At 74.5% G+C, this 92,526-nt stretch carries 81 protein-coding genes, 2 tRNA genes, 2 pseudogenes and 2 riboswitches; of the genes and pseudogenes, 31 read left to right on the top strand and 54 right to left on the bottom strand.

Annotation, left to right across the window (positions count from 1 at the left end; translation table 11 throughout):
- Positions 1–373: 373 nt before the first annotated feature.
- Entirely contained in the window at positions 374–1,384 is a 1,011-nt protein-coding gene (locus D7294_RS28245; RefSeq protein WP_120684639.1) for a stage II sporulation protein M, read from the bottom strand.
- Between the two features lie 83 nt (positions 1,385–1,467).
- On the opposite strand from D7294_RS28245, the gene D7294_RS28240 reads away from it, so the two are divergent.
- Complete coding sequence (locus tag D7294_RS28240) at positions 1,468–2,454, top strand: RDD family protein (RefSeq protein ID WP_120684638.1); 987 nt, start codon at positions 1,468–1,470, stop codon at positions 2,452–2,454.
- Here D7294_RS28240 and D7294_RS28235 read toward each other — a convergent pair.
- The 7 genes from D7294_RS28235 to D7294_RS33510 form a co-directional block, all read right to left on the bottom strand.
- Positions 2,438–3,046, bottom strand: coding sequence for a hypothetical protein (locus D7294_RS28235; RefSeq protein WP_120684637.1), 609 nt, complete (start codon positions 3,044–3,046; stop codon positions 2,438–2,440). The two genes, D7294_RS28240 and D7294_RS28235, sit on opposite strands and share 17 nt — an antisense overlap.
- A 130-nt stretch (positions 3,047–3,176) precedes the next feature.
- Entirely contained in the window at positions 3,177–4,670 is a 1,494-nt protein-coding gene (gene ahcY / locus D7294_RS28230) for an adenosylhomocysteinase (protein WP_120684636.1), read from the bottom strand.
- A 285-nt stretch (positions 4,671–4,955) separates the two neighbouring features.
- Positions 4,956–6,278 carry a mannose-6-phosphate isomerase, class I gene (manA, locus tag D7294_RS28225; RefSeq protein ID WP_120684635.1) on the bottom strand — a complete coding sequence of 441 codons (1,323 nt, stop codon included), beginning with the start codon at positions 6,276–6,278 and terminating at the stop codon, positions 4,956–4,958.
- Positions 6,279–6,517: 239 nt separating this feature from the next.
- The gene (locus tag D7294_RS28220; protein ID WP_120684634.1) at positions 6,518–7,666 is read right to left on the bottom strand and encodes an SIS domain-containing protein; all 1,149 of its coding nucleotides are present in this window, start codon (positions 7,664–7,666) and stop codon (positions 6,518–6,520) included.
- Between the two features lie 117 nt (positions 7,667–7,783).
- Positions 7,784–7,954, bottom strand: coding sequence for a Trm112 family protein (locus tag D7294_RS28215; RefSeq protein ID WP_120684633.1), 171 nt, complete (start codon positions 7,952–7,954; stop codon positions 7,784–7,786).
- A gap of 231 nt (positions 7,955–8,185) precedes the next feature.
- Positions 8,186–9,550, bottom strand: a complete 1,365-nt coding sequence (locus D7294_RS28210; protein WP_120684632.1) for a phosphomannomutase/phosphoglucomutase — start codon at positions 9,548–9,550, stop codon at positions 8,186–8,188.
- A gap of 86 nt (positions 9,551–9,636) precedes the next feature.
- Positions 9,637–10,032 (bottom strand): DUF3499 domain-containing protein, encoded by a 396-nt coding sequence (locus D7294_RS33510; protein WP_241562682.1) that lies wholly within the window; start codon positions 10,030–10,032, stop codon positions 9,637–9,639.
- Positions 10,033–10,270: 238 nt separating this feature from the next.
- Between D7294_RS33510 and D7294_RS28200 the strand changes: the two genes are divergently transcribed.
- Positions 10,271–10,741 carry a metallopeptidase family protein gene (locus D7294_RS28200; RefSeq protein ID WP_120684630.1) on the top strand — a complete coding sequence of 157 codons (471 nt, stop codon included), beginning with the start codon at positions 10,271–10,273 and terminating at the stop codon, positions 10,739–10,741.
- 79 nt (positions 10,742–10,820) lie between these two features.
- On the opposite strand, the gene D7294_RS28195 is transcribed toward D7294_RS28200, so the two are convergent.
- The 3 genes from D7294_RS28195 to D7294_RS28185 form a co-directional block, all read right to left on the bottom strand.
- Positions 10,821–12,467, bottom strand: coding sequence for a DUF5719 family protein (locus D7294_RS28195; RefSeq protein ID WP_120684629.1), 1,647 nt, complete (start codon positions 12,465–12,467; stop codon positions 10,821–10,823).
- A complete protein-coding gene (locus D7294_RS28190) occupies positions 12,464–16,327 on the bottom strand; it encodes a glycosyltransferase family 2 protein (protein WP_120684628.1) in 3,864 nt (1,287 codons plus the stop codon). The genes D7294_RS28195 and D7294_RS28190 overlap by 4 nt, the downstream gene beginning before the upstream one ends.
- Positions 16,328–16,409: 82 nt before the next feature.
- Positions 16,410–16,673 carry a WhiB family transcriptional regulator gene (locus D7294_RS28185; protein WP_120684627.1) on the bottom strand — a complete coding sequence of 88 codons (264 nt, stop codon included), beginning with the start codon at positions 16,671–16,673 and terminating at the stop codon, positions 16,410–16,412.
- A gap of 556 nt (positions 16,674–17,229) precedes the next feature.
- On the opposite strand from D7294_RS28185, the gene D7294_RS28175 reads away from it, so the two are divergent.
- Genes D7294_RS28175 through D7294_RS28165 form a run of 3 tightly spaced genes read left to right on the top strand, consistent with a single transcriptional unit; the run spans position 17,230 to position 20,091 of the window.
- Entirely contained in the window at positions 17,230–17,778 is a 549-nt protein-coding gene (locus D7294_RS28175; protein WP_120684625.1) for a cysteine dioxygenase, read from the top strand.
- 13 nt (positions 17,779–17,791) lie between these two features.
- Entirely contained in the window at positions 17,792–18,757 is a 966-nt protein-coding gene (cofD, locus tag D7294_RS28170) for a 2-phospho-L-lactate transferase (protein WP_120684624.1), read from the top strand.
- Positions 18,754–20,091, top strand: a complete 1,338-nt coding sequence (locus D7294_RS28165; RefSeq protein WP_120684623.1) for a coenzyme F420-0:L-glutamate ligase — start codon at positions 18,754–18,756, stop codon at positions 20,089–20,091. The genes cofD and D7294_RS28165 overlap by 4 nt, the downstream gene beginning before the upstream one ends.
- Positions 20,092–20,100: 9 nt before the next feature.
- Here the strand turns inward: D7294_RS28165 and D7294_RS28160 are convergent, their stop codons facing one another.
- The gene (locus D7294_RS28160) at positions 20,101–21,177 is read right to left on the bottom strand and encodes an LCP family protein (RefSeq protein ID WP_120684622.1); all 1,077 of its coding nucleotides are present in this window, start codon (positions 21,175–21,177) and stop codon (positions 20,101–20,103) included.
- 92 nt (positions 21,178–21,269) lie between these two features.
- Here D7294_RS28160 and D7294_RS28155 point away from each other — a divergent pair, with 92 nt between their 5' ends.
- Positions 21,270–22,301 carry a glycosyltransferase family 2 protein gene (locus D7294_RS28155; RefSeq protein WP_277751125.1) on the top strand — a complete coding sequence of 344 codons (1,032 nt, stop codon included), beginning with the start codon at positions 21,270–21,272 and terminating at the stop codon, positions 22,299–22,301.
- Between the two features lie 122 nt (positions 22,302–22,423).
- Here the strand turns inward: D7294_RS28155 and D7294_RS28150 are convergent, their stop codons facing one another.
- From D7294_RS28150 to D7294_RS28130, 4 genes are all read right to left on the bottom strand, one after another.
- Complete coding sequence (locus D7294_RS28150; RefSeq protein WP_241562681.1) at positions 22,424–24,115, bottom strand: LCP family protein; 1,692 nt, start codon at positions 24,113–24,115, stop codon at positions 22,424–22,426.
- 158 nt (positions 24,116–24,273) lie between these two features.
- Positions 24,274–26,223 (bottom strand): LCP family protein, encoded by a 1,950-nt coding sequence (locus D7294_RS28140; protein WP_422070751.1) that lies wholly within the window; start codon positions 26,221–26,223, stop codon positions 24,274–24,276.
- A gap of 177 nt (positions 26,224–26,400) precedes the next feature.
- Entirely contained in the window at positions 26,401–27,627 is a 1,227-nt protein-coding gene (locus D7294_RS28135; protein WP_147450925.1) for an LCP family protein, read from the bottom strand.
- Between the two features lie 39 nt (positions 27,628–27,666).
- Positions 27,667–28,419, bottom strand: a complete 753-nt coding sequence (locus D7294_RS28130; RefSeq protein ID WP_120684619.1) for a TIGR03089 family protein — start codon at positions 28,417–28,419, stop codon at positions 27,667–27,669.
- Positions 28,420–28,547: 128 nt separating this feature from the next.
- On the opposite strand from D7294_RS28130, the gene D7294_RS28125 reads away from it, so the two are divergent.
- Both D7294_RS28125 and D7294_RS28120 read left to right on the top strand, forming a co-directional pair.
- A complete protein-coding gene (locus D7294_RS28125; protein ID WP_120684618.1) occupies positions 28,548–29,984 on the top strand; it encodes a peptidoglycan recognition protein family protein in 1,437 nt (478 codons plus the stop codon).
- Positions 29,985–30,107: 123 nt separating this feature from the next.
- Positions 30,108–31,022, top strand: coding sequence for a DNA-3-methyladenine glycosylase family protein (locus D7294_RS28120; RefSeq protein WP_120684617.1), 915 nt, complete (start codon positions 30,108–30,110; stop codon positions 31,020–31,022).
- A gap of 49 nt (positions 31,023–31,071) precedes the next feature.
- Here D7294_RS28120 and D7294_RS28115 read toward each other — a convergent pair whose 3' ends face one another.
- Positions 31,072–31,581, bottom strand: a complete 510-nt coding sequence (locus D7294_RS28115) for an acyl-CoA thioesterase (protein ID WP_120684616.1) — start codon at positions 31,579–31,581, stop codon at positions 31,072–31,074.
- Positions 31,582–31,686: 105 nt separating this feature from the next.
- Here D7294_RS28115 and D7294_RS28110 point away from each other — a divergent pair, with 105 nt between their 5' ends.
- On the top strand, positions 31,687–32,991 hold the full coding sequence (locus tag D7294_RS28110) for an LCP family protein (protein ID WP_120684615.1): 1,305 nt from the start codon (positions 31,687–31,689) through the stop codon (positions 32,989–32,991).
- A gap of 12 nt (positions 32,992–33,003) precedes the next feature.
- Here D7294_RS28110 and D7294_RS28105 read toward each other — a convergent pair whose 3' ends face one another.
- Positions 33,004–33,381 carry a VOC family protein gene (locus tag D7294_RS28105; RefSeq protein WP_120684614.1) on the bottom strand — a complete coding sequence of 126 codons (378 nt, stop codon included), beginning with the start codon at positions 33,379–33,381 and terminating at the stop codon, positions 33,004–33,006.
- A gap of 312 nt (positions 33,382–33,693) precedes the next feature.
- On the opposite strand from D7294_RS28105, the gene D7294_RS28100 reads away from it, so the two are divergent.
- Complete coding sequence (locus D7294_RS28100) at positions 33,694–34,632, top strand: SDR family NAD(P)-dependent oxidoreductase (RefSeq protein WP_120684613.1); 939 nt, start codon at positions 33,694–33,696, stop codon at positions 34,630–34,632.
- 46 nt (positions 34,633–34,678) lie between these two features.
- Here D7294_RS28100 and def read toward each other — a convergent pair whose 3' ends face one another.
- A complete protein-coding gene (gene def / locus D7294_RS28095) occupies positions 34,679–35,299 on the bottom strand; it encodes a peptide deformylase (RefSeq protein WP_120684612.1) in 621 nt (206 codons plus the stop codon).
- 129 nt (positions 35,300–35,428) lie between these two features.
- On the opposite strand from def, the gene D7294_RS28090 reads away from it, so the two are divergent.
- Positions 35,429–36,022 (top strand): helix-turn-helix domain-containing protein, encoded by a 594-nt coding sequence (locus D7294_RS28090; RefSeq protein ID WP_120684611.1) that lies wholly within the window; start codon positions 35,429–35,431, stop codon positions 36,020–36,022.
- Positions 36,023–36,067: 45 nt separating this feature from the next.
- On the opposite strand, the gene D7294_RS28085 is transcribed toward D7294_RS28090, so the two are convergent.
- Positions 36,068–36,811 (bottom strand): Clp protease N-terminal domain-containing protein, encoded by a 744-nt coding sequence (locus tag D7294_RS28085; protein ID WP_120684610.1) that lies wholly within the window; start codon positions 36,809–36,811, stop codon positions 36,068–36,070.
- Between the two features lie 261 nt (positions 36,812–37,072).
- On the opposite strand from D7294_RS28085, the gene D7294_RS33805 reads away from it, so the two are divergent.
- From D7294_RS33805 to D7294_RS28075, 3 genes are all read left to right on the top strand, one after another.
- Complete coding sequence (locus D7294_RS33805; protein WP_277751124.1) at positions 37,073–37,207, top strand: hypothetical protein; 135 nt, start codon at positions 37,073–37,075, stop codon at positions 37,205–37,207.
- A 187-nt stretch (positions 37,208–37,394) separates the two neighbouring features.
- Entirely contained in the window at positions 37,395–37,721 is a 327-nt protein-coding gene (locus D7294_RS28080; RefSeq protein ID WP_120684609.1) for a hypothetical protein, read from the top strand.
- Positions 37,718–38,137 (top strand): hypothetical protein, encoded by a 420-nt coding sequence (locus D7294_RS28075; protein WP_120684608.1) that lies wholly within the window; start codon positions 37,718–37,720, stop codon positions 38,135–38,137. The genes D7294_RS28080 and D7294_RS28075 overlap by 4 nt, the downstream gene beginning before the upstream one ends.
- A 72-nt stretch (positions 38,138–38,209) precedes the next feature.
- On the opposite strand, the gene D7294_RS28070 is transcribed toward D7294_RS28075, so the two are convergent.
- The 3 genes from D7294_RS28070 to D7294_RS28060 all read right to left on the bottom strand — a co-directional run bounded on the left by D7294_RS28070 (position 38,210) and on the right by D7294_RS28060 (position 40,402).
- The gene (locus D7294_RS28070) at positions 38,210–38,890 is read right to left on the bottom strand and encodes a GNAT family N-acetyltransferase (protein WP_120684607.1); all 681 of its coding nucleotides are present in this window, start codon (positions 38,888–38,890) and stop codon (positions 38,210–38,212) included.
- A gap of 99 nt (positions 38,891–38,989) precedes the next feature.
- Entirely contained in the window at positions 38,990–39,862 is an 873-nt protein-coding gene (locus D7294_RS28065; RefSeq protein ID WP_206619578.1) for a cupin domain-containing protein, read from the bottom strand.
- 240 nt (positions 39,863–40,102) lie between these two features.
- Positions 40,103–40,402: a hypothetical protein gene (locus tag D7294_RS28060; protein ID WP_120684606.1), complete on the bottom strand. Its 300-nt coding sequence runs from the start codon at positions 40,400–40,402 to the stop codon at positions 40,103–40,105.
- Here D7294_RS28060 and D7294_RS28055 point away from each other — a divergent pair.
- Complete coding sequence (locus D7294_RS28055) at positions 40,377–40,565, top strand: hypothetical protein (RefSeq protein ID WP_120684605.1); 189 nt, start codon at positions 40,377–40,379, stop codon at positions 40,563–40,565. The genes D7294_RS28060 and D7294_RS28055 overlap by 26 nt on opposite strands.
- Positions 40,566–40,784: 219 nt before the next feature.
- Here D7294_RS28055 and D7294_RS28050 read toward each other — a convergent pair.
- Together D7294_RS28050 and D7294_RS28045 are read right to left on the bottom strand one after the other, a co-directional pair.
- Positions 40,785–41,531 (bottom strand): annotated as a pseudogene (locus D7294_RS28050) (GH12 family glycosyl hydrolase domain-containing protein); the annotation flags it as partial.
- A 254-nt stretch (positions 41,532–41,785) separates the two neighbouring features.
- Positions 41,786–43,144: a UDP-glucose dehydrogenase family protein gene (locus tag D7294_RS28045; protein ID WP_277751123.1), complete on the bottom strand. Its 1,359-nt coding sequence runs from the start codon at positions 43,142–43,144 to the stop codon at positions 41,786–41,788.
- Positions 43,145–43,270: 126 nt separating this feature from the next.
- Between D7294_RS28045 and D7294_RS28040 the strand changes: the two genes are divergently transcribed.
- On the top strand, positions 43,271–44,431 hold the full coding sequence (locus D7294_RS28040; protein ID WP_120684603.1) for an acyl-CoA dehydrogenase family protein: 1,161 nt from the start codon (positions 43,271–43,273) through the stop codon (positions 44,429–44,431).
- A gap of 434 nt (positions 44,432–44,865) precedes the next feature.
- On the opposite strand, the gene D7294_RS28035 is transcribed toward D7294_RS28040, so the two are convergent.
- A complete protein-coding gene (locus D7294_RS28035) occupies positions 44,866–45,633 on the bottom strand; it encodes a TetR/AcrR family transcriptional regulator (RefSeq protein WP_120684602.1) in 768 nt (255 codons plus the stop codon).
- Between the two features lie 91 nt (positions 45,634–45,724).
- Here D7294_RS28035 and D7294_RS28030 point away from each other — a divergent pair, with 91 nt between their 5' ends.
- Both D7294_RS28030 and D7294_RS28025 read left to right on the top strand, forming a co-directional pair.
- Positions 45,725–46,696, top strand: a complete 972-nt coding sequence (locus tag D7294_RS28030; RefSeq protein WP_120684601.1) for an ATP-binding cassette domain-containing protein — start codon at positions 45,725–45,727, stop codon at positions 46,694–46,696.
- Between the two features lie 242 nt (positions 46,697–46,938).
- Positions 46,939–47,769, top strand: coding sequence for an ABC transporter permease (locus D7294_RS28025; RefSeq protein ID WP_120684600.1), 831 nt, complete (start codon positions 46,939–46,941; stop codon positions 47,767–47,769).
- A gap of 89 nt (positions 47,770–47,858) precedes the next feature.
- Here the strand turns inward: D7294_RS28025 and D7294_RS28020 are convergent, their stop codons facing one another.
- The 4 genes from D7294_RS28020 to D7294_RS28005 all read right to left on the bottom strand — a co-directional run bounded on the left by D7294_RS28020 (position 47,859) and on the right by D7294_RS28005 (position 52,296).
- A complete protein-coding gene (locus D7294_RS28020) occupies positions 47,859–48,620 on the bottom strand; it encodes a M23 family metallopeptidase (protein WP_120684599.1) in 762 nt (253 codons plus the stop codon).
- A gap of 17 nt (positions 48,621–48,637) precedes the next feature.
- A riboswitch (cyclic di-AMP (ydaO/yuaA leader) is annotated at positions 48,638–48,822 on the bottom strand.
- A gap of 485 nt (positions 48,823–49,307) precedes the next feature.
- On the bottom strand, positions 49,308–50,534 hold the full coding sequence (locus D7294_RS28015; RefSeq protein ID WP_120684598.1) for a dipeptidase: 1,227 nt from the start codon (positions 50,532–50,534) through the stop codon (positions 49,308–49,310).
- Positions 50,531–51,091, bottom strand: a complete 561-nt coding sequence (gene purE / locus D7294_RS28010) for a 5-(carboxyamino)imidazole ribonucleotide mutase (RefSeq protein ID WP_120684597.1) — start codon at positions 51,089–51,091, stop codon at positions 50,531–50,533. The genes D7294_RS28015 and purE overlap by 4 nt, the downstream gene beginning before the upstream one ends.
- Positions 51,092–51,153: 62 nt before the next feature.
- The gene (locus D7294_RS28005; RefSeq protein WP_241562678.1) at positions 51,154–52,296 is read right to left on the bottom strand and encodes a 5-(carboxyamino)imidazole ribonucleotide synthase; all 1,143 of its coding nucleotides are present in this window, start codon (positions 52,294–52,296) and stop codon (positions 51,154–51,156) included.
- Positions 52,297–52,358: 62 nt separating this feature from the next.
- Between D7294_RS28005 and D7294_RS28000 the strand changes: the two genes are divergently transcribed.
- On the top strand, positions 52,359–52,847 hold the full coding sequence (locus tag D7294_RS28000) for a GtrA family protein (RefSeq protein WP_120684596.1): 489 nt from the start codon (positions 52,359–52,361) through the stop codon (positions 52,845–52,847).
- Positions 52,848–53,136: 289 nt separating this feature from the next.
- Here D7294_RS28000 and D7294_RS27995 read toward each other — a convergent pair.
- The 4 genes and pseudogenes from D7294_RS27995 to D7294_RS27980 all read right to left on the bottom strand — a co-directional run.
- A pseudogene (locus D7294_RS27995) lies at positions 53,137–54,375 on the bottom strand (ATP-binding protein); the annotation flags it as partial.
- A gap of 12 nt (positions 54,376–54,387) precedes the next feature.
- Entirely contained in the window at positions 54,388–55,065 is a 678-nt protein-coding gene (locus D7294_RS27990; protein ID WP_120684594.1) for a response regulator transcription factor, read from the bottom strand.
- A 67-nt stretch (positions 55,066–55,132) separates the two neighbouring features.
- Positions 55,133–55,651: an ATP-binding protein gene (locus D7294_RS27985; RefSeq protein WP_120684593.1), complete on the bottom strand. Its 519-nt coding sequence runs from the start codon at positions 55,649–55,651 to the stop codon at positions 55,133–55,135.
- Positions 55,652–55,894: 243 nt separating this feature from the next.
- Positions 55,895–56,275 (bottom strand): STAS domain-containing protein, encoded by a 381-nt coding sequence (locus D7294_RS27980; protein ID WP_120684592.1) that lies wholly within the window; start codon positions 56,273–56,275, stop codon positions 55,895–55,897.
- 520 nt (positions 56,276–56,795) lie between these two features.
- Here D7294_RS27980 and D7294_RS27975 point away from each other — a divergent pair.
- Positions 56,796–57,599, top strand: coding sequence for an RNA polymerase sigma factor SigF (locus D7294_RS27975; RefSeq protein WP_120684642.1), 804 nt, complete (start codon positions 56,796–56,798; stop codon positions 57,597–57,599).
- 147 nt (positions 57,600–57,746) lie between these two features.
- Here the strand turns inward: D7294_RS27975 and D7294_RS27970 are convergent, their stop codons facing one another.
- From D7294_RS27970 to hutU, 5 genes are all read right to left on the bottom strand, one after another.
- Positions 57,747–59,351 carry an MFS transporter gene (locus D7294_RS27970; protein ID WP_120684591.1) on the bottom strand — a complete coding sequence of 535 codons (1,605 nt, stop codon included), beginning with the start codon at positions 59,349–59,351 and terminating at the stop codon, positions 57,747–57,749.
- Between the two features lie 76 nt (positions 59,352–59,427).
- Entirely contained in the window at positions 59,428–60,603 is a 1,176-nt protein-coding gene (gene hutI, locus D7294_RS27965; protein ID WP_120684590.1) for an imidazolonepropionase, read from the bottom strand.
- Positions 60,604–60,766: 163 nt separating this feature from the next.
- Positions 60,767–62,146, bottom strand: a complete 1,380-nt coding sequence (locus D7294_RS27960) for a formimidoylglutamate deiminase (RefSeq protein ID WP_422070753.1) — start codon at positions 62,144–62,146, stop codon at positions 60,767–60,769.
- Positions 62,143–63,327, bottom strand: coding sequence for an allantoate amidohydrolase (locus D7294_RS27955; RefSeq protein ID WP_120684588.1), 1,185 nt, complete (start codon positions 63,325–63,327; stop codon positions 62,143–62,145). Before D7294_RS27955 ends, D7294_RS27960 begins: the two co-directional genes overlap by 4 nt.
- 161 nt (positions 63,328–63,488) lie before the next feature.
- Complete coding sequence (hutU, locus tag D7294_RS27950; RefSeq protein ID WP_120684587.1) at positions 63,489–65,162, bottom strand: urocanate hydratase; 1,674 nt, start codon at positions 65,160–65,162, stop codon at positions 63,489–63,491.
- Positions 65,163–65,299: 137 nt separating this feature from the next.
- Between hutU and D7294_RS27945 the strand changes: the two genes are divergently transcribed.
- On the top strand, positions 65,300–66,613 hold the full coding sequence (locus D7294_RS27945) for a type III PLP-dependent enzyme domain-containing protein (protein ID WP_120684586.1): 1,314 nt from the start codon (positions 65,300–65,302) through the stop codon (positions 66,611–66,613).
- A 126-nt stretch (positions 66,614–66,739) separates the two neighbouring features.
- Here D7294_RS27945 and D7294_RS27940 read toward each other — a convergent pair whose 3' ends face one another.
- Positions 66,740–67,600, bottom strand: a complete 861-nt coding sequence (locus tag D7294_RS27940) for a MurR/RpiR family transcriptional regulator (RefSeq protein WP_120684585.1) — start codon at positions 67,598–67,600, stop codon at positions 66,740–66,742.
- A 173-nt stretch (positions 67,601–67,773) separates the two neighbouring features.
- On the opposite strand from D7294_RS27940, the gene D7294_RS27935 reads away from it, so the two are divergent.
- A complete protein-coding gene (locus D7294_RS27935; protein WP_120684584.1) occupies positions 67,774–68,184 on the top strand; it encodes a hypothetical protein in 411 nt (136 codons plus the stop codon).
- Between the two features lie 413 nt (positions 68,185–68,597).
- Here D7294_RS27935 and D7294_RS27930 read toward each other — a convergent pair whose 3' ends face one another.
- Complete coding sequence (locus D7294_RS27930; protein WP_120684583.1) at positions 68,598–69,980, bottom strand: cystathionine beta-synthase; 1,383 nt, start codon at positions 69,978–69,980, stop codon at positions 68,598–68,600.
- Between the two features lie 156 nt (positions 69,981–70,136).
- Here D7294_RS27930 and D7294_RS27925 point away from each other — a divergent pair, with 156 nt between their 5' ends.
- The 4 genes from D7294_RS27925 (at position 70,137) to D7294_RS27910 (ending at position 74,005) form a co-directional block, all read left to right on the top strand.
- Positions 70,137–71,132 (top strand): SGNH/GDSL hydrolase family protein, encoded by a 996-nt coding sequence (locus D7294_RS27925; RefSeq protein ID WP_120684582.1) that lies wholly within the window; start codon positions 70,137–70,139, stop codon positions 71,130–71,132.
- A gap of 135 nt (positions 71,133–71,267) precedes the next feature.
- Complete coding sequence (locus tag D7294_RS27920; protein WP_120684581.1) at positions 71,268–72,488, top strand: acetyl-CoA C-acetyltransferase; 1,221 nt, start codon at positions 71,268–71,270, stop codon at positions 72,486–72,488.
- Positions 72,489–72,737: 249 nt separating this feature from the next.
- Positions 72,738–73,622: a hypothetical protein gene (locus D7294_RS27915; RefSeq protein WP_120684580.1), complete on the top strand. Its 885-nt coding sequence runs from the start codon at positions 72,738–72,740 to the stop codon at positions 73,620–73,622.
- Positions 73,623–73,651: 29 nt separating this feature from the next.
- Positions 73,652–74,005 (top strand): hypothetical protein, encoded by a 354-nt coding sequence (locus D7294_RS27910; RefSeq protein WP_120684579.1) that lies wholly within the window; start codon positions 73,652–73,654, stop codon positions 74,003–74,005.
- A 168-nt stretch (positions 74,006–74,173) separates the two neighbouring features.
- Here the strand turns inward: D7294_RS27910 and D7294_RS27905 are convergent, their stop codons facing one another.
- A complete protein-coding gene (locus tag D7294_RS27905) occupies positions 74,174–75,034 on the bottom strand; it encodes a Bax inhibitor-1/YccA family protein (RefSeq protein WP_120684578.1) in 861 nt (286 codons plus the stop codon).
- Between the two features lie 557 nt (positions 75,035–75,591).
- Positions 75,592–75,673: transfer RNA gene (locus D7294_RS27900), tRNA-Leu, on the bottom strand.
- A gap of 439 nt (positions 75,674–76,112) precedes the next feature.
- Here D7294_RS27900 and D7294_RS27895 point away from each other — a divergent pair.
- Entirely contained in the window at positions 76,113–76,892 is a 780-nt protein-coding gene (locus D7294_RS27895) for an ABC transporter ATP-binding protein (protein WP_120684577.1), read from the top strand.
- A gap of 105 nt (positions 76,893–76,997) precedes the next feature.
- Here the strand turns inward: D7294_RS27895 and D7294_RS27890 are convergent, their stop codons facing one another.
- Complete coding sequence (locus D7294_RS27890; protein ID WP_120684576.1) at positions 76,998–78,278, bottom strand: SAM-dependent methyltransferase; 1,281 nt, start codon at positions 78,276–78,278, stop codon at positions 76,998–77,000.
- Positions 78,279–78,449: 171 nt separating this feature from the next.
- Complete coding sequence (locus D7294_RS27885; RefSeq protein ID WP_120684575.1) at positions 78,450–79,877, bottom strand: NAD(P)/FAD-dependent oxidoreductase; 1,428 nt, start codon at positions 79,875–79,877, stop codon at positions 78,450–78,452.
- 486 nt (positions 79,878–80,363) lie between these two features.
- Between D7294_RS27885 and D7294_RS27880 the strand changes: the two genes are divergently transcribed.
- A complete protein-coding gene (locus D7294_RS27880; RefSeq protein WP_120684574.1) occupies positions 80,364–80,636 on the top strand; it encodes a type II toxin-antitoxin system Phd/YefM family antitoxin in 273 nt (90 codons plus the stop codon).
- Positions 80,633–80,902: a type II toxin-antitoxin system RelE family toxin gene (locus tag D7294_RS27875; RefSeq protein ID WP_120684573.1), complete on the top strand. Its 270-nt coding sequence runs from the start codon at positions 80,633–80,635 to the stop codon at positions 80,900–80,902. The genes D7294_RS27880 and D7294_RS27875 overlap by 4 nt, the downstream gene beginning before the upstream one ends.
- Before the next feature lie 11 nt (positions 80,903–80,913).
- Here the strand turns inward: D7294_RS27875 and D7294_RS27870 are convergent, their stop codons facing one another.
- From D7294_RS27870 to D7294_RS27835, 8 genes are all read right to left on the bottom strand, one after another.
- The gene (locus tag D7294_RS27870) at positions 80,914–81,873 is read right to left on the bottom strand and encodes a Ppx/GppA phosphatase family protein (protein ID WP_120684572.1); all 960 of its coding nucleotides are present in this window, start codon (positions 81,871–81,873) and stop codon (positions 80,914–80,916) included.
- Positions 81,874–82,059: 186 nt separating this feature from the next.
- A complete protein-coding gene (locus tag D7294_RS27865; RefSeq protein ID WP_422070752.1) occupies positions 82,060–82,626 on the bottom strand; it encodes a DUF501 domain-containing protein in 567 nt (188 codons plus the stop codon).
- Positions 82,627–82,717: 91 nt separating this feature from the next.
- Entirely contained in the window at positions 82,718–83,278 is a 561-nt protein-coding gene (locus D7294_RS27860) for an FtsB family cell division protein (protein ID WP_120684571.1), read from the bottom strand.
- A 124-nt stretch (positions 83,279–83,402) separates the two neighbouring features.
- Positions 83,403–84,683, bottom strand: a complete 1,281-nt coding sequence (eno, locus tag D7294_RS27855) for a phosphopyruvate hydratase (protein WP_120684570.1) — start codon at positions 84,681–84,683, stop codon at positions 83,403–83,405.
- A 293-nt stretch (positions 84,684–84,976) separates the two neighbouring features.
- The gene (locus D7294_RS27850) at positions 84,977–85,654 is read right to left on the bottom strand and encodes a LysM peptidoglycan-binding domain-containing protein (protein WP_120684569.1); all 678 of its coding nucleotides are present in this window, start codon (positions 85,652–85,654) and stop codon (positions 84,977–84,979) included.
- Positions 85,655–85,657: 3 nt separating this feature from the next.
- Positions 85,658–85,817: riboswitch (cyclic di-AMP (ydaO/yuaA leader) on the bottom strand.
- Between the two features lie 299 nt (positions 85,818–86,116).
- Complete coding sequence (locus D7294_RS27845) at positions 86,117–87,103, bottom strand: LysM peptidoglycan-binding domain-containing protein (protein WP_120684568.1); 987 nt, start codon at positions 87,101–87,103, stop codon at positions 86,117–86,119.
- Positions 87,104–87,207: 104 nt separating this feature from the next.
- The gene (locus tag D7294_RS27840) at positions 87,208–88,470 is read right to left on the bottom strand and encodes a cytochrome P450 family protein (RefSeq protein WP_120684640.1); all 1,263 of its coding nucleotides are present in this window, start codon (positions 88,468–88,470) and stop codon (positions 87,208–87,210) included.
- Positions 88,463–89,908: a sensor histidine kinase gene (locus tag D7294_RS27835; RefSeq protein WP_120684567.1), complete on the bottom strand. Its 1,446-nt coding sequence runs from the start codon at positions 89,906–89,908 to the stop codon at positions 88,463–88,465. Before D7294_RS27835 ends, D7294_RS27840 begins: the two co-directional genes overlap by 8 nt.
- 223 nt (positions 89,909–90,131) lie before the next feature.
- On the opposite strand from D7294_RS27835, the gene D7294_RS27830 reads away from it, so the two are divergent.
- Together D7294_RS27830 and D7294_RS27825 are read left to right on the top strand one after the other, a co-directional pair.
- Positions 90,132–90,986, top strand: a complete 855-nt coding sequence (locus D7294_RS27830) for a hypothetical protein (RefSeq protein ID WP_120684566.1) — start codon at positions 90,132–90,134, stop codon at positions 90,984–90,986.
- A gap of 16 nt (positions 90,987–91,002) precedes the next feature.
- A tRNA-Gln gene (locus D7294_RS27825) sits at positions 91,003–91,075 on the top strand.
- Between the two features lie 61 nt (positions 91,076–91,136).
- Here D7294_RS27825 and D7294_RS27820 read toward each other — a convergent pair.
- The gene (locus D7294_RS27820) at positions 91,137–92,402 is read right to left on the bottom strand and encodes a serine/threonine-protein kinase (protein ID WP_120684565.1); all 1,266 of its coding nucleotides are present in this window, start codon (positions 92,400–92,402) and stop codon (positions 91,137–91,139) included.
- Positions 92,403–92,526 lie beyond the last annotated feature (124 nt).

Below are 92,526 nucleotides of genomic sequence, written 5' to 3'. Positions count from 1 at the left end.
TGAGCCAGGATCAAACTCTCCGTGAATGCTTCACGCGAGAATCCTCGCTAAAAATGAACTACTCAATCAATAAACTGGCATTGACGAGAATAGACACGCTGTTGAGTTCTCAAGGAACGGACCCTCATCGGGCTTCGTTCGGTATGCCCACTACTTTAGAACCAATCCCCGCCGGAAACCAAATCCAGCTCCCGCAGCACCTGTTCCGGACACACCAAAACAGACCCTCACGGGCCGATCAGCCTTGCGTAGTGGATGCCACTCGATGGTGGCCGGGATGCTTCCACTTGTTCACCGGAATCCCCGGCCGCTCAGTGGCAGCTCGGAGAACATTACGCCCCGCCCGTACCTCCGTCAAGCGAGGCCCCTGGGATCAGGCCGCCACCGGCGCCTGGTCCGCCTGGTCCGCGCGCGCCAGGTCCCCGTTCTCGCCGGCCGCCACGGCCCGTCGGCCGAGTACGAAGACGTACGTCAGGAAGGCGAGCTCCGCGGCGACACCGCACGCGATCCGCGCCCAGGTCGGCAGTCCCGAGGGCGTGACGAAGCCCTCGATGGCGCCGGAGACCAGCAGCACCCCGGCCAGGCCGATGGCCATGCCGATGGCCACCCTGCCCTCCCTGGCCAGGGCCGCGGCGCGGGTGGTCGGCCCCGGATCGATCACCGTCCAGCCCAGCCGCATCCCCACCCCGGCCGCGACGAAGACCGCCGTCAGCTCCAGCAGGCCGTGCGGCAGGATCAGGCCGAGGAACACGTCGAGCCGGCCGGCGGAGGACATCAGGCCCAGGCCGACGGCCACGTTCACGGCGTTCTGGAACAGCAGGAGGAGCACGGGCACGCCCAGGAAGGCCCCGAAGGCCAGGGACATGCCGGCGACCTGGGCGTTGTTCGTCCAGACCTGCGCGGAGAAGGCGGCGGCGTGGCTGCTGGAGTAGTAGCTCTCGTACGCGCCGCCCGGCCTGGTCATCTCGCGCAGGTCGGCGGGGGCGCCGATGGCGGACCGCACCTCGGCGTCGTGCGCGATCCACCAGCCGAGGCCCGCCACGACGAGGGTGAAGACGAGCGCCGTGGGCACCCACCAGTGACGCGTGCGATAGCAGGCGGCGGGGAACCCGGCGGTGACGAACCGGGCCGCGTCCCGCCAGGTGGCCCTGCGGCTGCCGACCACCGCGCTGCGGGCCCTGGCGACCAGGGTCGTCAGCCTGGCGACGAGGGCCGGGTCGGGCGCCGTGGACTGGAGGAGCGAGAGATGGGTGGCCGTGCGCTGGTAGAGCGAGACGAGTTCGTCGGCCTCCGCGCCCGCGAGGCTGCGCCGCCGGCGGCGCAGCAGGGCCTCGAGCCGGTCCCATTCGGCGCGGTGGGCGGCGACGAACACATCCACGTCCATGGGAGGAGCTTGTCAGACCCGGGTGCCAGACTGTCCAGGGAAGGCGGGACAGGGCGGCGCGGGGCCGGGGAAGGGGGGTCGGGATGAGCAGGGTCGTGACGGGGGACGCGGTGGTGCTCGGGCTGCAGCCGGCGCGGCTGCCGAGCCGGGCCATGGCGGTCGTCTTCGATCTGGTGGTGCTGCTCGCGGGCTATCTGGCGCTCTCGGTGGTGCTGCAGAGCACGGTGCTTCCACTGGGCAGCGCGGCGGCGCTCGCGGTGCAGGCGGCGCTGCTGATGCTGGTCCTGGTCGGGGTGCCCGTGGCGGTGGAGACGCTGAGCCGGGGCCGTTCGCTGGGGAAGCTGGCGTTCGGGCTGCGGGTGGTTCGGGAGGACGGCGGGCCGATCAGGTTCCGGCACGCGCTGGTGCGGGGGGCGGTGGGCTTCCTGGAGATCCTGGCGACGCTTGGCTCGGTGGCCTGTCTGGCCTCCCTGGTCTCGGCGCAGGGCAGGCGGCTCGGCGACGTCTTCGCGGGGGCGCTGGTGGTGCGCGAGCGGCTGCCGGGCGCGGGGCGCGCGCTCGCGCCTTCGCCCGGGGTCGCGGCGGGCGTGGCGGCCGGTGGGCTCGCCGATCTGGACCTGTCGCAGGTGCCCGAGCCGCTGTGGCTCGCGGTGCGCCAGTACCTCGCGCGGGCCTGGCAGCTGGATCGGCGGGTGTCCTGGTCGATGGCGGTGACCCTGGCGAACGACGTGGCGGCCAGGATCGGGGCCCCGCCGCCCGGCGGGCTGCACCCGGCGGAGTACCTGGCGGCCGTGGCCGCGGAGCGGCAGCGGCGCGAGGCGGGGCGGTCGGCGGCCTTCGGCGGTGCGCCCGCGGCGCCGGCGCCCTGGGCGCCCGCGGCGGGGCACGGGCCGGCGGCCGTCCCCGCGGAGCCGGTGGCCTCCGGCGGTTTCGCCGCCCCCGGCGGTCCGCCGCCCGGTGGCTCGATATCCGCGGCGGGGCCCGCGCCGGGCGGGCGGCCGCCGTCCGTGGGGCCCGCGCTGCCTGAGGGCCCGCCCGTGCGGCGGACCGGCTTCATTCCTCCGGCCTGAGGCGGGAGGGCGGGGAGTCGAGTTCCTCGAGCTCCACGCCGGGCGCGGCCAGCAGCACGTCGCCCGCCAGGTGCACGGTGTGGCGCTCGCCGGTCTCCAGGTCGTCCACCCGGTAGTGCTCGACGGTCAGTTGCCCCGCGTCGGTGTCGTGGCGCTCGCTGCCGAGCAGGGTCCAGGTCTCGTCGCGGGTCCTGGGCGCGAGCACGGGCGGGGCGAGGTCGAGGAGGCGGACGCGTGCCGTGGGGGTGGCGGGCGTGAGGCGGAGCAGGTGGGCGGTGGCCACCCGGAAGGCGGGGGAAACGCCGGTGAAGGCGCGGGCGTCCGCGTTGCCCTCCTCGGCCTCGGTGCCGTCCACGGACTGCCTGACCCAGGTGACCCCGTCGAGGGCGGCGCCGCGGACCTGCCAGTCGGCGGTGCGCAGTTCGAGGCGGAGGGGGCGGCCGAGGGCGTCCAGGGTGAGGTCCACGGCGTGGGCCGGTCCGGTTCTGGAGACGTAGCGCCAGCCGGTGGGCCCGGGGGCGCACTGGAAGAGTTCCTCGCCCAGGGGCGTGCCGTCGTGCGGGTCGTGGAGGCTGTATCGGCCGCGGGGCATGGGGCCTTCGGGGGTCGCGGGGCGTCGCGGGGGGCTGCGCGCGGAGAGAAGCAGGGCGGAGAGAAGCAGGAGGGGCAGGAGAGGGGCGGGCGTCCGGCCGCGGCCGGGGCGGCGGCCGGACGCCGGGCGGTCAGTAGCGGTAGTGGTCCGGCTTGTAGGGGCCCTCGACCTCGACCCCGATGTACGCCGCCTGCTCGGGCCGCAGCTCGGTCAGGCGCGCGCCGAGGGCGTCGAGGTGGAGCCTGGCGACCTTCTCGTCGAGGTGCTTGGCGATGGTGTAGACGCCGGTCGGGTACTCGCTCTGCTTGGTGAACAGCTCGATCTGGGCGATCGTCTGGTTCGCGAAGCTGTTGGACATGACGAACGAGGGGTGGCCCGTGGCGTTGCCCAGGTTCAGCAGGCGTCCCTCGGAGAGGACGAGGATGCTGTGGCCGTCGGGGAAGGTCCAGCTGTGGACCTGCGGCTTGATCTCGTCCTTGACGACGCCCGGGATCTTGGCCAGGCCGGCCATGTCGATCTCGTTGTCGAAGTGACCGATGTTGCCGACGATCGCCTGGTGCTTCATCCGGGCCATGTCGGTGGCCATGATGATGTCGCGGTTGCCGGTGGCGGTGATGAAGATGTCGGCGGTCTCCACCACGTCCTCCAGGCGGACGACCTGGTAGCCGTCCATGGCGGCCTGGAGGGCGCAGATGGGGTCGATCTCGGTGACGAGCACCCGGGCGCCCTGGCCGCGCAGCGATTCGGCGCAGCCCTTGCCGACGTCGCCGTAGCCGCAGACGACGGCGGTCTTGCCGCCGATGAGGACGTCGGTGCCGCGGTTGATGCCGTCGATCAGCGAGTGCCTGACGCCGTACTTGTTGTCGAACTTGGACTTGGTGACCGAGTCGTTGACGTTGATCGCGGGGAACAGCAGGGTGCCCTCGCGGAACATCTCGTACAGGCGGTGGACGCCGGTGGTGGTCTCCTCGGTGACGCCGCGGATCTCGGCGGCGGCCTGGGTCCACTTGCGGGGGCTCTCGGCCAGGGTGCGGGTGAGGAGTTCCAGGATGACCCGGTGCTCCTCGTTCTCGGCGGTGGCCGGGTCGGGGACGGCGCCGTCCTTCTCGTACTCGACGCCCTTGTGGACGAGGAGGGTGGCGTCCCCGCCGTCGTCCAGGATCATGTTGGGCCCGCCGCTGGGCGCGTCCGGCCAGGTCAGGGCCTGCTCGGTGCACCACCAGTACTCTTCGAGCGTCTCGCCCTTCCAGGCGAAGACGGGGATGCCGGCGGCGGCGATCGCGGCGGCGGCGTGGTCCTGGGTGGAGAAGATGTTGCAGGAGGCCCAGCGGACGCGGGCGCCGAGTGCGACCAGGGTCTCGATGAGCACGGCCGTCTGCACGGTCATGTGCAGGGAGCCGGTGATCCTCGCCCCGGCGAGCGGCTGGGCCTCGGCGTACTCGGCCCGCAGCGCCATCAGCCCGGGCATCTCGTGCTCGGCGAGGGTGATCTCCTTGCGGCCGAACTCGGCGAGGGAGAGGTCGGCGACCCGGTACGCGGGGGGCTGGGCCTGCTCGGTGCCCTCCGGGGCGCCGGCGGCGTGCGCGGCCTCGGCGGTGCGCTGCGCGTCTGGAGTGGTTGTCATGACGGCTTGGCTCCTCACGGGGATGAGCGTGGGCGGACAGGGTGCGGCTGCGGACGCGTCCGCGGCAGGGCGGCGCGGCCGAGCTTCACAGTCCGTCGGAGGGCCTTCTTACCCCTCGGCCGGGCCCGGCCCGCGGGCCTCCCGACTGCCATCAGCAACGACGTCTGACTCAGGGCCCGAATCTACACCCGGGTGCCGGGCGGGGCTCAAGGCCGCCCGGCGGTTCCGGCCGGAATTGCGCGTTGCCGCCCGGCCACCGGGCCGGGGCGCGGGGAACCGGGGGCCCTAGAGGGCCACGGTGGCGCGGAAGAGGGTGCCCGCTCCCGCTGCCGTCAGCCGCTCGGCCGCCCCGGCGTAGGCGGAGTCGCCCGGGGCGAGGGCGAGTTCGGCGCCGGTGGCGTCGCGCAGCCGCGCCTGGCCCGCGGTGCACAGCAGGATCTGCGGGGCCCCGGGGGGCAGGGCGAGCGCGGGGGCGCCGGGGGTGAGCCTGAGGCGGGAGAGGCGGAAGTCGCTCACCGGGGTCTCGTACACGTCCTCGGCGCTGCGCGCGGCCTTCCCGGGGTCGCCCTCGCCGGTTGCCGCCGGCGCCGCGGCGCCCGCCGTGCCCGCCGCGCCCTCCTGGCCGTCCCACACCTGGGTGCCGTCCAGGACCTCCCCGCCGTCCCGGTCGTCCGCCGCGGGGCGCAGCACGCCGGGGGGACCGGCCTCGAAGCGGACGATGCGCAGCAGTTCGGGGACGTCGATGTGCTTGGGGGTCAGCCCGCAGCGCAGGACGTTGTCGGAGTTGGCCATGATCTCCACGCCGAGGCCGCGCAGGTAGGCGTGCGGGACGCCGGCGCCGAGGAAGAGGGCCTCGCCGGGGCGGAGCGTGACGTGGTTGAGCAGCATGGCGGCCAGCACCCCCGGGTCGCCCGGGTAGTGGCGGGCGATGTCGGCGTAGACGGCGTAGGCCGCGGCGAACGGGCCCTGCTCCGCGGCCCGTTCGGCCGCGGCGGCCCCGGCGCGGCGCGCGGTGTCGGCCATGGCGGCGGGCTCGGCGGACAGCACCGCGGTCAGCACCTCGCGCAGCGCCTCCTCCTCCGGCCGGGCGCGCAGCGCGTCGGCGTACGGCTTGAGCTGGTCGACGTCGAGCCCGTCGAGCAGTTCGGCGGTGCGCGCGGCGGGCCGGAAGCCGCACAGGCCGTCGAAGGGCGTGAGCGCGCAGATCAGTTCCGGCTTGTGGTTGGCGTCCTTGTAGTTGCGGTAGGGCGCGGTCGGGGGAACGCCCGCGGCCTCCTCCGCGTCGAACCCGGCCCTGGCCTGGGCGAGATCGGGGTGGACCTGGAGGGAGAGCGGGGAGTCGGCGGCGAGGAGCTTCAGCAGGAACGGCAGCCTGGGGCCGAAGGCGCGCACCGTGGGCTCGCCGAGTTCGCCCGCCGGGTCGGCCTCGAGGACCTCGGCCAGCGAGACGGGTCCCGCGCCGCGGTCCACGCGGGAGGGGGCGCCGGGGTGGGCGCCCATCCACAGCTCTGCCTGCGGCTGCCCGGTCGGCTCGACGCCGAGGAGCCGGGGAATCGCGCTGACCGAGCCCCAGGCGTAGGGCCTGATCGTGTTGTCGAGGCGGTCCATCTGCGTGCGTTCCTTCTGGTCGTGCGCTCAGTCGTCGTGCGCTGTCTGGTGCTGAACTGTCCGGCGCCGGGCCGTCCGGTCGTGCGCTGCGTGGCTACGGGTCGCGCGCGGTGGCGCGCGCGGGCGCGCGCCGGCGGCGCGGCGCCCTTCCGGTCGCGGCACGACGGCGGGCCGCGCCGGGCCGGGCCGGCTCTCCGGATGCCCGGCCGGGGTGCCCCGGTCCCGGTCCCGGGCCGGGGCTAGACGTCGGGGCGGGTGGCGAGCGCCAGGTAGACGGCGGCGAAGTCGAGGGGGGCGAGCAGCGCGGCGAAGGCGTCCAGCGGGCCGCCCTCCTCGGGAACCTCCAACTCGTCCAGCGGCCTGCCGTGTTCGAGGGCGAGGCGGCGGGCGGCCTCGGCCGCGCTCGCGGTGCCCTCGTCGGTGGGCGGCAGGGGGCCGCGCAGCAGCAGGATGCGGGCGCGCAGCGGCGTCGGCTCCTCGACCCGGTCGCGGAAGAAGTCGTCGGGGTCGCCGCCTGCGGGGCCGAGATCCCCGGAGAGCAGCGCGGCGTGGGCGGTCAGCGCCCCGGGCAGCTCGGCGGGGAGCGCGGGCCGCCCGGCCAGGGCGACGAGGGTGGCCGCCGCGTGCCGGGCGACGGCCCCCGCGAGGGGGCCCTCGCTCCACAGCAGCGGGAGGTCCCCGCCCAGCTGGGCGGCGAGGGTCTTGGCGGGGTTGTCGTGGGTGCGGGTGGTGGGGCCGCAGCGCTCCGCCAGGGCGTCGAGCCGGTCGGCCATGTCGTGCAGGGCGACGAGGCCGGCCTCGAACAGCCGCAGCCGGTCGCCGAGCAGGAGCAGCGGCGTGAGCAGCGACCAGGCGGGCCCCGGGGCGCCCGGGTGGCCGATGGGCTCCTGGAAGGGGGCGGGGGTGAGCGGGAGGAGAAGGTTGCGCCGGTGGGTGGTGACCTCGGCCAGCGGCGAGTCCGCGGGCGCCACGGTGACCACCGAGCAGCCCCGCCGGAAGGCGGCTTCGGCCAGCAGGGTGAGGCCGGGCTCGGTGCCCTCCGCGGTGGCCAGGAGCAGCAGGTCGAGCGGCCCGGCCCAGCGGGGCAGCGCCCAGCCGAGGGCGCCCGGGGCGGCGAGCGCGCCGGTGGGGTGCAGCTCGGTGACGCGGGTGCCGTCCCCGGCCAGGGCGCCGAGGAGGCCGGCGATCAGGGGCACGGCGGGGCCGGTGCCGGCGATCAGCACGGTGCCCGGGCGGCCCTCCGGCCTGAGCTTGGCGAGGTCGGACTCCTCGGCGGCGTGCGCGGCGGTCCGCACGTGGGCGCCGGCGGCGGCGACGGCGCGCAGCAGGCCGCGTGGGTCGGCGCGCAGCAGTTCCTCGGGGGCGTCGAGCAGGGATTCGTCGATCATGCGGGCTCCCTCAACTCGCCGGGAGGGGGCGCGAGTCCCCCGCGCGGCGCGGCGGGCGGGCGGGCGCTATGCCGCGCGCCGCGGGGGCGCGGCCGGCACTCGGGCGCCCCGGCCGGGTCACGGCCTGCGCGCCTCGTCCTCAAGGAGGACGGGCACGCCGTCCTGCACCGGGTAGGCCAGTCCGCAGGACTCCCCGGTGCAGACCAGCTCCTGGCCCTCCTCGCGCAGCGGCGCGTGGCACACGGGGCAGGCGAGGATCTCCAGCAGGGCGGCTTCGACGAGCGGCATGGCGTCCCTCCGGCGGCTGTGGCACGTGCGCGTGGGCTGTCGTGCGCTGTGGTCGCTGATCACCCTACCCGCAGGGCCGCCGCCCCGGCACGGGGAGCCGGGGCGCCCGGGCGGCCGGGCACCCGGCGGCCCCGGCCGCGCACGGCCCGCGCACGGAGACCGCCCGGGCCGACGCACGGGACCGCCCGGGCGGAGCGGGGCGGCGGGGCCGCGGGGTGCCCCCCGGGGCGGTCAGCCCCTGACGATGCCGAGCACCTCGTCGCGCAGCTTGTCGACGGTGGCGGCGTCGTCGGCCTCGATGTTCAGGCGCAGCAGCGGCTCGGTGTTGGAGGGCCGCAGGTTGAACCACCAGCCGGGCCCCTGCACGGTGAGGCCGTCGAGTTCGTCGACGGTGGTCCCGGGGCGGTCGGCGAAGGCCGCCTTGACGGCGGCGGTGCGCGCCGCCTGGTCGTCCACCTCGCTGTTGATCTCGCCGGACGAGGGGTAGCGGTCGTAGGCGGCGACGAGTTCGGACAGCGGCCTGTCCTGCTCGCCGAGGGCGGCCATGACGTGCAGGGCGGCGAGCATGCCGGTGTCCGCGTTCCAGAAGTCGCGGAAGTAGTAGTGCGCCGAGTGCTCGCCGCCGAAGATGGCGCCGGTCCTGGCCATCTCGGCCTTGATGAACGAGTGGCCCACCCGGGTGCGCACGGGCGTGCCGCCGTTCTCCCTGACCACCTCGGGCACGGACCTGGAGGTGATCAGGTTGTGGATGATCGCCGAGCCCGGCGCCTTGGCGAGTTCGCGGGCGGCGACCAGCGCGGTGATCGCGGAGGGCGAGACCGGCTCGCCGCGTTCGTCGACGACGAAGCAGCGGTCGGCGTCCCCGTCGAAGGCCAGGCCGAGGTCGGCGTCGGTGGACCTGACCCGGGCCTGGAGGTCCACGATGTTCTCCGGGTTGAGCGGGTTGGCCTCGTGGTTCGGGAAGGTGCCGTCGAGTGCGAAGTACATCTCGGTCACCTGGAGCGGCAGGCCCTCGAACACGGTCGGGATCGTGTGCCCTCCCATGCCGTTGCCGGCGTCCACCACGACCTTCAGGGGGCGGATCGCGCTCAGGTCGACCAGGGAACGCAGGTGGGCGGCGTAGCCGGGCAGCACGTCGCGGCGCTGCACGGTGCCTGGCCCAGCGACCGGGGCGGGGGCGGCATCGGGGCGCTCGGCCCACTCCTCCACCAGGGCGCGGATCTCGGCGAGCCCGCTGTCCTGCCCGACGGGCCTGGCGCCCGCACGGCACATCTTGATGCCGTTGTAGCGGGCGGGGTTGTGGCTCGCGGTGAACATCGCGCCCGCCATGTCGAGGGCGCCGCTGGCGTAGTAGAGCTCGTCGGTGGAGCACAGGCCGATCTCGGTGACGTCCGCGCCGCGGCCGACGGCCCCGCGGCCGAAGGCGCGTGAGAGGCCGGGCGACGAGGGCCGCATATCGTGGCCGATGACCAGCGCTTTCGCGCCGCTGACCTGCACGAACGCCGCCCCGAAGAGCTCGGCCAGGCGTTCGTCCCACTGGTCGGGAACCACACCGCGTACGTCGTAGGCCTTCACAATGTGCGACAGGTCCGGCACGGCTGACCCCTTGTCTGGAGGTGGCGATGATGGGCAGTGCTGTCGAAAGCCGTCGAAAAGCGCCCGTCAACTGTACCGGCCGGAGGTTACGGCTCCGGGGAACGCAGGATGCGGAGGTGGCCGCGGCGGGCGACCTCCATGGGGTCGGCGCCCTCGGGCGGCCCCGGGCGCCCCTGGCCGCCCGGCCGCTGGTCCGGGCGGGGCGGCGGGGTGCGGGCGGCCTCGCGGACGGCGTCGGCGAGCGCCTCCAGGTCGTCGCCGCTCGGCCGGACGGCGGCGGGGTCGACGGCGAGCCGCACGACCTCCCAGCCGCGGGGGGCGGTCAGCCGCTCGGAGTGTTCGGCGCACAGGTCGTAGCAGTGCGGCTCGGCGTAGGTGGCGAGCGGGCCCAGAACGGCCGTGGAGTCCGCGTAGACATACGTGAGCGTGGCCACGGCGGGGCGACCGCACGCGGTGCGCGAACAGCGACGGACGGGACTCACGATGTTGGACCGTACCGCACTCCTGAGCGGGCCGCGACGACTCTTGGCAGCGTCACCCCACCGTGTCGCCGCGCGGCGCCCGCAGTGTACGGATTCGCCGGAGATCGCCCGGGAGATCGCCCGGGGGTTCGCGCCGGGGTCCCCCGGAAGTCCGCCCGGTGGCGCGCCGTGGTTCCCGGGTCCTGGCGTGGCGGGCGTTCTGACCGGGGAGGCTCCAGTCATCTAAGGTCGGAGGTTGATGGACAAACCCAGCAGCGTTCCCCCGGCCGCCTCGGGCCCGGCCGGCCGGCATCGGCACCGGGACCGGCACGGCCGCGGCATGCGCGGACCCGTGGCGCCGCCGCAGGTGCCCCTCGCGGTGAGCCGGGCGGACACGTTCGGCTCCCTGGTGCACGACTCGGCCGAGCGGCTGCGCCGCCGCCTGCCGCAGCTGGCCGGCGTGGACTTCGGCGTGCAGGAGGTGCCGCCGCTGCCCCGCGAGGGCGAGGGGCGGGGCCTCGACGGGCCCGACGCCGTGCCGCTCGGCGGGGTGTTCCGGGCCCGGCCGGGCAGGCCGGCCAGGATCGTGGTCTACCGCAGGCCCGTCGAGCTGCGCAGCAGGGACCGCGACGAGTGCGCCCAGCTCGTGCACGAAGTCGTGGTGGAACAGGCCGCGGAACTGCTCGGCCTCGCGCCGGAGTCGGTCGACCCCAAGTACGGCGAGGAGTAGGCCCCGCGCTCCCGGCCCTGGGCCGCGTGCGCCGGGGCCCGGCCGGGGCACGGGGGGCGCGCCGGCCGGGCCAGGCGCCTCAGTCGGTGAGCACCGAGAGGTCCTGGGCGGTGTCCGGGACCGCGACCGCGGAGTGGTCGTCGGGGAGGGTCTGGACGGTGAAGGTGGGCGCGTCCTCGTCCCCCATGAGCAGGGTGCGGGCGGCGTAGAGGGGGCCGCCCGAGGTGGTGACGGTGAGCGCGAAGGAGCCCTCCGTGGAGTCGGGGAGCTCGGGCTGGATCGCCATGGTGGTCCTGCCGTCCACCGTGTAGCTCTCGGTGACCGGCTCGCCGCCGCCGGCCCCGGCCGAGACGGTGACCTCCACCTCCACCGCCTCGTCCGGGGCGGTGAGCGCGAGGGTGGTGCCGGAGGCGATGTTGCCCGAGGCGGTGGCGCGGTCCTCGACGGGCGGGGCGGCCGGGACGAACGCCAGGTCGCCGGACTGGGCCCCGTCGCCGACGCCCGCGACCTGCACGGCGGCGACGACGCGCCCGGCGCCCGAGCCCTCGGCGGGGGTGAGGATCAGCGAGCCGGCGTCGCCCTGGGTGAGGTTGCCCAGGTCGACGGCGGTGACGGTGCCGGCGTGCAGCGAGACGGTCTCGTTGCCCGCGGGGGTGATGGTGCCGGTGGGTCCTGCCAGGCCGACGTCGAGGGTGATGTCCTCGTCGCCGGGCGCGAACGCCACCAGCCGCACCGCCTCCGCGTTCGCGGGGATGCCGGGGAGGACCACGCGGCCCTCCGGGGCGGTGACCGGGTTGAGCCAGTCGGCGCCGAGCTCCTCGTCCACGGCCTCGATCTCGGCCCCGATGCGGCCGGTGCGGGCGGTGACCTGCACGGCCAGGTCGGGCTGCGGCTCGGCGGTGAGGGTGGAGAGGCGGACCGGGACGGTGCGGTGGGCGGGGACGGCGATGCCCTCGCCGAGGTCCGAGTCCAGCTTGCCCTCGGGGCCGTAGAGCTCGATGTCCACGACGGTGGCCGCGTCGTCGGGGTTGGTGAGGTGGACGTAGTCGTGGCGGTTGTCCGCGGTGCTCGCCCCGGCGAACCAGAACTGGGTGTCGGGGGTCTGGCAGGCGGTGCCGAGCAGGCCGCGGCCTGGGCCCGCGTCGACCCGGGTGGTCTGCTGGACGGTCCAGCCGGGGGCGAAGGACTCCTCGGCGGTCCCGCTGAGGCCGGGCTCCTCGCCGTCCTCCACGTCGACGGTGACCGGCCGTCCCGGCTGCTCGAGCGAGAGGACCGGCTCCGTGGACTCCGCCGCGTCCGAGCCGCCGTCCCCGCCCGCGTCGTCGGCCTCGTCGTCGGAGTCGCCGCCGTCCGAGTCGCCGCCGTCGGAGTCGCCGCCGTCCCCGCCGTCCTCGCCCGCGCCGGTGTCCTCGTCTCCGGCCTCGTCGGAGGGGAGGTCGGTGGCGGGGCTGTAGACGGGGGCCGGCAGCAGGTCGGCGCTGCCGGCCTGCTCCCCCTCCTCCACCTCGGGCACCGGGTCGCTCGGGGGCGTGTACCCGGTGTACCAGGTGGTCGCCGACTCGGCGGCCGTCGGCCGTGGGCAGGTCAGCGTGGAGCGCTCGACGGGCCGCGGCAGGTCCTGCACGAGGGTGTGGACCTCGCTGTCGTCGGGGCGGAGGGTGGCGAAGCCCGTGATCGCGGCGAGCACGCCGAGAGTGATCAGCAGGGACAAGGTCGCGCGGTTCACCGCTGCTCGCTCCCGTCGCCGTAGTCGTTCGGATAGTCGTACGGCGTCCCGTACCGCTGCTGGTCGTAGCCGTTCTCCTCCCAGCCGCCGTAGGTCTGCCGGGGGATCGACGGGTCCTCCTGGTAGTAGCCGCCGGAGTCGCCGCCCGCGTCGCCGTACGGCTCCGGCGCGCCGTACCCGCCCTCGTACCCGCCCGCGTAGGGCTGGTCAGCGGGGGCCCACTGGCCCTGCCCGGTGGGCTCGGGCTCGTAGGGCGGCGGCGCGTTCGTGGGGTCGTACTGCGGGGGCACGGGGGCCGGCTCGTACGGGGCCGAGGCGTCCGCCGGCTCGAACTGCGGTGGCACGCCCGGGGGTTCGGGCGGCAGCCGGGGCGGCTGCTCGCCCGCAGCGCCCTCCGCGGGGGCACCCGGGCCCGGCTCGGCCGGGCCGGTGCCGGCGGCGGCCTGGCGGCGGGCCCGGCGGCCCTGCGGGACGGCGCCCGCGAGCTCCGCCTCCGGCAGGTCGTCGTCGAGTTCGCGGCGGCGGCCGGGCAGCGCGAGGACGCACAGCACGAGCAGCCCGAAGCCCTGGAGCCACACCCACAGGGTGTGGCCGCCCGAGGTCTCGTGGACCACGTCGAGCCGGCCGCCGCCCGCGGGGAGTTCGAAGCCCTGCGCCCAGCCGTCCACGGTGATGGGGGTCAGCGGCCTGCCGTCCAGGGTGGCGTGCCAGCCCTCGGCGGCGGCGTCGGCCAGCCGCAGCGTGCGGCCCTCGGGCCCCTCCGGCAGGTCGGCGTGCACCTCGACGGCGCCGGCCGGGATCGCCACGGGCTCGGCGCCGCCCTGGGCGCCGCCGGAACCCTCCTCGCCCTGCCCGGCGTTGCCCGTGCCTTCGCCGCCTTCGCCGCCTTCCCCGGCTGCCCCGCCTTCTTGGCCTTCTTCGGCTTCCCCGGCTTCCGCTCCGGCCGCCTCCTCGGCGCCCTCGGGGGGCAGGACCATGACGCGGGAGACCTCGCGGTCCACCCGCCACAGGGCGCTGCCGTCCTCCTGGCTGAGGCGCTGGAGCCCCGGCGTGGTGTCGAGCACCTGGTGCAGGCCGGGCGGGGAGCCGTCCTGGACCAGGATGTAGCGGATCGCGTAGCCCGCCATCACGGCGGTCTGGTCGGCGCCCGAGCCGGCGACGAGGTCGCCGACGGCCTTCGTCAGCTCGCTGTCCTCGCCCATCGTCTGGGCCAGGTCCGCGTCGCCGAGCCTGGCGCCCGAGCCGCGGACCAGGGTGTAGCTGACGTGCTCGGCCGGGCCGTCCTCGCTCTCCCCCTCGCCGGCCAGCACCAGGGTGCGGGCCTGGTCGCCGGTGCTGCTCTCCTCGGCGACGAAGGCGGGCACCTGGGTGGGGTCGCTCCGCTCCAGCGGGCCGTCCGCGCCGCCCAGCACCCAGCCGGCGGCGACGAGCAGCGGGCCGACGGCGGCGGCGCCCGCGACCGCGACCGCGACGGGCTGCCGCCAGCCGAAGTTGCGGGCGGCGACGCGGTAGCGGGCGCCGTCGGCGCCGAGGACCGCGGCGCACAGCAGGCCGATGCCGTAGACCAGCGAGGCCGGGCCGGCCCAGTGCTCGTCGTCCGACCAGACGGCGAAGACGAGGCCGGCCACGGCGACGGCCCAGGCGGTCAGGATGGCCAGCCGCCGCTCGGCGCGCAGCAGGGCGCCGAGCGCCGCGAGCAGCAGCCCGACCAGCAGCCAGGTGCCGGGGGTGCCGGGGCCGCCGGGGTTGAGGTTGAGCAGCTCGAACGCGCTGCTGCGGCCGGTGTCGAAGGGCAGGCCGGCCTCGCGCACGACGTCGGAGGGGCTGAGCAGCGCCGACCAGGACCAGGAGCCGAGCAGGAGGAACGGGGTGAGCAGCAGGGCGGCGAACCGCAGCGCCTTGGCCCGGACCACGCCGGGCGCGGGCCGCAGCGGGAAGGCCACCGCGAAGAGCGCGAGCAGCACGGCCATCGGCCACACGATCGGGGTGAACGCGGTGCAGACGGTCAGCAGCAGGGCGCTGGCCCACGCCGCGCGCCAGGGGCCGCGGCCGTTCTCCGCGGCGTACCCGGCGGCGGTGACGGCGCAGCGGGCGAGCGGGGGCAGCAGCACGGCGAGCACCGCGGTGCCGATCCGGCCGCCGGCCAGGGCGCCGGTGACGGCGGGCAGGAAGGCGTAGGCGACGCTGCCCCAGGCGCGCAGCAGCCGGGACATGACCAGCGGCCGCGAGGTGAAGTAGGCGCTCGCGCCGGCCAGCGGGACCGAGGCGACGAGCAGCAGGGTCATGGCGAGCCCGGTGTGGCCGAGCAGCAGCGTGGAGAGCAGGCCGAGGAAGGCCAGGTACGGGGGTCCCGTCTCGGTGCCGCCGGTGCCGATGGGCTGCCAGTCCGCGAGGTAGCGGTCCCACAGGCCGCCCGGGTCGGCCGGGGCGGGCAGCAGGGCGCCGCCGGAGAGGGCGCCCGCGCCGATGAGGTCACGGCAGGCGAGGAGGGAGGTGAGCAGCAGGGCGAGGAAGAGCATCGGCCCGGGGCGGCGCACCAGGCGGCGCAGCCGCGCGAACTGCTCGACCTGGAGGTCCTCCGCCTCGTCGTCGGTCGGCCCCGACTCGACGGCGCCGCCGTGCCTGCCGGTGGAGGCGGAGGCGGGCTCGGAGCGGCCGGTGAGGTTGCTGACGACCTGTTCGACGGTGGTGCGGATGGTGGCGCCGGCCGGCGGGAAGAGCGGGCGCAGCTCCTTGGGGTCGGTGTGCGGGTCGGCGGTGCGTCTGCGGCTGCGGCGGGCGGAGAGCAGGCGGCCGGGGCGCAGCAGGGTGGCCAGCAGGCCGGCGGCCTCGTCGAGGGCGCGGCCTGGGACCTTGCCCACCAGGTAGGCGAGGACGCGCAGGAGCGTGCCGAGGACCAGCCGGAACAGGACCCAGGGCAGCACGCGCCCGCGGGCGTTGACGAGCAGGGCGTAGGCGGCGGCGGCCTTGTCCACGCGGTGCGGGCTGCCGCCGAGGCGCCCGGCGCAGTCGATGGCGCGGCGCTCGCGCGAGGCGGCCTCGGCGTGCCTGAGGGCGGCGAGCGGGGCGACGAGGACCCGGTGGCCGGCGGTCTGGGCGCGCCAGCACAGGTCGACGTCGTCGCGCATCAGCGGCAGGCGGCGGTCGAAGCCGCCGAGGCTCTCGAAGACGTCGCGGCGGATGAGCATGCCGGCGGTGGAGACGGACAGCACGGGCCTGATCTGGTCGTGCTGGCCCTGGTCCTGCTCGCGGCGGTCGAGGCCGGTCCAGCGGCGGCCGCTGTTGGCCACGGAGACGCCGACCTCCAGGAGCTGCCTGCGGTCGTACCAGCCGAGGAGCTTGGCGCCGATGATGGTGGCGGAGGGGCTGGCGTCGGCCTGGCGCAGCAGTTCCCTGAGGGCGTCGGGCTCGGGGGCCGAGTCGTCGTGGAGCAGCCACAGCCAGTGGACGGGCTCGCCGAAGGGGAGCTCGGGAAGGTCGTAGGCGCTGTTGTCCCAGGTGCGGGTGACGGGGTCCCAGGCCGGGGGCCGCTTGAGGTAGGGCAGGTCGTCCGGCGTGAGCACCGGCGCGGTGCGGGCGGCCTCGGCGACTGCGGTGCCGAAACCGGTGCGGCGGGCGAGGTGGAGCACGCGCTCGGCGCCGAAGGCCTCGGTGACCAGGGCGGCGGAGGAGTCGGCGCTGCCGGTGTCGGCGGCGATGACGTCCTGCACCGGGCGGTCCTGGCCGAACAGGCCGGTCAGGACGTCGGGAAGCCAGCGTTCGCCGTCGTGCGAGACGAGCACGGCGGTGACGACGTGCTGCGGGAATTCTGGGTGGGCGGCCGTTCGGTGCGACGCCGCCGACTGGCTTTGCACGGACATCGAGGTGCGGGCCCCGGTTCGCTGGACGGTGGTGGACGTCGCACCACACTAGCGGCTGGGACTGTCGCCGCCCTTCGACGCGTCAGACCGCGGCCTTCTTCAGGCGGCGGCGTTCACGCTCGGACAAACCACCCCAGATTCCGAAGCGTTCGTCGTTGGCGAGGGCGTATTCAAGACATTCGGAGCGGACCTCGCAGGCGAGGCAGACCTTCTTGGCCTCGCGGGTGGAGCCGCCCTTCTCGGGGAAGAAGGACTCCGGGTCGGTTTGCGCGCACAGCGCGCGCTCCTGCCACCCGAGTTCCTCGTCCGTCTCGTCGACCAGCAGTTGTTGGAACAGCTCGGTCATATACGCGCCCCTAGTCGTCTTTTCTTCCCCGTGATGCCGTCGTTATCGATCTCGCTCGAACGACATGAGTGAAATTACAAGTGGGGTGCTCACTGGCAGTCAAGCCACGTTCTGCCATTCACCCGATGATTCACCCTGTGGCACCACAGCCGTACGGAAAGTGTTCAAATCGGCACAAAATACGCTTGCTCGCCCGGCTCCGGGCTCCCGAACCCGGCGGTTCCGGCTCGTCCGGAGCCCCTCCGGCAGCTCTCACCCCCTTCGCACAGGAGAGACGTACGGGGCGCTCCCGGTGTTGCGGCCCGCCCGGGACCGCGACGAGGATCACAGCCGGATCACGGATGGGCAACGGCCCCTCGCCGCGGGAAGGCGGTGGAAGGGTGCGCCTGTCCGGCTTCCGCCGGAGCTAAACCTTTCCCCACGGGGAGCTACCGGAAGTGATGAAACAATGCCCGCGACAGCACGTTCGGTTGACAGGAGTTGACAAGCGGGCGCGCCACCGGCTCCGCTGGGCGTTCGCCGTCGCAGCCACCATGATGAAATTCGATGAACCCAGATGAACAGTGACAACGAGATCGCGGGCGACCCCTCGATGGTCCCCCACCTGCTGCCCCAGGGCCGCTCCGAACACCCCGGCACCGTCGCGGAGTTCGCCGCCCTCGCGACCGCGCTCGCGGGGGATCGGGAGTGCTGGGCACCCCTGGTCGGGTACGACGCCGCCAGCCGCTGGTACCACCGGCTGCGGACCGGCCCCGGCTACGAGGTGTGGCTGCTGAGCTGGCTCCCGGGCCAGGACAGCGGGCGGCACGACCACGGCCCCTCGCACGGCGTGTTCACCGTGCTCGACGGCGCGCTCACCGAGCACGCCGACGGCCGGGGCACCCGGGTGCTCACCCCGGGCTCGCTGCGGGTCTTCGCGCCCGGTTACCGGCACGAGGTGGTCAACGCGGCCCTGGTGCCCGCCGTCAGCCTGCACGTCTACTTCCCCGGCCTCACGGAGATGACGATGCATCCGCGCGCCCGCGACCTGAGCCGGGGCACGCCCGCGCAGGGCGGGAGCGGTGCGCCGGGCGCACCCGTCCCGCGCGCCCCATCCGCCTGCTGACAGACTGGGGCGCATGCGACGCATCGTGGTTCTGTCCGGCGGCATCGGCGGTGCCCGTTTCCTGCGCGGTCTCCAACGGGCCGCGCCCGAGGCGGACATCACGGTGATCGGCAACACCGGCGACGACATCCATCTGTTCGGCCTCAAGGTCTGTCCCGACCTCGACACGGTGATGTACACGCTGGGCGGCGGCATCCACGAGGAGCAGGGCTGGGGACGGGCGGACGAGACGTTCACCGTCAAGGAGGAACTCGCCGCCTACGGCGTGGGACCCGAGTGGTTCGGCCTCGGCGACCGCGACTTCGCCACCCACATCGTCCGCACCCAGATGATCGCCGCCGGGTACCCGCTCAGCGCCGTCACCGAGGCCCTGTGCCGGCGCTGGCAGCCCGGCGTGCGCCTGCTGCCGATGACCGACGACCGGGTCGAGACGCACGTGCTGATCGACGACGGGGCCGGGGGCCGCAAGGCCGTGCACTTCCAGGAGTACTGGGTGCGGCTGCGGGCCTCGGTGCCCGCGCACGCCGTCGTCCCGGTCGGCGCCGAGCAGGCGCGGCCCGCGCCCGGCGTGCTGGAGGCCCTGGCCGAGGCCGACCTCGTGCTCTTCCCGCCGTCCAACCCGGTGGTCAGCGTGGGCACCATCCTGGCCGTGCCCGGGATGCGTGAGGGGATCGCCGAGGCGGGGGTGCCGGTGATCGGCCTGTCCCCGCTGATCGGCGGCGCGCCGGTGCGCGGCATGGCCGACAAGGTGCTCGCCGCGGTCGGGGTGGAGTCCACGGCCGCCGCGGTCGCCCAGCACTACGGCTCCGGGCTGCTCGACGGCTGGCTGGTCGACACCGCCGACCGGGACGCGGTCACGGTGGTCGAGGCCGACGGAATCCGCTGCCGCGCGGTGCCGCTGCTGATGACCGACGTCGACGCCGCCGCGGACATGGCGCGCGCGGCGCTGGACCTCGCCCGGGAGGTCAGGGCGGCATGAGCGGAAACGGCGGGGCAGGGGCGAGCGCGCCCTCCTACACCGTGTGGGCGCTGCCCGGCATCCCCGAGGTGCGGCCCGGCGACGAGCCGGCCAAGCTGATCGCCGAGGCCGCCACCGCGCCGGGGCAGCCCGGCCTGCGGGACGGCGACGTCCTCATCGTCACCTCGAAGATCGTCAGCAAGGCCGAGGGCCGCGTGCGGGAGGCGCAGGACCGGACCGCGGCCGTGGACGAGGAGACCGTGCGGGTGGTCGCCAGGCGCGGCCAGGCCAGGATCGTGGAGTCGCGGCACGGCTTCGTGATGGCGGCGGCGGGCGTGGACGCCTCCAACACCCCTGTCGGCACGGTGCTGTTGCTGCCCGAGGACCCCGACGCCTCGGCCGCGGAGATCCGCCGGGGGCTGCGTGAGCTGCTGGGCGTCGAGGTCGGGGTCGTCGTCACCGACACCTTCGGGCGGCCCTGGCGGGCGGGACAGACCGACGTCGCGATCGGCGCCGCCGGGATCACCGTGGTGGACGACCACCGCGGCACCACCGACCCCTACGGCAACCCCCTCGGCGTCAGCATCACCGCGGTCGCCGACGAGCTCGCGGGCGCGGGCGACCTGGTGAAGGGCAAGAAGGAGGGGCTGCCCGTCGCGGTGGTCCGCGGCCTCGGCCATCGCGTCGGCCCGCACCGGGCCACCGCCCGCGACCTGATCAGACCCGCCGCCGAGGACATGTTCCGGCTCGGCACCTCGGAGGCCGTCCGCGAGGCGGTCACGCTGCGGCGCACCGTGCGGGAGTTCACCGCGGAGCCGGTGGACCCGGAGGCGGTGCGGCGCGCGGTCGCCGCCGCGGTGACCGCCCCCGCGCCGCACCACACCACGCCCTGGCGCTTCGTGCTGCTGGAGTCGGCCGGCGCCAGGAAGGCGCTGCTCAACGCGATGCGCGAGGCGTGGATCGCCGACCTGCGCCGGGACGGGAAGAGCGAGGAGAGCATCGCGCGCCGGGTGCGGCGCGGGGAGGTGCTGCGCGCGGCGCCCTACCTGGTGGTGCCCTGCCTGGTCGCCGACGGGGCGCACGACTACCCCGACGCGCGCCGGGCGGCGGCCGAGCGGGAGATGTTCGTGGCCGCCATGGGCGCCGGCGTGCAGAACCTGCTGGTCGCGCTCGCCGGCGAGGGCCTCGGCTCGGCCTGGGTGTCCTCCACGATGTTCTGCCGCGAGGTGGTGCGCGCCCAGCTCGGCCTGCCGGGGAACTGGGACCCGATGGGCGCGGTGGCCGTCGGGCGGGCGGCCTCGGCGCCCACCCCGCGGCCGCCGCGCGAGGCCGGGGCGTTCGTCGAGGTGCGCTGAGGCGGGGGATCAGGCGCAGGTGCCGGCGTCGGGCGCGTTCTTCTGCCCGGCCGCGGCCTGCTCCCCGGCCGCGGCGCCCGCGGCGCCCGGCAGCGGGCGGTCCGCCCTGAGCGCGGAGAAGAAGCGGTCCGCGCCGGCCCGGTCCCAGACGACCGTGGAGCCGACGCCGGGCACCGCCCGTCCCTTCTCCTCGACGGGCACCGAGGCGAACTCCGCCGCGTCCGGGTCGAAGTCCCGCATCAGCCCGGCCAGTTCGAGCATCTCCTCGGCGCCGAGGCCGGGGTCGGCGCTGACCGAGCCGAGCAGCGCGTCGGCCGTGGCGCCGAACTTCGCCGGGTTGAGCAGCACCCCGCCGGACACCGCCTGGTCGAGGAACGCGGCGAGGAAACGCTGCTGGCGCGCCATCCGGCCGAAGTCGGAAGAGCCGTCCACGTGCCGGGCGCGGACGAAGGCCAGGGCCCCGGCGCCGTCCAGGGTGTGGGTGCCCGCGGGCAGGTCGAGACCCGAGTGGTCGTCCTTCAGCGGGCGCGTGGTGCACACCCGCACGCCCCCGATCTCGTCCACGGCGCGCATGAAGCTGACGAAGCTGACCTCGAGGTAGTGGTCGATCCGCAGCCGGGTGAGGTCCTCGACGGCGCGCACCATGAGGGAGGGCCCGCCGTGCGAGAGGGCGGCGTTGAGCTTGTCCGGGTGCGCCTCGTGGTGGCCCTTGGAGAGGATCAGGTCGTGGGCCGGGAGCGCGGCGTAGGAGTCGCGCGGCAGGCTCACCACGCTGGCCCGGTCCCGGTCCTCGGACAGGTGCAGCAGCATGATGCTGTCCGCGCAGAAGCAGCCCGCGCCGCCGAGCCGGAAGCGCCGGCGCTCGGCCTCGGTCAGGCCCTCGCGCGAATCGGTGCCGATGAGCAGGATGTTGACGCCGCGCCCGGCCTCGGGCCGGTCGTCCAGGCCGTGGAACGCGTCCACCCGGTGCACCCGGCCCGCCGCCGAGGTCACCACCGTGTGGCCGATCGCGCTGGTCGCGAGCACGAGAGCCGCCAGCGTGGTCGCGGTCCGCAGGCCGAGGCGGCGTCGGCGTCGTAGCGGCATCTCGGGCACCTCCCGCGCTCACCGTATGGGCATACGATCTGCCCACCGGGGCGGCGCGCGCCGGGGTCGCCCGTTCGCGGTAACGTGAGCCGGTGACCAGCTCTCCGTCGACTCCCGCCGTGTCCGTGATCATGCCGGTGCTCAACGAGGAACGGCATCTGCGCAGCTCGGTGCGGCACATTCTGGAACAGGACTACCCGGGCGAGCTCGAAGTGGTGATCGCCCTCGGCCCCTCCACCGACCGGACCGACGAGATCGCCGCGGAGCTGGTGGCCGAGGACCCCCGGGTGCGGACGGTGCCGAACCCGACCGGGCGCACCCCGGCCGGGCTGAACGCCGCGATCCGCGAGTCCCGCCACCCGGTGGTGGTCAGGGTCGACGGCCACGGCATGCTCTCCCCCGGCTACATCGCCACCGCCGTGCGGCTGCTGGACGAGACCGGGGCGGCCAACGTCGGCGGCATCATGCACGCCGAGGGCGAGAACGACTGGGAGCGCGCCGTGGCCGCCGCGATGACCTCGCGGATCGGCGTGGGCAACGCGGCCTTCCACACCGGGGGCACCGCGGGCGAGGCCGAGACCGTGTACCTCGGCGTCTTCCGGCGCGAGGTGCTGGAGCGGCAGGGCGGCTACAACGAGGAGTTCATCCGCGCCCAGGACTGGGAGCTGAACTACCGCATCCGGCAGGCCGGCGGGCTGATCTGGTTCTCGCCCGAGCTGCTGGTGTCCTACCGGCCCAGGCCCTCGGTGCGGGAGCTGGCCAGGCAGTACCGCAACTACGGGCGCTGGCGGCGGGTGGTGGCCCGCTACCACGCCGGGTCCATCAACCCGCGCTACCTGGCGCCGCCGCTCGCGCTGCTGGCCCTCGCCGCCGGGATCGTGGTGGGCGCGGCGCTGACCCCCTGGGGCCTGGTGGTGCCGGCCGGCTATCTCGCGGCGATCGTCCTGGGCTCGCTCCCCGCGGGGAAGGGGCTCGGCCTCGGGGCGCGGGCGCGGATACCGCTGGCCCTGGCCACCATGCACCTGTCCTGGGGCTGGGGCTTCTTGACCAGCCCCAGGAAACTGGCCCGGCACGTCATCGCCTCCAGGCGGGAGCCGGTGCCCGCCTCCCAGCCGCGGGGCTAGGCCGCGTCGTTCGGGGCCGGCCGGGCGCGGGGGCGCGCCGGGCCCGCCTGTTGCCGGTTGTGCGGCGGCCCCGCACCCTCAGGCACCTCGGGTGCGGGGCCGGCGGCGGCCCGCGGGGGCCGCTAGAAGCTGTAGCCTCCCGCGACGTTGACGGGCATGCACTCGTCGTTGTCGCGGCCCGAGGTGATCTCGTCCTCCTCGATGATCGGCTCCCGCTCGCCGCCGGTCTCGCCCGAGTCGTCCGTCTGCTCGGGATAGCTGGTGCCCTCGCGCCAGTCGCCGCCGACGATCAGGGTGATGCCGTCGACGTTCGGCGAGGTGCGGACCGCGCTGCCCGGCATGCCGAGCGCCTGGGCGACGGCCTTGGCGTTGGCCTGGTCCTCCGCGCCCGGGTAGAGCACCTGGGAGGTCTCCTCGGAGGCGGCGGTGCTGTCGGCGGTGGCCTGGGTGAAGCCGAGGCTGACCAGCTGGTCGGCGATGTCGCTCGCGCGGTGGTCCACGGGGAGTTCGAGGTCGGAGCCGGTGCCGTTGCGGACCGCGACCTGGATCTGGTCCTCGGGGTCGGCCTCCGGCTGGTCCCCGCCCTCGGAGTCGTCCTGTTCGGGCTCGGCGTCCTGGTCGTCGAAGGCGATGTCCTCGCGGATCAGGTCGAAGATCGGCTCGTCCCGGTCGGGGTCGGGCACCAGCGTGACGTTCGGGTTGTCCGGGTCGGGCAGCGTCGGCAGGGTGGTCATGTTGATGCGGTCGTTGGGCACCGACTTCAGGTCGTTGCCCAGGTCGTAGAGCTTCTGCACGGAGCCGAGCCCGTGGTCCACGGTCAGGGCGTTGGTCGCCGCCTCGGCCAGGTCCATCAGGTCGCCCGGGTGGGAGAGGGTGGCGCTCTCCTGGAGTTGCTCGACCATGTTGCTCAGGTACATCTGCTGGGCGCGGGTGCGGCCGGTGTTGTCGCTGCCGTCGCCGAAGCCGTGCCGGGTGCGCAGCCAGTGCAGGGCGTCCTCGCCGGTGATCTCGTGGGTGCCCGCGGTCATCTCCAGGTGGGAGTCGGGGTCGCGGACGTTGTCCTGCACGCAGACCTCCACGCCGCCCACCGCGTCGGCCATGTCCACCACGCCCGCGAAGTCGATCATCATGAAGTGGTCGATCGGGATGCCGGTGAGGTCCTCCCAGGTGGCCACCACGCAGCCGGGGCCGCCGTGGCCGAGGGCGGCGTTGATCCGCTCCTTCTGCATCTCCGGGTAGGTCTCGCCGGTGTCCGGGTCGGTGCACTCGGGGATGTGGACCATCAGGTCGCGCGGCACGCTGAGCATCGAGATGTTGCTGCGGTCGGCCGAGGCGTGCAGCAGGATCTGCACGTCGGCGCGCTCGCCGCCCTCGCCGCCGCCGCCGAGGTCGGCGTTCTCCTCGCCGTCCCTGGAGTCGGAGCCGAGCAGCAGGATGTTGAGGGGGGTCTGGCCGTCGGCGTTCGGCTGGGAGCGGGCCAGCTGGTTGTCGCCGAGGTTGAGGTCTTCCTTGTCCAGGTTGTTGTTCAGGTGGCGGATGTAGAGGTAGCCGGCCGCGGCCACGGCGACGACGAGGAAGGCCAGCGAGCCGGCGGACCACACGAGGATGCGGCGCCACAGCGGCTTGCGCCGCTTGCGCCCGCGCCTGGCCGCGGCCCGGCCGCCGGGCCGCGGGCCCTGCGGCCCGGTCCCCGAACCGCCCGCGCCCGGGCCGCTCGGGCCGCCGCCGCCCGTGCCGCCGCCGCCCGCCGCCCCGCCGCCCGAGGCGCCGCCGGCGCCCTGGGCACCGCCGCCGCCGGCCCTCGGTATGGGCACGGTGCCGTCGTGGCGCCTTCCGTCCCAGCCCCGTTGCTGCGCTGCTCCGGGCCGGGGATCGACGGCGGAACCGTTCTCGTCCTCGCCGGGTATGCCGGTCCTCCGCACAGGAAACCCCTGTTCACTGTCGTTCGTGTCCGCCCGCGCGGGCGGCCCGGTCACGAGGCGCAGACGTCCTCGTCATCCGCCGTAATGGTTTCGACGTCATCCGGAATTGCCGCCGGGACCTCGATCGGTTCTCCGGCGGCGCGGAAGTCGTTGCCCAGGATGAGCACCATGGGCTCCCGCTCGCCGGCGTCCTCTGCTCGTTGTTCCAGCGCCGAGTCCGGCAGGCCCATCACGTCCGCCAGCGTGGCGGCCTGGTCGGCCTGGTTCGCACCGTACTGGAGTGTGGTCGTCTCCTGTGCATGGGGGGCGTTGCCCTTGTTGGTCGCAAGGCGCATCCCCTCCTCGTTCTGCAGCCACTCCAGGGTGTCCTGGGCGGCCCCGAAGACGTCGCCGCCGTTGTAGACGTCCACCCTGACGTCCTCGGGCGCCGCACGTTCCTGCTCCTCGGCGTTGGCGCCGTCCTCGCCCCGGCCCTCCTGGGAGGCCGCGGCGGGGTCGGTGTCCTGCTGGAGCATCTCGAAGATGGGCGCGGCCCGGTCCTCGTCGATGACCACGGTGGCCCTGCGGTCCGGCGGCTCGTCCGGATTGTCGACGACGGGCAGGGTCAGGAAGTTCATGTCGGACATCGGGACCTGGCCGAGGTCCTGGGCGACGTGCCGCAGGTCGTTGAGGCTGCCGATGCCGGAGTCGACGGTCAGCGAGCGGGTCGCGATGTCCGCCAGGTCGTACAGCTTGGTGGGGCTGGAGAGGTAGCCGCCCTCGGTGATCCGCCTGGCGAGCGAGGCGAGGAACTGCTTCTGGAGCTCGATGCGGCTCAGGTCGCTGCCGGTGCCGACGGAGTGCCTGGTGCGCACGAACGCCAGGGCGTCCTCGCCCTCCAGGGTGTAGGTGCCGGGCGTGTCCGCGTCGAAGCCGGTCTTCTCGTCGTGGATGGGCTCCTCGATGCAGACCGGAACCCCGTCGACCGCCGTGGACAGCTCCTTGACGGCGTTGAAGTCGGCCATGATGAAGTGGTTGATCTCCACGCCGGTGAGCTGCTGCACGGTGCGCCACACGCAGCCGGGGTCGCGGCCCTCGTAGCCCATGCTGCGGTTGAAACGCACGTGCTGCTCGCCCGGGATCACCTCGGTCGAGCCGTCCTCCCGCTTCACCTCGCAGTCCGGGATGTCGGTGATCAGGTCGCGGGGGATGCTGAGCCCGGTGGCGTGCTTCCGGTCGGCGGAGAAGTGCATGAGGATCGTGGTGTCGTTGCCCTCGCTGGCCTCGCCGCCGTAGCTGTCGTTGCCCTCGCCGGTGCGCGTGTCGGTGCCGATGAAGAGGATGTTGACCGGGTCGCCGTCGCCGTATTCGTTCTCTATGCCGACGTCGACCTTGGTGAGGTTGCCGTTGAGCCGCTGGTACAGGTACCAGGCCCCGGCGCAGCCGACGACCAGGAGCAGCGAGAGGGTGCCGCCGATCCACATGAGCGCCTTGCGGGTGCGGCCGTACTTCTTCTTGGCCTTGCGGCTGGGTTTGCGGCGGCTGCCGGAGGCCCTGCGGTCGCGCTGGCCGGGGATCGCGCGGCGCCTGGTGCCCGCGCGGCGGGCGGCGGCCCGGCCCGGCGGCCCGGCCTCCTCCGTGCCGGGGGAGGCCGCGGGCGACCCGGCGGCGGACATCGCGGGGGAGGCGGGAGAAGCTGGAGAAGCGGAAGAAGCGGAGGAAGCAGAAGAAGGAGAGGACGCGGAAGAAGGAGAGGACGCGGCGGCGGGGTGGGGGGAACGCGGGGAGGCCGGAGCGGGGCTGGAGCCGGAGCCGGAGGTGGTGCGGGAGGTGGCGCGGGTCTCGGGGCCGCGCTGCCTGGGCGGGGTGCCGCGGGCGGGGGGCGGCGTTCCCGCGGGGCCGGTGGAGCCGGGGGACGGCTGCTCTTGCTCGCCGGCGTGGCGCGCTCCCGGCCGGCCGGGCAGGCGCAGTTCGTAACTGCCCGTCTCGGGGTTGAACACCCACTGATCCGCGGGGTCCATGTCTCCCGCGCCCCCACGTCCCTGCGCGTCCACGTAATCCTGCGCCCTCCGTGTGCCCTGCTAGGGATCAGACGGCACACACTAGCCAACCGGTTCCTTTCGCAGCGACGACGGTGACGCATTCCACCCTGCCCGGTGACGGCAAAAGATCCGATATTGCAGGGGTTTAGCGCTTTTTTATCGGCTTGCCTGCTCGCCGCAGAGGGCCTCGCGGACCGCGGCGTCGGCGGGTTCGCGGGCCGCCGCCCCGGTGCCGGCCGGCACCGGGCGGTCCGCGCGCAGGGCGTCGAACAGGGAACTCGCCGCGGGCTGCCGCAGCCGCCCGCCCTCCTCGGGAACGGCGAGCACGCTCAGCCGCTCGCGGGGCACCGCGCGTACCTTCTGCACCAGCCCGTAGAGCTCGACCAGCGAGTCGAGGGCGGTGTCGGAGGTGAGGGAGGAGGTGAGCGCGTTCAGCACGGGCAGCAGGTCGGCCGGGTGGCGCAGGGCGTCGCTGCCGGAGAGCCTCCCGGCCATCGCCTGGAGGGTGCAGGGGCGGGGGGTGCCGAGGGCGTCCGCGACGCCGCGCAGCGCGGCGAGGTCGACGATGAGGTGGTGGTCGACGCGGATGCCGGTGAGCCGCTCCAGGGTGCGGATGGTGCAGGCGGCGCCGCCCCGCGCGTAGCTGGCGTCGAGGGGCGCGCGGCCGGCGCGGGTGGGCTCCCCGTCACGGCCCGAGCACCGCGGGACGTCCACGCGCAGCTCCCGCGGGAGGTGCACGGCAGCCGCGCGCCGCCCGTCGTCCGCGAGGTGCAGCAGGACGAGGGACTCGGCCCGCGGCGCGGCCCCGGCGCCGCCCTCCGCGCCGGGGCCGGGCGAGGACTCCCGGGCGGCGCGCCCGCCCGGGTCGGGGTCCGGGGCCGCGCCGGGGTCCCGGGCGCCGCCCTCCGCGGGGTCGGGGGCCGCGCCGGAGCCGGAAGCCGCGTCGGGGTCGGAGGCGGCCCCGGGATCGCGGGCCGCGCCGGGATCGGGGGCCGCGCCGGGGTCGGGGGTGGGGTGGTCGCCGGCGTCCGCGGCCGGGTGCCCGCCGGGGCGCGGGGGCGGGTTCGCGGCCGGTTCCGGGTCAGAGGAGAGGATCAGCAGGATGTTCTGCGCGGAGCCGGGCGCCGGGGCCGGGCGTTCCTTCTTGTGGCGGGCGAGTTCCCGTGCGGTGGTGACGTCGGTGGCGATGTTCCCGTCGAGTCCCCGCAGGTAGGACCAGCCGGCGGCGGCCGTGCACAGGACGAGGAAGGCGACGCTGAACGCCACCCAGCGCAGCCGGCGAAGGCGCCGCAGGCCGCGCCGCCAGAGGGGGCGCGGCGGGCTCTTCTGGGCTTCGGGGCTGCGGGGCAACGGGCGGTAGGAAGGCTGTCGCGGCACCCTCATGGTCACGATCCTCGGGGCGCCGCGGCGGGGCGGCCACCGTCAGTCGGCGAAGTGGGTGACGCGCTCACTCAGGCGGCGCGCCTCGCGCTCCGCCTCGCCGAGCCGGTCCGCGTTGCGGCACAGGACGAGGGAGGCGCCGGCGGCCAGCGGGGCGTACAGGCCGGCGCACAGGCCGGCCCAGCTGTCGTAACCGGCGTGGGACATCAGGCGCTTGCCCGGGCCGAGCCCGCGCTCCGCGGCGTCCGCCCTGGCCCGTTCGACGATCTCGCCGCCGGTCAGCTCCCGGCCCCCGACGCGGAGCGCCGGGTCGTCGGGCCCCGGCGGGTCGTAGGCCGCGAAGGTGTCGGCCTGTCCTGGCACGACCACCGCGTAGTCGGTGAAGCCCGCGGGCGGCTGGGGGAAGCGCGCCCCCAGCGGGCGCAGGCTGAGCGCGATCCGCTCCCCCGGGCAGGCGGCGGCGGCCTCCAGCGCGTCGGGTCCGCAGACCGCGAGGTCGGCCGCCGCGGGGTCGCCGCCGATCTCCGCGACGACGCCCGTGGCCGCCGCGGCGAGCAGCCACACGGCGGTCTGCCAGTGCGCGGGCAGCAGCAGGGCGAGCCGGTCGCCGCGCGAGAGGGAGAGCTCGTCCTGCAGCAGGTTGGCGGTCTTGGCCACCCAGTTGCTGAGGGTGGCGGCGGACAGTTCCACGCGTTCGCCTGTGGCGTCGTCGTAGTACGTCAGCAGAGGGCGGGCCGGGTCGGCGACCAGGGCGGAACGCAGCAGGTCGGCGGGGGTGCGGTCGGCAGTGTTCACCCGCGGCAGGGTACGCCGGGGCGCGCCGCGGGGCGCCCGGCCGCCCCCGGGACCCCGCGGGCACGCCGCGTCACCCGGCCGTTACCTTCCGGATGGACACCCGCGGCCCGCTGTGACCGAATCGGGACATGCGTGCACTCAGAGCCCCGGCGGCAGGCGCCGCCACCTCCTTCGCCCTGCTCCTCCTCACCCTCCCCGCCGCCCTGCCCGCCCGGGCCGAGGCCCACCCCCCGCCCGCGGCGGCGCAGCCCGGGGCCGCGCGGCCGGCCGGGGCGGTGGACCGGGGCAGGCAGTCGCTGCCGCTGCGCCCGCTCGGCCGGGTCACCGGGGCCGCCGGCCGGAGCGGCGGCGCGCCCGCCGGGGCGCAGGGGCTGCCGGCGACCGGCACCGGGCGGTTCTCGCTGCTCGGCGTGGTCTGGGACGACGCGAACGCCGAGCTCACCGGCCGCATCCAGGTCCGCACCAGGGCGGCGGACAGCGGCCGGTGGTCGCCGTGGACCACGCTGCGGGCCGGCGACGCCCACTCCCCCGACCCCGGCTCGGCGGAGTCCGCCGGCCGGCGGCTGCGCGGCGGGACCGCGCCGCTGTGGGTGGGCCCCTCGGACGGCGTGCAGGTCAGGGCCGTGCCCGGCACCGGGCGGGACGCGCCGCCCCCCGCGGTCCCGGCCGCGGCGCCCGGTGCGCCCGCCGCCGCACCCGCCGCCCGGGCGCCGCGCGCCGCCGCCCTGCCGGAGGGGCTGCGGCTCGAACTGGTCGCCGCCGAGCCCGCCGCGCGGGAGCTGCCCGCGCCCGGCGCCGGAAGCGGGCAGGCGCCCGCGCGGCCCCCGGCGGGGGGCGCGGCGGCGAACGGGCCCGCCGGGGCCGTGACGGCGGCGACCGGCGCGGGCGCCGGCGCGGGAGATGCCGCGGGCGCCGGGGTGGAAGACGGCGCCCCGCCCGCGCGCGTCCTCCCGGGCCTGCCGCACGGGGCGCCGCGGCCCGGGATCGTCAGCCGGGCCGACTGGGGCGCCGACGAGGACCTGCGCGAGGAGGACTTCGTCTACACGGGGGACGTGCGGACCGTGTTCGTGCACCACACGGCGGGCACCAACGCGTACTCCTGCGCCGAGTCCCCCGCGCTCATTCGCGCCATCTACCGCTACCACGTGGAGAGTCAGGGCTGGCGCGACATCGGCTACAACTTCCTCGTCGACCGCTGCGGCACCGTCTACGAGGGCCGCGCGGGCGGCGTCGACCGGCCCGTGCAGGGCGCGCACACCCTGGGCTTCAACCAGAACAGCGCCGGCGTCGCCGTCCTCGGCACCTACACGGACACCGAGCCTGGCGCGGCGGTGCTCACCGCCCTGGCCCGGCTGGCGGGCTGGAAGCTGGGCCTGTCCGGCGTCGACCCGCGGGAGCGGGCCACCCTCGTCTCCGGCGGCGGCACCTACCCGAAGGGCACCGAGGTCGTGCTGGCGAACGTCTCGGGACACCGCGACGGCTACGACACCGACTGCCCGGGCGACCGGCTGTACGCGCAGCTGCCCGAGGTACGCGAGCAGGCGGCCGCGTTCCAGGGCAGGTGAGGGCGGGCCAACGCCGCCGCGGCCGGGGCGACTCGGGCCGCGGCCGGGGCGACTCGGGCCAAGGCCGCTCCGGCCGGGGCGACTCGGGCCCGGCCAAGGCGGCCCAGCTAGCCTTGCCCGGTCATGCCGGAGCGCACCTGGACCCCACCCGACCCCTACGACCTCGGCGGCAGCCTGCAGGTGCTGCGCCGCGGGCCGTACGACCCCGCCTGCCGCCGCACCGCGGACGGCGCGCTGTGGCGGGCCACCCGCACCCCGCAGGGCCCCGCCACCCTGCGGGTGCGGCGCGAGGGTGACGGCCGGGTCCTCGCCACCGCCTGGGGACCCGGCGCCGACTGGGTGCTGGAGACGCTGCCCGCGTTCCTCGGCGCGGAGGACGATCCGGCGGCCTTCGTCCCCAGGCACCGGCTGGTCGCCGAGTCGCTGCGCCGCAACCGCGGGCTGCGGCTGATCAGGACCGGGCTCGTCTTCGAGGCGCTGGTCCCCTCGATCCTGGAACAGCGGGTGACGACGCAGGAGGCGTACCGGGCCTGGCGGCTGCTGCTGCGCAGGTTCGGGGAGCGCGCCCCAGGCCCGGCGGGCGAGGAACTCGGCATGTACGTGATGCCGCAGCCGCGCGCCTGGGTCATGGTGCCCTCCTGGGAGTGGCACCGGGCGGGCGTGGACGGCAAGCGTTCGGCGGCGGTGGTGCGGGCGGCGCGGGTCGCGGCCCGGCTGGAGGAGGCCGCCGGCATGGAGCTGCCCGCGGCCCTGGCCCGGCTGCAGGCGGTGCCCGGGATCGGCCCGTGGACCGCGGCCGAGGCGCTGCAGCGCAGCAACGGCGACCCCGATGCCCTCACGGTCGGCGACCTGCACCTGCCGGGCACCATCGGCTACGCGCTCGCCGGGGTGCGGGACGGCGACGACGCGCTGATGCTCGAACTCCTCGCGCCCTACGCCGGCCAGCGCCACCGCGCCGCCCGGCTGATCCTGCTCACCGGCGTCGCCCCGGCGCGCCGCGCGCCACGCCAGCGGCACGCCCGCATCGCGCGGCTCTGAGCCGGAGCGTGGGCTGAGCCGGGCCGTGGGCTGAGCCGGAGCGTGGCCCTCAGTCGGGGCGCTGCTTCCTGAGTTCCAGGATCTCGCGCCGCCTGGCGAGGCGGTGGGTGCGGCGGATCTGGGCCTCCTGGTAGCGGCGGCGGTCGCGGTCGTTGTCCGGGATCACCGGCGGCACGGGCCGCGGCCTGCCCTGCTCGTCGACGGCGGCGAAGACGAGGTAGGCGGTGCCGACGCGGGTCGGCGGGGTGGACTCGTTCCACCGCTCGGCCAGGACCAGGACGCCGATCTCCATGGAGGTCCTGCCCGTCCAGTTGACCTGGGCCCGCACGTGGACGAGGTCGCCGACCTTGACGGGTTCGAGGAACACCATCTCGTCCATGGAGGCCGTGACCGCGGGACCGCCCGAGTGCCGCCCGGCGACCGCACCGGCCGCGTCGTCGACCAGCTTCATGATCACGCCGCCGTGGACGGTGCCGAGCAGGTTGACGTCGTTGTGGGTCATGATGTGCGACAGCGTGGTGCGCGAGGCCGCGGTCGGCTTGCCCGGGAGATCCGTCATGGGCTCAGCGTAGGCACCCCGGGCGCGCGCCCCGGATTGCATCAGCTCTGCCACAGTCCCGCCCCCCGCTCCCGGGCGCGGGGCGGGCCGGGGCAGACTCGGGGTATGAGCGACTGGCCCGAGGGATGGACCGACGAGGACGAGGGCCGTGGCCGCTACGGCCGTGGCAGCGGGGAGGCGCGCCCGGAAAACGCCCGGGTCATGCCGCACGTGGGGCGGCCGCAGCCGCCCAGACCCCGCGCGCCGCACCACGACGCCTACCCTCCGGGGCCGGGCGCGGGCGAGTACGGGGGCGGCGGCTGGGGCCCGCGCGACCCCGAGGACCCCTACGACTCCGGCTACAACGAGGGCCAGGTCTACCGGGGCGCCGGGCGGCAGCGCGGCGCGGAGCCGCCCGGGCCGCCGGACGGCGGGCGGCCGGCGGGTGAGCGCGGCAGGCCGCGGTGGGGGCGGCGCATCGGGTACTCGGCGCTGGCGCTGGTCCTGGTGTTCTCCATAGTCGTCGGCGCCACCTACTTCTGGGCCGACGGCAAGCTGCGGCGCGAGGTGGACCTCTCGGTCGTGGAGGACCGCCCGGAGGGCGGCGAGGGCACCAACTACCTCATCGTCGGCTCCGACAGCCGCGAGGGCCTGAGCGACGAGGAGCAGCAGGACCTGCACACCGGCGACGCAAGCGGCAGCCGCACCGACACCATGATCCTCATGCACGTCGGCAGCAACGGGAACACCATGGTGAGCCTGCCGCGCGACTCCTGGGTGACGATCCCCGAGTTCACCGGCTCGGTCTCGGGCAACCGCATCCCCGCCTCGCAGCACAAGCTGAACGCCGCCTTCTCCATCGAGGGCCCCTGGCTGCTGGTGCGCACCATCGAGTACAACTTCCACATCCGCATCGACCACTACGTGGAGATCGGCTTCGGCGGCTTCGCCAACGTGGTGGACGCCCTCGGCGGCGTCGAGATGTGCCTCGACCACGCGATCCACGACGAGAACTCGGGCGCGGACTTCGAGGAGGGCTGCCAGCACATGGACGGCCGCGAGTCCCTGGCGTACAACCGGCAGCGCTACCAGGAGGCGGAGGGCGACCTCGGCCGCACCCAGAACCAGCAGAACTTCCTCAGCACCCTGGCGAGCCAGGCGGCCTCGACCTCGACCATCCTCAACCCGTTCCGGTTCTACTCGGTGGCCGGCGCCACCCTGGACGCGCTGATCGTGGACAAGGACATGAGCCTCTGGAACCTGCGCTCGCTGTTCTGGGCCATGCGGGACGCGCACCGGATGAACCTCCCGGTCTCCGACCCCGGCATCGACACCCCGGACGGCTCGGCGGTGCAGTGGGACGAGGAGCAGACGGCGACGCTGATGGAACAGCTGAACAACGACGAGGAGGTCACGGTCGGCGAGGGTTAGGCGCCCCTGAGGTCACTGCGCGCAGAGGCAGAACGGGTGCCCGGCCGGGTCGGCGTAGACCCGGAAGGCGCGCTTGCCGCCGTCGTCGTCCTGGAGCAGCGTGGCGCCGAGGCGGAGCACCTCGGCCTCCGCGGCGTCCATGCGGTCCCCGGGGACGTTCAGGTCCAGGTGGAACTGCTGGGGCTGCTGGGTGCCCGGCCACTTCGGGGGCCGGTACCCCTCCGAGCGCTGGAAGGCGAGCCGGCCGCCTTCCGGGCCGACGAGTTCCTCCCAGTCCTCGTCGCTCTGGGCGTCGTCGCGCCGCCAGTCGAGGACCGCGGCGTAGAAGGCGGCCAGGGCGCGGGGGTCGGGGCAGTCGAGAACGGTGACTCCCAGTGTGGCGATGGGCATGTGCGCTCCACGTGCTTGGGGGTGCGGCGCGGGGGCGGTCGCCGGGTCGCTCCGGCGGCGCCGGGCGCGCCGGCACCCGGATCGGACAATCTTCCACTGCCTCGTGCCGCACGGCTGTCGCCGGGGCGGCACTGCCGGCGGGCCCTTCCTGCCGGAGAGTGCGCAGCGGGCTCACCGGTGCCTCCTTGTGCGTACCACAGGAGGAACGAAGGCAATCGGCACCGCGGGCGGCGCTCCTCCCGGCGGCGCGACGCGCGCGAAGCGGCGGGCGGTGCTTGGCGGGGGTCGCGGGCAGGGCGCAGGGTGGTCGGCATGACCCTCAGCAGTTCCCGCAGCCCCGTCCCCGTGCCGCTCGGCTTCGCGACCACCGCCGCCGAGGTGGCCAGGGAGGTCGACCTCTCGGGCCGGAGGGCCGTGGTGACCGGCGGCTCCTCCGGCATCGGCAGGGAGACGGCCCGCGCCCTCGCCGGTGCCGGGGCCGAGGTCACCCTGGCGGTCCGGGACACCGGGGCGGGCCGCCGCGCCGCGGAGGACATCGCGGCGAGCACGGGGAACGAGGCCGTGCTGGTGGCGCCGCTCGACCTGTCCTCGCCCTCCTCGGTGAGCGCGTTCACCAACACCTGGAGCGGCCCCCTGCACATCCTGGTCGGCAACGCGGGCGTGATGGCCACCCCGCGGGCGCGCACGCCGCAGGGCTGGGAGCTGCAGTTCGCCACCAACCACCTCGGCCACTTCGCGCTGACCGCGGGACTGCACCGGCCGCTGGCGGCGGCGGGCGGGGCGCGGATCGTCTGCGTCAGCTCCTCGGCGCACCTGCTCTCCCCCGTGGTCTTCGACGACCTCTCCTTCCGCTTCCGCCCCTACGACCCGCAGCTGGCCTACGCGCAGTCGAAGACGGCCAACGTGCTCTTCGCGGTCGAGGCGACCCGGCGCTGGGCGGAGCAGGGCATCACCGCGAACGCCGTCAACCCCGGCGCGGTCCCCACCCGGCTCCAGCGGCACGTCGGCGACCGGATGAGCACCCCGCCCGAGCGGCGCAAGACCCCGCAGCAGGGCGCGGCGACCTCCACGCTGCTGGCGGTCTGGCCGCCGCTCGCCGGGGTCGGCGGCCGTTACTTCGAGGACTGCGCCGAGGCGCCGACGGTCGACCACAGGACCGCCGACTTCCACGGGGTCGCCGGCTACGCGCTCGACCCGGTCAACGCCGAGCGGCTGTGGGAGGAGAGCCTGCGGCTGCTGGCCGCGGCCTGAGGGGGCCGCGGCGCGCCCGGGACCGGCTGCCCCGGGCCGCGGCGGTTCACCGCGCGCGGGCGCGGGCCGCCCTGCGGGCGAACACCTCGTCCCTGCGGGCGGCCATCTCCCGCAGCACCTCCTTGCGTTCGCGCTTGCCGAGGCGGTCCACGTACAGGCGGCCGTGCAGGTGGTCGGTCTCGTGCTGGAGGCACCTGGCGAAGTAGCCGTGGCCCTCGACGGTCAGCGGCCTGCCGTCCTTGTCGTGGCCGTGCACCACCGCGTGGTCGGGGCGCGCGACGGGCGCGTAGGGGCCGGGGACCGACAGGCAGCCCTCGGGCTCCTCCAGCAGGCGGCGGCCCGCGGCGGGCTCCTCGGCAAGCACCGGGTTGAGGAGGTGGCCCACGTGCCGCACGCCCCACTCGTCGGTCATGTCGTAGACGAACAGGCGCAGGTCGACGCCGACCTGGTTGGCGGCGAGGCCCGCTCCCTCGGCCACGTCCAGGGTCGCGAACATGTCGTCGATCAGCCGGCCGAGCTCCGCGCCGCCGAACTCGGCCGCCTCGCGGCAGGGCCGCCGCAGCACGTCCTCGCCGATCAGCGTGATCCGCCGCGGCGTGCCGCGTTCCGCCTCGGGCGTGGGCCGCGGATGGGACTCGACGGGCTTTCCCTGCACACGCACGGCCATCGCCGCACCCCCTCGTCTCTTCTGCTGCGGCCGCCTCCCCCGGGGCCGGGCCCGCGGGCCGCCGGCCGCTCCCCGCCCGAGGGAGCGGCCGGCGGCTCCCCGGCCGAGGGCATGGGACACGCTTGACCTATGGCTTTGCAAACTACCATACTTTGCAAAGTGGGTACCGAAGAAGAAGCGGGGCCGCCCCGGTCGCCGGCCGGGCTGCCCGACCATCCCGTGCGCGCCGCCCTGCTCGACCTGATCGCCGAGCTGGGCACGGTGACCTCGACGCAGGCCGCCGCGCGGCTCGGGCACAGCACCGGGGTGTGCTCCTTCCACCTGCGCCGGCTCGCGCAGTTCGGCCTCGTCGAGGAGGCCCCGGGGCCCGGTGGCCGGGCCAGGCCCTGGCGGCTGCGCCGGGCCACGGAGGCGGCGGGGACGGACGTGCGGGGGGAGGCGATGGACCCGGACGCCTTCGAGGCCCTGGCCCGCGGCCTGGAGGACGAGAGCTACCGGCGCTGGCTGGCCCACCGCGCCGAGGCGCCCGCGCCCTGGCGGCGGGACGAGGCGTTCAGCACGGTGCTGCACCTCACCCCCGAGGAGCTGGCCGAAGTCGCCGAGGCCATCCGGGAGTTGCTCGCCCCCTACCAGGACAGGCGGGGCCGCCCGGCCGCGGCGGCCCCGGTGGCGGCGGTCACCCGCCTCTTCCCGCTGCTCGCCCCCCGGCCGGACGCGGACTGACCGTCTCCCCGGCAAGGCGCGGCCGGGCCGCCACCGTCCCCGCCGCTACTTCCCCTGCCGGTCGGCGAGGTACGCCTCAAGCGCGGCCCTGATCTCGGCCTCGACCGCCTCCTTGGTGACGCCGAGGCCGGTCAGCGGCCCCTCGCCGTCCTCGAACTCCAGCAGGGCGAGCAGCAGGTGCTCGGTCCCCACGTAGTTGTGCCCGAGCCGCAGGGCCTCCCGGAAGGTGAGTTCGAGCGCCTTGCGCGCCCCCGCGTCGTAGGGGATGAGCGCGGGCGCCTCCTCCCCCGAGGGGGCGGGGAGCACGGCGGCGACGGCCTCCCTGACCGCCTGGGGCGAGGCCCCCTGCCCGGCCAGCGTGCGGGCCGCCAGCGCCTCCGGCTCGCCGAGCAGGCCCAGGATCAGGTGCCCCACGCCGATCCGGTCGTTGCCCGCGGCACGCGCCTCCTCCTGGGCCGCCATCACGGCGGCCCGCGCGCGCAGGGTGTAGCGCTTGAAGCCCTGGCTCGGGTCGAGGGTCGCGCCCTCGCCCGCTTCCTTGGGGTTCTTGGGGTCCTTGGGCACGAAGCGCTTCTGCGCCGCCTGCCTGGTGACCCCCATGCTCCGGCCGATGTCCGACCAGGAGGCGCCGGAGCGCCTGGCCTGGTCGACGAAGTGGCCGATGAGGTGATCGGCCAGCTCACCGAGGTGCTCCGCGGCGAGCACGGCGTCGGTGAGCTGTTCGAGCGCGTCGGAGTGGACGCGTGTGATGGCCTCGATCAGGTCGTCGAGGCGGACGTGAGTGGTCATGCGTCAACCGTAGGTTGACACACACTCTGGCGTCAACCGCGCGTTGACACTCCGCCTGGTGGCCGCCGCGCAAACGGCGTGAACGGGCCGCCACTTACCCACTCCCCCGCGCGCCGCGCGGAAGACCGGCGCGCGGGGGCGGGCAGGGGCGCGCGTTCCCGTGTCACGAAGCCGTCTCACCTGCCCGTCTCACGGTTGCGACGGCCCCGCCGCGCTCACTACAGTTGCCGCGCTCCGCCGCACCGAACGAAGGACCGCGCCATGCCGACTCCGCCTCCCGCCCCGGAACCCGAGCCCGGCACCAGCGTCCTGGAGCGGCTGCGCGAGCGGGTCAGGGCCGCCAACGCCTGGAGCGAGGCCAACCGCAAGGCCAAGCAGGGCGGCACCCTCAGGTAGGCGGCCGGGCGGGCCACGCGGGCCCGGGCACACCCGGCCGGCGTCACCCACCCCACGTCACCCTCGGCCCACGTCACCCTCGGCCCGCCGCGGGCATCGGCCCGAGGCGGCGCCGGACCCCACGGGGCCCCTCGCGGACCGTCATCGCGCGCGCACCCTGCGTCGGCCCGCGCGTACGATCCCGCGCATGGTTCCACGTTCCACGGACCCCGAAGAGCACCGGCCGCCGCGCTCGCGCCCCGAGCCCGGGGCCTCCCGGGAGGGCGGCGGGCCGCCGGGCGCCACCCTCCCGCGCCAGCTCGTCAAGCGGCCCCTCGCCGCCGCGCCCCTCGCCCCCGCGCCCGGCGGCCCGGACGCGCGGCAGCGGCACCGGGAGAGCGTCGAGCGGCTGCGCCGCGACTTCGGGCTGGACGAGGAGGACATCGCGCTCGCCCAGCGCTGGGCGGACGACGTGGTCAACCGGCGGACCCGCCTCTCGCTCGCCGCATATCTGGCCACCCGCGGCCCGAGATGAACGCCCACGCGCAGGACGCGGTGACGGGCGTCGTCCTGGACGCCGCCTTCCTGCTGGACATGGTCGCCGCCTTCCGGGTGGAGCACGAGGTGCTCACCGACCGCTGGAGCCGCCAGGCGGTGACGGTCAACGTGCCGCAGACCGAACTCGTGCTCGTCGAGCGGCGCCGGCCGGGGCAGGCGCGGGTGGCCCTGGGCTCGCTGCATGCCAGGTGCGGGCCCTCGGTGATGGTCAGGGCGCTGGACCTGGCCGCGGTGGGCGCGCTCGGCGAGGCCATGCGCCGCCACCGGCTCACCGACCTCGCGCTCGCCCACACCGTCGCCCTGGCCGCGCCGCCCGGCTGGACCGTCTACACGGCCGCGGCGGAGCGCTACCTGCGGCTCGGCGACGTGGTGGACGTCTTCAGCCTCGCCTGAACGCCCGCAAGCGAGCCGCGGGAAGGACCGCGGGAGCCCGCGGCACGCCGCCGGGCCGCCCCACGCGGCGCCTCAGGCGGGCCCGGGGTCCGCGCCCGCCCCGGGCGCCGGGTCGAGGCCGAACAGCGGCAGGCAGGGGGCGAGGCCCTCGATGTGCACCGGCACCCGGGCCGTGGCCTCCCAGCGGGCGCGGGGAAGCCGGAAGCGCAGCATCGTGGCGGGCCGCCCGCGCCTGGTGCGGCGCTCGACGCCGTCCGGCTCGTAGCCCAGCTTGCGGGTGACGCCGAGCGAGGGCGCGTTGTCCTCCCAGGCGTCGGTGACCGCCTCGCGGGCGCCGAGCCCCGCGAAGGCCAGGTGCAGGACCGCGGCCCGCATCTCGGTGCCGATGCCCTTCCCCTGGTGCCTCATGCCGAGCCAGGAGCCGCTCGATGCCTCCCGCAGCACCCCGAAGTCCCGGGCGAACAGGGTCTGCTGGCCCACCAGCCGCCCCTCGGCGAAGACCGAGAGGTTCAGCTGCCAGGCGGCCGGCGTCCAGTCGCCGAGCCGCAGCCAGTGGTGCTGGACGACGCCGCGGGCCCGCTCGGCGGGCGGGGCGTCGGTCCACGGGACCAGGAAGGGCATGCGCTCCGGGGAATGCACCCCCTCGGCGGCCAGGTCGGCGAGCGCGGCGAGCTCCCCCGGCTCGGGCAGGCGCAGTTCCAGGCGCGGCGTGGTCAGCCGCAGCCCCTGTAGGGGCCAGTGATCGGTCAACATGCGTCATTGTGTGTCCGGAACCGGGCGGAACTCATGCGGTTTTCGCCCGGCCCCGGACGTTCCCCCAACGGGTGGCCGGGGCCGGGGCCGCCCCGGGCCTCAGGCCCGGCCGGCGGGGGCCGCGGGGAGGCAGCGGACCACGTCGAGCCGGCCGCTGACCTCGGTGGGACCGGCCCCGTACGGGACCAGCAGCACGGTGCCCTTGGCCAGGGGCACGGTGCCCGACGCGGCGGACAGGGCCCCCTCGCCCGCCAGGACGATCCAGACGCCGTACTCGGCCGGGAAGGCGGTGGGCGCGGCGGCGGGGTCCGCGCGCACGAGGCGTTCGGCGCGGAAGAACGCCTCGGACTCCGCGGGCAGCAGGCGGGTGAGGCCGGGCAGGCCGGTGGGCCTCCCGGGCCCGCACAGCGCGGCCAGCCGGTCCGCGTCCCAGGCGGTCCGCGTCCCAGGCGGACCGGTCCAGGCCCGCCAGCGCCCGCGGGTAGCCGAGGCCCAGGTGGCCCTCCTCCTCGGTGCTCTGCCGCAGTTCGAGCAGGATCGAGAAGTCCGAGGGCTCCTGCAACTCCACCACGGTGACGCCGGGGCCGATGGCGTGCGGGAGGCCGCCCGGCACGAAGTAGCAGTCGCCGGGGCGGACCTGCCGGCGGTTGAGGGCGGCGAGCATGTCGCCGACGCGCTGCTCGGCCACCCAGGCGGCCACCTCCCGGGCCGGAACCTCCCGGTGGAAGCCCAGGTACACCTCCCGGCGGGGTCCCGGCCGCCGGGGCCCGCGTCGGCGGCCACGTCCACGACGATCCACGCCTCGGACTTGCCGTACCTGCTGCCCAGGACCGTGCGGGCGAACGCCCGGTCCGGGTGGAAGTGGGCGAACAGCCGCTCCCCGGTGTCCAGGAGCTTCACCAGCAGGCCCGGGTCCCGGCCGAAGGCCGCGACGTGCGCGGGCCCGAGGAAGCCCTCGGGGTCGGCCGCCATGTGCGCGCAGGGTGCGCCCGTCGGGCAGCACCGTCAGGCCCGCGCCGCCGGGACCCACCTCGACGGTGGAGGCGAGGAAGTCCTCCGGCGCGTCGGGCCGCGGCCGGTCCGTGCCGCGCAGCCTCGCTATCCCGGCGCCGCCCAGGTACGGGCGCGGCGGCTGGTTGGGCGGCAGGACCAGGGGGCGGCGGGACCACGAGCCGCCGCCGGCCGGGCCCGTCGGGTGTCGACGCGGCGCCGTCATCGGGCGTTCGCCTCGCTGCCCTCGGCGGCGCCGGTGGCGCCAGCGCGGTGGACGACGGTGTACACGCCCGCCGTGGGCAGGGTGAGTTGACAGCCGTCCGGCTTCGGGGTGACCGGCAGGGCGGCGGGCGCCCTGCCCGGCTGGTGGACCGTGGCGCGCGAGAAGGAACGGCCAGGTGCCCGGACGTCCAGGCGCAGGTCGCGCAGCGGGCGGACCGCGTCGGCGGCCTCGTCGTACGCGTAGTTGACCAGGTGCAGCGCCCGGGAGGCTGTGGAGCAGCGGGAGCTGACGGTCACCGGCACCTTCCGCTACGCCCACACCTGGCCGGCCGCCATCGACCTGGCCACCACCGCGGGCATCGCCCCCTGGTCACCGGCCACTTCCCCGCTGGAGGAAACCGAGGCCGCCCTGCTGGCCGGCTCCGACCCCGCGCACATCAAGGCGGTGATCACCGTCTGACGGCGGGGCCCGGCCGGGCCGCCGCGGACGGCGGGCGCGCGGCGGGGCCGCCCGCCGTGCGGTGGGCCGGCCCGGCGAGGGGACGCGGGGACCTTCCCGCGGTGGAGTTCCTGGACGGCTCCACCGCGGCAAAGGTCCCCGCCCTCCTTGCGCCCAAGCCGCGGCCGGGCACGGCCGAGGCTCGGGCCGCCGTCGGCAACGCCCCCGTGTACGTGCCTAGTTGACCGAGGCCGAGAAGGAGTTCACGGCCAGCCCCGCGCCGCCCTGCCAGGGCTCGAACCCGGCCTGGATGCTGGTGAGGTACCAGGAGCTGTTCGCCATGCCGCGGTTGATCGCCTGGTCGACGAAGTCCATGACGTCGAAGCTGAGGCTGTTCAGCGCGGAGGGCGACACGAAGGAGATGACGTTGTTCGACCCGTTGGACCCGGTCCACACCTCCCAGGAGTGGCCCGCGACGGTGACGTAGCCGGTCGGGGAGCCGATGGGCTGGATCGGGCCGACCCGGTTGAGCCAGATCATGATCTCCGTCTGGTTCACCCCGTCCCGCTTGGGCTGCGGGTCGAGCCAGATGTCGTACGCCGCGTCGTACACGGCGTTGCTCGTGTAGCTGTACGAGATGCTGCTGGGGGCGCTGCCGATGGAGCCGATCTGCCGCGGCAGGTTGGTGCCGGGCGAGCAGACGGTGTAGTGGCAGCCGGCGAAGATCGAGGGGTACGACTTGGGCGGGCCGCTGGTCGAGACGCTGCCGTCGGCCTGGGTGATCTGGAAGCCGGAGCCCGTCGCGTTGATGCACTGGGTGGCCGAGGTGCCCCAGCGGTTGTTCTGCACGACGTACCGGCCCTGGATCGTCGTGGTCCCGTACGCCTCGCAGATCTGCGTGTCGGCCTGGGCGGCCGGGGTGGCCGTCAGCAGCGCGCCCAGGGACCCGGCGACGGCCAGGATCGCGGTGATGATGCGTTTCCTCATGCTGCTCCCTCACGGTGGGGGTTTGGGAGCGCTCCCATCAACGGCGCAATATAGGGGAGCCCGCGGATGCTGACAAGAACCGGCGTGCGGGGCGGCTCCGCCGGGGGTGGCGCGGGGCGGGCCCGCAGACCGGCGCGCGGGGGCGGGCGCGGCCGGGCGGCGGACGGCGCGCAAGCGGGCGCGCGGAACGCCGCGCGGGGGCGGGCCCGCGGGGTGGGCCGGTCGGGCGGTGGGCCGGTCGGGCCGTGGGGCGGTCAGGCGGTGGGGCGGCCGAGCGCGCGGTAGGACCAGTTGGCCTTGCGCCACAGGGCGGGGTCGAGGGTGTTGCGGCCGTCGAGGAGGTGCCGGGTGGAGACCACCTCGCCGAGCGCGGCCGGGTCGAGGTCGCGGAACTCCCGCCACTCCGTCAGGTGCAGCACCGCGTGCGCCCCCTGCGCGGCATCCAGGGCGCTCGGGGCGTAGCGCAGGGTGGGGAAGACGCGCCGCGCGTTCTCCGCGGCCTTGGGGTCGTAGACCGTCACCTCGGCGCCCTGGAGGTGGAGTTGGCCCGCGATGTTGAGCGCGGGAGAGTCGCGCACGTCGTCGGAGTCCGGCTTGAACGCGGCGCCGAGGACGGCGATCCGCTTGCCGAGCAGCGAGCCGTCGAGCGTCTCCCTGGTCAACTCGACCATGCGGGCGCGGCGGCGCATGTTCAGCGAGTCGATCTCGCGCAGGAAGGTCAGCGCCTCCGCGGCGCCGAGTTCGCCCGCCCTGGCCATGAAGGCGCGGATGTCCTTGGGCAGGCAGCCGCCGCCGAAGCCGATGCCGGCCCGCAGGAACTTCCTGCCGATGCGGTCGTCGTACCCCAGGGCCTCGGCGAGCTTCACCACATCCCCGTCGGCCGCCTCGCAGATCTCCGCCATGGCGTTGATGAAGGAGATCTTCGTGGAGAGGAAGGCGTTGGCCGCGGTCTTGACCAGCTCGGCGGTCGGCAGGTCGGCCACGACGAAGGGCGAGCCCTCGCCGACGGGGCCCGCGTAGACCTGGCGCAGGACCCGCTCGGCGCGCTCGCTGGTGACGCCGACGACGATGCGGTCGGGGCGCAGGGTGTCCTCCACGGCGAAGCCCTCGCGCAGGAACTCGGGGTTCCAGGCGAGTTCGGCCGCCTCACCGGCCGGGGCCAGCTCGGCCACGCGGCGGGCCAGCCTGGCGGCGCTGCCCACGGGCACGGTGGACTTGCCCACCACGAGGGCCGGGCGCGTCAGATGGGGGGCGAGCGCGTCGACGGCGGCGTCCACGTAGCTCATGTCGCAGGCGTACTCGCCGGGCTTCTGCGGGGTGTTGACGCAGACGAAGTGCACGTCCCCGAAGGCCGCGACCTCGGCGTAGGAGGTGGTGAAGGACAGCCTGCCGGTGGAGCCGGGCAGCCCGGCGACGTGCTTGCGCAGCAGCTCTTCCAGCCCCGGCTCGTACACCGGCGCCTTCCCCGCGGCCAGCAGTTCGACCTTGTGCGGGAGGACGTCGAGGCCGAGCACCTCGAAGCCGAGTTCTGCCATGGCTGCGGCGTGGACGGCGCCGAGGTAGCCGAGGCCGATGACGGTGATCGCCGGGGAGGGGGGCGTCGGGCTGTTCACAGCTGACGAGCATAAACCCGGAGGGTGTAGGCGAGCTCACCTATCCATGGCCGGGGGGCCGACTCTAGGATCAGGTTACTTAACAGTCGTTAGCGCCTCGGCGAGAAGTTGCAGGGAGTGAGACACGTGGCAGGAGCCGCCGATTTCGACCTCTTCCGGCTTGCGGAGGAGCACGAGATGCTCAGGGAGTCGGTGCGTGCGCTGGCGGAGGCCAAGATCGCGCCGCACGCCGCCGAGGTCGACGAGCAGGGGCGTTTCCCGCAGGAGGCGCTCGACGCGCTGGTCGCCAACGACCTGCACGCGGTGCACGTTCCCGAGGAGTTCGGCGGCGCGGGCGGGGACGCGCTCGCGGCGGTGATCGTCATCGAGGAGGTGGCGCGGGTGTGCGCCTCCTCCTCGCTGATCCCGGCGGTGAACAAGCTGGGCTCGCTCCCGGTGATGCTCTCCGGCTCCGAGGAGCTCAAGCGCAGGTACCTGACCCCGCTGGCGAAGGGCGAGGTCATGTTCTCCTACTGCCTGTCGGAGCCGGAGGCCGGCTCCGACGCGGGCGGCATGCGCACGCGCGCGGTTCGGGAGGGCGACACCTACGTCCTGAACGGCACGAAGCGGTGGATCACCAACGCCGGGGTGTCGGAGTTCTACACCGTGCTTGCGGTGACCGACCCGGAGAAGCGGACCCGGGGCGGCATCTCGGCCTTCGTGGTGGAGAAGGGCGACGAGGGGGTGTCGTTCGGCGCGCCGGAGAAGAAGCTGGGGATCAAGGGCTCGCCGACGCGCGAGGTGTACCTGGACAACGTCCGCATTCCGGCCGACCGGCTGATCGGCGCCGAGGGCACCGGCTTCCAGACCGCGATGCGGACCCTGGACCACACCCGGATCACGATCGCCGCCCAGGCCCTCGGCATCGCGCAGGGGGCGCTTGACTACGCGAAGGGCTACGTGCGCGAGCGCAAGCAGTTCGGCAAGCCGGTGGGCGACTTCCAGGGCATCCAGTTCATGCTCGCGGACATGGCGATGAAGCTGGCGGCGGCCAGGCAGCTGACCTACGCGGCGGCGGCCAAGTCGGAGCGCAACGACCCGGACCTGACCTTCTACGGCGCGGCGGCCAAGTGCTACGCCTCCGACGCGGCGATGGAGATCACCACGGACGCGGTGCAGCTCCTCGGCGGCTACGGCTACACCCGCGACTACCCGGTGGAGCGCATGATGCGCGACGCCAAGATCACGCAGATCTACGAGGGCACGAACCAGGTCCAGCGGATCGTGATGTCCCGCAACCTGCCGTAGGAAACGCGCCGGGCGGAGCGCCGCGCGCATGCGCCGGACGGAGCGCCGAGCGCGTGCGCCGGGCGGAGCGCCGGGCGCGGCCGACGGCCGCCACGCCCTGGTCCTCGCTTCCCTCGCGGAGGTCCTGACAGCGGCAGGCACTGGTGCTGAGCCGCCCGCGTGCGGGCAGGTATCAGAGCGAGGCGGCGTACCTGCCGGGTGAGAAGGCCGTGATTCCCGGGCCGGTGGAGTGCGAGGTCGCGGTCGAGGAGCTGGTGTAGCGTCCGGCGTCCGCCGGCTTCCCCCGGCCCGGCCGGCCGGTTTCCACCCGCGCGCGCCGCTCGTCTCCCCATGGCCGGCCGGGAGTTGCGGCCGGTCAACGCCATCGGGCCCGGTGGGCGGCACGGGCGGCGCAACGGCCCGGCACCCCGGCCGAGGGCGGGGCGCGCGGCCGCTCAGCCCTTCTCGCGCTGGGCGATCAGGGCCGCGACGCCGTCGAGGAGGAAGGACAGGCCGTAGTCGAAGTCCTCCTCCGCGGTGGCGTGGCTGCGGGCGAAGACCTCCGACTCCACGACGCGGGTGAGGGCGGGGAAGCGCCCGGTGGCGGTCGCGCGTTCCAGCATGCGGTGGTAGACCTCGCCCCACTCCTCGTAGCTGACCCCGGTGCGGGCGACCGCGCGGTTCATCGAGACGATCTGGCGTGACTCGTTCATCGCGTAACCGCTGATCAGGATGAGGATGCCCAGCTTGTCGTCCTCGGTCAGCGGGGTGTCCGCCATGGCCCCGAGGGCGAGGTCCATCCACGCGAAGTTGTGCGGGCCCATCGGGGGGGTGCTGATGGGGATGTCCAGCATCCAGGAGCGTTCCACGAGCAGCTTCCGCATCTCGTGGGCGTAGGCGGTGAGCCTTCCGCGCCAGTCGGTGGGCCAGTCCGCCGCCATGGTGGGCTCCGGAGTCGCCATCTCGAACATGAGGTCGAGGAGATCCTCCTTGCTGGGGACGTAGCGGTACAGCGACATCACCGTCACGCCGAGCCGCCCGGCGACCTTGCGCATCGAGACGCCCGCGAGCCCCTCCTCGTCGGCGATCTCCACCCCGGCGGCCACCACCTCGTCCAGGCTCAGGCTGCCGCGGGGCCCCCTGGTGCCGCGCGGCCGGGTTCGCCACAGCAGATCCATCAGGTGGGCGGGGTCCCACTTCTCGCTGGCCTCTCCCGGCGGCATGCCTCTCCCTCACTCGGATTGACCACATCTTAAAACTGTGTATGGTGTACACGAAGTCTACAACGTACACGGTTTTCTGGGGCAGGGGACGATGACGGATCTCGCGATACGGGCCGAGGGGCTGCGCAAGCGGTACCGGGCCGGCAAGGGAAGCAAGCAGGCGCTCGACGGCCTCGACCTGAGCGTCCCGGCGGGCACGGTGCACGGGCTGCTCGGCCCGAACGGCGCGGGCAAGACCACCGCCGTGCGCGCGCTGGCCACGCTGCTGCGCTACGACGAGGGGCGCGCGGAGGTGTGTGGCTGGGACGTGGCGGCGCGGCCGGACGAGGTGCGGGCCAGGATCGGGCTGACCGGCCAGTACGCGGCGGTGGACGAGCAGTTGGGCGGCCGGCAGAACCTGGTGATGTTCGGGCGGCTGGCCAAGCTCGGGGCGCGCGCCGCCGCGCGCCGGGCGGACGAATTGCTGGCGCAGTTCGGGCTCACGGAGGCGGCCGGGCGCACCGCGGGGCAGTACTCGGGCGGCATGCGCCGCCGCCTCGACCTGGCGGCGAGCATGATCCGCAGGCCGCGGCTGCTGTTCTTGGACGAGCCGACCACGGGCCTCGACCCGCGCAGCCGCAACCAGGTCTGGGACGCGGTCCGTTCCCTGGTCGCCGCGGGCACCACCGTGCTGCTGACCACGCAGTACCTGGAGGAGGCGGACCAGCTGGCCGACCGGATCTCGGTGATCGACTCGGGGCGGGTGGTGGCCGAGGGGACCGCAGAGGAGCTGAAGGCGCGGATCGGCGGGGACCGGATCGAGGTGGTGGCCAGGCGCGCGGAGGAGCTGGACGCGGTGGCGGCGGTCGTCGCCCGGATCTGCGGCGTGACCCCGGAGACCGACCCGGTGGAGCGGCGGGTCGGCGCGGCGGTGGCCGACCGGGTCGCCGCCCTGACGGGGGTGGTCAGGGCGCTGCACGAGGCGGGGCTCGCCGTCGCGGACATCGGCATCAGGCAGCCCACGCTCGACGAGGCGTTCCTGCACCTCACCGGGCACGGCGCGGCGCGCGAGGCCGCGGCGTGAGCCCCCACGCCGACGCGGGCGGGGCGCGCGGCACCCGCGCGGCACCCGACGGAACGGCCGGCCCGGCACGCGCCGCGACGGCCGCCGGCGGCGCACCGCAGGCCACGCAGAACACACAGAACACGCACGCCATTCAGGCCACGCAGGCCATACAGGCCACGCAGGCGACGCAGGCGACGCAGATCACAGAGACCGGACGACGGACCACGCAGGCGACACGATCCTGGGAAGGGGCGGGGCAGATGAGCGACGCGGCGCAGGGGGCGGCGGAGCTGAGGGTGCGCAGAGGGCGCTGGGCGCTGACGGACGGCTGGGTGATGACCCGGCGCAACATGGCGCATCTCCTGCGCACGCCGGAGGAGATGGCCCTCTACTTCTCGCTGCCGATCATGTTCGTGCTGGTCTTCGGCTACGTCTTCGGCAACGGCATGTCCGTGCCCGAGGGCGGCGCGTACCGGGAGTTCCTGCTGCCGGGCGTCTTCGCCATGACGATGCTCTACGGCATGGGCGCCACGGGCACGGCGATCGCCATGGACGCCGGGCGCGGCGTGGTCGACAGGTTCCGGGCCATGCCGGTGGCGCGTTCCGCGCTGCTGACCGGCCGCAGTGCCGCGGACCTGCTGCGTGGGCTGCTCGAACTGGCCGTGCTGGTGGTCTGCGGGCTGCTGGTGGGCTGGGACTGGCACCGCGGGGTGGGCCGGGCGCTGCTGGCCCTCGCCCTGGTGCTGGCGCTGCGGGTGGCGATCACCTGGATCGGCATCTTCCTGGGCCTGGCCGTGCCGAACCCGGACACCGTGGGCACCATCGTCTTCCCGCTGGCCTTCCCGCTGACCGCGGTCTCCAACGTCTTCGTCTCGCCCGAGGTGATGCCGGGCTGGCTGGGCACCGTCGCCGAGTGGAACCCGCTGTCGGCGACGGTCGCGGCGATCAGGGAGCTCTTCGGCAACCCGGGGGTGGGCGGCGGCTCCTGGGCCACGGACCACGCGCTGCTGCTGGCCGTGGCCTGGCCGGTCGCGCTGACGGCGCTCTGCGCGCCGCTCGCCGTCCGCCGCTACCAGCGGCTGAGCCGCTGAGGGGCGGCGGGGGGCCGGCCGGGGGAAGGACCGGGGGTGACCCCCGCCGCGTGGCGGGGATCACCCCCGGCTGTGCCCTCCGCGGGGCGTCAGAGGGAGACGCCGTGCTCCCGCAGGTAGGCGATCGGGTCGATGTCGGACCCGTAGGAGGGGCCGGTGCGGATCTCGAAGTGCAGGTGCGGCCCGGTGGCGTTGCCGGTGGCGCCCGAGAGGCCGATCCGGTCGCCCGCCGAGACGGTCTGCCCGGCGCTCACGGAGATCGAGGAGAGGTGGGCGTACTGGCTGTAGTGGCCGTCCGCGTGCTTGATGATCACCTCGTTGCCGTAGGCGTTCACGGTGCCCGCGCTGACCACCTCGCCGTCGCCGACGGCCGAGACCGGGGTGCCGGTGCCGACCACGAAGTCGACGCCGGTGTGGTGGCCGGAGGACCACATCGAGCCCGCCACGCCGTAGCCGGTGCCGATGCCGGCCTGGACGGGGGCGACGAACGCGCCCTGGGCGGCGGTGGACGCGGCGTCCTCGGCGGCGGTCGGGGCGGCGTCCGCCGCGCCCTCGGCCTGGGCGCCGCCGAGCACCAGCTCCTGGCCGGGCCGGATGAGGGACGGGTCGGCGCCGACGGTGTCGCGGTTGGCCGCGTACAGGGCCTGCCAGCCGCCGTCCACGTCCTGCTCGGCGGCTATCCGGTAGAGGCTGTCGCCGCTCTGCACGGTGTAGGTCGCGGGGGCGGACGCGTCCGCGGCTCCCGCGGCGACGAGCGGCAGGGCCACGCCGGCGCCGCCGGCGGTCAGGGCAAGGGAGATGCGCGAGATGCGCCGGGCGCGCGGCCGGCGGTGACGACCGTGTGCGGACATACGTCCGGACATAGGGGTGCTCCTCTCCGACGCCTGCGAGGTGAGCTGTCGGGTTCGGGCCGGAGTTGCCCGGCCGCCGCCGCAACCCGGGCGCGCGGGCGCCCGGTTCGGCGGTGGCTTCACCCCAAGCCGGAACGGGTGCTTCGGTCCGGCGGAAAGGTGGGTCCCCCGCTCCTGTCACGCGGTAAGGCGGCTTTTCCGCGACCGGTGACAGGATTCGGCGTCCGGAGGCGGGCGACCGCGGAATGCGGCGCGCGCAGCACCGTAAACCGGGGAATTCGCGGGAGACAAACACCGGCCCCGCACGGGCGGCTGCCACCCCCGTGATCAGCGGCAACGCGCGGCGCTTTTCGTCACCGAGCGTTTTCCCCGGCGCGCTTTCGGCAATGTGAGAATTCCCACCCGGCGCCGCAACGCCCTTGAATGGGCGCGCACTTGAGAGGGGCCGGAAAAACGCCGGGAATCCGCCGCGGTCACCGGCTGCAAGGCCGCGTGAGGTCCGTCACGACCGCCCGCGCCACAACGCCCATCCCCGGCGAATCGCCCGAATTCGCCCGCCGTGTCGAGGGTCGAGGGCGGGGCCGGGGCACGGGCCGCGGCACCCGGAGCGGAGCCGATGGCCCCGGGGCCGCAGCCCACGGCCTGCCCCGCGGCTCGCCGCGGACGCGGACCGGGAGCTGCGGCCGCTCAGCCGTCGAGTTGCCCGATGGTGGCCAGGGAGGGCCCGCGGCGGGCGGAGAGGTCGCGGGCGACCGCCTCGGCGTCCCGCAGCACGCGCACCGCGTTCTGCCAGGTCAGCTTCGCCAGGTCCGCCTTCGACCAGCCGCGGTCGAGGAGTTCGGCGATCAGGTTCGGGTAGCCGGCGACGCTCTCCAGGCCGTCCGGCAGGTAGGCGGTGCCGTCGAAGTCCCCGCCGATCCCCAGGTGGTCCACGCCCGCCACCTCGCGCATGTGGTCGAGGTGGTCGGCGACGGTGGCCACCGTGGCGCGCGGCCGCGGGTGCTCGGCCTCGAACGCCCGCAGCACGCGCATCGCGGGCTCGGTGTGGTCGAGCGGGGCGAAGCCGTGCGCCCGCAGCTCGGCCGCGGCCCGCTGGAACCACTCGCCCGCGGCGGCCAGGACGAACTGCGGGACGAAGGTGACCATCGCCACCCCGCCGTTGGCCGGGAGGGCGGCGAGCACGTCGTCCGGGATGTTGCGCGGGTGGTCGTTCACCGCGCGCGCCGAGGAGTGCGAGAACAGCACCGGCGCCTCGGTCACCCGCAGCGCGTCCCGCATGGTCGCGGGCGCGACGTGCGAGAGGTCGACGAGCATCCCGATCCGGTTCATCTCCCTGACCACCTCCTCGCCGAACGCGGTCAGCCCGTCGTGCCGCGGCTCGCCGGTCGCCGAGTCGGCCCAGTCGATGGTGTCGTTGTGGGTGAGCGTCAGGTACCGGACGCCGAGCCGGTGGAAGGACCGCAGGGTGCCCAGGGAGTTGTTGATGGAGTGGCCGCCCTCGGCGCCCATCAGGGAGGCGATCCGGCCCTCCGCCCTGGCCGCCTCCATGTCGTCGGCGGTCAGCGCGCGCCGCAGGTCGCGCGGGTAGCGGGCGAGGAGCGCGGCGACCGCGTCGATCTGCTCCAGGCAGGCGCTGACGGCGTCCTCGCCGGTGTGCGCGGTGCTGACGTACACGGACCAGAACTGCGCGCCGACGCCCCCGGCCCGCAGCCGGGGCAGGTCCGTGTGCAGGCGGTCGCTCTGGTCGAGGGCGATGTCGCACCGGTCGAGGTCGTAGCCGACCTGCTTGCGCAGCGCCCAGGGCAGGTCGTTGTGCCCGTCGGCCACGGGGTAGCGGGTCAGGAGCTGGTTGGCCTCGGCGAGGGTGGCCGGGTCGTGCCCGGCGTGCGGACCCGGCAGCGGCGCGCCGCTCATGCGGCACCCCCTTCCAGGCCGGCCCGCAGGCGCCGCCCCTTCTCGGCGGCCTGGTCCCGCAGCCTGCCCTGGAAGTCCCGCATGGCGGCGAGCAGTTCGGGGTCGTGGGCGGCGAGGATGCGCACGGCGAGCAGCCCGGCGTTGCGGGCGCCGCCGACGGAGACGGTGGCGACGGGGACGCCGGCGGGCATCTGCACGATGGAGAGCAGGGAGTCCAGCCCGTCCAGGTGCCTCAGCGGCACCGGCACGCCGATCACCGGCAGCGGGGTGACCGCGGCGAGCATCCCCGGCAGGTGCGCGGCGCCCCCGGCGCCCGCGATGATCACCTTCAGTCCGCGGTCCGCGGCCCGCTCGCCGTAGGCGATCATCTCCTGCGGCATCCGGTGCGCCGAGACCACGTCGGCCTCGTAGGGCACGCCGAACTCCCCCAGCGCCTCGGCGGCCCCCTTCAGCACGGGCCAGTCGGAGTCGGAGCCCATCACGACGCCGACCCGTGGCGCGGCCGGCGGCGGCGCGTCCTGGGCCCGGCCCCCGGGCGTCTCCTGCGTGTCGGTCATGCCTCGCCCATCCCTCGTTCGTCGTCCGTCGTGCCGCCGCCGCGGGGGCGGCGCCGCGGCGGTCACTCGTCGATGACGCCGCGCAGGTAGTCGGCCGCGTGCCTGGCGCGTTCCCGCACCTCCGCCAGGTCCTCGCCATAGGTCGTGACGTGGCCGACCTTGCGCCCCGGCTTCACGTCCTTCGCATACATGTGGATCTTGAGCTGCGGGTCCCTGGCCATGCAGTGCAGGTACGCCGGGTACATGTCGGGGAAGTCGCCGCCGAGGACGTTGGCCATCACGGTCCACGGGGCGCGCGGCCGCGGGTCGCCGAGCGGCAGGTCGAGCACGGCCCTGAGGTGGTTGGCGAACTGGGAGGTGACCGCCCCGTCCTGCGTCCAGTGGCCCGAGTTGTGCGGGCGCATGGCCAGCTCGTTGACCAGCACCCGGCCGTCCCTGGTCTCGAAGAGCTCCACCGCGAGGTGCCCGACGACGTCCAGCTCCTTGGCGACGCGCAGGGCCAGCTCCTGGGCGGCGAGCGCGAGTTCGGGCGCGAGTCCGGGGGCGGGCGCGATCACGGTGTCGCAGACGCCCGCGACCTGCACGGACTCCACCACCGGGTAGGCGACGGCCTGCCCGTGCGGGGAGCGCACCACGTTGGCCGCCAGCTCCCGCGCGAAGTCGACCTTCTCCTCGGCCAGCACCGGCACCCCGGCCTTGAAGGGCTCCGCGGCCTCGGCGGCCGAGCCCACCACCCACACGCCCTTGCCGTCGTAGCCGCCGCGCACCGTCTTCAGCACGACGGGAAAGCCGCCGGCCTCCCGGGTGGCGAAGCGCTCCACGTCGGCCGGGTCGGCGACCAGGCGGTGCCGCGGGCAGGGCACGCCGAGCTCGGTCAGCCTGGCCCGCATGCGGCCCTTGTCCTGGGCGTACACCAGGGCGTGCGGGCCCGGCCGCACGGTGAGGCCCTCCTCCTGGAGCGTCAGCAGGTGTCCGGTCGGCACATGCTCGTGATCGAAGGTGATCACATCGCAGCCACGGGCGAACGCACGCAGCGTGTCCAGATCGCGGTAGTCGCCCACCACGACCTCGTTCACGACCTTGGCCGCGGAGTCCTGCGGGGTGTCGCTGAGCAGCCTGAACCCGATGCCGAGGGGAATGCCCGCCTCGTGCGTCATGCGGGCCAGCTGCCCGCCGCCTACCATGCCGACCACCGGAAATGTCACACACCCAGCGTATCCGCCGGGGCCCGGGAGCCCGCTCCGGGTGCGGTGGCTACGATGGCGGGATGAGCGAAGGGCTCACGCTCCGCGACCGCCTGCGCGGGATCGCCCGGGAGGCCGCGAAGTTCGGCACCGTGGGCGCGCTCGGGTTCCTGGTCAACGTCGCCGTGTTCAACCTGTGCCGGCAGTCCGCGGGTCTGGCGCCGGTGCGCTCCGGCGTGCTCGCCACCTCGGCCGCGATCTGCGCGAACTACCTGGGCAACCGGTACTGGACCTACCGGCACCGGGACAAGACCGGCAGGCGGCGCGAGGCGAGCCTGTTCCTGCTGTTCTCCGGCGTGGGCATGGTGATCGAGAACGGGCTGCTCGCGCTGTCCCACTACGGCCTCGGCTTCACCTCCCCGCTCGCGGACAACCTGGCGAAGAACGTGGTGGGCCTCGGCCTCGGCTCCCTCTTCCGCTTCTGGTCCTACCGCACCTGGGTCTTCAGGAGCGCCCCGCCCGCGCCCCCGGCCGGGGAGCCGGCCGAGGCCCGCGCCGCCTCCCTGCGCTGATCGCCTCCCGCGCCTGGCCCCGCGCCGCCCCCGGGCCGGGCCGCCCGGCCGTTCAGTGACCGCGGTCCCGGCCCCGGCCCGTGGCCGCGCCGCCCTCCTGCCCGCCGCCCGCCCGGGGCCCGCCCCCGCCCGCCCCGCCGTCCCCGGCCCCGTCGGCCCGATCGACCCGGTCGCCGTCCCGTGCCTTCCCCTTCCGGTCCCCCGGGCCGTTCCCCTCCCGGCCGCGCTCCCGGCCGTCCGGCTCCCGGCCGGCCGGCTCCGTTCCGGCGTGTGCCTGGGCGTCCTCGCAGCTCTCCTCCCGCTCGCGGGTGAGGAAGAGCGCGAAGACGGGCGGCCGCTGCTGGAGCAGTTCCAGCCGCCCGCCGTCGGCCTCGGCGAGGTCCCGGGCCACCGCGAGGCCGAGCCCCGTGGAGTTGCGGCCGCTCACGGTGCGCTCGAAGACCCGCGAGCCGAGTTCGGACGGCACCCCAGGGCCGTTGTCCGTCACCTCGACGACGACCTGGTTGCCCGCGACCCTGGTGCGCAGCGCGACCGTGCCCGCGCCGTGCATGAGGGAGTTCTCGACCAGGCAGGCGAGCACCTGGGAGACGGCGCCCGGGGTGCCGACCGCCCGCAGCCCCGCCTTGCCCGAGTGCACGACCGCGCGTCCGGCGCTGCGGTAGGCCGGGCGCCACTCCTCCACCTGCTGGACGACGATCTCGTCGAGGTCGAAGCTGACCGCGGAGCCGAGGCGCGGGTCCCGGGAGTTGGTCAGCAGCCGCTGCACGACGTCGGTGAGCCGCTCCACCTGGGCCAGGGCGATCGTCGCCTCCTCCTGGACGGTGTCCCGGTCCTCGGTGGCGATGATCTCCTCAAGGCGCATCGAGAGCGCGGTCAGCGGGGTGCGCAGCTGGTGCGAGGCGTCCGCGGCCAGCCGCCGCTCGGCGGTGAGCATCCGGCCGATCCGCTCGGCGCTCGCGTCCAGCACGTCCGCCACCCGGTCCAGCTCGGGCACCCCGTAGCGGCGGTGGCGCGGGCGGGTGTCGCCCGAGCCCAGGCGTTCCGCGGTCTCGGCCAGGTCGGTCAGCGGCGCGGCCACCCGCCGCGCCTGCCGGACGGCGAGCAGCAGGGCGGCGGCCACGGCCAGCAGGGAGACCAGCAGGATGATGCTGATCATGCGGCCGATCTCGTCGTTGACGATGCTGTCGGACTGGGAGACGCGGACCGTCTCGCCGTGCACCCCCCGCTGCCGGGAGGAGATCACCCCGCCCGAGGGCCGGTCCCCGAGCAGCACCGGCCGCTCGCCGGGCAGCCTGATCTCCACGAAGCGGTCCGAGGGGGCCGAGGCGTGCAGGGACTCCTCGGTGACCGGCTCGCCGTTCGCCATCCGGCTCTCCACGTCGCTCAGCAGCCGCGCCGCCTCCGACTGCAGCTGGTCGCGGGCGGTCGACTCGATGGAGCGCGCCTCGACGACGAAGAGGGAGACGCCGAAGACCGCGATGACGACGAGGACGACGGCGAGCGTGGAGTTGATCAGGCGGCGGCGCACGGCGGGGGCCCGTCAGCTCTTCTCGAAGCGGAATCCCACTCCCCGGACCGTGGCGATGTAGCGGGGGTTGGCGGCGTCGTCGCCGAGCTTCTTCCGCAGCCAGGAGATGTGCATGTCCAGCGTCTTGGTGGAGGACCACCAGGTGGTGTCCCACACCTCCCGCATCAGCTGCTCGCGGGTGACGACCCGGCCCGCGTCGCGCACCAGCACGCGCAGCAGGTCGAACTCCTTTGCCGTCAGGTGCAGTTCCTCGTCGCCCATCCAGGCGCGGTGGGACTCCACGTCGATCCTGATCCCGTGCACCGCGGGCGCGGGCGCCGTCTCCGCGCTGCCCCGGCGCAGCAGGGCGCGCACCCTGGCGAGCAGCTCCGCCAGCCGGAAGGGCTTGGTCACGTAGTCGTCGGCGCCGGCGTCCAGGCCGACGACGGTGTCCACCTCGTCGGCCCTGGCGGTCAGCACGAGCACCGGCAGGCTCAGCCCCTCGGTCCGCAGCCTGCGGCAGACCTCGAGGCCGTCCATCCCGGGCAGCCCCAGATCGAGCACCACCAGGTCGATGTCCCCGCGCAGACCGGTGCGCAGCGCTCCGGGCCCGTCCTCGCGCACCTCCACCTCGTATCCCTCGCGGCGCAGGGCTCGCGCCAGCGGCTCCGAGATGGAGGCATCGTCCTCTGCGAGCAGTACTCGGGTCATGGCCCGATGGTAGACGCACGGGGGTGGGCCGCCGGGACCCGCCAGGGAGCCGACCGTTCACTTCCGGCTACAGAACGCCATCTCCCCAGGCGGGTGGTGCGGCCACCTCGGCCCACACGACCTTGGCCCCGGAGGCGGGCGGCGCGCCCGGCGCGGGGCTCTCGTGCACCACGCCCCAGTCCAGGCACAGGCGCTGGACGATGTACATGCCGTGGCCGCCGGGGCGGCCGGCGCGGCGGGTGGTGCGCAGGGCCGGGTCGCCGGGGCCGCGGTCCACCACCTCCACGCGCAGGAGCTTGGGGCCGCAGCCGATGCGCAGTTCCTCCGGGCCGCCCGCGTGCAGGCAGGCGTTGGTGACCAGTTCCGAGACGACGAGCAGGGCGTCCTCCGCGGTGGCGCGCTGTTCCTCGGTGGCCGCGGGGAGCCAGCCCCAGTCGTGGAGGGCGACGCGGGTGAACTCACGTGCCTTGACGACCACGCCCGCCGCGCCCGCCAGCCGGAGCCTGCGGACCTGACGCACGGGGTCGGCCGGGCTCGGCTCGGGGTCGAAGTCACCGCTCGCCGGGAACGAACGCGTCGTGGCCATGCGCACGCCTCCCCTCACCGCATCAACCGCGCCGCAGAAACGGCTGCTCAATCTCGGACGCCTTCCGGAGTGGGTGGTCTCCTGCCCCGTGGGGCACAGGCCACACCGGCGCCTTGCCGAGCAATAGTGTGACTCGCGCGACCCGCCGCCGCCAGCAGGTACCTTCGCGTGTTCGATCCGCGAGGCCGGTGGCGGCTTACGGTCCGCGAGGCCGCCGCCGGTTCGCCCCTCCGGTGCGCGCTCTCAGTCCGTCGGCAGCGCGGCGAGGGCGTCCTCGACGCGGTCGTGCAGCACGAAGACGGCGGCCGCACCGGTGATCTCCAGGACCCGGGCGACGTTGGGCAGCATGTCGGCCAAATGCATCTCGCCCCCGGCGGCCTCCAGCTCGAGGCGCGTGGTGAGAAGCACGTTGAGACCGGTCGAGTCGCAGAACTCGAGCGCGGAACAGTCGACAACGATCCGGTTACAGCCTTCCGCGATGCAGGCGTCGAGCGATTCGCGGAGTTTTTCGGCGGAGTGGTGATCGAGTTCGCCGCCCGGCGCGACCACCGCGCTGGAGCCCACACGCCGCACGTCGACCGTCAACTGGCGCCGGTCGGAACCATCCGGCATCCCGCGGCCCATGCAGCCCCCTTCTGTTCGGAGCGCCATTCCGGCAAGGTCTGGCTAGGTTCGAAACCTTAGCCCGTGCCGGGCCTGCCCAACAGCCGCACTGTTCGGACATAACGGACCTTTCGGGCGGAGCAGACTTGCCTTTCGCGTCCGTGGGCAGGTAGGCGTAGAGGAGACCGGAAACCACTCATGCCGGAAGGGAGGCGCCCGCACCCAACGCACGCCATGGCTTCGGCAGCCATACGCCGAGAGACTTCGGAGGACACATATGTCACCCGCACCTGGAAATTTCCAGGCATACAGCACACATACGCGCGATATTGATTTTCCGCACAGACTCGACGATGCCGACGAAATCGGCGAATCCATCGGAAATCTTCGCGAAAACGGCATTTTCGACGGTGCCGTCGGAACGGGCGACAGTGGAGAGACCTCCCCGCCCGTGGAGGGCCACCGGGTCGCCCACGGCAGCGGCGACGCACCGAACGCCCCGCAGGCCCCCGCCCCCTGGGCCGAGCCGGCCGGGGACCCCCTGGCCGCGCTCCCCGAGATCCCGCCCTTCGACGAGGTGGCGCCGCTGGACGCTCGCGCCCTGTCCAAGAGCCTCTTCGCCCGGCTGCGGGTTCTGGAGGAGGGCACCCACGAGTACGCGTACGTACGCAACACCCTGGTCGAGCTGAACCTCGCCCTGGTCAAATTCGCCGCCTCCCGCTTCAGGTCGCGCAGCGAGCCGATGGAGGACATCGTCCAGGTCGGCACCATCGGCCTGATCAAGGCGATCGACCGGTTCGACGCCGAGCGGGGCGTGGAGTTCCCCACCTTCGCCATGCCGACGATCATCGGCGAGATCAAGCGCTTCTTCCGGGACACCTCCTGGTCGGTGCGCGTGCCGCGGCGGCTTCAGGAGCTGCGGCTCGACCTGGCCAAGGCGGGCGACGAGCTGGCGCAGCAGCTGGACCGCGCGCCGACCGTCGCGGAGCTGGCCGAGCGGCTCAGGATCAGCCAGGAAGAGGTCATCGAGGGCATGACGGCCTCGAACGCGTACACCGCCAGCTCCCTCGACGCGCAGCCCGAGGAGGACGAGGGGGAGGGCGCCCTCGCGGACCGCATCGGCTACGAGGACCACGGCCTGGAGGGCATCGAGTACATCGAGTCGCTCAAGCCGCTCATCGCGGACCTCTCGCCGCGCGACCGCCAGATCCTCTCGCTGCGTTTCGTGGGCAACATGACCCAGTCGGAGATCGGCGAGGAGCTGGGCATCTCGCAGATGCACGTCTCCCGGCTGCTCGCGCGCACACTCGGCAGACTGCGGCGCGGCCTGCTGGCCGAGGACTGACCTGCCCGGGCCGACCGCGGTCTTGCAGGGGCGCGCCGAGGCGCCCCGCACGGGCGAGCGGGCGCCGGACCCCCGGGTCCGGCGCCGCCCCCCATCGCGCGCGCGAAGCGCTCGACCCGCGGACGGTGCTCAACTCGCGGATGGTGCTCAACTCGCCGAGAGGGCCGCCTTGATGGCGCGTTCGCCGAGGTGGCGGCGCATGTAGCGGGCCAGCCCCAGCACCAGGACCACCGCGAGGACGAACGGCGCCCGCAGCCCCGCCTCACGCCCCCACAGCGCCTCGACGGCGCTCACCAGCGCGCCGCCTGCCGCCATGCCCAGCGGCATCGATCCCCAGCCGAGCAGCCGGTAGACGCTGTTCACCCGGCCCAGCAGCCGGTCGGGCACGAGGGACTGCCGCAGCGAGACCGTGGTCACGTTCCACACGACGATGCCGAAGCCCATCGCCACGCTGCCGAGGCCGATCACGAAGGCGTTCGAGGCGAGCGCGGTCGTGGCGTTGGCGGCCACCTCCAGCGCCAGCAGCAGGAACAGCGAGCGCGAGGTGCCGATCCTGGCCGCGAGCAGCCCGCCGAGCAGCCCGCCGATGCCGGTCACCGAGGTGAGCACCGCGAAGCCGACCGGGCCGAGCCCCAGCACCTCCTGGGCGTAGAGGACGTAGATCGACTCGGTCGCGGCGCCGACCAGGTTCATCACGGCGAGCGAGACGGCCAGCGGGCGCACCAGCGGGTGCCGCCACAGCCAGCGCACCCCCTCGCGGATCTCGGCCCGCATCGAACGCGCCGCCCCCGCCGCGGGAACGCTCCCCGCCGCCGCGCCCGGCTCGTCCGCCGTACGCGGCTCGTCCTTGGCACCCGGCTCGTCCGTCGCGGCCGGGGGAGCGGGCTGCGTGGGGGCGTCGGGGCGGGCGCGGAAGCTGCCGCGCAGGGTCAGCAGCAGCACGAGGGAGACCGCGGCCGCCGAGGCGTCGAAGGCGAAGGGCGCGGCCACCGCCAGGGCGATCAGCGCCCCGCCCAGCGGGCGGGCCAGGAAGCTGTCCGCGACGATCTGGGCCGACATCAGGCGGCCGTTGGCGGCGGCCAGCCGCCGCCGGTCCACGACGGAGGGCAGCAGCACCTGCGAGGTGTTGTCGAACATCACCTCCGCGAAGCCGAGGACCAGGGCACAGCAGTACAGCAGCGGCAGGCTCATGGCGTCCCAGGCCACCAGGAGGGCGACCACGCCCACGATCACGGCCCGGGCGGCGCTCATCGCGAGCAGCACCCGGCGGCGGTCGAGGCGGTCGGCGAGCGCCCCGGCGGGCAGGCTGAACAGCAGCCAGGGCAGCCGCACCGCCACGCCGTTGAGCGCGATGAGCACCGGGTTCTGGGTCAGGGTGGTGGCCAGCCAGGGGAAGGCGATGGCGGAGGCGCCCTGCCCGAGGTTGGAGACGGTGCTGGCCGTCCACAGCTTGTGGAAACGGCTCCCGAGGCCGCGCGGCGCGGCCTCCTCCGGGCCGGGCTCCGCAAGGCCGGACGCGGGCAGGCCGGGTCCCGGAAGGCCGGCGTCCCCCGCCCCGCCGTCGCCTGGCCCGGCGTTCGCGGGGGCGGCGTTCGCGGGGGCGGCGGGCGGGAGTGGGGCCCGCAGGGGGGTGGATTTCCCGGGGGCGGCGTCCCCGAGGCCCGTTCCGGCCTTCGCCGCCGGCTCCCCGGCGCCCGCGCCGGTCTCCGCGCCGGTCCCGGCGCCGGCGCGTTTCTCGCTGTGCTCGGCCATCAGGCCACCCCGTTCCTCGCTCTTTCCGCGCCGCGCGCCCCGCCGCACGCCCCCGTTTCCCCGCCGAGGGCCGACCCTAGACCGCGCGCCTGCCCCGGTGCCACACCGCTGCGACCAGGGGCACGCCCGGCCGGTAGGCGAGGTGTGCCGGGGAGGGCGCGTCGAGGACCGCGAGGTCGGCGCGGGCGCCGGGGGCGATCCGGCCGATGTCCCGGCGGCCGAGCGCCGCCGCGCCCCCGGCCGTCGCCGCCCACAGCGCCTCGTCCGGGGTCATGCCCATCTCCCGCACGGCGAGCGCGATGCAAAACGGCAGCGAACTCGTGTAGGAGGAGCCGGGGTTGCAGTCGGTGGCCAGGGCGACGACGACCCCGGCCGCGAGCAGGCGCCTGGCGTCGGGGTAGGGCGAGCGGGTGGCGAACTCGCAGCCGGGGAGCAGGGTGGCGACCGTGCGCCCCCCGCTGTCCGCGAGCGCCTCGACGTCCGCGTCCGTGAGGTGGGTGCAGTGGTCGGCCGAGCGGGCGCCGAGCTCCACCGCCAGGCGCACGCCCGGCCCCGCGGACAGCTGCCCCGCGTGGACCCGGGCGCCCAGGCCCCGGTCGAGTCCGGCGGTCAGGACCGCGCGCGCCTGGTCGGCGTCGAAGGCCCCGCGTTCGCAGAAGACGTCGATCCAGCGGGCGTGGGGGGCGCAGGCCGCCAGCATCGGCCCGGTGACCAGGTCCACGTAGCCGCCTGGGTCGTCCCGGTACTCCTCGGGGACGACGTGGGCGCCGAGGTAGGTCACCTCCTCGGTGACGGCCGCGGCCAGGCGCACGGCCCGGGCCTCGTCCTCGACGGTCAGCCCGTAGCCGGACTTCGTCTCCACGGTGGTGGTGCCCTGGCGCAGCATCTCCGCGACGTGGGCGGCGAGGCGGCCCGCCAGCTCCTCCTCGCCGGCGCGGCGGGTGGCGGCGACCGTGGTGCGGATGCCGCCCGCCGTGTAGGGCCGGCCGCTCATCCTGGCGGTGAACTCCTCGGCGCGGTCGCCCGCGAAGACCAGGTGGGAGTGGGAGTCGACGAAGCCCGGGATCACGGCCCTGCCCGCCGCGTCGTAGTGACTGTCAGTGGCGGGTGTTCTCCTGGTGGTACCGACCCAGGCGATGTGTCCGTCCTCCAGGACGACCGCGGCGTCCTGGATCGGGCCGAGTGGGCCGGGGCCGAGGGAGGGATCGTTGGTGACGAGGGTGCTGATGTGGGTGAGCGCGGTGCTTGGCATCGGCGGTCGCCTCCTGGCCTGGCGGATCGGTGCGGGTGGGGGGCGGGGCCGTGGGGCGCGAGCGGGGGCCCGGCGCGCGGCGGGGCCCCCGGCCCCGGGCGGGTGCGGTCCGCCGCGGGCCCCGGGCGGGGGCGGTCCGCCGCCCCGGGCGCGGCGGCGGCGGTCAGCGGCTGGTGCGGACGGCCTCGATCGCGCGGCGCAGCGCGCCCGGCACGTCGGGGACCAGCTGGTGGGCGCCCTCGCGCACGATGTGCCGCCCGCCGACCACCGTGTGCCTGACGTCCGCCCCGGTGGCGGCGAAGACCACGGCCTCGGTCGCCAGCCGCGGCGCCGTGCCCGCGGTGCGCACCGTGTCGAGGGCCACCGTGGCGAAGTCGGCGAGGCAGCCCACCTCCAGGCGGCCGCAGTCGGGGCGGCCGAGGGCCGCGTGGCCCTCCTCGCCCGCGGCGCGCAGCAGTTGGGCCGCGGTGAAGTGGCCGCGGGTCAGGGTGCGCAGCCGCTCGTTCAGCTCCAGGGCCCGCGCCTCCTCGAACAGATCGATCACCGCGTGGCTGTCGCTGCCCAGGCACAGCGGGCTGCCGGCGCGCCGCAATTCGCCGGCCGGGCCGATGCCGTCGGCGAGGTCGCGTTCCGTGGTGGGGCACAGGCAGGCGCGGGTGCCGGTGCGGCCGAGCAGCGCGGTGTCCTCGGGGGTGAGGTGGGTGGCGTGCACGGCGGTGGTGCGCGGGCCGAGCACGCCGTGCTCGGCGAGCAGGGCGGCCGGGGTGCGGCCGTGGGCCCGCAGGCAGTCCTCGTTCTCCGCCGGCTGCTCCGACAGGTGGACGTGCAGCGGGGCCTCGCGTGCCGCGGCCCACTCGGCCACCTCGGCCAGGGCGGGCGCGGGCACCGCCCGCACCGAGTGGATCGCCGCCCCGACACGGACGGCCGCCTCCTCGCCCGCGGGCCCGGCGCGGCCGTCGTGGGCGGCGTGCAGCGCGGCGGCGCGTTCCGCCCAGCGGGCGGCCGTGCCGTCGCTGAAGCGCCGCTGGAGCGGCTCGGGTTCCCGGCCGAAGCCCGCGGCGAGGTAGCAGGTGTCGAGCAGCGTGATCCGGATGCCGGCCTGTGCGGCCGCGGCGATCAGCGCCTCCGCCATGGCCCGGGGGCTCTCGTACGGCGTGCCGCCCGGCTGGTGGTGCACATAGTGAAACTCCCCGACGGCCGTCACGCCGGCCAGCGCCATCTCCGCGTAGACGGCGCGGGCCAGCGCGAAGGCGGTGTCGGGGGTGAGGCGGGCGGCGATGTCGTACATGCCGCTGCGCCAGGTCCAGAAGGTGCCGCTGCCGACCTGGGTGGTGCCGCGCAGCGCGCGGTGGAAGGCGTGGCTGTGGGCGTTGGCGAGTCCGGGCACGGTCAGCCCGCGCAGCGAGACGGCGCCGACCGGCGGCCCCGGCACCCCGGGGTGGACGGTGGTGATCCGCCCCTCGGGGCTGGTGGCGAGCACCACCCCTGGCTCCACGGTCCCGTTGAGCCAGGCGTGTTCCGCCCAGTACGTCTGCGAGGTCAGCGACACACCAGACCCTCCAGTGCCGTGGCGAGCGCGGCGACCCCGGCCAGGCAGTCCTCGATCTCCGCGTGCTCGGCCGGGGCGTGCGAGACGCCGGTGGGGTTGCGTACGTACAGCATGGCCGTGGGCACGGCGCCGGCCAGGACCCCGGCGTCGTGTCCCGCCCCGGTCGGCAGGTGGGGGACGTCGCCGAGCAGGCCGGCGAGGGTCTCGCGCAGCGCGGCCGGAAAGGCGACCCCCGCGGTGTGGGACTCGCGGGTCACGGCGACCTCGACGCCGTCCCGCTCCCCGCGTTCCCGGGCCGCCCGCTCGATGCCGGCGACCAGTTCGCGCAGTGCCTCCTCGCCGTCCGCGCGGGCGTCGAGCCAGCCGCGGACCAGGGCGGGCACCGCGTTGACCGCGCCCGGCTCGGCGGCGACCCGCCCGAAGGTGGCCAGCGCGCCGGCGAGCCTGGCCCGTTTGCGGGCGCTGAGCACGGTGTGCGCGTACGTGAGCATCGGGTCCCTGCGGTCCTCGATCCTGGTGGTGCCCGCGTGGTCGGCGGCCCCGCGGAAGTCGAAGCGCCAGCGGCCGTGCGGCCGGATCGACGAGCCCAGGGCCACCGGCTGGCCCAGCCCGGCCAGCGCCCTGCCCTGCTCGATGTGCAGTTCGAGGAACGCGGCCAGCCCGGCGAGCCGTTCCGGGTCGGCGCCGAGCCGCGCCGGGTCGTGCCCGGCCCGCGCCATGGCCTCGGCCAGGGTCACTCCTTCCGCGTCGCGCAGCGCCCTGGCCGCCTTTGGGTCGAGCAGCCCGCAGGCCAGCCGGGAGCCGACGCAGGCCACGCCGAAGCGGGCGCCCTCCTCGTCGGCGAACCTGACCACGGTGAGGGGCCGCCGCCGGGTCACGCCCCTGGCGCGCAGCTCGTCGAGGGCGGCGAAGGCGGACACGACCCCGAGCGGGCCGTCGAAGGCCCCGCCGTCGGGGACGGAGTCCAGGTGGGAGCCGGTGGCCACGGCGCCCCCCTGGGCGGGGTCGCCGAGCCAGGCCCACTGGTTGCCGTTCCGGTCCCGCTCGTGCCGCAGCCCCCGCGCCTCGGCCTCCGCCAGGAACCACCGCCCGAGTTCCCCGTCCGCCTCGGTCCAGGCGAAGCGCCGGTATCCGCCCGAGGCCGCACGGCCCACCCCGGCCAGCTCCCGCCACATCCGGCGGAATCCCTCCGCGGTCCCCGGCGCGAGGCCACCCCACGCCGGCCGCCCCGCCTCCCGCGGCCTCCCTTCCTCTCGGGGCCTCCGCTCTTCCCGCGGCCCGCGCGGACCGCCGGGGCCGGGCCCGGGTCCCTCGCCCGCCGCCTCCCGGGCCCGGCTCACCGGCCCTCCCGGAGCGGCAGCCGCACCCCGCGTGCGGCGGCGACCGCCTCGGCCTCCGGATATCCGGCGTCCACGTGCCTGACGATCCCCATCCCCGGGTCGTTGGTGAGGACCCGCCTGATCTTCTCCCCGGCCAGCGCGCTGCCGTCGGCCACCGTCACCTGCCCGGCGTGCAGGGAGCGGCCGATGCCGACGCCCCCGCCGTGGTGGATGGACACCCAGGAGGCGCCGGAGGCGACGTTCACCATGGCGTTCAGCAGCGGCCAGTCCGCGATGGCGTCCGAGCCGTCCCGCATCCCCTCGGTCTCCCGGTAGGGGGAGGCCACCGAGCCGCAGTCCAGGTGGTCGCGGCCGATCACGATGGGCGCGGCGAGTTCCCCCGAGGCCACCATCTCGTTGAACCGCTCCCCCGCCAGGTCGCGCTGCCCGTAGCCGAGCCAGCAGATCCGGGCCGGCAGCCCCTGGAAGCGCACCCGCTCCCCGGCCAGCCTGATCCAGCGCGCCAGCGACTCGTTCTCGGCGGACTCGTGCTCGGGGAAGAGGTCGAGGACGGCCCGGTCGGTGGCCGCGATGTCCCGCGGGTCGCCGCTCAGCGCCACCCAGCGGAAGGGCCCGCGCCCGGCGCAGAACAGCGGCCTGATGTAGGCGGGCACGAATCCCGGGTAGTCGAAGGCCCGCGCGTAGCCGGCGAGCGCGGCCTCGCCGCGGAGCGAGTTGCCGTAGTCGAAGACCTCGGCACCCGCGTCGAGGAAGCCCACCATGGCCTCGACGTGCCGGGCCATCGACTCCCGCGCCCGCGCCGTGAACTCCTCGGGCCGCTCGGCCGCGTACGCCGCCATCTCGGGGAAGTCCACGCCGATCGGCAGGTAGGCGAGCGGGTCGTGGGCGCTGGTCTGGTCGGTGACCACGTCGATCGGCGCGCCCCTGGCCAGCAGTTCCGGCACGGCCTCGGCCGCGTTGCCGAGCACCCCCACGGACAGGGGCCGCCGCGCCCCGGCGGCCTCGGTGGCCAGCCGCAGCGCCTCGTCGAGGGAGTCCGCCCGCGTGTCGAGGAAGCCGTGCCCGATCCTGCGCTCGATGGCCCGCGGGTCGCAGTCGACGCAGATCGCCACGCCGCCGTTCATCGTCACGGCCAGGGGCTGGGCGCCGCCCATGCCGCCGAGCCCGGCGGTCAGCGTGATCGTTCCGGCGAGCGTGCCGCCGAACCGCTTGGCGGCGACCGCGGCGAAGGTCTCGTAGGTGCCCTGGAGGATGCCCTGGGTGCCGATGTAGATCCAGGAGCCCGCGGTCATCTGCCCGTACATCGTCAGGCCGAGCCGTTCCAGGCGCCGGAACTCCTCCCAGGTGGCCCAGTCCCCGACCAGGTTGGCGTTCGCGATCAGCACCCGGGGCGCCCACTCGTGGGTGGTCATCACGCCCACCGGCCGCCCCGACTGCACGAGCATCGTCTCGTCGGGGCCCAGCGTGGTCAGGGTGCGGGCCATCGCGTCGAAGGAGTCCCAGTCGCGGGCGGCCTTCCCGCTGCCGCCGTAGACGACCAGCTCGTCGGGGTGCTCGGCCACCTCGGGGTCGAGGTTGTTCTGCAACATCCGCAGCGCCGCCTCCTGCGGCCAGCCGCGGGCGGTCGGCGTGCCGCCGCGTGGTGCGCGGACGGGTCGGGGTCCTGCCATGCGTGCCTCCCCGGGAGTGAGCCGGAGTTCCCCGAACCCGGCTGCCCATGCGCGATATTCAACGACTGTACGTGCTGAATACTTTCAGTCAACCGTCCTTCTGCCGCTCGCGCCGCCGCCGTGCTTGGCTGGCCGGCATGGCCGACTCCGTCCGGGCCGCCCGCCGCGATCAGGCCGTGCGGGCCGCCGTCACCCGTTCCCTGCTCACCGAGGACCATCCGCTCGCCGCGCTGCTCGACCTGCGCACCGTCCAGGAGGCGGCGCTCTCCCTCCACGCCGCCTTCGAGGCGGTGGCCGCGCCGGGGCAGCGCATCCTGCACACCTTCGCGGTGAAGGCCGCCTCCCTCGTTCCCCTGCTGCGGCTGCTCGACGGCTTCGGCATCGGCTGCGAGGTCGCAAGTCCCGGCGAACTCGCCCTGGCCAGGGCGGCGGGCCTGGCGCCCGGGCGCGTGGTGCTCGACTCGCCCGCCAAGACCCCCGCCGAGCTGCGGGAGGCGCTCTCCCTCGGCATCGCGCTGAACGCCGACAACCCGCAGGAACTGGCCAGGCTCGACGCCCTGGTCCCCGCGCACCCCGGCCACGGGCCGCTGGGCCTGCGCGTCAACCCGCAGCTCGGCGGCGGTGCCATCGACGCGATGAGCACCGCGACGGCCACCTCGAAGTTCGGGGTCGCCCTGCGCGACGAGGGGGCGCGTGACTGGGTGGTGCGCGCCTTCCGGGAACGGCCCTGGCTGACCGGCCTGCACTGCCACGTCGGCTCCCAGGGCATGACCCTGGAGGCGATGGCGGCGGGCGTCGCGACCACCTGGGAGCTGGCCGAGGAGATCAACCGGGCCGCCGGGCGCCGGCAGGTGCGGACGCTCGACATAGGCGGTGGCCTGCCGGTCAACTTCGCCTCGGAGGAGCTGGTCCCGTCCTTCCGCGCCTACGCCGCGCTGCTGCGCGACCGGGTGCCCGGCCTGTTCGACGGGCGCTACGCCCTGGTCACCGAGTTCGGCCGGGCGTTGCTCGCGAAGGCCGGCTTCCTTCTGGCCCGGGTCGAGTACACCAAGTCGGCGGGCGGCCGGCCGATCGCCGTGACGCACGCGGGCGCGCAGGTCGCCACGCGGACGGTGTTCAGCCCAGACGCCTGGCCGCTGCGGGTGGCCGCCTACGACGCCGCGGGGCTGCCGAAGGGCGGGCCGCTGATCGGCCAGGACGTGGCGGGCCCCTGCTGCTTCGCCGGGGACCTGGTGGCCGTCGACCGGCCACTGCCCCGCCTGGCCCCGGGCGACCTGGTGGCCCTGCTGGACACCGGCGCGTACTACGCCACGAACCACTTCGCCTACAACGCCCTCGCCCGCCCCGGCGTCTACGGCTTCACCCCGCAGGAGGCCGGCCCGGCGTTCACCACCCTGCGCCGCCCGCAGACGCCGGAGGAACTCCTCGCGGAACACGGCGGGGACAGGTAGGACACGCGCCCCGCGCCCGGCCCGGGCGCGCGCCCCGGCGCGCGCCCACCCGCCCCGGCACCGCGCGGGCGCCTTCCCCGGCGCCGCGCGGGCCCGTTCCCGGGCCCAACGGGCGTGTTCCCGGGCTCAGTCGAGGAAGATTCCCCGCTCGGCGGCCCGCACGTCGAACCGTTCCAGCCGCCCCTGCGCCCCGGGCACCGCGTCGCACATCGCCTCGAGCAGGACCCGCCCCAGCAGCATCGGCGCGCAGGCCGTGTCGAAGGAGAGGGCGGTGCCCACCGGCGCGGTGAGCAGCAGGTCGCCCGGCCTGGCCACCGGCGTCCAGGCGCTGTCGGCCACGACGACCACCCGCAGCCCGGCCCGCCGCGCCACGTCGAGGGCCTCGGCCGTCTCCCGCGGGTGCCGCGGCAGCGAGAAGCACAGCAGGGCGCCCGCCCCGGCCTCGGCCGCCGCGTCGATCCGGTCGGCGAGCGCCGAGCCGCCCTCGTCGAGCAGCCGCACGTCGGGGTGGACCTTGGCCGCGAAGTAGGCGAACCCCCTGGCCTCGGCCGCCGCGGCGCGCAGCCCGAGGACCGGCAGCGGCCGGGTGGCGGCCAGCAGCCGGCCCGCCTCCTCGATCCCCGCGGTCCCGGCCGGCTCGGCGAGCGCCGCCGCGAGCTGCCGCAGGTGCTCGATCTCGGCGAGCACGGCCCGCTGGTAGGGGTGCCGGCCCGCCCCGGCCGCCTGGCCCGGCCCGGGGGCGGCGCGCAGGCCCTCGCGCAGCCAGCGCCGCAGGCCCGGGTAGCCGTCGAAGCCGAGGGCGACCGCGAACCTGGTGACCGAGGGCTGGCTGACGCCGGCCAGCTCGGCGAGTTCCACGCTGGAGAGGAAGGCCGCCTCGTCCGCGCGACGCACCAGGCAGTGCGCGATGCGCCGCTGGGTCGGGGTCAGCCGATGCCCCTCGAACAGCCGGGTGAGCCGCGCGCTCGCCCCGCTCGCCTCGTTCATCGGGCAGATTCTATGCGGCCGCCCCGCGCGGCGGGGCCGGGACTGCGGCCGGCCCCCGGCCCGGGGCCGGTGGGCCCTGCGGCCGGCCGGAGGGTGCGCTGCGGCATACGGGAGGAGCGATAGGGGGGTTAGCCCTATGGGCCGCCTTTCCCCGTGGCCTTACGGTGTGTGGCATGACGAGTCCGCGTGACCCCGAACTCAACCATGACACCGACCTCAGGGGCGATCTCGATGCCGCCGTGGAGACGCGCAAGGAGCTCGGCCCGGCCTACGAGTCGGAGCTCGTCGAGTCGTTCCTGGAGAAGGTGGAGCAGCGCATCGACGGCACGGTGGACAAGCGGGTGCGCCGGCAGCTCGCGGAGCAGCAGATGGTGATAGCCCGCGGCGGCAGGTCGGCGAGCGGGGAGCCGCAGGGCCCGGGCGCCGCCTTCGGACTTGCCGCGCTCTCGCTGGTGCTGGCGATCCCGCTCTCGGCCATAGCCGCCGTGCAGGTCGGCCTCGCCGGGCTGCTGGTCTGCTGGGGCGGCATCGTGGGGGTCAACGCCTGCTACGCCCTGATCCGCACCCACGGCCGGGGAGAGTAGGCCCCCGCCACGCCCTCAAGGGCCGGAGGAAGCGCGGGAACCGCGGGAGAAATGGCGGGGACCGCCGCACCCCGGTCGCTGACCAGGGGCGGGACGACGGCGGTCCCCGCGGGGACGCGGGCCGGGTCGGGGCCTCGCGTCCGGGCGACCAGGGAGGTCCGGGAGCCGCTCCGGAGGTCCTTGGTGCCGACAGGAAGTACTCTGCCGTGCCGGTGTTAATTGCGCGTTGCCCGGCCGTGACACTTCGGGATTACTTACCCACTCACCGGTGACTTACGTCTCCCCCGCGCCATTTTTTCGTCCCCCTGTTCGGCCCGCCCCCCGGGGGCCGCCGGGGGCAGCCGGGCGCCCGGCCCGGCCCCGGCCGCCCCCTGCCCCGCTCGGCCCCGCCCCCGCCCGGCCCGGCGTCCGGCTCAGCGTTCCGTGGCGAGATACGCGAGCAGGTCCTGGCGGCTGACGACGCCCGTCGGCTTGCCCTCGACCAGCACGACGGCCGCGTCCGCGGCCTGCAGCACGGACATCAGGTCGCCGACCGGCTCCCCCGAGCCGACCTGCGGCAGCGGCGCGCTCATGTGCTTCTCCAGCGGGTCGTCGAGGGCGGCCCGCTTGGCGAACAGCGCGTCCAGCAGTTCCCGCTCCACCACCGAGCCGACGATCTCGGCGGCCATCACGTCCGGGTGGCCCGCGCCCGGCTTGACGACGGGCATCTGCGAGACGCCGTACTCGCGCAGCACCTCGATCGCCTCGCCGACGGTCTCCTCCGGATGCATGTGCACCAGCGAGGGCAGGCCCCCCTCCTTGGCGCGCAGCACGTCCCCGACCCGGGTCTGCGGCCCGTCGCCCTCCAGGAAGCCGTAGTCGGCCATCCACTCGTCGTTGAAGATCTTGCTGAGGTAGCCGCGGCCCCCGTCGGGCAGCAGCACCACCACGACGTCCTCGGGGCCCAGGCCCCGCGCCGCCTGCAGCGCCGCCACCACGGCCATTCCGCAGGAGCCGCCCACCAGCAGCCCCTCCTCGCGGGCGAGCCGCCGCGTCATCCGGAAGGAGTCCTTGTCCGAGACGGCGATGATCTCGTCGGGCACCCGGGCGTCGTAGGCGGTGGGCCAGAAGTCCTCCCCGACGCCCTCCACCAGGTAGGGCCGCCCGCTGCCGCCCGAGTACACCGAGCCCTCGGGGTCGGCGCCGATCACCCGCACCCGGCCGCCGCTGACCTCCTTCAGGTAACGGCCGGTGCCGCTGATGGTGCCGCCCGTGCCGACCCCCGCCACGAAGTGCGTGATCCTGCCCTCGGTCTGCTTCCACAGCTCGGGCCCGGTGGTCTCGTAGTGCGAGAGCGGGTTGTGCGGGTTGCTGTACTGGTCCGGCTTCCAGGCCCCCGGGGTCTCCCTGACCAGGCGGTCGGAGACGTTGTAGTACGAGTCGGGGTGCTCGGGGTCAACGGCGGTGGGGCAGACGACGACCTCCGCCCCGTAGGCCCGCAGCACGTTGATCTTGTCGGTCGAGACCTTGTCCGGGCAGACGAAGATGCAGCGGTACCCCTTCTGCTGCGCGACGATGGCCAGCCCGATTCCGGTATTGCCCGAGGTAGGCTCGACGATGACCCCGCCGGGACGCAGTTGTCCCGAATCCTCGGCGGCCTCGATCATCCGCAGGGCGATGCGGTCCTTCACGGAGCCGCCTGGGTTGAAGTACTCGACCTTGGCCAGCACGGTGGCCGAGATTCCGGCCGTCACTCGGCCGAGCTTGAGCAGCGGGGTGTTGCCGACAAGGTCGATCATCGACTCGTGATACTGCACCTGGGTCTCCGCATGTCCTGGGCATGTCGGGGCGGGTTCCTCCGCCGCCGGACAGCACCCTATTGCGTTGCGCGGCAGGCCGCGCTGGGCACCACACAGGTGAAGACACGGATGGGACTGACGGGAGGCGGGACGCGGACCATGTCGAGTGCGAGGGTGGCACGGCGGATCGCGACGGCCGCCGCCTACGGCGGAGGCGGGATCAGCGTGCTGGGGGGCGCGGCGGCCGGGCTGCTCCTCACCGAGGTGCAATATGCCAGGCGGCGGCTGAGCGGCGGCGGCTACGACGAGCCGCCCGTGGCCGACGGCCTGTACGGCACGGCCTTCGCCGCCACCCAGGGCCCGCCGTGGCGGCTCGCGCTCCTCGGCGACTCCACGGCGGTGGGCCAGGGCGTGCACCGCGCCGGGCAGACCCCGGGCGCGCTGCTCGCCTCGGGGCTGGCCGCCGTCTCCGAGCGCCCCGTCGAGCTGCACAACGTCGCCCTCAGCGGCGCGAGGTCGTCCGACCTGGAGCGGCAGGTGTCGCTGCTGCTGACCGAGCCGGGCCGGGCGCCGGTCCCCGACGTGTGCGTGATCATGATCGGCGCCAACGACATCACCGGCCGGATGTCCCCGGCGCGTTCGGTGAAGTACCTCTCGGAGGCGGTGGCGCGGCTGCGCACCGCCGGCTGCCAGGTGATCGTCGGCACCTGCCCCGATCTGGGCTCGGTCGAGCCGGTGGCGCCGCCGCTGCGGTGGATCGCCAGGCGGCTGTGCCGCCAGCTCGCCGCCGCGCAGACCATCGCCGTGGTCGAGCTGGGCGGGCGCACCGTGTCGCTCGGCGCGCTGCTCGGTCCCGAGTTCGCCGCCCGCCCGCGCGAGCTGTTCGGCCCCGACCGGTACCACCCCTCCGCCGAGGGCTATGCCACGGCCGCGATGGCGATCCTGCCGACGCTGTGCGACTCGGTGGACGTGTGGCCGCAGGAGGAAAGGCCCCAGGTGCCGCCGCGCGAGGCCCTGCTGCCCGTGGAGCACGCCGCGGCCCGCGCGGCGGCCGAGGGCGGCACGGAGGTGACGGCGGCCACGGGCCCCGGGCGCCGCGCCCCCTGGGCCAGGCTGAAGCCGCGCCGCCGGCGCCAGGTCCCCGAGGAGACCCGCACCCCCACGGGCTGAGGCCCGGCCGCCCGCCGCCGGCGGTGCCGAGGCGGTCGCCGCGGCGGCCCTGGGGCCCACGGCAGGTGACACGCGGCGCTACCGACCGGTAGCTTCGGAGGGGCCGGCACGCACACACCGCAGGGAGGCCGCAAGATGCCAGAAGCCGTGATCGTCTCCGCCGCCCGTTCCCCCATCGGCCGGGCCTTCAAGGGCTCCCTGAAGGAGCTGCGGCCCGACGACCTGGCCGCCGCGGTGGTCCGCGCCGCGCTGGACAAGGTGCCGGAACTCGACCCGGCCGACCTGGACGACCTGCTGCTCGGCTGCGGGATGCCGGGCGGCGAGCAGGGCCACAACCTGGCCCGCGTCCTCGCCGTCCAGCTCGGCCTCGACGGCCTGCCCGGCTGCACGGTCACCCGCTACTGCGCCTCCTCCCTGCAGACCACGCGCATGGCCTTCCACGCCATCAAGGCGGGCGAGGGAGAGGCGTTCGTCTCGGCGGGCGTGGAGATGGTCTCCCGCAGCGTGAACGGCACCTCCGACGGCCTGCCCGGCAGCCACAACCCGCTGTTCGCCGACGCCGAGGCCCGCACCGCCCGCCGCGCCGAGCAGGGCGGCGAGGGCTGGCACGACCCCCGCGAGGACGGCCTGGTCCCCGACGTCTACATCGCCATGGGCCAGACCGCGGAGAACCTCGCCCGCCTCAAGGGCGTCACCAGGCAGGAGATGGACGAGTTCGGCGTCCGCTCGCAGAACCTCGCGGAGCGCGCCCTCGCCGAGGGCTTCTGGAGCCGCGAGATCACGCCGGTGGCCACCCCGGAGGGCCGGGTGGTGGACGCCGACGACGGGCCGCGCCCCGGCGTCACCCTGGAGGGCGTGGCCGGCCTCAAGCCCGCCTTCCGCCCCGACGGCCTGGTCACCGCGGGGAACTGCTGCCCCCTCAACGACGGCGCCGCCGCCCTGGTGGTGATGTCGGACGCCAAGGCCAGGCAGCTCGGCCTCACCCCGCTCGCCAGGATCGTCGCCACCGGCGTCTCCGCCCTCTCGCCCGAGATCATGGGCTACGGCCCGGTGGAGGCCACCCGGCGGGCCCTGGCCAGGGCCGGGATGAGCATCGGCGACATCGACCTGGTCGAGATCAACGAGGCGTTCGCCGCCCAGGTCATCCCCTCCTACCGCGACCTGGGCATCGACCTGGACCGGCTGAACGTCAACGGCGGCGCCATCGCGGTCGGTCACCCCTTCGGCATGACGGGCGCCCGCATCACCGCCACCTTGATCAACTCGCTCCAGTGGCACGACAAGCAGTTCGGATTGGAAACTATGTGTGTCGGCGGCGGCCAGGGCATGGCGATGATCCTGGAGCGCCTCGGCTGACCCGTGCCGCGAGTGACATCAGTGGCGTATGTGACTCACGACACCCGGTATATACGGGCGATACCGAAGCGGACCCGGGATGTGATGCATGGCTCGACACCTTGACGAAACCGCAGGTCAACGGCCTCGGCGGGGCGCGCGACGGACCAAAGACCCGTCCCATTCATGACGTTTTGCACTGCCCCCCGTGGCCGCGCCCCGGAAACCTGAGATAAGAAGTCAGGGACCAAGAGCACTGGGAGCGAGCCCGTGAGCGCCATATCCGTCATCCTGCTGGTGACCGCAGGCACCACCGTTGCCCTGGGCGCGGGGGCCTGGCGCACCGCCCGGGGCCTGCGCGCCGAGCTGACCGCGCTCCGCCGCGAGCTGGCCTGCCGGGTGCCGGCGGCCAGGCCGGTTCCCGCCGAGGAGATCCGCACCGCCGTGGCCGCGGCCCTCGCCGACGAACGGGAGCGGGAGCTCGCCGAGGCCCGCGCCTACTGGGCCGAGCAGGACGCCGTCCAGACCGAGGGCCCCGGCGCGCTGCTGGCCGGGCGCGGCCTCGGCTACGAGGTGGCGGAGGCGGACGAGGAACTGCTCGACGCCCTGCTGGAGCGGTACCTGCTCAGCGACTCCGGCCGGCAGACGGGACGCGACGGCACCACCTTCGTGCCCCGGCAGCCGGGCGAAGAGGAGGGCGGCGCCCACCCCGAGGCGGAGGCGCAGGACGGCGGCGACGCGGCCGAGCTGGCCGCCGCCCGCCGCCGCCACCCCTCCCACCCCGGCTACACGCTCTCCGGGGAGCCGGTGGCGCGCGAGGGCGCCGAACGGGCCGCCGCCCGGGAGGAACACCGCCGCACCGCCGAGCGGCTCACCAGGCTCGCGGAGGCCCGCACCCCGCTGGCCGACGTGCGGCCGGGGCCCATGGGCACGCTCGACGTCTTCCTGTTCGCCGACGGCACCACGCTGTGCCTCTCGCCCGGCCACCAGGAGGCCGCCCGGCGCCTGGCCGAGGCGGTGCGCTCGGAGGAGCCGCCGGTGCTGATGGGCGGCTCGGCCCTCTCCGGCGCCTACGCCCTGACCTTCTCCTGCGGCAAGGACAGCGTCTACCTGCTGGCCGACCGCGTGGTCGCCACCTCCCACCACGGCGACTGACCCGCCCGCGATCGACAGGAGCCGGCCTCGTGGACCACGCCGGGGACCGCCCCGCCGCGCCACCCGACCTCGCCCCGCTGTACGCCGCCGTGGACGCCGCGGCCGACGTGCTGCGCGGCCTGCCGGAGAGCGCGCTGCGCCGCGGCGCCGCCGCGCGCGGCCTCGCGCTCGCCCGCGAACTCGCCCTCCGCGCCCAGCGCCTGGAGGACCCGGCGCGCCCCCCGCGCGAGCTGCCCGACGCCGGGGCCTACGCCGTCGGCGACCAGGTGGCGGTCGCGGGCCACGACCTCGCGCACGCCCTGCGGCACCTGCCGGCCGCCGAGGCGGCCCGCGAACGCGACGCCGCCCTCGACCGCCTGCGGACCTGGCGCGACGGCACCTGAGCCCGCTCCCCCCGCGGCGCACGCGCGCCGGGGCGCACGCGCGCGAGGGCCCCGCCGGGACGCTCTCGCGCTCCCCCGCCGGGGCCCTCGGTGGTGCCCGCACGGCCGCTACCGCGCCGCCGGGCCTGGCATGGCTCCCGCCCACGCACCCCGCAGGGTGCCGGCAGGCTACTCACCTTGCAGGATGGCGGCCAGCCGCAGAAACTCCATGTAGATCCACACCAGCGACAGCGTCAGGCCGAACGCCGCGAGCCAGGACTCCTTCTCCGGGGCCCCGTAGGCGACGCCGTCCTCGATCATCTTGAAGTCCAGCGCCAGGAAGCAGGCGCCGAGCACCACGCCGGCGATGCCGAACAGGATGCCGAGGCCGCCGTCGCGCAGGCCCAGGCCGTTGCCGTCGCCGATCAGGGCGACGATCAGGTTGACCGCGGACAGCAGCACGAAGCCGAGCGCGGCGGCCAGCACGAACCTGGTGAACCTGGCGGTGACCCGGATGATGCGCTGCTTGTACATGAACAGCACGCCGGCGAAGACGGCCATCGTCCCGAGCACGGCCTGCATGGCCGCGCCTGGGGCCACCTCGTTGATGGCGGCGCTGATGGTGCCGAGGAACAGGCCCTCGAACACCGCGTAGGAAAGGATCAGCGCGGGCGAGGCCTCGCGCCGGAAGGACTGCCACAGGCCGAGGACGAGCGCGACCAGGCCGAAGGCGGCACCCGCGCCGACCGGCAGGTCGCCGATCCAGGCAGCCGCCGCGGCGACGATCACCGCGCCCAGGGTGAGGGCCGTGCGGGAGACGACGCTGTCGATCGTCATCACGCCGGCGCGCGTGGGCGCAGCCGGCGGCACGAAGCCGCCCGCGGGACCCACCTGCGGCTGCGCATACGGGTTACCCGGCTGCGCGTACGGGTTGCTCGGGCTGCCCACGTACGGAGTCCCGGTCTGGACCTGCGGCCCCGCGTGGAAGCCCGCGTAGCCGCTGTCCCGACTGAACCCCCGACGCGTGAAGACGGGGTTGCTGCTCCTCATCTCACTCCTCCATGGCCGCACGGCGCGGCCTTGACTACCAGAGTAATGCGTTAGCAAAGACCGCACGGTAGTGCTCCCGTAAAAACGAACGGAAGCCCCCGGACGTTCCCGGTCCCCGCGCGGGGCGCGTGGGCCCGGCCGCCGCGGCCCGGCCCCACCCGCCTCCCCCCTTCCCCAGAGTCCCCCCGAGTCTCCCCGAGTCCCCCCGAGTTTCCCCGGCCCCTCGCCGCCCCACCAGGCGCCTCGGCGAAAGGCGGCGTGAGCGCGCGCACGGAAGGGGCGCGGGGAACGGCGGGTGCGCGGGGGCGCGGAGCGGAACGCGAGGCGCCGGCAGGCGACTTGGCGTCGGGGGCTTGAGCGCACGGAAGGGGCAGGAAGAGCGGGAAGGCGCGGGAAGAAGCACGAAGGAGCAGGAGGCGCGAAACGGAGGCGGAAAGAGCGCGGAGGGCGCGTGGCCGGGACGGGGGGAGAGCGCGTGGTCCCCCGGTGTTCCCGCATCCGGGGCGTCCCGCGCGCGGGACGGGCCGTTCCTCTGGTCAGCGGCGCGGTTCCTGGTGTGCCCGGAGCCGGACTTGAACCGGCACGGCCCGAAGGCCAGCGAGTTTTAAGCTCACCGTGTCTGCATTCCACCATCCGGGCACAGAACCCAAGCCGTACCGGGCGCGTGTGCGCCAGGGCCTTCACCGAGCTTATCGGGCGGATTGGCCCGAACACCGGTGCCCCAGACCGAGGTTGTCTGATTTTATGAGCCCCTGATGGCTCATCAGCAACGGACGTCATGGCCACCGGCGGTTTTGGGCCGGGTGGCGCCCGGTTCCCGCCGCAATGATTGACGCAAATCAACCCTCCGCATCCTTACGGGTACGCAGCGATGACGATGCCCGAAGGACGCCCGCGCACGGGGCGGGTGAACCGGGCCCGAAGACCGGGGGAACCCTCGACGCCCCGCGACCCGGCGCCCCCAGGCCCCCGTTCGCCCCGGCCCCCGTGGAAACCCGCGTCCCGGGGGTTCTCTCCCGGCCTGCTCCCGCGCAGGGTGGGTAGGGTCCCCTCCCCCACCAGAACAGGAGGCTCACTCGTGTCCAGCTACGCCACTGCGACCCGCGCCGCTTCGACCGGGGCGGTGGCCGCCAAGGCCACGGACCTCACGAAGGTGTACGGCGAGGGCGAGACGCGCGTCGTCGCGCTCGACCACGTGTCGGTCGAGTTCGGCCAGGCCGAGTTCACCGCGATCATGGGGCCCTCGGGTTCGGGCAAGTCCACGCTCATGCACTGCATGGCCGGTCTCGACACCGTCACCAGCGGCTCGGCCACCATCGGGGACACGGAGCTGACCGGGCTGCGGGACAAGCGGCTCACGCAGCTGCGCCGGGACCGGGTGGGCTTCATCTTCCAGACGTTCAACCTGCTGCCCACGCTGAACGCCCTGGAGAACATCCGGCTGCCCATGGACATCGCCGGGCGCAAGCCCGATCCGGAGTGGCTGAAGCGGGTCATCGCCACCGTCGGCCTGGCCGACCGCCTGCGGCACCGCCCCAGCCAGCTCTCCGGCGGCCAGCAGCAGCGGGTGGCGGTCGCCAGGGCCCTCGCGGGCAAGCCGGACATCATCTTCGGGGACGAGCCGACGGGCAACCTGGACTCGCGGGCCGGGGCCGAGGTGCTGGGCTTCCTGCGCAACTCGGTGCGGGAACTGGGCCAGACGGTGGTGATGGTGACCCACGACCCGGTCGCCGCCGGGTACGCGGACCGCGTGGTCTTCCTCGCCGACGGCCGGGTGGTCGACGACATGGCCGACCCGACCGCGGAACGCGTGCTGGAACACATGAAGCGTTACGACGTCAAAGGGCGCACGAGCTGAGGCCCGCCCCCGGTACGGCCCTCGGTGCGCCCCCGAGGGAGCGGAACGCGCCCGCGAGGGGCGCGGAGGGGAGCGGGCCGAGCCGCCCGCTCCCCCGGGGTTCGGTCAGCTCTGCTCGGTCCAGGCGCGCGGGCGCAGCGGCAGTCCCGACGCGCCGGACTCGGTGGCGCGCACGGCGAGGATCTGGTTGACGCCGATGCGGCCGCGTTCGAAGGAGAGGGCCGAGGCGGCCATGTACAGCCGCCACACCCTGGCCCGGCCGGGGCTGGTCAGCCGCACGGCCTGCGCCCAGTTCTCCTCCAGGTTGCGCACCCACTGCCGCAGGGTGAGGGCGTAGTGCTCGCGCAGCGACTCGGCGTCGCGGACCTCGAAGCCGACGCGTTCGAGCTGGCCGATCGTGCTGCCGACGGGGGCCAGTTCGCCGTCGGGGAAGACGTAGGCGTCGATGAACGGGTCGACGCGGTAGGACTTCTCGCGCCCGGGGATCGGGCGGCGGGCGATCTGGTGGTTGAGCAGCCGGCCGCCGGGCCGCAGCAGGCCGAAGAGGCGGGTGGCGTACTCGCGGTAGCGCGCGGCCCCCACGTGCTCGGCCATGCCCACCGAGGAGATCGCGTCGTAGGGGCCGTCCGCGGTCTCGCGGTAGTCCTGGACCCGGATCTCCACCCGGTCCTCCAGGCCCTCCTTGGCCACCCGCTCGCGGGCGTACGCGGCCTGCTCCTCGGACAGGGTGATGCCCACGGCGCTCACGCCGTAGTGCCGCGCGGCGTGCAGGACCAGCGAGCCCCAGCCGCAGCCCACGTCGAGGAGGCGCTGGCCGTCGCGCAGGGCGAGCTTGCGGCAGATCAGGTCGAGCTTGGCGGTCTGGGCGTCGGTGAGGCTCTCGGTCTCCGGGCTCCACACGGCGCAGGAGTAGACCATCGAGGGGCCGAGGACCAGCTCGTAGAAGTCGTTGCCGACGTCGTAGTGATGGCTGATGGCCTGCCGGTCGCGGCGCAGGGAGTGCAGCGGGCCCGAGCGGCGCGGCACCTCCTCGTTCGGCACCGGCGGCGGCACCGGCACCGCGCGGGAGAGCGCCAGCAGGTCCCTGGCCGCGGCCAGCAGCCGGCCCGTGCCGACCTGGGGGCGCTCGCCCAGCAGCCAGGTCACCCGGTCGAGCACCTCGTACAGATCGCCCTCGACGTCGATCTCGCCCGACACCCACGCCCTGGCCAGGCCGAGTTCGCCGGGGCGGAACAGCAGGCGGCGCAGGGCCCGGCGGTGGCGGACGACGATGACCGGCCCGTCCGGCGGTCCCGCCTCGCTGCCGTCCCAGGCGCGCAGGCGGACGGGCAGCGGGCCGCCGAGGAACTGTTCGACGAGGGCGGCGAGCCGGGGGGCAGCGACCATCTCGGGCACCTCCGTGTATAGGACACCTATCGGATCAGGACGATCCTGATCAACCTTGGCACTGGCTGTCCTGAAACGCCCCTGCCGCACCGATCATTCCGCCGCAGGCAACCGAAAGGCGGACGGCCGCGGCCGTCCGCCTCTCTCGTGCCCTCGCCGATCTGCGGGGCGTCAGCCCGCCTTGGCGGCCGGCCGCTGCTCCTGCTCGGGCCGCTTGGCCTCGGCCGGCTTCGCGGCGGGCTTCGCCGCCTTCGCCGCGGCGGTGACCGGAGCCGCCGCCTCGTAGAACTCCTCGCGGGGCCGCTCCACCGCGCCGAGGGAGACGACCTCGCGCTTGAGGAAGAGGCCGAGGGTCCAGTCGGCGAAGACCCGGATCTTGCGGTTCCACGTCGGCACGGCCATGCCGTGGTAGCCGCGGTGCAGGTACCAGCCGATCCGGCCGCGGAAGCGGAGGGTCAGCCGGCCCAGCTTGATCATGGCGACGCCCTTGTGCAGGCCGAGCCCGGCCACCGCGCCCATGCTGGCGTGCCGGTACTCGTGCTGCGGGAAGCCGCGCATGCCCGAGATGACGTTGTCGCCCAGGACCTTGGCCTGCCGCAGCGCGTGCTGGGCGTTCGGCGGGCACCAGGCGTTCTCCACGCCGGCGGCGCGGGCCGCGAGGTCGGGCACCTGGGCGTTGTCGCCCGCGGACCAGATGTAGTCCGTGCCCTTGACCTGCAGGGTGGGCTCGGTGTCGACGTGACCGCGCGGGCCCAGCGGCAGGCCGTAGCGGGCGAGGACCGGGTTGGGCTTGACGCCGGCCGTCCACACGATGGTGTTCGAGTCGACCTCGATGCCGTTGTTCAGCACGACGTGGCCGTCCACGCAGGAGGTGACCGAGGTCTTCAGGTGGACCTCGATGCCCCGCTTCCTGAGGTGCTCCAGGCCCCACTCGCCGAGCCGGTGGCCGACCTCGGGGAGGATCTTGTCCGCGACGTCCACGAGCAGGAAGCGCATGTCCTCGCGCTTGATGCCGGGGTAGTACCTGGTGGCGTCGCGGGCCATGTCCTCGACCTCGCCGACGGTCTCGGCGCCGGCGAAGCCACCGCCGACGAAGACGAAGGTGAGGGCCTTGCGGCGGATCTCGGGGTCGGTGGTGGAGTCCGCCTTGTCCAGCTGTTCGAGCACGTGGTTGCGCAGGCCGATGGCCTCCTCGACGCCCTTCATGCCGATGCCCTGCTCGGCGAGGCCGGGGATGGGGAAGGTCCGCGAGACCGCGCCGAGCGCGACCACGAGGTAGTCGAAGGGGACCTCGTAGGAACGGCCGACGAGCGGGGAGACCTCGGCGACCTTGCGATCCTGGTCGATGGACGTGACGCGCCCGGTGAGGACCTCGGCCCCGGGGAGCACCCGGCGCAGCGGCACCACGACGTGCCGCGGGGAGATGCTCCCGGCCGCGGCCTCGGGCAGGAAGGGCTGGTAGGTCATGTAAGAGCGCGGGTCGACGACGGTGACCGTCGCCTCGCCATAGCGCATCTTCTTCAGGATCCGGCGGGCCGCGTACAGACCGACGTAGCCACCACCCACGACGAGAATTCGGGGACGCTCCGTGGTGCTCATGCCATCGAGTATCCCCCCGCCGCGACCGGGGGTTCGTGAGACCCTTCACAAGGTTCGCGGAACCTTCTGCTACACTGCGCGCCCCTTTGCCGCGCTTGCCTGGCTCGCGGAGGCAGCCGCGGGAAGAAGTGGCTCGTCACAGGCCCCGCGACGGCCGCGCGCCGCCCCGAAAGAGCCGGCGAACGACCGCCCGGCGAGCCGCAGGAGCCGCGCGTAAATCGGTCACACGCCCCCATTTCCGCACCCACCGGTGCCACTGCGGCCCTCTCGGGACGAGAGAGCATGTGAAGAACTTCACGAACTTTCCTGTCCGGGTCGGGCCGCCCCCCGCCCGGCGCGGATCGACGTGCGCCCTCGGCGCCGCCGCACCGCCGCCGCCCGCTCCCCGGCTCAGGCCAGGGACCAGGCGATGCCGTCGAGCATCGCCCACGAACGCGACTCCCCCGAACCTGGCCGCGTGTACACAAAAGCGCGTACACTGCCCCCATGGCTGAGAACACTGTGACCGTACGGGAGGCCCGCGCGCATCTCGCGGACCACATCAACCGAGCCGAGGAAGGCACTCCGACGGTCATCACGCGCAACGGCGCGCCGGTGGCGGCCGTGGTTCCGATCGCGGACTTCGAAGCACTGGAGGACGCAGCCGACGTGATGCTGGCGCGTGAAGCGGAAGCGGTCCTGGCCGAAGGCGGCCCCACCGTGACGATGGCGGAACTGCTGGCAGACCTGTTCACCGAGCGTGGCGGCGAGGTGGCGTGAAGTACGCCTTCCGATTCACCACAGCCGCACAACGGCAGCTCCGAGCCATCAGCCGGCCCGACGCCATGCGCATCCTGACCGCACTGACCGCGCTCGGCGACGACCCGTACCGCGAGGACGCTGACGTCAAGAAGCTCACTGGGCCATCGGGGCTCTACCGGCTCCGGGTCGGAAGCTACCGGGTCGCCTACCAGATCAACGACAGGGAACTCGTCATCCTCGTCGTCAAAGTGGGCGACCGGCGGGGCGTCTACCGCAACCTGTAGCGCCCCGCCTCTCACCCCTCGTCGACTAGCAAAGACCAGGCGATGCCGTCCAGGATGTCGTGCTCGCTGACGAGGACCTCCCTGGCGCCGGTGCGCCGCATCACCAGGTGGAGGATCAGGGCCCCGGCACCGATCACGTCGACCCGCCCGGGGTGCATCACCGGGATCGCCGCCCGCTCGGCGTGCGTGGCCGCCAGCAGCCGATCGCTGATCTCCGCCACCTGGGCGAGGGAGAGCCGCGCGTGGTGGATGAGGCCCGAGTCGTAGGCGGGGAGGTCCAGCGCGATGCCCGCCACCGTGGTCACCGAGCCGGCGAGCCCGACCAGCGTGTGGGTCTCGGTCAGCGGCACCCGCTCCGCGACCAGGTCCAGGGCCGCCTCGACATCCGCGGAGATCGCCGCGACCTGCGCCGCGCTCGGCGGATCGGCGATGCGCCCCTCCCGCAGCAGGTGCCGCTCGGTGAGCCGGACGCAGCCGATGTCCACGCTGCGCGCCGCGCGCACCCGGCCGTCGCCGAGCACGAACTCGGTGGAGCCGCCGCCGATGTCGAGCACCAGGTAGGGCGGCGTCAGGTCCGGGCGCGCGGCCAGCTCGCGGGTCGCGCCCGTGAAGGAGAGCGCGGCCTCCTCCTCGCCGGTGATGACCTCGGGGTCGGTCCCCAGGATCTCCCGGATGCCGCGCACGAAGTCCGCCCGGTTCTCCGCGTCCCTGGACGCGGAGGTGGCGACGAACCGCACCCGGTCCGCGGGCACGCCGTGCGCCGCGACGGCCTCGGCGTAGGCGCGGCAGGCCGCGAAGGTGCGCTCCAGCGCCTCGGGCGCCAGCCGCCCGGTGCGGTCGACGCCCTGGCCGAGCCGCACGATCTCCATGCGCCGGTCCAGGTCGCGCAACCCGCCGGTCTCCGGGTCGGGTTCCGCGATCAGCAGCCGAATCGAGTTGGTCCCGCAGTCGATCGCCGCCACCGCCGTCATGCCCGCCTCACCATGCCCCTGCCCCCTGCACTCGTCACGTCCGCTTCCTTCCCTTCCCACTCTCGCCGGGTGCCCCGGCCACCCTCGCACGCGCCCCCGGGCACCCGGGCACGGCCGTGCGCTCCGGCGCGCTCCCGTGCACGCTCACGCGGCCCCGTGCGGCCTCGTGCGGCCTGCCCCCACGCCTCACGCCGGGGGGCCGGCGGCGTCCCGGCCGGTCTCGCCGCCCTCCCGCGGCGGCGGCACGCACGGCCCCTTGCGCCACCACTCGGGGAGCATGCCCAGGGCCTCGTCGCCCAGCGGGTTGACGCCGGGGCCCGCGGCAAGCGCGTGGGCGACCAGCACGTGCAGGCACTTGACGCGGTCGGGCATGCCGCCGGCGCTGGGGAAGCCCGGCAGCACCTCGATGGCGTCCCGGCGCGCCAGGTAGTCCTCGTGCGCCGCGCGGTAGGCCGCGGCCAGCTCCGGGTCCTCGGCCAGCCTGGCGGTCATCTCCCGCATCACGCCCTCCGCTTCGAGGGTGCCGATGGCGGAGGCGGCGCGCGGGCAGGTCAGGTAGTAGGTGGTGGGGAACGGCGTGCCGTCCGGCAGCCGCGGCGCCGTCTCCACGACGTCGGGGTGGCCGCACGGGCAGCGGTGCGCGACGCCGCGCAGGCCGCGCGGCGGGCGGCCGAGTTGTTCGCGCACCACGGCGACGTCGGCCGGTCCTGGGGTTTCCACGATGGGGTGCTCTCTTCGGGGCGGTCTTCGCAACGACACGGTCCGGCCCGCTCGGGCCGGCTGCTCCCGCGGGCCCTTCCGCGGGTCCTGCAACGGGTGCTTCTGCGGGTGCTTCTGGGGGCGTTCAGCGGGCGCTTCTGCGGGTGCTCCGGTGGGTGTGGGAGGCGGCCTCCCTGGCCTGGTCCGCCTCGTCGAGGCTGTGCCACAGGTCCTCGTACCAGGGCAGCACGGTCTCCGCGCCCCCCTCGTGGCGGTCCGCGCTCCGGTCGGCCTCGCCGCCCTCCCCGGCCTCCCCGCCGCCCGCGGAGTCCGGCAGCAGGTAGCCGATCTCGCCGGGGAAGACGAACCGCAGCCGCTCCCTGGCCTGCCGCTCCAGATAGGCGGGGTCCTGCCAGCGGGCCTTGGCGTCCCGCAACTCCTCCACCTGCCGCCGGTGCTGCTCGGCCTGCCGCCGCTCGTCGGCGATCTCGGAACGCTGCTGCACGTACTGCCGCAGCGGGTAGGCCAGCGCGACGATCAGCGAGCAGACGACCAGCGCGAGCACGGCGGCGCGCCCGGTGAGCCTGCTGCGCCGCGGCCTCGGCCGCAGCCGGCGGCTCTGCGCGCGGTACACGCGGGCCGCGGCCTGCTCGCCGAGGGCCCTGAGCCTCGTGGCGGTGGAGAAGCGGTCCCGGTCCGCGGCCACGTCGCCTCCTCACTTGCCTGGCGCGCACCCCTGCGCCTGTCCCCGCCACCGTACGGGACGGACGGCGGGGACAGGCGCAGGGGCACATGTCGCACACCCGGGGCCCCGGCGCGCGGGGCCGGGGTCAGCCGCGGAAGCGGGGGAACGCGGTGCGCCCGGCGTAGACCGCGGCGTCGTCGAGGATCTCCTCGATCCGCATCAGCTGGTTGTACTTGGCGACGCGCTCGGAGCGGGCCGGGGCGCCGGTCTTGATCTGGCCGCAGTTGGTGGCGACGGCCAGGTCGGCGATGGTGACGTCCTCGGTCTCGCCGGAGCGGTGGGACATCATGCACTTGAAGCCCTCGTGCTGGGCGAGCGCCATGGCGTCGAGGGTCTCGGTGAGGGAGCCGATCTGGTTGACCTTCACCAGCAGCGCGTTGGCGGCCTTGGCGTCGATGCCGCGCTGCAGCCGCTCGGGGTTGGTGACGAACAGGTCGTCGCCGACGATCTGCACCTTGTCGCCGAGCTGGGCGGTGAGGGCCTGCCAGCCCTCCCAGTCCTCCTCGCTCAGCGGGTCCTCGATGGACACCAGCGGGTAGGCCTCGACCAGTTCGGCGTAGTACGCGGTCAGCTCGGCGGCGGTGTGGGCCTTGCCCTCCAGGGTGTAGCCCGCCTCGGAGTGGAACTCGGTGGCGGCGGCGTCCAGGGCGAGCGCGATGTCCTGGCCGGGGGTGTAGCCGGCCTTCTGGATGGCCTCGACGATCAGGTCGAGGGCCTCGCGGTTGGAGGAGAGGTTCGGGGCGAAGCCGCCCTCGTCGCCGAGGCCGGTGGACAGGCCGCGTTCCTTGAGGACCTTCTTGAGGGTGTGGTAGGTCTCCGCGCCCCAGCGGACGGCCTCGGAGAACGACTCGGCGCCGATGGGCGCGATCATGAACTCCTGGATGTCGACGTTGGAGTCGGCGTGGGCGCCGCCGTTGAGGATGTTCATCATCGGCACCGGCAGCAGGTGCGCGTTGGGGCCGCCGAGGTAGCGGAAGAGGGGCAGGTCGCGGGACTCGGAGGCGGCGTGCGCGACGGCGAGGGACACGCCGAGGATGGCGTTCGCGCCCAGCGAGGACTTGTCGGGGGTCGCGTCCAGGTCGAACATCGCCTGGTCGATCAGCCGCTGCTCGGTGGCGTCGTAGCCGACGAGTTCGGGGCCGATCTGCTCGATGACGGCGAGGACGGCCTTCTCCACTCCCTTGCCGAGGTAGCGGCCCTGGTCCCCGTCGCGCAGTTCGAGGGCCTCGAAGGCGCCGGTCGAGGCGCCGGAGGGCACCGCGGCGCGGCCGGTGCTGCCGTCGTCGAGGCCGACCTCGACCTCGACCGTGGGATTGCCTCGCGAGTCAAGGATCTCGCGGGCGACGACGACGTCGATGGACGGCACGGGGTCTCCTTATGTCGGTTCGGGACAGGGGCTCTTCATTTCAGCCCTCTGAGGGTAACCGCCCCCGGGGACGGCTCCGGCCTTCAGCTCGCCCGAAACGCGCCTCGGCGGCCCTGCGGCGGCACGAAACCGCAGGTCACCGGCCTATGCACCATTTTGTTTACTTGATGAAGAAAACCGGGGCGGGGCCGTTGTGCGCCCCGCCCGCGAGGCCGGCGCCGCCCCGGAACCGGGCCGTGCCACGCGGGGCGCGGCCCGGCCCGGAGGGCGCCGGCGCGGTGGCGCCGCCCGGCTCAGAGGCCGAGGCGCTGGCCGGGGTAGATCAGGTCCGGGTTGTCGCCGATGACCTCCCGGTTGGCCGCGTACAGGCGGTGCCAGTCGCGGTGGTGGCGGTGGGCGATGCCCGAGAGGGTGTCGCCGGTGACCACGGTGTAGTCGCCGCCCGCCGTCTCCTCGGCCGGCGCCTCCTCGACGGGAGCCTCCTCGACGGGAGCCTCTTCGGCCGGCGCCTCCTCGGCGGGGGCCTCCTCGGCCGGGGCGGTGGTGTCGTCCTGCGAGGCGCCGCCGCTGGTGTCGACGTCCGGGGACTCGCCGCCCGCGGTCAGCCCGGCCTGCGGCCCGCAGACCGGCCAGGCCCCCGGCCCCTGCATGGCAAGCAACTGCTCGGCCACGGCGATCTGCTGGTCCTTGGTGGCCAGGTCGGCGCGCGGCGCGTACTGGGTGCCGCCCGCGGCCGCCCAGCTGGAGTTCGTGAACTGGAGGCCACCGTAGAAGCCGTTGCCCGTGTTGATCGACCAGTCGCCGCCGGACTCGCACTGGGCGACGGCGTCCCAGGTGTCGACGGAAGCGGCCTGCGCGCCCGTGGCGCTCAGCAGGGGAATCGCAACGGCGGCGCCGGTGACGCCCGCCGCGGCGGCCATCCGGGTAGGCCTGGAGGGACGGCGGTGGCGCCCCTTGCCGGTGAACAGCATGACGTTCCTTCTCACCGACGCCTGCGAGGTGAGCTGTCGGGTTCGGGCCAGTGAGTTGCCCGGCCACGAGACCCGTTCGGGTCACGCGGCTTCACCCCGAGCCGGTCCGGTCCGCTGTTCGGGCCGCACGGCGCCCACGCCCCGGCATGGGCCGCCGGGTCATGGCCTGGGTCCCCCGCTCCTGCCTGCGGTGGTGCACTGGTGGACTCCCGGGCCGACGGCAGGATTCGGCGTTACGGCCTCGGGGCCCGGCGAGAAGCCGAGCGGGGGACGATAAACATACGTTGGCTAACGATTCAAGAACGGTGAAGATCGCGCCAAACCCGGCACTTGGCCCAATCGACGGCCAATATCCGCAGGTCACACGGCAAACGGACAGCACGGGCCAGCCGGACAGACCAGAAAAAACAGAGACGATGGTCACACGAATGCGACACCTAAGTCGCTCCTGTGCGACCGCCCTTAACGGCCGCTCGCCGTCAAGTCCAGCTCCTGCCCCGGGAGTATGTAGTCGGGATTGCCGCCAATGACCGTTTTGTTGGCCGCGTAGAGCGCAGGCCATCCGCCCGGCACCCCGTACTCCCCCGCGATCGCCCACAGCGTGTCCCCACGCCTGACCTCGTACGTGTCCCCCGCCCGCGCCTGCCCCGAACGGCCCGACCGATCCGCCCGTTCGGCTCCACCGGCCTCACCCGAACCCCCGGAACCCCCCGCATCCTCGGCCGGGTCGGGCAGCCCCCGATGCCGGCCACTCCCCGAAGCCCCCTCCTCCGCGCCCGCATCCGGCTCCCCGGAACTCCCCCGCTCCCCGCCCCCGCCGGCGCTCTCCGCGCCCCCACCCGCGGCACTCTCCTCGTCCCCGCCCTGCCCGGAGGACCCCGCGCCGGAATCCCCCTCCGCCGCCGCATCCCCGGAACCCTCGGCCGCCCCGGCATCCCCCTCGGCCGACTCCGCGCCACCGTCCCCCGAAGGCGAGGGCGAGGCCGACTCCTCGGGACCGCCGATCTCCTCCTCGGCCTGCGCCTCCTCGGCCTCCTCCGCCCGGTCGATCTCGTCGCCCCGATCCTCACGGAACTCCGGCCACAACCCGGAGGACACCCCACACCCCGGCAGGGCCTGCGCCCCCAACTGCGCCAGGATGCGCTCCATCACCTGTATCTGCTGGGCACGGCTCGCCAGATCAGGCCGCATCGCAAACTCCAGCCCCCCGTACTCCTCCCACGTGTCCAGCGTCAGCTGAAACCCTCCGTACAGGCCGTTCCCCGTATTCGCGCTCCACACCCCGCCACTCTCGCACTCGGCCGCCCGGTCCCACGCGTCGTCCCCGACCGCACCCGCCCCACCCGCCGTCAGCAGCGGCAACGCCATGCCGGCCCCGGTGACCCCGGCGGCGACGATGAAGGCCGGAGCCTGTCGCGGACGACGATGACGGCCAGTCCCGGAACGCATCTGAAGGGCCTCCCCATGCGAACAGTGTTGCGGTTGAGGGGGAACCTAGCCCTCCCCACCACTCGATCACAAGCCGATCCCACGGAGATCACGCGCGGATCACACTATTGACGCTCCGTCACCTGCTCAGGGGCAAACCGCACCGGAAGTGAACGAAGGCCGCGCATGATCAACCCTCCACGCCACCGCAGCTCCCCCACGTCCACCCCCAACCGCAGCCCCCCGAGCCGACGCAGCAACACCCCGAGCGCCACCCGCGCCTCCACCCGCGCCAGCGGAGCCCCCACACAGTAATGGATGCCATGCCCATACCCCAGGTGCCCCCCGTCCCCCCGCCCCACATCCAGCCGATCCGGATCACGAAACCGCTCCGGATCACGATCCGCCGCCGCAAGCACCACCAGCACCGGATCACCCCGCCCGATCCGCACCCCACCCAACGACAACGGCTCCGCCGCAAACCGCCACGTCGCCAACTCCACCGGCCCGTCGAACCGCAACAACTCCTCCACCCCAGACGCCAGCAACCCCTCGTCCCCCGCCACCACCGCCTCCCGCAACCTCGCCAACTCCCCCGGATGACGCAACAACGCCAAAACCCCGTTGCCGATCAAATTCACCGTCGTCTCAAAACCCGCAAAAAGCAAAATAAACGCCATCGCAGCCGCCTCCTCCTCAGACAGCTGCTCCCCACCATCAGACGCCCGAATCAACCCGGAAATCAAATCATCGCCCAAATCGGAACGCTTCCGGTGAATCAACTCCCCCAAATAACCCCGCATCCGCTTCACCGCACGCCCCACACCACCCCGCTTCCCCTCCGTATGCAACATCATCCCCGCCCACCGCAAAAAATCCCCCTGATCCCCCTCAGGCACCCCCAACAAATCACAAATCGCGAAAATCGGCAGCGGAAAAGCAAACTCCTCAATCAGATCCGCACCACCCCGCCCCCCGAAACCATCCACCAACCGATCCGCCAACTCCCGCACCCGCGGCTCGAACTCGGCCACCCGCCGCGGCGTGAACGCCCGCGACACCAACCGCCGCAACCGCGTGTGATCCGGCGGATCAAGATTCAGCAGATGCGTCATCACCCCCGCACCCCGCTCCCCCGGAATCCCCACCCGCCCCGAAGCATGCTCCCCCACCCACAACCCACGCGGACTCTTGCTCAACCGCGGATCAGCCAACGCCCGCCGCGCATCCCCATACCGCGTCACCAACCACGCCGACACCCCACTCGGCAACCGAGCCCAATACACCGGCGCATGCTCACGCAACCACGCATACGCCGGATAAGGATCAGCAGAAAACTCCCGCCCAAAAAGCTCAGGACCCCCCACAAGCCCAGCCCCGTCAACCACCCGCACTACCCCGCCGATCAGGAATCACCGCCGACACCCGAAAACCCCCACCCTCCGTCGGCCCCGACACAAAACCACCCCCCAAAGCCATCACCCGCTCCCGCATCCCCACCAAACCATTCCCCCCACTCGGCAACCGCGCCCCACCCCCAGGCACCTTCCCATCCACCGGCGCCTCGTTCAGCACCAGCACCGCCACCTCCCCCTCCCGATGCGCCAACCGCACCTGAGCCGCCGCCCCCGCAGCATGCTTGTGCACATTCGTCAACGCCTCCTGCACCACCCGATACGCCGTCGACTCCACCTGCTCCGCATAACCCCGCGGCTCCCCCTCCACCGCAAGCACCACCGCCATCCCCGCCGCCCGCGACTGATCCACCAACGCAGACACCTCAGCCAGCGCCGGACCACGGCCACCCCGCCGCCCCGGCACCTCCCCCACCCCGGAAACCCCGGAACCCCCCACCACAGCAGACCCCGCCCCCACCCCCGAAGCAGACCCCACCCCGGCCGAACCCCCCACAGCACCCACAGACCCCCCGGCACCCCCGGAACCCTCGGCACCCCCGGAACGCGCCACCCCCACCTCGGACGACTCCCCCGACCGCTCCCCCGAACGATCCGCCGCCCGCAACACCCCCAGCATCGTCCGCAACTCCGTCAGCGCCTGCCGCCCCATGTCCCCGATCAACGCCGCATTCCGCGCCGCCTTCTCCGGCTCCTTCGGCGCCACCGCCTGCACCGCCGCCGCATGCACCACCATCAGACTCACCCGATGCGCCACCACATCGTGCATCTCCCGCGCAATACGCCGCCGCTCCTCACCCCGCGCCCACTCCGCACGCTCCTCCGCACGCTCCGCCAGCAACGCCAGCTCACGCTCCAGACCATGCGCCCGATCCCGCAACGACTCCACCAGACGCCGCCGCGCCCGCACATACATCCCCAGCAACACCGGAGGAACCGCCGTCGCCACCCCGAACAGCACCGACACCAACGGCGAAAACCACACCGGCAACGCCTGCTCGTGCAGATTCTCGTCCCGCTCCAGCAACAAATACGTCACCAGAGCCGTCCCCGCACCCGCCATCCCCCCCAGCACCACGATCACCCGCCGCGGCACCTCGGTGGTCGTCAGCGTGTACAGGCCCACCAGATCGAGCAAGGCCCCCATGTTCGCCGGCAACACCGCGATCGACACCAGAATCACCGCAAGCGGCCACCGCCGCCGCACCACCAGCGTCCCCCCCGCCGGCACCGCCAACAACACCACCAGCCACACCGGCACACCCGTCCGATGCGCAAACCCCACCCCCTGCGCCGCACACTCCCCCGCCGACGCCAGCGCCAGCCCCACGTCCAGCGCCACCCCACGCCGCCGCGTCCACCACCACAGGCGGAAGCCCCGCTCCTGCGCAGCCGCCCCCGTCGCATTCATACGCCCAGCCTAAAGGCGCGATCCCGACTTTTTCAGGGGGGTTGTCCGAGGCCGCCTCCCCTCCCTCCCGGCCACCCCCGCCACGCCCCCACCACGCCCCACCACCCCGGAAAGGCACCGGGAAAACCCAGGAGAACGGAAAAAAATACTACCAACCACTCGAACTGGTGAATCGATCCTCAATTCGACCCAACACCAGACCAGCCCCGGCAAAGCTGTTCCCATGAGCAACCCGGAACCCCCACCCACCGACCCACGCCGGCGCCAGGCCGTCGCCCTCCGCCGCGCCGGCCTCAGCAGACGCCAGATCGCCGAACGCCTCGGCATCCCCCCCGACCACACCCTCACCACCCTCCTCGCCGGCGAACCGCCCCCCGCCTGGACCCGCAGACCCAACGCCAAGGACGACCTCAAGGCGAAGGCCAGGGAACTCAGAAGGGCGGGCAGGACCTACGACGAGATCGTCGCCGCCCTCGGCGTCGCCAAGAGCTCCGTCTCCCTGTGGGTCCGCGACCTGCCGAAGCCGGTCAGGCCACGCGCGCGCATGCGGGAGATGAGCGAGGCCCGCTGGGGCCCGTACCGCGAGGTGCAGGAGGCCCTCAGGGAAGCCACCCGGCTCAGCGGCAGAAACGAGGCCGGCCGCCTCACCGACCGCGAACTGTTCCTCGTGGGCGTGGCGCTCTACTGGGCGGAGGGAAGCAAGAGCAAGCCCTACCGCAGGCAGGAGCGGGTGGTCTTCATCAACAGCGATCCCGGGATGATCAAGGTCTTCCTCGCCTGGCTGCGCCTGCTGCGCGTGGACCGGGACACGCTCGGCTTCCGGGTGTCGATCCACGAAACGGCCGACGTGGCCGCCGCGGAACGCTTCTGGGCCGACCTCGCCGGCATCGAGCCGAGCGCCCTTGCCAAGACCTCGCTCAAGCGGCACAAACCCGCCACGGTCAGGAAGAATACGGGTCAGGACTACCGAGGCTGTCTCGTGATCAGCGTCAACCGGAGTGCCGACCTCTACCGTCGCATCGAGGGGGCCTGGGCTGGCATAGTGTGGAGCACGGAGCAGATGGCCGCATCCACGTGAGGCCGTTTGCCCCTTTTCCCCCATAGTGTAATCGGCAGCACGCGGTCCTTTGAAGTCCGAAAGTTCAGGTTCGAGTCCTGATGGGGGAATTGTCCGAATTCGGGTCCCGGTGAGTAGCCGGGGCCCGTTTTTCTTTGGGGGGCGGGCGGCTCAGGCGTGGCCGAGGTGGCGCAGGCAGAGTTGCTCGTCGGCGCGCAGTTGCAGGACCAGGGGGTCGTAGGGGCCGCGTTCTGCGGTGAACTCCTGGGCGAGGCGCTGGATTTCGGGGAGTGCCCTGGCGTATTGGCCGGTGTCGAGGAGGGTGGCGGCGTACTGCTTGCGGAGGCTGCGGACGATGGGTGAGCTGTCGCCGTAGCGGGCGGCGGCGAGGGGGAGGGTGCGGCTGAGGAGCTCGGCGACCTGCGGGTAGTGGCCGAGGGCGAGGAGTCGCTTGATCTCGTCGAGGGCGGTGGCGAGGTCGGGTTCCTGGGGTGCGGTGGGGCGGGTGGCCGGCCAGGGGGCCATGGGGTGCCAGAAGGGGCGGGTGGGGTCCATGGGGGGTGTGGCGCTGGTGGTGCCGGGGTGGGGGAGGTGGGGGGTGAGGGCGTCGAAGACCTGGCGGGCGTCGGCGGGGCGGTGCTGGGGGTCCTTGTGGAGGAGGTGGTGGATGAGGGTGGTGAGGGGGGTGGGGGCGTCGGGGCGGAGGCGCTGGAGGGGTTCGGGTTGTTCGTGGAGTTTTTTGTAGAGGAGGCCGGGGGCGTTGGGGGCGTGGAAGGGGGGGCGGCCTGCGAGGAGTTCGTAGCCGATGGTGCCGAGGGCGTAGAGGTCGGTGGCGGGGCCGATGGGGGTGCCGCCGAGGGCTTGTTCCGGGGCCATGTAGACGGGGGTGCCGAGGAGGGTTCCGGTGTGGGTGAGCCGGGTTTCCTCGTCGTCGCCGCGGACGGCGGCGATGCCGAGGTCGAGGATGGTGGCGCGGCCGTCGGGGCGGATCATGATGTTGCCCGGTTTGAGGTCGCGGTGGATGACGCGGTGGGCGTGGACGGCGGCGAGTGCGGAGCAGAGCTGGGCGAGGACGGCGATGGTCCAGGGCCAGGGGTAGGGGTCGTGTTCCGCGAGGTGGTCGGCGAGGTCGCTGCCTTCGATGAGTTGCATGACGAGGTAGAGCCGGTCGCCGTCGCGGCCTGCGTCGTGGACGGCGACGAGTCCCGGGTGGTCGATGCGGGCGGTGACGCGGCATTCGCGGAGGAAGCGGCGGCGGAGTTCTTCGGGGTCGGTGGTGCCGGAGAGGGAGGCGAGGCGCTGGGTGCTGAGGAGTTTGACGGCTATTTTGCGGTCGCCGAGGGCGGTGTCGCGGGCTGCCCAGACTTCTCCCATGCCGCCTTTTCCGAGGGGTTCGGTGAGTTCGTAGCGTGCGGCGAGGAGGCGGCCGCCGGTCATGGGGTGTCCTTCTCGCGGCGGAGGTATTCGCCGAGTTGGTCGAGTTCGGAGGCGACTTGGCGCATGCGGGGGGAGGTGGCGGGTGGGGGTGTGTAGGGGGTGAGGGGGGTGGGGGGTGGGGGTG

It is taken from the genome of Streptomyces hoynatensis, assembly GCF_003626535.1.
Taxonomy (GTDB): Bacteria; Actinomycetota; Actinomycetes; order Streptomycetales; family Streptomycetaceae; genus Streptomyces; species Streptomyces hoynatensis.
This window is presented reverse-complemented; position numbering and strand designations above follow the sequence as displayed.

Excerpts from the sequence above, each read along its gene's own strand:
- D7294_RS27850 (WP_120684569.1), bottom strand. The coding sequence starts at position 85,654 with ATGCTGTTCACCGGCAAGGGGCGCCACCGCCGTCCCTCCAGGCCTACC.
- D7294_RS27980 (WP_120684592.1), bottom strand. The coding sequence starts at position 56,275 with ATGGGCCGCGGGATGCCGGATGGTTCCGACCGGCGCCAGTTGACGGTC.
- D7294_RS27955 (WP_120684588.1), bottom strand. The coding sequence starts at position 63,327 with ATGTGGCGGGAGCTGGCCGGGGTGGGCCGTGCGGCCTCGGGCGGATAC.
- D7294_RS28030 (WP_120684601.1), top strand. The coding sequence starts at position 45,725 with ATGACGGATCTCGCGATACGGGCCGAGGGGCTGCGCAAGCGGTACCGG.
- D7294_RS28065 (WP_206619578.1), bottom strand. The coding sequence starts at position 39,862 with ATGGCGGCCGACCCCGAGGGCTTCCTCGGGCCCGCGCACGTCGCGGCC.
- D7294_RS28015 (WP_120684598.1), bottom strand. The coding sequence starts at position 50,534 with ATGAGCGGCGCGCCGCTGCCGGGTCCGCACGCCGGGCACGACCCGGCC.
- D7294_RS28190 (WP_120684628.1), bottom strand. The coding sequence starts at position 16,327 with ATGTCCGTGCAAAGCCAGTCGGCGGCGTCGCACCGAACGGCCGCCCAC.
- ahcY (WP_120684636.1), bottom strand. The coding sequence starts at position 4,670 with ATGACAACCACTCCAGACGCGCAGCGCACCGCCGAGGCCGCGCACGCC.
- D7294_RS27920 (WP_120684581.1), top strand. The coding sequence starts at position 71,268 with ATGCCAGAAGCCGTGATCGTCTCCGCCGCCCGTTCCCCCATCGGCCGG.
- D7294_RS27985 (WP_120684593.1), bottom strand. The coding sequence starts at position 55,651 with ATGGCCACGACGCGTTCGTTCCCGGCGAGCGGTGACTTCGACCCCGAG.
- D7294_RS28100 (WP_120684613.1), top strand. The coding sequence starts at position 33,694 with ATGACCCTCAGCAGTTCCCGCAGCCCCGTCCCCGTGCCGCTCGGCTTC.
- D7294_RS27820 (WP_120684565.1), bottom strand. The coding sequence starts at position 92,402 with ATGACCGGCGGCCGCCTCCTCGCCGCACGCTACGAACTCACCGAACCC.
- D7294_RS28110 (WP_120684615.1), top strand. The coding sequence starts at position 31,687 with ATGAGCGACTGGCCCGAGGGATGGACCGACGAGGACGAGGGCCGTGGC.
- D7294_RS28185 (WP_120684627.1), bottom strand. The coding sequence starts at position 16,673 with ATGACCGAGCTGTTCCAACAACTGCTGGTCGACGAGACGGACGAGGAA.
- D7294_RS28240 (WP_120684638.1), top strand. The coding sequence starts at position 1,468 with ATGAGCAGGGTCGTGACGGGGGACGCGGTGGTGCTCGGGCTGCAGCCG.
- D7294_RS27970 (WP_120684591.1), bottom strand. The coding sequence starts at position 59,351 with ATGGCCGAGCACAGCGAGAAACGCGCCGGCGCCGGGACCGGCGCGGAG.
- D7294_RS28020 (WP_120684599.1), bottom strand. The coding sequence starts at position 48,620 with ATGTCCGCACACGGTCGTCACCGCCGGCCGCGCGCCCGGCGCATCTCG.
- D7294_RS27905 (WP_120684578.1), bottom strand. The coding sequence starts at position 75,034 with ATGAGGAGCAGCAACCCCGTCTTCACGCGTCGGGGGTTCAGTCGGGAC.
- D7294_RS28200 (WP_120684630.1), top strand. The coding sequence starts at position 10,271 with ATGGACAAACCCAGCAGCGTTCCCCCGGCCGCCTCGGGCCCGGCCGGC.
- D7294_RS28135 (WP_147450925.1), bottom strand. The coding sequence starts at position 27,627 with ATGAGGGTGCCGCGACAGCCTTCCTACCGCCCGTTGCCCCGCAGCCCC.
- D7294_RS28000 (WP_120684596.1), top strand. The coding sequence starts at position 52,359 with ATGAGCGAAGGGCTCACGCTCCGCGACCGCCTGCGCGGGATCGCCCGG.
- D7294_RS27935 (WP_120684584.1), top strand. The coding sequence starts at position 67,774 with ATGACGAGTCCGCGTGACCCCGAACTCAACCATGACACCGACCTCAGG.
- manA (WP_120684635.1), bottom strand. The coding sequence starts at position 6,278 with ATGGACCGCCTCGACAACACGATCAGGCCCTACGCCTGGGGCTCGGTC.
- D7294_RS27870 (WP_120684572.1), bottom strand. The coding sequence starts at position 81,873 with ATGACGGCGGTGGCGGCGATCGACTGCGGGACCAACTCGATTCGGCTG.
- D7294_RS28080 (WP_120684609.1), top strand. The coding sequence starts at position 37,395 with ATGGTTCCACGTTCCACGGACCCCGAAGAGCACCGGCCGCCGCGCTCG.
- D7294_RS27880 (WP_120684574.1), top strand. The coding sequence starts at position 80,364 with ATGGCTGAGAACACTGTGACCGTACGGGAGGCCCGCGCGCATCTCGCG.
- D7294_RS28215 (WP_120684633.1), bottom strand. The coding sequence starts at position 7,954 with ATGCCGCTCGTCGAAGCCGCCCTGCTGGAGATCCTCGCCTGCCCCGTG.
- D7294_RS27845 (WP_120684568.1), bottom strand. The coding sequence starts at position 87,103 with ATGCGTTCCGGGACTGGCCGTCATCGTCGTCCGCGACAGGCTCCGGCC.
- D7294_RS28105 (WP_120684614.1), bottom strand. The coding sequence starts at position 33,381 with ATGCCCATCGCCACACTGGGAGTCACCGTTCTCGACTGCCCCGACCCC.
- D7294_RS28235 (WP_120684637.1), bottom strand. The coding sequence starts at position 3,046 with ATGCCCCGCGGCCGATACAGCCTCCACGACCCGCACGACGGCACGCCC.
- purE (WP_120684597.1), bottom strand. The coding sequence starts at position 51,091 with ATGACCGACACGCAGGAGACGCCCGGGGGCCGGGCCCAGGACGCGCCG.
- D7294_RS28085 (WP_120684610.1), bottom strand. The coding sequence starts at position 36,811 with ATGACCACTCACGTCCGCCTCGACGACCTGATCGAGGCCATCACACGC.
- D7294_RS27990 (WP_120684594.1), bottom strand. The coding sequence starts at position 55,065 with ATGACCCGAGTACTGCTCGCAGAGGACGATGCCTCCATCTCGGAGCCG.
- hutI (WP_120684590.1), bottom strand. The coding sequence starts at position 60,603 with ATGCCAAGCACCGCGCTCACCCACATCAGCACCCTCGTCACCAACGAT.
- D7294_RS28070 (WP_120684607.1), bottom strand. The coding sequence starts at position 38,890 with ATGTTGACCGATCACTGGCCCCTACAGGGGCTGCGGCTGACCACGCCG.
- D7294_RS28025 (WP_120684600.1), top strand. The coding sequence starts at position 46,939 with ATGAGCGACGCGGCGCAGGGGGCGGCGGAGCTGAGGGTGCGCAGAGGG.
- D7294_RS33805 (WP_277751124.1), top strand. The coding sequence starts at position 37,073 with ATGCCGACTCCGCCTCCCGCCCCGGAACCCGAGCCCGGCACCAGCGTC.
- D7294_RS28175 (WP_120684625.1), top strand. The coding sequence starts at position 17,230 with ATGAACAGTGACAACGAGATCGCGGGCGACCCCTCGATGGTCCCCCAC.
- D7294_RS28245 (WP_120684639.1), bottom strand. The coding sequence starts at position 1,384 with ATGGACGTGGATGTGTTCGTCGCCGCCCACCGCGCCGAATGGGACCGG.
- D7294_RS28075 (WP_120684608.1), top strand. The coding sequence starts at position 37,718 with ATGAACGCCCACGCGCAGGACGCGGTGACGGGCGTCGTCCTGGACGCC.
- D7294_RS28125 (WP_120684618.1), top strand. The coding sequence starts at position 28,548 with ATGCGTGCACTCAGAGCCCCGGCGGCAGGCGCCGCCACCTCCTTCGCC.
- D7294_RS27940 (WP_120684585.1), bottom strand. The coding sequence starts at position 67,600 with ATGAACGAGGCGAGCGGGGCGAGCGCGCGGCTCACCCGGCTGTTCGAG.
- D7294_RS27890 (WP_120684576.1), bottom strand. The coding sequence starts at position 78,278 with ATGGTCGCTGCCCCCCGGCTCGCCGCCCTCGTCGAACAGTTCCTCGGC.
- D7294_RS28090 (WP_120684611.1), top strand. The coding sequence starts at position 35,429 with ATGGCTTTGCAAACTACCATACTTTGCAAAGTGGGTACCGAAGAAGAA.
- D7294_RS28035 (WP_120684602.1), bottom strand. The coding sequence starts at position 45,633 with ATGCCGCCGGGAGAGGCCAGCGAGAAGTGGGACCCCGCCCACCTGATG.
- D7294_RS28120 (WP_120684617.1), top strand. The coding sequence starts at position 30,108 with ATGCCGGAGCGCACCTGGACCCCACCCGACCCCTACGACCTCGGCGGC.
- D7294_RS28160 (WP_120684622.1), bottom strand. The coding sequence starts at position 21,177 with ATGCCGCTACGACGCCGACGCCGCCTCGGCCTGCGGACCGCGACCACG.
- D7294_RS27835 (WP_120684567.1), bottom strand. The coding sequence starts at position 89,908 with ATGAATGCGACGGGGGCGGCTGCGCAGGAGCGGGGCTTCCGCCTGTGG.
- D7294_RS28165 (WP_120684623.1), top strand. The coding sequence starts at position 18,754 with ATGAGCGGAAACGGCGGGGCAGGGGCGAGCGCGCCCTCCTACACCGTG.
- D7294_RS28140 (WP_422070751.1), bottom strand. The coding sequence starts at position 26,223 with ATGGACCCCGCGGATCAGTGGGTGTTCAACCCCGAGACGGGCAGTTAC.
- cofD (WP_120684624.1), top strand. The coding sequence starts at position 17,792 with ATGCGACGCATCGTGGTTCTGTCCGGCGGCATCGGCGGTGCCCGTTTC.
- D7294_RS27885 (WP_120684575.1), bottom strand. The coding sequence starts at position 79,877 with ATGAGCACCACGGAGCGTCCCCGAATTCTCGTCGTGGGTGGTGGCTAC.
- hutU (WP_120684587.1), bottom strand. The coding sequence starts at position 65,162 with ATGGCAGGACCCCGACCCGTCCGCGCACCACGCGGCGGCACGCCGACC.
- D7294_RS27945 (WP_120684586.1), top strand. The coding sequence starts at position 65,300 with ATGGCCGACTCCGTCCGGGCCGCCCGCCGCGATCAGGCCGTGCGGGCC.
- D7294_RS27830 (WP_120684566.1), top strand. The coding sequence starts at position 90,132 with ATGAGCAACCCGGAACCCCCACCCACCGACCCACGCCGGCGCCAGGCC.
- D7294_RS28220 (WP_120684634.1), bottom strand. The coding sequence starts at position 7,666 with ATGATCGACGAATCCCTGCTCGACGCCCCCGAGGAACTGCTGCGCGCC.
- def (WP_120684612.1), bottom strand. The coding sequence starts at position 35,299 with ATGGCCGTGCGTGTGCAGGGAAAGCCCGTCGAGTCCCATCCGCGGCCC.
- D7294_RS28115 (WP_120684616.1), bottom strand. The coding sequence starts at position 31,581 with ATGACGGATCTCCCGGGCAAGCCGACCGCGGCCTCGCGCACCACGCTG.